105 protein-coding genes, 5 tRNA genes and 2 rRNA genes (2 of these 112 only partly in view) are annotated in these 110,000 nt (G+C 51.5%); 22 read left to right on the top strand and 90 right to left on the bottom strand.

What is annotated here, in order from left to right; genetic code table 11:
• The 3 genes in view from ilvC to ACJJII_RS09290 are tightly spaced (at most 22 nt apart) and all read right to left on the bottom strand, a layout consistent with a single transcriptional unit that may run on beyond the window.
• On the bottom strand, window positions 1-606 hold the 5' portion of the coding sequence (gene ilvC / locus ACJJII_RS09300) for a ketol-acid reductoisomerase (protein ID WP_444918949.1). It extends 420 nt beyond the left edge of the window; 606 of the gene's 1,026 nt are visible here — the first part of the coding sequence; it begins with the start codon at window positions 604-606; its stop codon lies beyond the left edge, outside the window.
• Between the two features lie 22 nt (window positions 607-628).
• Window positions 629-1,120, bottom strand: a complete 492-nt coding sequence (ilvN, locus tag ACJJII_RS09295; RefSeq protein WP_282934340.1) for an acetolactate synthase small subunit — start codon at window positions 1,118-1,120, stop codon at window positions 629-631.
• A gap of 11 nt (window positions 1,121-1,131) precedes the next feature.
• Window positions 1,132-2,868: an acetolactate synthase 3 large subunit gene (locus ACJJII_RS09290; protein ID WP_444918948.1), complete on the bottom strand. Its 1,737-nt coding sequence runs from the start codon at window positions 2,866-2,868 to the stop codon at window positions 1,132-1,134.
• Window positions 2,869-3,319: 451 nt separating this feature from the next.
• Here ACJJII_RS09290 and ACJJII_RS09285 point away from each other — a divergent pair, with 451 nt between their 5' ends.
• Window positions 3,320-3,787, top strand: a complete 468-nt coding sequence (locus tag ACJJII_RS09285; protein WP_444918947.1) for a DUF4124 domain-containing protein — start codon at window positions 3,320-3,322, stop codon at window positions 3,785-3,787.
• Window positions 3,788-3,819: 32 nt separating this feature from the next.
• On the opposite strand, the gene ACJJII_RS09280 is transcribed toward ACJJII_RS09285, so the two are convergent.
• Together ACJJII_RS09280 and ACJJII_RS09275 are read right to left on the bottom strand one after the other, a co-directional pair.
• On the bottom strand, window positions 3,820-4,899 hold the full coding sequence (locus ACJJII_RS09280) for a DUF4785 family immunoglobulin-like domain-containing protein (protein ID WP_444918946.1): 1,080 nt from the start codon (window positions 4,897-4,899) through the stop codon (window positions 3,820-3,822).
• Window positions 4,900-4,929: 30 nt separating this feature from the next.
• Window positions 4,930-6,147 carry a hypothetical protein gene (locus tag ACJJII_RS09275; protein ID WP_444918945.1) on the bottom strand — a complete coding sequence of 406 codons (1,218 nt, stop codon included), beginning with the start codon at window positions 6,145-6,147 and terminating at the stop codon, window positions 4,930-4,932.
• A gap of 255 nt (window positions 6,148-6,402) precedes the next feature.
• On the opposite strand from ACJJII_RS09275, the gene ACJJII_RS09270 reads away from it, so the two are divergent.
• Window positions 6,403-7,467: a helix-turn-helix domain-containing protein gene (locus ACJJII_RS09270; protein ID WP_444918944.1), complete on the top strand. Its 1,065-nt coding sequence runs from the start codon at window positions 6,403-6,405 to the stop codon at window positions 7,465-7,467.
• Window positions 7,468-7,483: 16 nt separating this feature from the next.
• On the opposite strand, the gene ACJJII_RS09265 is transcribed toward ACJJII_RS09270, so the two are convergent.
• The 5 genes from ACJJII_RS09265 to rluD all read right to left on the bottom strand — a co-directional run bounded on the left by ACJJII_RS09265 (window position 7,484) and on the right by rluD (window position 16,567).
• Entirely contained in the window at window positions 7,484-10,549 is a 3,066-nt protein-coding gene (locus tag ACJJII_RS09265; RefSeq protein ID WP_444918943.1) for an efflux RND transporter permease subunit, read from the bottom strand.
• A gap of 18 nt (window positions 10,550-10,567) precedes the next feature.
• Window positions 10,568-11,674 carry an efflux RND transporter periplasmic adaptor subunit gene (locus tag ACJJII_RS09260; protein WP_444914799.1) on the bottom strand — a complete coding sequence of 369 codons (1,107 nt, stop codon included), beginning with the start codon at window positions 11,672-11,674 and terminating at the stop codon, window positions 10,568-10,570.
• 207 nt (window positions 11,675-11,881) lie between these two features.
• Complete coding sequence (gene clpB, locus ACJJII_RS09255) at window positions 11,882-14,485, bottom strand: ATP-dependent chaperone ClpB (protein ID WP_413664319.1); 2,604 nt, start codon at window positions 14,483-14,485, stop codon at window positions 11,882-11,884.
• Between the two features lie 285 nt (window positions 14,486-14,770).
• A complete protein-coding gene (gene pgeF / locus ACJJII_RS09250; RefSeq protein ID WP_444918942.1) occupies window positions 14,771-15,538 on the bottom strand; it encodes a peptidoglycan editing factor PgeF in 768 nt (255 codons plus the stop codon).
• A 75-nt stretch (window positions 15,539-15,613) separates the two neighbouring features.
• Window positions 15,614-16,567, bottom strand: coding sequence for a 23S rRNA pseudouridine(1911/1915/1917) synthase RluD (gene rluD, locus ACJJII_RS09245; protein WP_413664317.1), 954 nt, complete (start codon window positions 16,565-16,567; stop codon window positions 15,614-15,616).
• Window positions 16,568-16,667: 100 nt separating this feature from the next.
• On the opposite strand from rluD, the gene ACJJII_RS09240 reads away from it, so the two are divergent.
• Window positions 16,668-17,618 carry an outer membrane protein assembly factor BamD gene (locus tag ACJJII_RS09240; protein WP_444906458.1) on the top strand — a complete coding sequence of 317 codons (951 nt, stop codon included), beginning with the start codon at window positions 16,668-16,670 and terminating at the stop codon, window positions 17,616-17,618.
• Window positions 17,619-17,675: 57 nt separating this feature from the next.
• Here ACJJII_RS09240 and ACJJII_RS09235 read toward each other — a convergent pair whose 3' ends face one another.
• Entirely contained in the window at window positions 17,676-19,304 is a 1,629-nt protein-coding gene (locus ACJJII_RS09235) for an NAD+ synthase (RefSeq protein WP_444918941.1), read from the bottom strand.
• Window positions 19,305-19,396: 92 nt separating this feature from the next.
• Here ACJJII_RS09235 and ACJJII_RS09230 point away from each other — a divergent pair, with 92 nt between their 5' ends.
• The 3 genes from ACJJII_RS09230 (at window position 19,397) to ACJJII_RS09220 (ending at window position 23,162) form a co-directional block, all read left to right on the top strand.
• On the top strand, window positions 19,397-20,977 hold the full coding sequence (locus ACJJII_RS09230; RefSeq protein WP_444918940.1) for a sensor histidine kinase: 1,581 nt from the start codon (window positions 19,397-19,399) through the stop codon (window positions 20,975-20,977).
• 117 nt (window positions 20,978-21,094) lie between these two features.
• Entirely contained in the window at window positions 21,095-22,489 is a 1,395-nt protein-coding gene (locus ACJJII_RS09225) for a sigma-54-dependent transcriptional regulator (RefSeq protein WP_444918939.1), read from the top strand.
• 103 nt (window positions 22,490-22,592) lie between these two features.
• Complete coding sequence (locus tag ACJJII_RS09220) at window positions 22,593-23,162, top strand: GspH/FimT family pseudopilin (protein ID WP_444918938.1); 570 nt, start codon at window positions 22,593-22,595, stop codon at window positions 23,160-23,162.
• Here ACJJII_RS09220 and ACJJII_RS09215 read toward each other — a convergent pair.
• From ACJJII_RS09215 to murJ, 12 genes are all read right to left on the bottom strand, one after another.
• Entirely contained in the window at window positions 23,159-23,602 is a 444-nt protein-coding gene (locus ACJJII_RS09215; RefSeq protein WP_444918937.1) for a type IV pilin protein, read from the bottom strand. The genes ACJJII_RS09220 and ACJJII_RS09215 overlap by 4 nt on opposite strands.
• Before the next feature lie 61 nt (window positions 23,603-23,663).
• Complete coding sequence (locus ACJJII_RS09210; RefSeq protein ID WP_444918936.1) at window positions 23,664-27,032, bottom strand: pilus assembly protein; 3,369 nt, start codon at window positions 27,030-27,032, stop codon at window positions 23,664-23,666.
• 8 nt (window positions 27,033-27,040) lie between these two features.
• On the bottom strand, window positions 27,041-27,580 hold the full coding sequence (locus tag ACJJII_RS09205; RefSeq protein ID WP_444919270.1) for a pilus assembly PilX family protein: 540 nt from the start codon (window positions 27,578-27,580) through the stop codon (window positions 27,041-27,043).
• Window positions 27,581-27,588: 8 nt separating this feature from the next.
• Window positions 27,589-28,533, bottom strand: coding sequence for a PilW family protein (locus tag ACJJII_RS09200; protein WP_444918935.1), 945 nt, complete (start codon window positions 28,531-28,533; stop codon window positions 27,589-27,591).
• A 3-nt stretch (window positions 28,534-28,536) separates the two neighbouring features.
• The gene (gene pilV / locus ACJJII_RS09195) at window positions 28,537-29,082 is read right to left on the bottom strand and encodes a type IV pilus modification protein PilV (protein WP_444918934.1); all 546 of its coding nucleotides are present in this window, start codon (window positions 29,080-29,082) and stop codon (window positions 28,537-28,539) included.
• Complete coding sequence (locus ACJJII_RS09190; protein ID WP_444918933.1) at window positions 29,075-29,629, bottom strand: GspH/FimT family pseudopilin; 555 nt, start codon at window positions 29,627-29,629, stop codon at window positions 29,075-29,077. Before ACJJII_RS09190 ends, pilV begins: the two co-directional genes overlap by 8 nt.
• 279 nt (window positions 29,630-29,908) lie before the next feature.
• Window positions 29,909-30,841 carry a 4-hydroxy-3-methylbut-2-enyl diphosphate reductase gene (gene ispH / locus ACJJII_RS09185; RefSeq protein ID WP_444918932.1) on the bottom strand — a complete coding sequence of 311 codons (933 nt, stop codon included), beginning with the start codon at window positions 30,839-30,841 and terminating at the stop codon, window positions 29,909-29,911.
• Between the two features lie 44 nt (window positions 30,842-30,885).
• Window positions 30,886-31,326 carry an FKBP-type peptidyl-prolyl cis-trans isomerase gene (locus ACJJII_RS09180; protein ID WP_282934364.1) on the bottom strand — a complete coding sequence of 147 codons (441 nt, stop codon included), beginning with the start codon at window positions 31,324-31,326 and terminating at the stop codon, window positions 30,886-30,888.
• A 6-nt stretch (window positions 31,327-31,332) separates the two neighbouring features.
• Window positions 31,333-31,860, bottom strand: coding sequence for a signal peptidase II (lspA, locus tag ACJJII_RS09175; RefSeq protein ID WP_413664305.1), 528 nt, complete (start codon window positions 31,858-31,860; stop codon window positions 31,333-31,335).
• Window positions 31,853-34,657 carry an isoleucine--tRNA ligase gene (gene ileS, locus ACJJII_RS09170; protein WP_444918931.1) on the bottom strand — a complete coding sequence of 935 codons (2,805 nt, stop codon included), beginning with the start codon at window positions 34,655-34,657 and terminating at the stop codon, window positions 31,853-31,855. The genes lspA and ileS overlap by 8 nt, the downstream gene beginning before the upstream one ends.
• Window positions 34,658-34,708: 51 nt before the next feature.
• Window positions 34,709-35,689, bottom strand: a complete 981-nt coding sequence (gene ribF / locus ACJJII_RS09165) for a bifunctional riboflavin kinase/FAD synthetase (protein WP_238152115.1) — start codon at window positions 35,687-35,689, stop codon at window positions 34,709-34,711.
• A 99-nt stretch (window positions 35,690-35,788) separates the two neighbouring features.
• On the bottom strand, window positions 35,789-37,399 hold the full coding sequence (murJ, locus tag ACJJII_RS09160; protein WP_108731696.1) for a murein biosynthesis integral membrane protein MurJ: 1,611 nt from the start codon (window positions 37,397-37,399) through the stop codon (window positions 35,789-35,791).
• A 468-nt stretch (window positions 37,400-37,867) separates the two neighbouring features.
• On the opposite strand from murJ, the gene ACJJII_RS09155 reads away from it, so the two are divergent.
• The 4 genes from ACJJII_RS09155 (at window position 37,868) to rpsT (ending at window position 41,925) form a co-directional block, all read left to right on the top strand.
• Complete coding sequence (locus tag ACJJII_RS09155; protein ID WP_444918930.1) at window positions 37,868-38,554, top strand: OmpA family protein; 687 nt, start codon at window positions 37,868-37,870, stop codon at window positions 38,552-38,554.
• A 211-nt stretch (window positions 38,555-38,765) separates the two neighbouring features.
• Entirely contained in the window at window positions 38,766-39,455 is a 690-nt protein-coding gene (gene pdsR, locus ACJJII_RS09150) for a proteobacterial dedicated sortase system response regulator (RefSeq protein WP_108735148.1), read from the top strand.
• Window positions 39,456-39,490: 35 nt separating this feature from the next.
• Window positions 39,491-41,515: an ATP-binding protein gene (locus tag ACJJII_RS09145; RefSeq protein WP_444918929.1), complete on the top strand. Its 2,025-nt coding sequence runs from the start codon at window positions 39,491-39,493 to the stop codon at window positions 41,513-41,515.
• Between the two features lie 143 nt (window positions 41,516-41,658).
• A complete protein-coding gene (rpsT, locus tag ACJJII_RS09140) occupies window positions 41,659-41,925 on the top strand; it encodes a 30S ribosomal protein S20 (protein ID WP_108731693.1) in 267 nt (88 codons plus the stop codon).
• A 67-nt stretch (window positions 41,926-41,992) separates the two neighbouring features.
• Here rpsT and proB read toward each other — a convergent pair whose 3' ends face one another.
• From proB to rplU, 4 genes are all read right to left on the bottom strand, one after another.
• Window positions 41,993-43,129: a glutamate 5-kinase gene (gene proB, locus ACJJII_RS09135; RefSeq protein WP_444918928.1), complete on the bottom strand. Its 1,137-nt coding sequence runs from the start codon at window positions 43,127-43,129 to the stop codon at window positions 41,993-41,995.
• 70 nt (window positions 43,130-43,199) lie between these two features.
• Entirely contained in the window at window positions 43,200-44,408 is a 1,209-nt protein-coding gene (gene cgtA / locus ACJJII_RS09130; RefSeq protein ID WP_444912069.1) for an Obg family GTPase CgtA, read from the bottom strand.
• Window positions 44,409-44,597: 189 nt separating this feature from the next.
• Window positions 44,598-44,855: a 50S ribosomal protein L27 gene (gene rpmA, locus ACJJII_RS09125; RefSeq protein ID WP_073277572.1), complete on the bottom strand. Its 258-nt coding sequence runs from the start codon at window positions 44,853-44,855 to the stop codon at window positions 44,598-44,600.
• Between the two features lie 17 nt (window positions 44,856-44,872).
• The gene (rplU, locus tag ACJJII_RS09120; RefSeq protein WP_108731690.1) at window positions 44,873-45,184 is read right to left on the bottom strand and encodes a 50S ribosomal protein L21; all 312 of its coding nucleotides are present in this window, start codon (window positions 45,182-45,184) and stop codon (window positions 44,873-44,875) included.
• A gap of 249 nt (window positions 45,185-45,433) precedes the next feature.
• Between rplU and ispB the strand changes: the two genes are divergently transcribed.
• Together ispB and ACJJII_RS09110 are read left to right on the top strand one after the other, a co-directional pair.
• On the top strand, window positions 45,434-46,396 hold the full coding sequence (ispB, locus tag ACJJII_RS09115; protein ID WP_444914818.1) for an octaprenyl diphosphate synthase: 963 nt from the start codon (window positions 45,434-45,436) through the stop codon (window positions 46,394-46,396).
• Between the two features lie 250 nt (window positions 46,397-46,646).
• Window positions 46,647-47,276 carry a hypothetical protein gene (locus tag ACJJII_RS09110; protein WP_444918927.1) on the top strand — a complete coding sequence of 210 codons (630 nt, stop codon included), beginning with the start codon at window positions 46,647-46,649 and terminating at the stop codon, window positions 47,274-47,276.
• Between the two features lie 91 nt (window positions 47,277-47,367).
• Here the strand turns inward: ACJJII_RS09110 and ACJJII_RS09105 are convergent, their stop codons facing one another.
• Together ACJJII_RS09105 and galU are read right to left on the bottom strand one after the other, a co-directional pair.
• Window positions 47,368-48,714, bottom strand: a complete 1,347-nt coding sequence (locus ACJJII_RS09105; protein WP_444918926.1) for a phosphohexomutase domain-containing protein — start codon at window positions 48,712-48,714, stop codon at window positions 47,368-47,370.
• A complete protein-coding gene (galU, locus tag ACJJII_RS09100; RefSeq protein ID WP_413664295.1) occupies window positions 48,711-49,562 on the bottom strand; it encodes a UTP--glucose-1-phosphate uridylyltransferase GalU in 852 nt (283 codons plus the stop codon). Before galU ends, ACJJII_RS09105 begins: the two co-directional genes overlap by 4 nt.
• Before the next feature lie 318 nt (window positions 49,563-49,880).
• Here galU and fabA point away from each other — a divergent pair, with 318 nt between their 5' ends.
• Window positions 49,881-50,405, top strand: a complete 525-nt coding sequence (gene fabA, locus ACJJII_RS09095; RefSeq protein WP_108731685.1) for a 3-hydroxyacyl-[acyl-carrier-protein] dehydratase FabA — start codon at window positions 49,881-49,883, stop codon at window positions 50,403-50,405.
• A 67-nt stretch (window positions 50,406-50,472) separates the two neighbouring features.
• Window positions 50,473-51,696 carry a beta-ketoacyl-ACP synthase I gene (gene fabB / locus ACJJII_RS09090; protein ID WP_413664294.1) on the top strand — a complete coding sequence of 408 codons (1,224 nt, stop codon included), beginning with the start codon at window positions 50,473-50,475 and terminating at the stop codon, window positions 51,694-51,696.
• 59 nt (window positions 51,697-51,755) lie between these two features.
• On the opposite strand, the gene ACJJII_RS09085 is transcribed toward fabB, so the two are convergent.
• From ACJJII_RS09085 to ACJJII_RS09070, 4 genes are all read right to left on the bottom strand, one after another.
• On the bottom strand, window positions 51,756-52,604 hold the full coding sequence (locus ACJJII_RS09085) for a sugar nucleotide-binding protein (RefSeq protein ID WP_444918925.1): 849 nt from the start codon (window positions 52,602-52,604) through the stop codon (window positions 51,756-51,758).
• Between the two features lie 15 nt (window positions 52,605-52,619).
• Complete coding sequence (gene ssb / locus ACJJII_RS09080; protein ID WP_282934376.1) at window positions 52,620-53,243, bottom strand: single-stranded DNA-binding protein; 624 nt, start codon at window positions 53,241-53,243, stop codon at window positions 52,620-52,622.
• Window positions 53,244-53,415: 172 nt separating this feature from the next.
• Window positions 53,416-54,567: an MFS transporter gene (locus ACJJII_RS09075; RefSeq protein ID WP_413664292.1), complete on the bottom strand. Its 1,152-nt coding sequence runs from the start codon at window positions 54,565-54,567 to the stop codon at window positions 53,416-53,418.
• Between the two features lie 90 nt (window positions 54,568-54,657).
• The gene (locus ACJJII_RS09070; protein ID WP_444895275.1) at window positions 54,658-56,064 is read right to left on the bottom strand and encodes a mannose-1-phosphate guanylyltransferase/mannose-6-phosphate isomerase; all 1,407 of its coding nucleotides are present in this window, start codon (window positions 56,062-56,064) and stop codon (window positions 54,658-54,660) included.
• A 159-nt stretch (window positions 56,065-56,223) separates the two neighbouring features.
• Between ACJJII_RS09070 and uvrA the strand changes: the two genes are divergently transcribed.
• The 6 genes from uvrA (at window position 56,224) to ACJJII_RS09040 (ending at window position 64,083) form a co-directional block, all read left to right on the top strand.
• Window positions 56,224-59,049, top strand: a complete 2,826-nt coding sequence (gene uvrA / locus ACJJII_RS09065) for an excinuclease ABC subunit UvrA (RefSeq protein WP_444918924.1) — start codon at window positions 56,224-56,226, stop codon at window positions 59,047-59,049.
• Between the two features lie 88 nt (window positions 59,050-59,137).
• Window positions 59,138-59,737: a hypothetical protein gene (locus ACJJII_RS09060; protein WP_444918923.1), complete on the top strand. Its 600-nt coding sequence runs from the start codon at window positions 59,138-59,140 to the stop codon at window positions 59,735-59,737.
• Window positions 59,738-59,803: 66 nt separating this feature from the next.
• On the top strand, window positions 59,804-60,553 hold the full coding sequence (pxpA, locus tag ACJJII_RS09055) for a 5-oxoprolinase subunit PxpA (RefSeq protein ID WP_444918922.1): 750 nt from the start codon (window positions 59,804-59,806) through the stop codon (window positions 60,551-60,553).
• Window positions 60,550-61,278: a 5-oxoprolinase subunit PxpB gene (pxpB, locus tag ACJJII_RS09050; protein ID WP_282934382.1), complete on the top strand. Its 729-nt coding sequence runs from the start codon at window positions 60,550-60,552 to the stop codon at window positions 61,276-61,278. The genes pxpA and pxpB overlap by 4 nt, the downstream gene beginning before the upstream one ends.
• 12 nt (window positions 61,279-61,290) lie before the next feature.
• The gene (locus tag ACJJII_RS09045) at window positions 61,291-62,268 is read left to right on the top strand and encodes a 5-oxoprolinase subunit C family protein (RefSeq protein WP_444918921.1); all 978 of its coding nucleotides are present in this window, start codon (window positions 61,291-61,293) and stop codon (window positions 62,266-62,268) included.
• 360 nt (window positions 62,269-62,628) lie between these two features.
• Entirely contained in the window at window positions 62,629-64,083 is a 1,455-nt protein-coding gene (locus ACJJII_RS09040) for a pectin acetylesterase-family hydrolase (protein WP_413664286.1), read from the top strand.
• A gap of 56 nt (window positions 64,084-64,139) precedes the next feature.
• On the opposite strand, the gene ACJJII_RS09035 is transcribed toward ACJJII_RS09040, so the two are convergent.
• From ACJJII_RS09035 to rpsJ, 30 genes are all read right to left on the bottom strand, one after another.
• Window positions 64,140-64,775, bottom strand: coding sequence for a hypothetical protein (locus tag ACJJII_RS09035; protein ID WP_444918920.1), 636 nt, complete (start codon window positions 64,773-64,775; stop codon window positions 64,140-64,142).
• Window positions 64,776-64,908: 133 nt separating this feature from the next.
• Complete coding sequence (locus tag ACJJII_RS09030; RefSeq protein ID WP_413664284.1) at window positions 64,909-65,166, bottom strand: YeaC family protein; 258 nt, start codon at window positions 65,164-65,166, stop codon at window positions 64,909-64,911.
• Between the two features lie 72 nt (window positions 65,167-65,238).
• Window positions 65,239-65,625, bottom strand: coding sequence for a 50S ribosomal protein L17 (gene rplQ / locus ACJJII_RS09025; protein WP_108731671.1), 387 nt, complete (start codon window positions 65,623-65,625; stop codon window positions 65,239-65,241).
• Window positions 65,626-65,748: 123 nt separating this feature from the next.
• Window positions 65,749-66,753 carry a DNA-directed RNA polymerase subunit alpha gene (locus ACJJII_RS09020; protein ID WP_282934387.1) on the bottom strand — a complete coding sequence of 335 codons (1,005 nt, stop codon included), beginning with the start codon at window positions 66,751-66,753 and terminating at the stop codon, window positions 65,749-65,751.
• A 44-nt stretch (window positions 66,754-66,797) separates the two neighbouring features.
• The gene (rpsD, locus tag ACJJII_RS09015) at window positions 66,798-67,418 is read right to left on the bottom strand and encodes a 30S ribosomal protein S4 (protein WP_108731669.1); all 621 of its coding nucleotides are present in this window, start codon (window positions 67,416-67,418) and stop codon (window positions 66,798-66,800) included.
• Window positions 67,419-67,433: 15 nt separating this feature from the next.
• Window positions 67,434-67,823 carry a 30S ribosomal protein S11 gene (gene rpsK, locus ACJJII_RS09010; RefSeq protein WP_020411406.1) on the bottom strand — a complete coding sequence of 130 codons (390 nt, stop codon included), beginning with the start codon at window positions 67,821-67,823 and terminating at the stop codon, window positions 67,434-67,436.
• Window positions 67,824-67,912: 89 nt separating this feature from the next.
• Window positions 67,913-68,269: a 30S ribosomal protein S13 gene (gene rpsM, locus ACJJII_RS09005; RefSeq protein ID WP_282934388.1), complete on the bottom strand. Its 357-nt coding sequence runs from the start codon at window positions 68,267-68,269 to the stop codon at window positions 67,913-67,915.
• A gap of 344 nt (window positions 68,270-68,613) precedes the next feature.
• On the bottom strand, window positions 68,614-68,730 hold the full coding sequence (gene rpmJ, locus ACJJII_RS09000) for a 50S ribosomal protein L36 (RefSeq protein WP_010133825.1): 117 nt from the start codon (window positions 68,728-68,730) through the stop codon (window positions 68,614-68,616).
• 41 nt (window positions 68,731-68,771) lie between these two features.
• Complete coding sequence (secY, locus tag ACJJII_RS08995; protein ID WP_444918919.1) at window positions 68,772-70,118, bottom strand: preprotein translocase subunit SecY; 1,347 nt, start codon at window positions 70,116-70,118, stop codon at window positions 68,772-68,774.
• 11 nt (window positions 70,119-70,129) lie between these two features.
• On the bottom strand, window positions 70,130-70,564 hold the full coding sequence (gene rplO / locus ACJJII_RS08990; RefSeq protein WP_282934390.1) for a 50S ribosomal protein L15: 435 nt from the start codon (window positions 70,562-70,564) through the stop codon (window positions 70,130-70,132).
• 1 nt (window position 70,565) lies between these two features.
• Entirely contained in the window at window positions 70,566-70,751 is a 186-nt protein-coding gene (rpmD, locus tag ACJJII_RS08985; RefSeq protein WP_020411402.1) for a 50S ribosomal protein L30, read from the bottom strand.
• A 38-nt stretch (window positions 70,752-70,789) separates the two neighbouring features.
• Window positions 70,790-71,296, bottom strand: a complete 507-nt coding sequence (gene rpsE / locus ACJJII_RS08980) for a 30S ribosomal protein S5 (protein WP_282934391.1) — start codon at window positions 71,294-71,296, stop codon at window positions 70,790-70,792.
• Window positions 71,297-71,306: 10 nt separating this feature from the next.
• The gene (rplR, locus tag ACJJII_RS08975; protein ID WP_282934392.1) at window positions 71,307-71,657 is read right to left on the bottom strand and encodes a 50S ribosomal protein L18; all 351 of its coding nucleotides are present in this window, start codon (window positions 71,655-71,657) and stop codon (window positions 71,307-71,309) included.
• A gap of 13 nt (window positions 71,658-71,670) precedes the next feature.
• On the bottom strand, window positions 71,671-72,204 hold the full coding sequence (gene rplF / locus ACJJII_RS08970; RefSeq protein WP_282934393.1) for a 50S ribosomal protein L6: 534 nt from the start codon (window positions 72,202-72,204) through the stop codon (window positions 71,671-71,673).
• Window positions 72,205-72,216: 12 nt separating this feature from the next.
• Entirely contained in the window at window positions 72,217-72,609 is a 393-nt protein-coding gene (gene rpsH, locus ACJJII_RS08965; protein ID WP_282934394.1) for a 30S ribosomal protein S8, read from the bottom strand.
• A 40-nt stretch (window positions 72,610-72,649) separates the two neighbouring features.
• Window positions 72,650-72,955: a 30S ribosomal protein S14 gene (gene rpsN, locus ACJJII_RS08960; protein WP_020411397.1), complete on the bottom strand. Its 306-nt coding sequence runs from the start codon at window positions 72,953-72,955 to the stop codon at window positions 72,650-72,652.
• A 9-nt stretch (window positions 72,956-72,964) separates the two neighbouring features.
• Window positions 72,965-73,504, bottom strand: coding sequence for a 50S ribosomal protein L5 (gene rplE, locus ACJJII_RS08955; RefSeq protein WP_020411396.1), 540 nt, complete (start codon window positions 73,502-73,504; stop codon window positions 72,965-72,967).
• Window positions 73,505-73,535: 31 nt separating this feature from the next.
• Window positions 73,536-73,847 carry a 50S ribosomal protein L24 gene (gene rplX, locus ACJJII_RS08950; RefSeq protein ID WP_108731661.1) on the bottom strand — a complete coding sequence of 104 codons (312 nt, stop codon included), beginning with the start codon at window positions 73,845-73,847 and terminating at the stop codon, window positions 73,536-73,538.
• A gap of 20 nt (window positions 73,848-73,867) precedes the next feature.
• Window positions 73,868-74,236: a 50S ribosomal protein L14 gene (gene rplN / locus ACJJII_RS08945; RefSeq protein WP_067151032.1), complete on the bottom strand. Its 369-nt coding sequence runs from the start codon at window positions 74,234-74,236 to the stop codon at window positions 73,868-73,870.
• Window positions 74,237-74,282: 46 nt separating this feature from the next.
• Complete coding sequence (rpsQ, locus tag ACJJII_RS08940) at window positions 74,283-74,546, bottom strand: 30S ribosomal protein S17 (protein WP_108731660.1); 264 nt, start codon at window positions 74,544-74,546, stop codon at window positions 74,283-74,285.
• A 2-nt stretch (window positions 74,547-74,548) separates the two neighbouring features.
• Window positions 74,549-74,740 carry a 50S ribosomal protein L29 gene (gene rpmC / locus ACJJII_RS08935; protein ID WP_020411392.1) on the bottom strand — a complete coding sequence of 64 codons (192 nt, stop codon included), beginning with the start codon at window positions 74,738-74,740 and terminating at the stop codon, window positions 74,549-74,551.
• The gene (rplP, locus tag ACJJII_RS08930) at window positions 74,740-75,153 is read right to left on the bottom strand and encodes a 50S ribosomal protein L16 (protein ID WP_282934395.1); all 414 of its coding nucleotides are present in this window, start codon (window positions 75,151-75,153) and stop codon (window positions 74,740-74,742) included. Before rplP ends, rpmC begins: the two co-directional genes overlap by 1 nt.
• An 11-nt stretch (window positions 75,154-75,164) precedes the next feature.
• On the bottom strand, window positions 75,165-75,845 hold the full coding sequence (gene rpsC / locus ACJJII_RS08925; protein ID WP_282934396.1) for a 30S ribosomal protein S3: 681 nt from the start codon (window positions 75,843-75,845) through the stop codon (window positions 75,165-75,167).
• A 19-nt stretch (window positions 75,846-75,864) separates the two neighbouring features.
• A complete protein-coding gene (gene rplV, locus ACJJII_RS08920; RefSeq protein ID WP_282934397.1) occupies window positions 75,865-76,197 on the bottom strand; it encodes a 50S ribosomal protein L22 in 333 nt (110 codons plus the stop codon).
• Window positions 76,198-76,212: 15 nt separating this feature from the next.
• Window positions 76,213-76,491 carry a 30S ribosomal protein S19 gene (gene rpsS, locus ACJJII_RS08915; protein ID WP_069946924.1) on the bottom strand — a complete coding sequence of 93 codons (279 nt, stop codon included), beginning with the start codon at window positions 76,489-76,491 and terminating at the stop codon, window positions 76,213-76,215.
• 37 nt (window positions 76,492-76,528) lie between these two features.
• On the bottom strand, window positions 76,529-77,353 hold the full coding sequence (rplB, locus tag ACJJII_RS08910) for a 50S ribosomal protein L2 (protein WP_108731657.1): 825 nt from the start codon (window positions 77,351-77,353) through the stop codon (window positions 76,529-76,531).
• Window positions 77,354-77,367: 14 nt separating this feature from the next.
• Complete coding sequence (gene rplW / locus ACJJII_RS08905; protein WP_282934398.1) at window positions 77,368-77,664, bottom strand: 50S ribosomal protein L23; 297 nt, start codon at window positions 77,662-77,664, stop codon at window positions 77,368-77,370.
• Window positions 77,661-78,275 carry a 50S ribosomal protein L4 gene (gene rplD, locus ACJJII_RS08900; RefSeq protein ID WP_020411385.1) on the bottom strand — a complete coding sequence of 205 codons (615 nt, stop codon included), beginning with the start codon at window positions 78,273-78,275 and terminating at the stop codon, window positions 77,661-77,663. The genes rplW and rplD overlap by 4 nt, the downstream gene beginning before the upstream one ends.
• Window positions 78,276-78,293: 18 nt before the next feature.
• Window positions 78,294-78,929, bottom strand: coding sequence for a 50S ribosomal protein L3 (gene rplC / locus ACJJII_RS08895; protein WP_444914830.1), 636 nt, complete (start codon window positions 78,927-78,929; stop codon window positions 78,294-78,296).
• 110 nt (window positions 78,930-79,039) lie between these two features.
• A complete protein-coding gene (gene rpsJ, locus ACJJII_RS08890; protein ID WP_010133849.1) occupies window positions 79,040-79,351 on the bottom strand; it encodes a 30S ribosomal protein S10 in 312 nt (103 codons plus the stop codon).
• 174 nt (window positions 79,352-79,525) lie between these two features.
• On the opposite strand from rpsJ, the gene ACJJII_RS08885 reads away from it, so the two are divergent.
• A complete protein-coding gene (locus tag ACJJII_RS08885) occupies window positions 79,526-80,002 on the top strand; it encodes an aminoacyl-tRNA deacylase (RefSeq protein WP_282934399.1) in 477 nt (158 codons plus the stop codon).
• A gap of 190 nt (window positions 80,003-80,192) precedes the next feature.
• Here ACJJII_RS08885 and tuf (ACJJII_RS08880) read toward each other — a convergent pair whose 3' ends face one another.
• The 25 genes from tuf (ACJJII_RS08880) to ACJJII_RS08760 all read right to left on the bottom strand — a co-directional run bounded on the left by tuf (ACJJII_RS08880) (window position 80,193) and on the right by ACJJII_RS08760 (window position 106,315).
• Window positions 80,193-81,386 (bottom strand): elongation factor Tu, encoded by a 1,194-nt coding sequence (tuf, locus tag ACJJII_RS08880; RefSeq protein ID WP_108731642.1) that lies wholly within the window; start codon window positions 81,384-81,386, stop codon window positions 80,193-80,195.
• A gap of 76 nt (window positions 81,387-81,462) precedes the next feature.
• Window positions 81,463-83,568 (bottom strand): elongation factor G, encoded by a 2,106-nt coding sequence (gene fusA / locus ACJJII_RS08875; protein WP_282934400.1) that lies wholly within the window; start codon window positions 83,566-83,568, stop codon window positions 81,463-81,465.
• A gap of 90 nt (window positions 83,569-83,658) precedes the next feature.
• Window positions 83,659-84,129, bottom strand: coding sequence for a 30S ribosomal protein S7 (rpsG, locus tag ACJJII_RS08870; protein ID WP_152451131.1), 471 nt, complete (start codon window positions 84,127-84,129; stop codon window positions 83,659-83,661).
• A gap of 110 nt (window positions 84,130-84,239) precedes the next feature.
• Entirely contained in the window at window positions 84,240-84,614 is a 375-nt protein-coding gene (gene rpsL / locus ACJJII_RS08865) for a 30S ribosomal protein S12 (RefSeq protein ID WP_108731651.1), read from the bottom strand.
• A gap of 250 nt (window positions 84,615-84,864) precedes the next feature.
• Window positions 84,865-89,094, bottom strand: a complete 4,230-nt coding sequence (gene rpoC / locus ACJJII_RS08860; protein WP_282934401.1) for a DNA-directed RNA polymerase subunit beta' — start codon at window positions 89,092-89,094, stop codon at window positions 84,865-84,867.
• Window positions 89,095-89,229: 135 nt separating this feature from the next.
• Complete coding sequence (gene rpoB, locus ACJJII_RS08855; protein WP_444892716.1) at window positions 89,230-93,303, bottom strand: DNA-directed RNA polymerase subunit beta; 4,074 nt, start codon at window positions 93,301-93,303, stop codon at window positions 89,230-89,232.
• A gap of 298 nt (window positions 93,304-93,601) precedes the next feature.
• Complete coding sequence (rplL, locus tag ACJJII_RS08850) at window positions 93,602-93,970, bottom strand: 50S ribosomal protein L7/L12 (RefSeq protein WP_282934403.1); 369 nt, start codon at window positions 93,968-93,970, stop codon at window positions 93,602-93,604.
• 77 nt (window positions 93,971-94,047) lie between these two features.
• The gene (gene rplJ / locus ACJJII_RS08845) at window positions 94,048-94,542 is read right to left on the bottom strand and encodes a 50S ribosomal protein L10 (RefSeq protein ID WP_282934404.1); all 495 of its coding nucleotides are present in this window, start codon (window positions 94,540-94,542) and stop codon (window positions 94,048-94,050) included.
• 277 nt (window positions 94,543-94,819) lie between these two features.
• Window positions 94,820-95,515 carry a 50S ribosomal protein L1 gene (rplA, locus tag ACJJII_RS08840; RefSeq protein ID WP_444895283.1) on the bottom strand — a complete coding sequence of 232 codons (696 nt, stop codon included), beginning with the start codon at window positions 95,513-95,515 and terminating at the stop codon, window positions 94,820-94,822.
• Window positions 95,516-95,947, bottom strand: coding sequence for a 50S ribosomal protein L11 (gene rplK, locus ACJJII_RS08835; protein WP_108731645.1), 432 nt, complete (start codon window positions 95,945-95,947; stop codon window positions 95,516-95,518).
• Between the two features lie 154 nt (window positions 95,948-96,101).
• The gene (nusG, locus tag ACJJII_RS08830) at window positions 96,102-96,635 is read right to left on the bottom strand and encodes a transcription termination/antitermination protein NusG (protein ID WP_108731644.1); all 534 of its coding nucleotides are present in this window, start codon (window positions 96,633-96,635) and stop codon (window positions 96,102-96,104) included.
• Window positions 96,636-96,645: 10 nt separating this feature from the next.
• A complete protein-coding gene (secE, locus tag ACJJII_RS08825) occupies window positions 96,646-97,014 on the bottom strand; it encodes a preprotein translocase subunit SecE (protein WP_108731643.1) in 369 nt (122 codons plus the stop codon).
• Window positions 97,015-97,130: 116 nt separating this feature from the next.
• Window positions 97,131-97,206, bottom strand: a tRNA-Trp gene (locus ACJJII_RS08820).
• Between the two features lie 97 nt (window positions 97,207-97,303).
• Window positions 97,304-98,497 (bottom strand): elongation factor Tu, encoded by a 1,194-nt coding sequence (gene tuf, locus ACJJII_RS08815; RefSeq protein WP_108731642.1) that lies wholly within the window; start codon window positions 98,495-98,497, stop codon window positions 97,304-97,306.
• A 129-nt stretch (window positions 98,498-98,626) separates the two neighbouring features.
• Window positions 98,627-98,701, bottom strand: a tRNA-Thr gene (locus ACJJII_RS08810).
• 69 nt (window positions 98,702-98,770) lie between these two features.
• A tRNA-Gly gene (locus ACJJII_RS08805) sits at window positions 98,771-98,844 on the bottom strand.
• 56 nt (window positions 98,845-98,900) lie between these two features.
• A tRNA-Tyr gene (locus tag ACJJII_RS08800) sits at window positions 98,901-98,984 on the bottom strand.
• A gap of 108 nt (window positions 98,985-99,092) precedes the next feature.
• Window positions 99,093-99,168, bottom strand: a tRNA-Thr gene (locus tag ACJJII_RS08795).
• A gap of 192 nt (window positions 99,169-99,360) precedes the next feature.
• Window positions 99,361-100,050, bottom strand: a complete 690-nt coding sequence (locus tag ACJJII_RS08790) for an SPOR domain-containing protein (RefSeq protein ID WP_444918918.1) — start codon at window positions 100,048-100,050, stop codon at window positions 99,361-99,363.
• Window positions 100,051-100,064: 14 nt separating this feature from the next.
• Window positions 100,065-100,802 (bottom strand): type III pantothenate kinase, encoded by a 738-nt coding sequence (locus ACJJII_RS08785; RefSeq protein ID WP_444906487.1) that lies wholly within the window; start codon window positions 100,800-100,802, stop codon window positions 100,065-100,067.
• Entirely contained in the window at window positions 100,799-101,800 is a 1,002-nt protein-coding gene (gene birA, locus ACJJII_RS08780) for a bifunctional biotin--[acetyl-CoA-carboxylase] ligase/biotin operon repressor BirA (RefSeq protein ID WP_444906488.1), read from the bottom strand. The genes ACJJII_RS08785 and birA overlap by 4 nt, the downstream gene beginning before the upstream one ends.
• Before the next feature lie 5 nt (window positions 101,801-101,805).
• Complete coding sequence (gene alr, locus ACJJII_RS08775; protein ID WP_444906489.1) at window positions 101,806-102,918, bottom strand: alanine racemase; 1,113 nt, start codon at window positions 102,916-102,918, stop codon at window positions 101,806-101,808.
• Window positions 102,919-102,945: 27 nt separating this feature from the next.
• Window positions 102,946-104,136, bottom strand: coding sequence for an ABC transporter permease (locus ACJJII_RS08770; RefSeq protein ID WP_282934410.1), 1,191 nt, complete (start codon window positions 104,134-104,136; stop codon window positions 102,946-102,948).
• The gene (locus ACJJII_RS08765) at window positions 104,133-104,870 is read right to left on the bottom strand and encodes an ABC transporter ATP-binding protein (protein ID WP_282934411.1); all 738 of its coding nucleotides are present in this window, start codon (window positions 104,868-104,870) and stop codon (window positions 104,133-104,135) included. The genes ACJJII_RS08770 and ACJJII_RS08765 overlap by 4 nt, the downstream gene beginning before the upstream one ends.
• Window positions 104,867-106,315, bottom strand: a complete 1,449-nt coding sequence (locus tag ACJJII_RS08760) for an alpha/beta fold hydrolase (RefSeq protein ID WP_444906490.1) — start codon at window positions 106,313-106,315, stop codon at window positions 104,867-104,869. Before ACJJII_RS08760 ends, ACJJII_RS08765 begins: the two co-directional genes overlap by 4 nt.
• A 154-nt stretch (window positions 106,316-106,469) precedes the next feature.
• On the opposite strand from ACJJII_RS08760, the gene ACJJII_RS08755 reads away from it, so the two are divergent.
• Window positions 106,470-107,429, top strand: a complete 960-nt coding sequence (locus ACJJII_RS08755; protein WP_444906491.1) for a hypothetical protein — start codon at window positions 106,470-106,472, stop codon at window positions 107,427-107,429.
• 782 nt (window positions 107,430-108,211) lie between these two features.
• Here the strand turns inward: ACJJII_RS08755 and rrf are convergent.
• Together rrf and ACJJII_RS08745 are read right to left on the bottom strand one after the other, a co-directional pair.
• Window positions 108,212-108,327: ribosomal RNA gene (gene rrf / locus ACJJII_RS08750) — 5S ribosomal RNA — on the bottom strand.
• 203 nt (window positions 108,328-108,530) lie between these two features.
• Window positions 108,531-110,000 (bottom strand): 23S ribosomal RNA (locus ACJJII_RS08745); it runs 1,412 nt beyond the window's last position.

Genomic DNA, 110,000 nt, shown 5'->3' with positions numbered 1-110,000 from the left:
ACCCCCACACAGAACAGCCTGCTCACCGAAGAGATCTGTTTCAGTCTCTTCGCGGAAATTGGTTTCAATAATACCTGAGCGGCCACCACCATTAGCTGAGGCATAAGACAGCGCCAAGTCTTTTGCTTTACCTGTCGCATCCTGATAAACCGCAATCAAGGTAGGGACACCGCCTCCCTCAAGGTAGGTCGATCGAACGGTATGGCCGGGCCCCTTGGGAGCAACCATAATGACATCGACATCCGCTGGTGGCTCAATCAATTCAAAGTGCACATTAAAACCATGCGCGAAAGCCAGTGCTGCACCAGACTTTAAATTTGGAGCAACTTGCTCTTTGTAAATATTCGCCTGGTATTCATCCGGAGCGAGAATCATAACCACGTCGGCATCTTTCACCGCATCGACAACTTCAGCTACCTTCAAGCCCGCGTCTTCAGCCTTTTTCCAGGAAGCAGACCCCTCGCGCAACCCAACAACAACATTCGCTACACCAGAGTCTTTCAGGTTATTGGCATGGGCGTGACCTTGAGATCCATAACCAATAATGGCTACTGTTTTTCCCTGAATTAAAGAAAGGTCACAATCTTTGTCGTAATAAACTTGCATCGCTCAATTCCTGCTTTTTGCTCTATACACTTAATACTTTTTCACCGCGGGCAATCCCGGAAACTCCGGATCGCACCACTTCCATAATTGTGTGCTCCCCCAGCGCCTGGAGGAACGCATCGAGTTTTTCGCCAGTTCCTGCCACCTGTACCGTGTACATACTGCTGGTGACATCGACGATCTGCCCGCGAAAAATATCGACACTGCGCTTCACCTCATCGCGTTGGGCACCATTGGCTCGCACTTTCACCAATAGCAGCTCCCGCTCGATATGAGAGCCTTCAGTGAGGTCCACCAATTTCACAACGTCAATAAGCTTGTTTAGGTTCTTGGTAATTTGCTCAATCTTGTGATCGTCACCAATCGTCACCAAAGTGAGACGCGATAAAGTCGCATCCTCAGTAGGCGCCACGGTGAGGCTTTCAATGTTGTAGCCACGCTGGGAAAACAAGCCAACAACACGGGACAATGCCCCAGGTTCATTCTCCATCAGAACCGAAATTATTCTACGCATCGCCCTACCCTTTAAGTTCTCTCAGTTTTGCTCAGCCACATGTCACGCATGGAGCCATTTGGTAGCACTTGCATGGGATAGACATGCTCAGATGGGTCGACGTACACGTCGATAAATACAGTGCGATCCTTAATTGCAAAAGCTTCTTGCAACTTGCTGTGTAGGTTTTCACGACGCTCCACTTTCACCCCGACGTGACCGTATGCCTCGGCGAGTTTCACAAAGTCAGGCAGCGATTCCTCGTAAACACTATTGGAGAGCCTTCCTTCATATTGCATCTCCTGCCACTGCTTCACCATCCCGAGAGCCTGGTTGTTAAGGCAGAGGATTTTTACTGGCAGATGATATTGGGTAGCCGTAGAAAGCTCCTGAATACACATCTGGATACTTCCCTCGCCAGTTACGCACACAACCTCTTTATCCGGGTGAGCTATTTTCACTCCCAAGGCTGCCGGTAAGCCGAAACCCATAGTCCCTAACCCACCGGAGTTAATCCAGCGGCGCGGCTTATCAAACAAGTAATATTGCGCAGCAAACATCTGGTGTTGCCCCACATCGGATGTCACAAAAGCATCACCCTCAGTAATGTCATATACCGCCTTGATCACATCCTGCGGCATTATCAGAGCACCATTAGTCTGATAACGAGGAGCCGTATAGAGTCCGTGACGCTCACGCCAATCATCAATTTGGCGCCACCAGTCAACTATCGCGGAATGATCCGGCTGCTCATCACTGGCTTTCAACGCTTCGAGCATCTCTCGAAGGACAGCCTGGACCGTGCCAACAATCGGGATATCGGCAACAATCGTTTTAGAGATCGAAGCCGGATCTACGTCGATATGAATAATTTTGGCACCCGGGCAGAATTTGCCTGGAGTATTAGTCACCCGGTCATCAAAGCGTGCACCTACAGCCAGGATAACGTCGGCGTGATGCATGGCTGTATTTGCCTCGAAAGTGCCGTGCATACCGAGCATTCCCAAGAAACGCCTGTCACTTCCAGGAAATGCTCCGAGCCCCATCAAGGTATTAGTCACCGGGTAGTTCAACTTTCTAGCCAGCTCGGTGAGAAGCTCGGCGCCGCCCCCCTGTACCACTCCCCCGCCGGCATAAATCACCGGGCGGCGAGCTGACAGCAACATAGCAATCGCTTTGCGAATCTGGCCGCTATGCCCCTTACCGGCTGGGGTATAGGAGCGCATCCGCAATTTTTCAGGATAGTGGTAGGGGAACCTCTCCGCCGGGTTGGTTACATCCTTTGGAACATCGATCACTACGGGACCGGGACGGCCAGTATTGGCTATAAAAAATGCCTTTTTGACGATCGTAGGAATATCTTCAGCATTTTTAACCAAAAAGCTGTGCTTCACGATCGGCCGCGAGCAACCGACCATGTCTGTTTCCTGAAACGCATCCTCACCGATCTTATCCCTGGGTACCTGGCCGGATATCACCACCATAGGGATAGAATCCATATAGGCCGTTGCGATGCCAGTAATCGCGTTCGTAGCACCGGGACCAGACGTCACCAGTACCACACCCGCCTTACCAGTAGACCGCGCATAGCCATCGGCAGCATGGGTCGCACCCTGCTCGTGGCGCACGAGAATATGCTTAATCGACTTCTGCCGAAAAATAGCATCATAGATATGTAACGCTGAGCCGCCCGGGTATCCAAAAATCAGATCCACCCCTTCATCCTGCAGCGCGCGAACCAACATATCGCCGCCGGAAAGTAATTCCACTTGAGTCTCCTCAATTTTCCTGTTTTATAGGATAGCCATCACCGAAAATGTATAAAACGCCTACTAGCAAGAATGCCAGGCAGCAATTATAGGGGAAAATGGTGACAAATATCAGCCTGTTGCGTGTTTAGCTGCCGATTTTTAGGATGAACTGATCGCGCATAAACACCCAACCCCAAGTAAATCTACAAAGGTTCACTACGGGGTTAGCAGGCCTCCAGGGGTGGGGAGGGCCACTCAGTGGAATTTCGATGGAGGGTGTTCCACCAGGGTTAGACTCAAAACCACGGGTTTGCGGTGAAATCTAGTCACTGAGTAAACCCCCGATTTTGCCAATTGAGTCCTAGCTGTCAATAGGTGTCTGCGAAAGTGTTAAGACAGTTACAGGAAAACCCGCCAGTACCGGTACAATAAGGGGACGGAAGGAACATCAACAAAAGGGGTAAGCACCATGCGCATCTTACTGGCGCTATTGATTGCAGTAACAGCTACGACCGCTCAAGCCGACGGCATCTATAAATGGGTAGATGAAAATGGTGTTGTCCATTATGGAGAGCAGCCTCCAGGTGATACTCAGGTACACGTGATTAAAAAGCCTAAGCCAGAGCGCTATAAAAACTGGGAAAAGCAGAATGATATAGTAGCCCCAAGTGAAAATCCGACAGCACCCCTAAAATTTTCAAGGGCAAAGCAAGATCAAGAGGACATCCTTCGGCAGAAAACACAAGCGCAAATCAATAAAGCAGAAGCAGCTATGCGCTCAAAACTATGCAAGGCGCACCAAAAGGACCTGTCTACTCTTACGACAAATACAAGAATCACTGCGGTGGATGAGAATGGCAACCATCGAAGACTGAGTGAAGAGGAACGACAAGATCGTATATCGAAAGCAAGAAAAGGTGTACAAGAAAATTGTTAGCTCCTTCTCTTGCCCACGACTAAATCACCTCCTTAAAACTCCTGATAGGGACTATCAGTAAATTGATCCAGGCTATAGCGTTCAGTGTAATAGCCTGGTTCAAAAGCACTATCCCTGGCCATAGGTACCGTCACCCTGGCAATACTCAATTGCTTCACCAGATAGGGGCCGTCCTGCCCGGCATCGCGAATTAAGAGCCCGTAAAACTCCAGGGGAACCCAGTGCCGCCCCGCCGTTAACTCAAGAGCATTTTGCGTTGTGCCTATCGGGGATTGCTCATCGTTATAAAGGGAGCCCTGAAAATAGTAGCGCCCCTCTCTGCTGATATCGACTTCCGCCTCAATTAATAAATTGCCATCGGCGGTAACGAAATCCCGCAACGAGCCCGTATAGCTTCCCGTATCCTCAGATAGGGTGAATGCTGCCGCATCTCGGAGACCATCAATATCCGTATCCACAATGACCTTAAAAATGCCCGCTTCCAGTACCTGGCTATTAAAGGAGCCCGCCTCCATCAATACTTCGTAGACTAAGTCTCCATCCGAATCACTAAAAGCCAAGGTACCCACGACTTCTTGGTCTTCGTAAACCAACAGCGCAGTCAGGTCAGCACTGACCCGATCTCCATCACTATCGGCCTGATAAGCAAAAACCCGAATAGTATCCCCACGCAAATAAAACTTTTCATCTGTCCATATAGTCAGAGAATCCCCTTCCTCACTGTGAGTGGTTCTTTCATCCACCGCAAATGTCTGAGTAATCGGGTCCTGCTCAGGAGTTTTAATTGCTCGGTTTTCTGGCGGATAGCGATGAAAGCGGGCCAGATCCGAGAGAAGGGATTCGTGTAACTCAGTCTTGTTGGGCAGGGACTGAATTCCCTTCCATAGTTTTACAGACTGATCCTCTTCCTCTTGCTCCAGTTCCGCCGGCTTGACGTTATCAGGCTTGCGGCTTCGGATAGATTGCTCTTCAGCTTTTGCTTTGGCTACAACAGCGGGCGTCGCCTCTTCACCACCAGTCAGGGCCCAGTAACCCACCAATCCAGTAACTACGGCCAGTACACCCCAACCTGCCAGCCGGGCCTTTGAGCGATCTTTGCTTGATGTGGACATCAATACCTCCGAAGCCTTTTATTTTTTTAGTTAATTCGTGCAGGCTGAGATTCTACCCGCGCTGTTCTTTCCTGAACCACAATCCAGTCCATCGGGAATAGAATCATAATCGGGGGATAGAATGCCACCGTTACGCTGCGCATCATGATCTGTATAGATACTGGCCAAATTGTAAGATCGAGCAGTGCCTTTGCTGTCGTTGTCACAAGAGAAAATCGCGCTGCCGTAAGCTACTCCAAACAGGGTTTCATATTCTTTGAGATTTGACCACAGATTGCGCTTGGCAGATCCGGAACAGTTCATTTGCGAAGCCAAATTAATGTAACCGTCATCCTCACCATTCAGCAGCATGGAGGTAGCACTTTCCACACTTGGGAAGCCCGCATAACCCCCAATGGTGTACACCGGCGCACCGAGATTAGTCCCCACATAATTTCTCACAGTGTAAACATCATTAGTCTGCATATAGCGAACCGCCGAACACTCACGCCCAAGAAATAGTGCGTTGACCAAATCGTCATACCAGCTTCCATTACATATCCGATCAACGCCTTCAGTACCGGTAATTGCTCCCCCTGTGGTGAATATTGCAGCAACACCGCTGATAGCCGCATCAAAATCAACGCTCACTGCATAGCTTTCGTTAAGCCCGGCAACTCGAACTTCTTCTTCAACCGTTTTACAGGATTTACTGCCATACCAAGTCGTGGAACATTTTTTTACTTCTTGAATTTCTGTATTGCTATCGAACTGGTTGTAGGCGCGATTGTAGTATGGAGATCCTTCAACAGCGTTACCCGCGATATACATCATTTGGGCGGCACCCTGGCTGTGGGAGATAATCCAGAAAGTGTCCTCTGCTGAGCACTGGTTTTCGTGTTCAAACCGATCTCCCTGGCCAGAGCGGATCTCTATAATTTGACGAGCAATTTCACCCGCAGTCTCATCATGCCAGTAGGGAAATTCACCTTCATCAGTTGAGTTATAACCGACAACGCCGTAATTGCCGCCATCAACTAACAATTGCTCAATAAAATCACTGCTAGAATATTCGTCGAAAACCGCCTCACTCCAATAGTCCAGTGCTGGCTGCACTAAACTCCCATCATTACTTTCACTTGTAGTGTGTCCTTCGACTCCGTGTCCATGAACCAGGATATAGCAGTTTTCCGCTACCGCTGATGAAGCTCCAATTATCGCCGAGAAAAAAATAGACAGGCTTGTACCCAGCCTTTTAGACAGTGCCATTGTTATTTTCCTTTATTGTTTTAGTAAGTGGTAACTCTCGTGACTGAAGAGTTTTAAAAAATCTGAATAACGCAATGTACAGCAGACGACTAAAACTTATCCTTAACGCTCTATTTCGGAATAGGATTAAAGGCGCCAGAGGGGGGTCGAATCCGCCACGCGAAGCGACCAATTCGTCATATTCCTCAATTTATACTCGTGCTTTGAGGCGCCTTTGCTATGATGCCGGCAACGCCACCCGGACGGCAGTAAGTCATGAGAGACCAAAATAAAAATATGTCCGGCCATGCCGGCGTGCCCAAGATATTTGCGCCTTACTTTGTGGTTGCCGCCGCCAGGCTCGGCATTCCCACAGAGGCGCTAATTGAACGATTGCCATTCTCATTTAGCTGGAATCCAGGAGAGAGTGAATGGCTTAATTACAGTGAATTCAATGCTCTAATTGAAAGCATACTGGCGCTATCCCCTGTTACTTCACCAGGTCTCAGCTTTAGTCGCTTCCCAATTATGCTTTGGCTTGAAGAAACTATTATCGAAGCTCAGCCCTCCTTGAGACGGCCGAGGGAGATCTTTCGCCCTGCAGAAATTGTACTCTCACAAACTCTAGCCCCCCTCTTGCGGTTCCAGACCTACCAGGAAGCCGATGCGGAAGTACTCACACTCAACTGGCAGCAGGAACTCTTTAGCGCCCCGGTCAATCATTTTATTGCTGAAATGCTGATGAGTCGTGGAGTAGATCTCTTGCGCACTCTTAACCCGAGGTTTCCCGAGGTCCGGGGATTAAAGTTACGCAGTGAAAAGCCAGAGGATGACTCTATCCACAAGAGGATTTTCCAATGCCCAATTGAATTTTCCGCTGATGAAAATGCGATTATCCTGGGCTCCCAGATACTGGACTTCCCTATACCCAGTTACCATAAAATCATTCGCAGCCAGAGCCGAAATATTTTAAAGGCAGTTTTGCACAATACTTTGACCAGCTATAACCTGGCAGCCAGTTTGCGAGCCTGGCTCGAGAAGCACTTGCTCAGTGAAGAAATCACTATCAAACAAGCCGCAGCCCACTTCCGCACCAGCGGCCGCACTTTACAGCGCAGATTGAGAGAACAGGGAGTAACATTCCAGCAGCTTAAAGACAGTGTTACGCTATCTCTGACCAAGAAACTCCTTCTCTCAACCAAGGATTCCGTAGAAAGTATTGCGGTACAACTTCATTTTGCCGAACGAGCGGTATTTACTCGCTTCTTTAAAAAACATGAGGGAGTCACCCCTTCCGAGTTCCGTCGCAGCAATGTCGACAGAGATATTTTTGAAGCGTAAATAAGTGTAAAGAAACTCAGGAGGCCGCTACAGCCTCCGCCTCAAAATTCCGCCCAAGATACATATACATCGCCGGCACGACAAATAAAGTAAATAACGTTCCAATTGTCATACCGGTCGCCACTACCAAGCCCATTGCAAACCTTGCTCCTCCTCCTGGCCCCGACGCTATTAACAATGGAACCATCGCCAAAACCAGAGATGCGGTAGTCATTAAAATCGGTCGCAAACGGATTGACGTGGCTTGCTCAATCGCTGATCGCTTATCAAGCCCTGAGAGCTGTAACTTATTGGCAAACTCCACTATCAGAATGCCGTGTTTGGAAATAACCCCAATCAGGGTAACCAGGCCCACTTGCGTGTAAATATTGAGAGTCGTCAATCCTAGACTGACAAAAATCATCGCTCCGCAAACACTCATCGGTACGGTGACCAACATAATCAAGGGATCGCGCCATGATTCAAATTGAGCAGCCAGCACCAAATAAATTACTATCAAGGCAAAGAAAAAGGTAACCACCAAATCTGATCCTTCAGTTTTGAATTGTCTGGACTGCCCCGAGTAGTCCACAGAATACTCAACCGGTAAGATTTCTTTTGCCGCATTATCCAACACCATCAGTGCTTCACCCAACGTAATTCCAGGGCGTGGCACACCCGAAATAGTGACGGCATTTAACTGTTGAAATCGCTTTAGTTGCTGTGGTTCAACGGTTTCCGTGAGCCTTATCAAAGTACTCACAGGAACCAACTTGTCGTTTACCGCCCGAATATAATATTGCTCCAACTGATCAGGGGTTAGGCGGTCAACTCTCTCGACTTGAGGGATAACTTTATAACTGCGATTATCCAGGGAAAAACGGTTGACATAAGCTCCGGATAACATCGCACCTAAGTCACGACTCAAGTCCACCATTTCCACACCCATACTGGCCGCTTTATCACGATCAATTTCTATTACAATTTTTGGTTTATCAATTTTCAGATCAGAATCGAGAAAAATAAATTTTCGACTCTCAAGAGCTCGGGTCATAATATCGCTTGCCACCGATGCCAGATTCTCCATGGGCTCTGTAGAACCGATAACAAATTCAACCGGAAGCTGCCCTCCCGCAGTTGGCAGACTTGGTGGCACCACTACAGCTATTTTTAGCCCGGCTATTTGCTGAACATCACTACTAATCAACTCCTGCATCTTTTCCGTATCTCGGTCTCTCCCTTCCCAGGGAGCCAAAACAAACCCGGCTACCGCATTATTAACACCACTACTGAAGGTGCCCGCCCCATTAAGCAGAAAAAGATTTTCAACCTCAGTAAATCTATCAGCAATGACATTAAGTTCACCACTGTACTGTTCAACATAATCTAAAGTTGCGTAAGCATCGGCAGTAGAAATTGTAAGAACAAGCCCCCTATCCTCTGTAGGTTCAAGCTCTTGAGGGGACGTCACAAATAAGAAGTAACAACTTATCAATACAATTAAGCCGAAAACCAAAATAACTCGGCGCTCATCAAGAGAAGAATGGAGCGATTTTTCAAATCTCGTCTGAAGTCGATTAAATTGGCGTTCCAGCCAAATTTCAAACCGGGTACCTCCACCATCGCGAGGCTTTAATATTTTCGAGGCCATCATGGGGGATAAAGTAAGAGCGACCACTCCAGACAGTAATACGGCGCCAGCTAGGGAGAATGCAAACTCTATGAATAGGGTCCCGGTTAAACCACCGAGAAAACCAATAGGAATATACACTGCAATTAGCGTCGTAGTCATAGCCACTACAGGCCATGCCAACTCTCGAGCCCCTACGATCGCAGCCTCTTTTGGAGGCAAGCCCTCTTCTATATGTCGATGGACATTTTCCAAAACAATGATGGCATCATCAACAACAATTCCGATAGCCAGAACCATGCTTAGCAATGTGAGTAAATTGATGGAAAATCCCATTAAAAACATTAAAAAGAATGCACCGACGAGAGAAAGCGGCAGTGCAATTGCTGGAATCAATACGCTGCGAACTGACCCCAGAAACAAATAAATCACCAAAATTACTATAAATACTGCTTCAACAATTGTTTTGACGACTTCTTCAATGGAGTCCTGAATATATTCAGTACTGTCGTAAGGAATCTCGCCTAGCATACCCTCTGGCAACTGTGGAAAAATTTTCTGCTCCAACTCCTCGCGTACTTTTTTAATAACATCAAGGGAGTTCGCATCGGGTGCCACCTCAATAGCAATAAAAGTGGCCGATTGTCCGTTAAAAGTCACAGAGCTGTCATAGGATTCAGCTCCTAACTCTATCTCCGCCACTTCACCTAGACGAACCAACTTATCCCCATCGGCTCTAACCACTAGCTTGCGGAAATCCAATTGACGTGCAATATCTGTATCCGCACGTATTTCCAGTGCCACACGGGTTCCCTTTGTCGAACCAACTGCCGACAGAATATTATTATCCCTAAGCGCATCAGAAATATCTGCAGGTGTGACTTCCAATGCCGCCATCTCTGTCGGCTTTAACCAGACTCTCATTGCAAAAGTACTGTCACCCAAAAGGCGAGCTCGCTGCACACCAGCTATAGTCGCCAATTTAGGTTGAACAACGCGTGTCAGATAATCCGTAATTTGATTATTAGCGAGAATATTTGAGGAAAAAGAAAGGTACATTGCAGCAGTGGTTTCTCCCTGCTGCATTTCCACGCTGGAATCCTCTGATTCATCAGGCAATTCACTGCGCAGCTTATTTACCTTGGCAACGACCTGAGTTAACACTTCATTTGGATCGTAATCAAAACGTACATAAACGTTTATCGTCGAGAGACCTTGCACGCTGGTGGAGACCATGTAATCGATACCATCTGCAGTAGCAATCTCTTGCTCAAGCGGCGTAGTAATAAACCCCTGCACTAGATCTGAGTCGGCACCAACATAAACGGTGGTTACTGTAATAACTGCATTTTCAAGTTCCGGGTACTGCCTGACATTTAATTCTGTTAGCGACCTTAAACCCAATAGAAAAATAAATAGGCTGACTACGCAGGCCAACACTGGCTTTCGAATGAAAATCTCTGTGAAATTCACAACCTATAAATTCCAGGTTTAACTATTTTCCGGTGTGGGGTCTGCGCTTTCTGGGGGTTGATTCTGATTATTGATAACCGCTTTCTCTCCATTGCGAAGTTTGAGTAGTCCGCTGCTAGCCACTATGTCCCCCACCAAAAGTCCTTGTGTAATTTCAACTAGATCCCCACGCTCCTCACCAGTTTTCACAAACCGTTTAACTGCGATCATATGCTCGCCATCTTTATCGGGCTCCAACACATAAACCGCCACCCCATAGGGAGCAAAAGCCAATGCGGTTCTGGGAATGACGAGCACTTTTCGCTGTGCACTTATCTTTACGGATACTTGGGCAAACATTCCAGGACGTAAATCGTGTTGGGGATTTTCCAGAGTAGCTTGAATCAGAAAGTTTCTACTTGCACTATCCACCTGAGGGTCAACAGCAGTAATTCTTCCTTCGTAGGTATTTTTAGGGAAAGCATCTGTTGTCAACTGAATAGCAAGCCCAGCCTTAACCAAGGCATATTTTTGTTCAGGGAGGGAAAAATCAACAAAAATAGGATCAAGTTGCTGTAGAGAAACAACAGACTCCCCCGGGCTTACATTCTGCCCAAGATCAATTTGTCGAATTCCCAGTACTCCACTAAAAGGCGCCACGATGACTCGCTGATCCACCCTGGCTCGCTGAACTTCTATATTGGCAACCACCTGGTCCAAAGTACTGCGAGCGCTATCCAAATCTGCTTCGGTTGTTACACCTCGCCCCAGCAGAGTCTTGATCCGCACGTAATTACGACGGGCCAAGCGAAGCTCTGCATCCAACACCTGCAACTGCGCCTTTTCCGGTTCAGCAAAAATTTCCGCCAATAAATCGCCCTTCCTAACATGCTGGCCCGACTTGAAGTGAATAGCGCTGATAACCCCCTGAGCTTCGGTAGTAACCTCTACACCATTAACAGCTCGAATGGTGCCTATTCCTCTCAGGTCTTCCTTCCAATATTGAAACTGGGCGGTTGCTGAAGTCACTGTGGCCGCAGGCAGGGCTAAGTTGTCTATGAACTGATTCACCATATGCCTGCCAATTAATTTATAAGCAAAAATTCCGCCGAAGAGAAAAAGGCATCCCAGCAGCATTAGCAACATACGCTTACTGATATCAGGCCCCCGTAAGGTGTCGTCAATAAAAACTATAAACTGATACTTGCAAGGGAAACTATGCGCTACGGAGGGATGCCCCTCTACGTAAATATCCGAACAAACGGATTAGCGCACCTGTGAGTATAGATATGGAGAGAGTGAGGAATCGGTGGGAGTTTAGGGGTGCACTATATGGCACCCCCAAGTGCTTTTTTATCGGAATACGGCTTTATCGCCTTCAACATCCGCGTGGATCGTTGCTCCAGGGGAAAACTTACCGGCGAGAACATCTTGCGCCAGCGGGTTTTCCAGCCATACCTGAATAGCACGCTTTAATGGCCGTGCACCATAAACGGGATCGAACCCAACTTCTGCTAATTTATCCAGCAGACTTTCAGATACCTCTAATTTCAGGTCCCTCTCTGTCAGTCGACGGCAAAGTTGTTGCAACTGAATTTCGGCAATAGAGCGTACTTCTGCCTTATCCAGTGGATGGAAAACAACCACTTCGTCAATACGATTTATGAACTCTGGCCTGAAATGGTTCCCCACCACTTCCATCACCGCACTTTTCATCTGTCGATAACGAATTTCAGCGTCCAGGTCATCACCATTTTCAGCTGTGGCGTATTTTTGAATTAAATCTGAACCAAGGTTTGAAGTCATTACGACAACGGTATTACGAAAGTCTACCGTGCGCCCCTGGCCGTCGGTCAGGCGGCCATCATCAAGAACCTGTAAAAGAATATTGAATACATCGGGATGCGCTTTCTCCACTTCGTCTAATAGCACAACAGAATAGGGTTTTCTCCGCACCGCTTCAGTCAGGTATCCCCCTTCTTCATAACCTACATATCCGGGAGGTGCGCCAATCAGTCGGGCCACAGAGTGCTTCTCCATAAATTCCGACATATCGATACGCACCATGGCGTCTTCTGTGTCAAACAAGAACTGAGCCAATGCCTTGCATAATTCCGTCTTACCCACACCGGTTGGGCCGAGGAACAAGAATGAGCCATTGGGTCGGTTGGGATCAGCTAGCCCCGCCCTCGAGCGGCGTACGGCATTAGCAACCGCTTCCACCGCTTCCCCCTGTCCGATGACCCGCTTGTGTAACTCATCTTCCATTCGCAGTAGCTTTTCACGCTCACCTTCGAGCATCTTAGATACAGGAATACCCGTCCAGCGAGATACCACTTCAGCCACCTCTTCATCGGTAACCCGATTGCGCAGCAGGCGGGGTTCTTCAGAAGCTTCAGCGGTAGCGGCACTTTTAAGCTGTTGTTCAAGTTGTGGAATTACACCGTACTGTAATTCAGACATTCTATTGAGATCACCTGCACGCCGTGCGGACTCCATATCGAGCTTGGCCTGCTCGAGCTTTTCCTTGAGGTCATGGCTGCCGGCAAGCTGTGCCTTCTCCGCCTTCCAAACCTCTTCAAGGTCGGAGTATTCCCGCTCCAGTTGTAGAATCTCTTCTTCCAGTTTCGACAGGCGTTTTTTAGTCGCCTCATCATCCGTATCCTTTTTTACTGCCTCACGTTCAATCTTTAATTGAATTAAACGGCGCTCCAATTTATCCATGGATTCCGGTTTGGAGTCGATCTCCATGCGTATCCGGCTGGCGGCCTCATCAATAAGATCAATCGCTTTATCTGGTAATTGACGATCAGTGATGTAACGCTGAGATAATTTTGTCGCCGCAATAATTGCAGAGTCGGTAATATCAACACCGTGGTGTACTTCGTAGCGTTCTTTTAATCCGCGCAGAATCGCAACCGTATCCTCTTCAGTTGGTTCATCAACCAGTACTTTTTGGAAACGCCGCTCAAGCGCTGCATCTTTTTCAATATATTGCCGATACTCATCCAGAGTGGTTGCACCGACACAATGTAATTCCCCGCGGGCCAAAGCGGGCTTCAGCATATTTCCCGCATCCATGGCCCCCTCAGCTTTACCGGCACCCACCATCGTGTGGATCTCATCGATAAAGAGAATAATGCGACCTTCCTGTTTGGATAATTCGTTGAGTACCGCTTTTAATCGCTCTTCAAATTCTCCACGAAATTTTGCGCCCGCCAACAATGCCCCCAAATCCAGGGAAAGAAGACGTTTGTCCTTTAACCCTTCCGGCACTTCACCATTGACGATACGTTGAGCGAGCCCTTCAACAATGGCAGTTTTACCAACACCCGGCTCACCAATTAGTACAGGGTTATTCTTGGTACGCCGCTGTAAGACTTGAATCGTCCGCCGTATTTCATCATCGCGGCCGATCACCGGGTCAAGCTTGCCGGCCAGAGCCCTCTCGGTCAGGTCGAGAGTATATTTATCCAGCGCCTGGCGCGCTTCTTCCGCATTGGGGTCATCCACTTTTTCGTCGCCACGCACTTTTTGAATTGCCGCCTCTAATTGTTTAATGTCGCCGTTGGCATTTAGGATTTTGGAAATCTCTCCCGCCGCAGAGTCGAAAGCCGCCAGTAATACAGTTTCACTGGAAATAAAACTGTCACCATTTTGTTGGGCTCGCTTGTCCGTGAGATTCATTAAGCGCATTAATTCCTGGGACATCCCCACATCACCCGTGGGGGAAGTCACCCGCGGCAGGCTATCCAACCGCTTGGCAAGGTCATTGCGCAACCCGTTTAGGTTAAATCCCGCCTGTGACAGGAATGCGGGTACGCTTCCGTTGTTCTGGTTAAGCAGTGCCAGAATCAAGTGCTCGGGATAAATCTGATTGTGGTCGCGCCCTACCGCTAGGGATTGCGCATCAGCAAATGCCGCCTGTAGCGGGTTTGTCATTCGGTCAATTCGCATGAACGAAACCTCTTTTACTCGATTTTTTCAGAAGCGCTGCAATAGTGGCACTAATTTGCCTTTTACATTCGCTATGGTACTGACAAGTAAAATAGGGGCGCAGGAAGGGTTTTCAATGATTTAAATCAATAGCGGCATTTATTCTATGCAAAGTGGTTTTGCGGCAAATCTATCTCTTATAATTTTTTACAGCCCAGTCAACGCCCAGCCTTGTAATTGCCCAAGCTGCCCCAATATTATCGAATGGCTTACACAGAAAAAAAATAAGCCATCTAGAAATTCAGTTCAGTCTTTATCCCGCCATATCAAAGTTGCCATACGACCGGTTTCAGACTCCCTGCGGTAGGAAAAAAACTTCTCAGGTTCTGACATTGTGCAGAGCCCCCCACCGTACACCTCGCGAATCCCCAGCTCTGCCAACTCCGCGCGAGCCAGGGCGTAGATATCTGTTAAAAAGTGCAGTGGTTTCTTAGTGTGTGGGCGGAAACAGCTAGCGATTTTTTCTGTGTGTCGACTGCTAATTGCATTTTCAAAGAATGCCTCGAGGACATCGATTCCGGTTTCAAAGGCCTCCGGACCAATCGCTGGGCCCAACCAAACGATCAACTCCTCAGGATCACACTTCATCGCGCGTACGGTGTTGCGCAATATACCACCGGCCAATCCGCGCCACCCGGCATGGGCTGCTGCTACACGGGTACCACTCTTATCGCATAGCAAAACAGGCAAACAGTCTGCGGTTAGCACGGCACAGACAACACCTCTTTTCATGCTAAAGCAGGCATCTGCGGTTCGAACTAAGGCGTCATCACTTGCCTCGACTACCTTGTCGCTATGGATTTGCTCCAGCCACTGCGGTTCTGAGGGCAGCTCAAGCTCCCCTCTCAACTGTTGGCGATTGGCAGTAACAGCTGACTCCTTGTCCCCCACGTGAGCAGCCAGGTTAAAGGAGGAGAAATGGCCACAACTTTGGCCCCCAGTGCGTAGCGTCGTCGCCGCCCTCACCCCTGCGGGTGCGGGCCAATCGGGTATAAGGTAGTGGTTACTTGGCATTGAGATATCTTGCTTTGCGAAATTGTCCTTTCGAGAACCGGCGATAGGTACTCAGGCGAATTTATAACCGGTACTTCAAGGCTCATCAGCGCGCAACTGATCGAGCAGTGCTTGCATGTCAGCAGGCATTGGCGCACACCAATGCATGTCCTGTCCACTGGTGGGATGTACTAGAGCTAGTTCAGCCGCATGCAGAGCCTGCCGAGGGAAGCTCTGGAGAGCTTCAACAAGGTCTGCCGAGGCCTCTGGAGGCAACTTTGGGCGGCCTCCGTAGAGTGGATCTCCCACGAGCGGGTGCCTGATATGGGCCATGTGTACCCGAATCTGATGAGTACGACCGGTTTCCAGCTTGCAGCGTAAGAGCGTGTAAGCGCTGTAACGCTCCTGTACACGATAATGAGTGATCGCCTCTTTGCCGCCAAAGTCCAAAACAGCCATCTTGAGACGATTTTGACGATGCCGACCGATGGGCGCATCAACACGACCCGCAGTGGTGATATATCCTTGGACCAAGGCATCATACTGTCGACTCACCGTTCTCTGCTTTAATTGATCCACGAGATGGGTCTGAGCGGCCAAAGTCTTAGCCACAACCATCAGGCCACTGGTGTCCTTATCCAGCCGGTGAACAATACCGGCTCGGGGTATCAGCTCCTGGGCTGGATTGTGATGAAGCAGGCCATTGAGCAGAGTGCCGTCGGGGTTACCGGCAGCGGGGTGGACTACGAGGCCCGCGGGCTTATTGACCACCATCAGGCAGTCATCTTCGTACATAATATTGAGGTCGAGGTCCTGGGCAGCCCAGCTACCTTGGGGTTCCAGCTCTGCGCGAAGCTGGATAAGCTCGCCGCCAAAGAGCTTTTCCTTGGCCTTAGCTGGGGCTCCGTTTAAGGTGAGCTGGCCGCCTTTGATCCACGATTGGAGGCGCGCGCGCGAAAAATCGGGAATTAATTCGGCTGCGGCCTGGTCTAAGCGTCGACCAGCCATATTGGCAGGAACTTGGATATCTAGTTTTAGGTGTTCAATCATCAATCAATTGCAAATACTTTGGGCAGCTCCGCGACTGTGGTTAAATGTCCGACGCGCCAGGTTAATACTGGTGGGTAGTTTAATAAGGTAGAGTGTAAGAATGATAGAGCGAGGGGCTATGCAGACCTGGAAAATGCTGTGGCTGGCCTTGGTGTCCGCAATATTGGTTGCCTGCGCCAACACAGATGATTCGGAAGTGGGCCTACCCACAGGTTCACGTACAGAGCAGGCATACTACGAGATGGCCCAGCGACAGCTGCGAACCAGCCAGTGGGATCTTGCCATCAGAAACCTGCGAGCCCTGGAAGACAACTTCCCATTCGGCAACTACGCGGAACAGGCTCAGCTTGAGCTGATCTATGCCTACTACCGCAACTATGAAAACGATGCTGCTATCGCCGCTGCAGACCGCTTTATCCGCCTACACCCCCAGCACCGCAATGTCGACTACGCCTACTACATGAAGGGCCTGTCCTCCTTTACTGAGGGCACAGGCCTTTTCGAGCGCTTTATGCCTACCGACTTGACCAGTCGCGATCCAGGATCGGCTCGAGAGTCATTCGCTTATTTCTCCCAGTTAATGGCCCGCTACCCTGAAAGCCGCTACGCTCCAGACGCGCAAAAGCGCATGATCCACTTGCGTAACCTGCTGGCCCGCTATGAAGTTCACGTGGCTAACTACTACTTTAAGCGCGGCGCCTACCTCGCAGCAGCCAATCGCGGTCGCTACATTGTGGAAAACTTCCAGCAGACACCCGCAATCCCCGATGCCCTGGCAGTTATGGTTCAAGGTTACCATTTGATGGAAATGCAAGATCTCGAGGCTAATGCCCTGGATGTACTGCGCAATAACTATCCAAAGCACCCCGCTTTTAACGAAGATGGCACTTTCAACTACGACTTTTACAAAGGTCCGAGCGGCCGCAGTCTAGTGCACAGGGTTACCCTGGGCCTGTTTGAAAAATCTGACCCGCGGGGCTTTGACAGCCGGGAACTCTATAATCCCGAATACAACCGGGACGAGACTCCCCTGCCTCCAGAGCTTCTGTAACTTATCACTTGAAAATATAAACGGCGCCATTCGGCGCCGTTTATATTTTCAGGATAGCTAGTCACCCAGCTTCCAGCCATTGGTGATGGGATAACGGCGATCCCTTCCAAATCCGCGTTCAGAAATACGCACCCCGATGGCTGCCTGGCGCCTCTTGTACTCATTGCGTCCCACTAACCTGACCACACGCTCTACATCCTCTCTCTGGAAGCCACGCTGAATGATTTCCTCAGCGCTGTGGTCTTGATCAACATAGAGGTTGAGAATTTGGTCCAGGATCTCATAAGGTGGAAGGCTGTCAGAATCCACTTGGTCTGGGGCCAGCTCAGCACTGGGAGGGCGAGTAATGACCGTTTCAGGAATCACTTCAGAAATTGTGTTGCGGTAACGGGCCAGCTCGAATACCAATACTTTGGGAACATCCTTCAGGGCATTGAATCCGCCTACCATATCCCCGTATAAGGTCGCGTAACCAACGGCCATCTCACTCTTGTTACCGGTGGTCAGGACCATCGCGCCCTTCTTATTGGAGATAGCCATCAAAAGAACACCACGAGAGCGGGCCTGCAGGTTCTCTTCAGTGGTATCCCTCTCACTGCCAGCAAATTCTTCAGCGAGAGCGCCCATAAACGAATCAAAGATGGGCTCGATACTAATTTCCCGATAGTGAACCCCCATTCTTTCCGCCTGATCGGCCGCATCGCCTTTACTCAGATCCGAGGTATAGCGAAACGGCATCATTACCGCCTCAACACGCTCTTTACCCAGCGCATCGACCGCAACTGCCAATGTAAGAGCTGAGTCAATTCCACCCGACAACCCCAGTACAACACCATTAAAACCATTTTTATTAACGTAGTCGCGCACCCCGAGTACCAGGGCTTGGTACACGGAAGCCAAATCGCCGCGAGGAGAAGCAATTTCTCCAGGGAGTACCGTCAAATCCTGTCCCTGCAAAGATATGGAAGCTGGCAACAACTGCTCTGTAAACTCCTCAGCCCTGGCACATACCTCTCCCTCAGCGTCAACAACGATTGAGCCACCGTCAAAAACCAGCTCGTCCTGACCACCGCACCAGTTTACATAGGCAATGGGGACCCCGGCATTCTTTGCCTGCCTGGAAACCAATTCCAGCCTCTGTTGAGCCTTGCCTCGATGGAAAGGTGATGCATTGATGTTGAGAATCAACTTGGCTCCAGCATCGACTGACTGCTTGATGGGCTCTGGAAACCAAATATCCTCACAAACACTCAGCCCCACAGGAACTCCCTTGATATGCACTACACAGGGAGATTTACCCGGCTTGAAGTAACGCTTTTCATCAAAGACCTGATAGTTAGGCAGCTTCTGTTTGGCATATTCTGCGATTAACTCTCCCTCAACTATGACCCCCGCCATATTGAACATAACGCCATCGAGCAACTTGGGGTAACCCACAACAATGGCGCAGGGCAGTTCTGCAACTTTGAGCTGATCCAATGCCGCATCAATACGAATCTGCATACTGGGGCGCAACAACAAGTCTTCAGGAGAGTAGCCGCACAGGGTCAGCTCCGGGAAAAGTACCAAGTCAGCACCCAGCTCCTGGTACGCTCGGCGCGCAATTTCTATCACCTGCTTGGTATTCCCTGGAATATCTCCCACCAGGGAATTGATTTGTGCCAGCACTAACTGCAAAGTAGACATCGTTGAACCTCGGACAAGACAGGCCGCTATTGTAACCCCATCGGGGTAACAACAGCAGCGGCTCACCACTACAAGAATACCGGGCATCTATAGTGAGCAGTTCCCAGACATCCCCACAGCAGCATCACGAACTCCTTCGAATTAGCTCAATTTACCGAGTTGCAATAGCTTTAGTTTTACTAGGAGTATTTTTCTCAGATTTTGGCAAGGGCTCGTTAGGTGGAAAGTTCCCTTCACTTTTCATATACACCGCTACTACCTATGCTTTGCTCAATGTAGGTTGGCTGCTATTTCTGCGCCAAAAGTCCTATTATATGAGTACCGGTCAAATAGGCATGGTATTAGGATGTGATGTCCTAGTATTTCTATTCCTCATAGAGGCCAGTGGCGGCCTTAACTCTGGACTGGGTTATCTGCTTCTTATCAGTTGCTCTATTGGTGCAATCCTCCTCGACAGGCGCCTCAGTGCATTTTTTGCGGCAATTGCCAGCTTAGGTGTCATTGGACTGCAGGTATTTCACCTTCTCTCAGGGGCTGGTTCCAGCAAGGATATCGTTTCTGCCGGGGGACTAGGCTTACTACTGTTTGTCACAGTTAGTGTTATACAGTATCTATCTGAGCGGATTCGTAAAGCAAATGTACGTGCAGATCAACAAAGCAGGCAGGCCGCACATCTTCAACGTCTAGCGCAGCAAATCATAGAGCGAATGAGTACTGGAGTGCTTGTAGTAGGACCATCATTCGAAGCAGAATTGATGAACCAAGCTGCTAAGCGCCTTTTGGGAAATCAACTATGCGCTGAAGAAAACCATTATGTAGAGTTGCGGCAAAAGGTTCAGGAGTGGCGCAACCAAAACAATTACAATAATGCTTTGATTTCTGCGAAAAATGGGGGGGAGCTACATATAACTTTTTCAGAACTACGCCACGATACACGTAGCAGTACCTTAGTTTTTTTAGAAGATAATCACAAGTTAGCCCAGGCTGCTCAAAAGCTAAAATTAGCATCGCTTGGCCAACTTACAGCCTCTATTGCGCATGAGATACGTAATCCATTAGCCGCTATCAAGCATGCAGCGCAACTACTATCTGAATCACCCCAAATACCATCAGAAGAGCATCAGCTTACTGAAATAATCTGCCGCCAAAGTTTGCGTATCAACCAGATCGTGGAAAATGTAATGCAGCTCTCAAGAAGAAGGGCTAGCTCAACCGAAAAGCTCGATTTAGGGAATTGGCTAGAGCAGTTTGTAATGGATTTTCGCACTGGAAAAAACGGCAGTATCATTGAGCTAGACATATCAGAGCAAGCCCTACCAATAGAGTCCGATCCGGGACAATTAGCGCAAGTAGTCACTAACTTAACGGATAATGCTCTTCAGCATTCGAAGCTTGCCAAAGGGGCAGGACACGCTACTCTCTGCGCCTATTACAGCAAGGAACGTAACTGCACGATACTTGATGTTAAAGATCTAGGCCCAGGAGTTCCAGATCAATACATTGATCAAGTGTTTGAACCGTTTTTTACTACTGGTAAGAATGGAAGCGGACTGGGTCTCTACATCGCTCGAGAACTTTGTGAGTCCAACAAGTTAAGCCTTTATCACTGCAGAAGTGATGACGACAAAAGCTGTTTCAGGATAGAGTTTGCTCACAGCTACAGTGTAAATTGATCTGACTCAGTAACTTTTTCCAACATATAAGCCAATATTCCTATGAAGTTTCTGACATAATAATTACCCGGCACACCGCCAACTGATCTCAACACAACAAGAAAGAACAAAGAAAAAATGCGACCTCTGGCACTGGTTGTCGATGACGAACCGGATATCTGCAACTTAATAAGTCTTACCCTCCAACGTATGGGCATCAGTTGCCATACCTCTGGGAGTACTTCCGAGGCTCAAAGTCTACTCAACGAAAACAACTACGATTTCTGCCTTACAGACTTACGCCTGCCTGATGGGGACGGCTTACAACTTGTGGAATATGTACAAAGTAGTATCAACTATGAGCTCCCTATCGCTGTTATCACTGCACATGGCAACATGGATACTGCCATCAACGCCCTAAAGCTTGGCGCCTTTGACTTTGTTAGTAAACCCGTGGACCTAGAACGCCTACGGAATCTAGCTCATTTAGCTATAAAACTAAGTAATTGCTCTAGAGATGAAAAAGAGAAGAGGCATGAAGAGCTTCTGCATGGTGAGTCGCCAATTATGCAAAAGCTCAGGGATAAAATAAAAAAAGTCTCTAAAAGCGAAGCTCCTGTATACATAAGTGGTGAATCTGGTTCTGGGAAGGAATTAGTAGCACGATCAATACACTTACAAGGGCCACGTGCCGAAAAACCCTTCGTTCCTATCAACTGTGGGGCCATCCCATCGGAGCTTATGGAGAGCGAGTTTTTCGGACATAAAAAAGGAAGTTTTTCCGGTGCGCATAAAGACAAACATGGACTATTTCAAGGTGCGGAAGGCGGAACGCTTTTTTTAGATGAAGTGGCCGACCTCCCTTTAGAAATGCAAGTCAAATTATTGAGGGCTATCCAGGAAAAGCATATCCGCCCCATTGGTTCCAATCAAGAAGTCCCTATTGATATTCGTATTCTTAGTGCCACTCACAAAGACCTAAACAAAGAGGTAGCCGAAGGAAGGTTTCGGAGTGATCTTTTCTATCGGATTAATGTCATAGAAATTTTAGTCCCACCACTGCGTAATAGATTAGAAGATATACCCTTACTTATTGACTTAATCACGAAACGTTTAGCCAATAATGGCGGGATAACCCCCCCTGCAATATCTCATGAGGCGCTAGTAGCCTTACAAGATTACTCTTTTCCAGGAAATGTACGCCAGCTAGAGAATATTCTTGAGCGAGCAATCACCCTGTCAAATCAAAAAGTTATTCAACTGGAAGATTTATCATTAGAGAGTAATAAACAAGTAGCAATAACTCATTTACCTGACCACCAACAGGAGAAAGCAAGTCAACATGCTACTTGCAATCAGTTTGATCCAGCTAACCACGTTTCACTTGATTGCTTTCTACAGGAAGTTGAAAAAAATATTATCGAAGAAGCATTACTTAAAACTCGCTGGAATAGGACCGCCGCAGCAGAGAAACTTGGTATTAGCTTTCGTTCATTAAGGTATCGACTTAAAAAATTAGGTTTGGAAAGCTAGACTCCCCCCACTATGCCTGCCTAGGTGAAAATGTAATAGCTTGTGATTGTTTTTTAGACAGCCCTCTCTAAGCTAACGCCTCTCAAGGAAGAGGGCTTGTGCCGTGAAAAGAATAGAAGGGGTAACTTTCTTAGATTTAATAATTGTTATTACAATACTTGCACTTTTAGCTACGATCGCTGTTCCTATATTTAATGACTTAACCGCACAATATCGTAGCAAGGCGAAGCAGTGGGAGCTTTTTGAAATCCTGATATACATGCGGAATAAGGCATATAGCGAGAGATTAAGTTTTACTTTATGCCCATTGGGTAATAACAATACCTGCTCTAGTGACTGGTCAAATGGCGCACTAATTTTTAAAGACATGAATAGTAACGGGAGCATAGATCCAGAAGATAAAATAGATCGCTATTTTTCCCGTTTACGCAAGGGGGCAACCCTGACTTGGAAGAGCTTTAATAACAAAGGGTTCCTGATATTTCGCGCCAGTGGAACTACTCCATCACAAAGTGGAAATTTTGCATACTGTCCAACTGATGGACAAGCTCAGTTAGGTTGGATAATAATCTTAAATGCCATCGGTAGACCTTACTATGGGCAGGATAACGATGGAGATGGCATTGTGGAAAATGGAAGTGGGGACAACCTTAGTTGCCCCGAAGCTACTTAAGAGCAGGTTTTACCCCAGCATTCTTCATCTGGACTAGAGATTGTGCCATCATCATCTCTATCCCAAGCCTTCAAACCACTAGAAAACAATACAATTACACCATCACCTTGCTGAGAGTTCTTCGGTGTGGCTGTTAGCGTATAAGTACTACTCGTCGCATTTACAGTCAAATTATAAGTTTTACTATTATTATCCAGTGGCGCCTCTGATGGAAAAATGGTGGGCACACCATTGTCATCCGCTGCCCCACTATAGGAACCATTTTCTGTATAATGCTGCTCTAAGGCCTGCGCGAGACCCATCAAGGCACTCTGAGCACTAGTGCGATGAGAAGAGCGTACATGTTCCAAGTAGGACGGCCAAGCAATACCGGCTAAAATACCGAGTATTGCAATAACGATAAGCAATTCGATAAGGGTAAAACCCCTGCTTCTATTCATTTTAATTTTCACTCAAATACTGGTATGCCTAGCTTGATCAGGCATGCCACTCCATTAACTATTATTCTGGAATTATTTCTTCCCAAGACAGTCTTCCAAGCTGGCCGGCACCAGGACCATCGGTAGGCTCATAAATAGGGTTTCCATCACTCATAGGAACCCACTGACCTTTACCAATAAAACCTGATTCCCCCGGCATTTTTCCGTCGATATAAACACCAGCCGTTCCAGAATCATCCTCGTCAACTCTACCGTTACGGTCACCATCTAGTCCAGGGTCATCGCCAACCAGGCCGGTAAAGAGATTGGTTGACATCAGCCAGCCACTGCCTCCGGCGGCACACATTTGACCACTGGGAATAATTGTATTGAAATAAATTTTATTACCCTGTACTGAGCCTCGACTAATCACCCTTTCACCCCCGATCGTACCGCTACCCACTTGTAAGGGCATATACCAACCGCTCTTAGTCTCCCAGGTAAACTCTTCACCTTCGACAGTACGGATCGGTACTATACCAGTATCGTCAAGTACCAAGGTTCTAAGCTGTAAGTCACTCTCTGTTAATGAGTATTTATTATTGTCAGCAATAACATAATATGTACCAGCATTTAGATCCGTGGTATCGCCAGCAACAAGATACTGGCCAGTGCCAAATGCAACAATTAACCCAGCAGCCTCATCATTTCGCGCCAAGGCTGGTGCGGCCGTAATCGCTTTTCCCGGTGCACTAAAAAGAGGAGCATTCCCGGCTACTGCCCAATTACTAGCACTTTCATCAGAAACATCGAAAGCCCACATATTTCCACGCAGATCACCCGCATAAATTCGATCAATTGTGCCGTCTTTATTTTCATCAGCAATAGCTGGCGAAGACAAACCATTTTGATCGTTTGAGCTTCCTATCCCGGTAGATATGTATTTAAAGCTATCGCCATCTTTATCTTTACCGTCCAGGTAAACAATGAATAATCCAGCATCGCCAGAACTACTATTGTAACCATTTCCAAAAATTGCCGCCCATTTTCCATTAGGTAGGCGGCCAATCTGAGGGCGACTGAATGTAAATCCTAAGTTAGTCGCATTAGAAAACTCCCACAATACGATACTATCGGCATTATCCGCACTAAACTTGCTCGGGTCAGTCACATCTAGTGCAAAATAACCTTTGCCTCCAGCACCTAGCCCGCCGACAAGAATGCTTTTCCACTCATCATCAATATAAACGTCCCGCACTGTCGGAGTGCCATCAACATAAAATTCATGACCGTAAAACTGCGAACTTAGAGCATGTACGCCCTCTCCCGCTGTTGCGCTCAGTACTGCTGCCGGCAAATAAGCCATAATTTCTTGGCCCATATCAGCACCAGTAGACTTTGCATTAAATCCATGCAGAAATCCGTCATTTGCTCCAACATAGACCATAGGTGTTCGACTGGTATTCTTCTCTACAAAAGCCTGATAGCTGTCATTCCCAGGGAAACTTGCCTCAGACCAGCCCTCACTAGGTTTACCAACATAGATGGGTGATGAATTGACGATATCCCCTAGACGACTTTCTCTTATTCTGAATTCATCAGTTTCTCCACCTTCTCCTGCTCTATCTCCGCGCAAGTAGGCAATCCTGTCAGCAACTCTATTATCTGTGGTTCCGGAAGAGAGGGTACTGTTGATCGATAAATCGCTATTGTGTAGGGTGCCGGAACTACCTACAGCGGTGGATGTAAAAGCAGCTCCACTACCGTTCTTATAAGTGAGAATAAGCCGATCATCAATATTTTCTCGGGCGTCCAACAGCGCCCCAGCTTCCCAGCTTTCACTGGTTGCTAATGATTTACCATCTTCACTCAGCTCCCAGGCCGATAGATAGCCTCTCCACTGACCGCTGTTAAACTTCGCGTTAAACAGTAACGTATCTGATTCTAACGAGGTACTATTAAAAGATATAGTTCCGGAACTACCGGTAATGGCCCGCATGCGCTGCATAATCACATTAAAAGTATCGGCCAATCCAGAGGCGTTATTTGCAGTATAAACGCCTCCGCCGCCTAGGGCCCCTGCATTTTTCATCAGATCAGTATCTGATATACCGCCCTCGGCAAATCCGATGATATAGCTGGTAATATTATTATGGACAGGGTCACCATTTAAATCCTTTAAGTCTGGGCGCAGATCTATATCGTAAAGTGCTTTAACAACATCATCCATTTGTTCATCGGTAGTACACTTGCCTACGTTATCATTACAATCCTTATCATAGCCCGACAAAATGCTGCTAATAGAGTTGTCTAAGGTTGGCTCGCCGTCGGTAAGTGCCACCATAAAGTTCTGCTGGCAATAATATTGAATGGGCGATGAAGCTGCAGTGGGCTCAGCAATGCCGTTCCAATTAAGAATTGTCGTTGTACTTGAACCTGAAGTTTCGCCGGCAAAAATACTTCCAGCTGTCGCTTGAGCAGAAACCTCTACTTCTTCAGTTCTGGGGTCTCCATCATGATCTTCAAAGTCCACATAGGTCAATTCTGCATTGGTATACCCGGAAATAAAATAGCGGCCGACTGCGGCGAAGCTTTCTGCTAAAGGCGTAGAGCCCGCCGCACTGATATCCTTGATCTCAGAAATTAAGTCCGCCTTAGCAGTAGCAACCGTATTTTCATCGCTTAAATCAGTAAGAGCGGTGATTAATTTTGCACCGTCGACTTCCCAGTTCTTCCCACTTTGGTATGTATCATTAAACTGCATTAAGCCTACACGGACATCCGATAGCTCTTCAATCAAACTGACTGCGGCCGTTTTCATGCCGTCGGTACGCCGTTCGACCCCTAACTTGGTCCGCCTTACCGTTATGCCATCCTCCTCTAGGAATGTATCTGCCACATAGTTTCCTGAGGTGTCCTGCTTAGAAAAAAACCAGTTTAAGAAATTTCCATCCACGTCCTCAATAGAATGGTACCAGTCATTATTCACGAAATAGTCAGGCGTTGGATGGAAGTTGTTTTCATCTCCCCCCGCATACAGAAATGCATCAAAAGTATCACTGCTTTTAAAGCAATTATTATCAGTCCATGTATGCCACGTGGAACGTCTGTAAAGCTTCTTTTTCCAATAGTAACCTAAATTAAATTCAACTTCTCCCGTGGAATTGTCAACTCGAAAATAAACCTGATCATTATCTTCGTCATCTAGCGTACAACCAGACGCAATATTATCATTCTCATTATACCCTTCCGGAGGGTAAAGCATTTGCTGCATTGACCCCGATGAATCCAAAACAAACATAATATTGGGTGGGGCAGAGCCAGCAGAATAAAGAGGGATATCAGCGATTACCCCGGGAGCCGCAGAACTAGAAACTCCCGCTCCCATTAAAATTACGGCGCATAGTGGGCGCAGGGCAAAAGTAGGTTTTAACTTTTTTTTCATATTCATTGCACTGCTCACTTTGTTTCGTCAAACTCTTTAGCGTATAAGGTGACTATAACCCGCTGGGTATTGGCGATACCCTCTCCCCTGGACACAATTTTAAAAACCTCAACTACGGTGCCCTCTCCCTTGGTTTTCCCATCACTCAAATCAATATCCGCATAGTCTTCCCCCAAATCAGCCACACCGAGACGCTCTATAAACATACGTCCCTTTAAATTGTTGTCGCCATCTGCATCTTTCATCGGCACTGATTTTTCAATCGAATTAGCATCTTTCCACGTACTATTAGAAAGAAGATCGCTGGGAGCACTTCCTGTCTCGTGCAACCATGACGCGGAACCAAAATTATCCAGGTTTTCCAAGCCTTCAATATATTCTTCGCCCTGCCTGGACATGGATTCAGCGACTTCCAATGCAATCTGTGCATCGCGGGAAGCCGAGGTCATTCTCTCATTCATTAGAATTCCCCTAGCGCCTGAAATTCCGATAAGAGTTAAAACCAGCAGTATAATTAGGCTGATAACCAGCACTGCACCATTTTGCTGAGCCATGCTCCGCATTACATATTCCCCCTATTGCGTACCTTCACAGTGCTCACATAAGTTTTGCTAAGCCGGCCATCCTCAGCTGCCGATCCTGTATCAGAATCACTAATAACCGTCAACTCAAGTCTCACCCCCACAACCTGAGCCATTTCAGTATCATTGCCGGCAATACCCCAGGTATCAATAATTCCGCTATTCGTTGTGTCACGCCCATAAGTCACTTGCATGTCTCTAACACCCGGTACCAGCTCTGTTGCTCTTCCGTCTTCCAGCATAAATAGGGAATCATCAGCTACAAAAAAAGTCTTTTGATAGGGGCGTAATAATTGGGCTTCTATGCCATAAGTATCGCTAAGCTGGGCGCTTTTATTTTTTATAGTGCTGCCTTCAATATCATCCGTTGTGTGCTTTACAACTAGAACACTAGCATTTTCATCACCAGCAAGATCAGTAACTGCAAAAACATCGCCGGCCTCGCAGTTTACTACTAAAACTACATCACCCTTCGCTACAGGGCAGCTAGCCTCAATTTGTAATTCACCGCCAGAAGTGGGCGCAGTTAACCGACCAGCGCCGCCACATGAGTCTTTAGCTCCACTAAGAACGACTACATCACTCCCTGTTGCTACCGTTTTGCTTCCGACGAGAGTCCCCTCGGCAACGTTGTCCTGACCGAGCACACCACCAACTCCTACATCGGTAGCTGTACTCAGGCGATTTTCGATTTTGGTCTGATCAGCCAAGCATCCCCAGTAACCAGCTTGCCTTACTTCCCGAGAAAGCATATCCATTGCAAAGCGCCCACTTTCTTGAACTCGGGCAAATGCATTTTGCATACGAATAGCACCACTATTACTTTGAAAAATCTGAAGGACGCCCAACAATAATAGGCTACTCAATATCAAGCCGATTAATAGTTCGATTAAAGAAAGCCCTTTGTTTGTAGATATCATCTTCATAATCTACAACTCCACAGTCATTTCATAAGTCGTTTTTTTACTGGCACTTGCCCCACTCCCGTAGTCTTTACCACTATTTTGTTCACTCCAGGAAATAGTCACAGTTACTTCACCACTGTTACGGACGATTCTTCCCTCTGCGTCGGGGAGATTATCTGAAAGTAATTTTCCCCATTCGAATAAATCTAAACTGGCCATTTGTGCACTCGTACATTTAGAGGCGCAACTAGGAGTTGAATCAACTTCATCGGTGCTTGTGTCAGTGCTTGTGTCAGTGCCTGTTTCGGTGCTTGTGTCAGTGCCTGTTTCGGTGCTTGTGTCAGTACTGGGTACAGTACCGTCATACCCACCGGTTGAGAATGCGGCACTATTTGCTCGCATACGCTCAATGATTTCTTGCGCTGCAAGAGTGGCCATATAGCGATGATGAGCATTATTCCCGCTTTTTAAGCTCATAACCTGAGTCGAGGCAAGCCCCAGCAGCCCCACGGCTATAATCAATACAGAAACCAAAACCTCAACTAGCGTTGCCCCTTTCTGCTTATGCATCGTCTTCTTCCCCTGCGCTAGCTTCCTCATCAATATTACAAGCAATATTTTTGGTTAAACGAAAAGCACCCGATACAAAAAGCTCAACTTGCCTACCAAAGTTTCCTTCCCTGGCGTCACAAATACTCAGTGTTAAGGCATCTCCAATACTTGCCTCGCCCACTGCATTGAATGAAAAATTTAGTTTGGTAACAGCAGCATCTCCTTCCTTGGCCGTAATGCCCATATCTGGAAATTCAACTGCTAGAACTCTTAACTCTTCTCCAGAGTCAAACTTGCTATTCCCATTACTATCAAGCCACACTGTAAATCCATTGCCAATATCATCACTGATCGCTGTCACATTAACTTGTTCACGGCTGCGCACAGCTTCCGATCGAGCATATTGCAGCGTAGAAATCCAGTCATTGGTGGTGGTTGTAAGCCGATTCGAATCAATCAATGAACTGAATGACGGAATACCGATAGCAAGAACTATCCCTAACAAAGTGACTGAAATTAGCAATTCTATAAGTGTCAATCCACGAGCATTTACAAAGTTACTCATAATCCTTTTACTCAGAGGTCTCAATCTTCCTAAGAGTAACATCTCCACATTCAATAAGGCTGTCTTAGGAAAGGCATCAGATTAATGTACCTTCCATCTCTTCTCATCTCGCTAGTAAGAACTAGATAACGAGCCAAGCGTTACAGTGTATGTATATCAATATACGTGCAGAATTAAAGCGAACTATTTTCAGTTTCTATCAAGAGCCGATAAACGGTAATAGAAAAGCGACAAAGGGTGGGATAAGGAGGGAGTAAGAATAGTAAAAGGAGCTGCGACTTAACGCAGCTCTTTAGGTAGGGAGAAACGTATATTCTCAGCCCTTCCATCCATTTCTTCTGGAAGGCTTGCACCAAGTTGTTGCAATCGGCTAACGACTCCCTGCACCAAAATTTCTGGTGCTGAGGCCCCGGCTGTGATCCCTATAGCCGCCTTACCCTGAAGCCAATCTGCATTGATATCATCTGCACCATCGATCAATTTAGCAGTAGCACCACAGCGTTCAGCGAGTTCACGCAGGCGATTGGAATTAGAGCTATTCGGGCTACCAACAACAAGAACCAGGTCACTCTCCAGAGCTAACTGTTTCACTGCATCCTGGCGGTTCTGGGTTGCGTAACAGATATCATCTTTTCGAGGCCCACGGATTTCAGGGAAGCGCACTCTCAGAGCATCAATGACTCGAGCAGTATCATCCATGGATAATGTTGTCTGAGTGACATAGGCGAGATTGCTTTCGTCTTTAACGGTTAACTTACTAACATCCTCTTCGTCTTCAACCAGGTAGATGGCACCGCCAGCAGAGTTGTCATACTGCCCCATTGTGCCCTCCACTTCCGGGTGCCCAGCGTGGCCGATAAGTATGCACTCAGCACCGTCGGTGCTGAACTTACTCACTTCAATATGCACCTTGGTAACCAGCGGGCAAGTAGCATCGAATACACGCAGGCCGCGCTCTTCAGCTTCGCGCTGCACAGCTTTTGAAACACCGTGAGCACTGAAGATAACGATAACATCATCGGGCACTTCATCGAGTTCATCGACAAAGACCGCACCTCGCTCTTTCAGGCTCTCCACCACAAATTTATTGTGCACCACCTCATGGCGGACATAGATCGGCGCACCAAATACATCCAGGGCACGATTCACAATATCAATTGCCCGGTCAACACCGGCACAAAAGCCCCGAGGGTTAGCCATTCGGATTTGCATGTCTACTTCAGCACCCTACTTGCTACAAAGGGGGAACCCCGACCCTATTGGATCGAGTCCACCGCAATAATTTTCACATGGAAATTTAAGGTTTGACCGGCCAATGGATGATTAAAGTCGACAGTAACATCGTCCTCACCAATCTCACTGATTACTCCGGGGAGTTCGCCGCTGCCGTTGTCAAAAGAGACTACCAACCCGCGCTCCAGCTCCATATCGGGAGAAAAGGTATCCCGGCGCACCTTTTGCAGGTTTTCCGGGTTGCGCTGGCCAAACCCTATCTCCGGCGGTATCTCGATCTCAGCTTCATCTCCCGCTTTTAAACCAAAAAGCGCTTTTTCAAAGCCCGGCAGCAAACTGCCATCGCCAACACTAAAAGAGGCTGGGTCACCTTTGAAGGTTGAATCCACCTCAGTGCCATCGTCCAATTTCAGGCTAAAGTGCAGTGTCACCCGGCAGTGCTCACCGATAACGGCATTACTCATAGTTCGTTAAACTTCCACGTTATTTTTTGCTTTGCCACTTTCTTTTTCCGCAAAAAAAAGCAGTTCAATCACCAGCATTGCAGCGCCGATACTAATTCCCATATCCGCCACATTGAATACCGGGAAGTGCCAGTTGCCGTAATAGACCGAAATAAAATCCCTTACGTAACCCAGCAGCACTCGATCCCAAAGGTTGCCCAAGGCCCCCCCCAGAATTAGCGCCAGGGCACAGGGTTCCCAGCGCTTTGTTGCCGGCAAGCGCCATAGCCAAACACTGACAACAACGCTAAATACAAAGGCAATAATTCCGAAAAACCACCGCTGCCATCCCCCAGCATCAGACAGGAAGCTAAAGGCAGCGCCGTAGTTTTCGGCATAAGTAAATTGCAGCAAGCCGGGAATAATTTGTATTGACGGGCCGTGCATAAACATATCCACGGCCCAGACTTTGCTGGCGATATCGAGGACAACCACCACCAGCGCCAGCCAGTACCAGCGCCATGGATGCCCCCAAACAGGGTTGGAACTAGGCATAGTGCCTCACTTCTCCTTCACCAGAAACGTTTTCCACACAGCGCTCACAAATGTCTGGATACTCTGCTGATACACCCACATCGGCGCGGTAATGCCAACAGCGCGCACACTTGGGGTGATCCACTTTGCTTATGCTGACTTTCAATCCTTCCAGCTCTGTGGATTCTGCACCGGCAGCATCGCTGAGTGGCTGTACAGAAGTGGAGGAGCAAATCAAAACAAAGCGCAACTCGTCTTCGAGCTCCAAGAGCTTTTCGCGCAGGTCATCCTCGGCGAACAGAGTCACCGCCGCTTGCAGGGAGCCGCCAATAGCACCAGCTCCACGCTGCTCTTCAAGCACCTTGTTTACCGCAGTTTTTACTTCGGCGATGGCAGCCCAATAGTCCGCACCTTTAACCGAGTCTGCTGGCAGCTTCGGCAGCGAATACCACTCTTCAATAAAGATGCTGTCCGCTTTGGCTCCGGGAATAAACTGCCATAGTTCTTCTGCGGTAAAGCTCAGGATAGGCGCAATCCAGCGAACAAATGCCTGAACAATATGATAGAGGGCAGTTTGCGCAGAGCGGCGTGCAGTACTGTCCTCTTTGGTGGTGTATTGGCGATCTTTGATGATATCCAGGTAGAAGCCACCCATTTCCACGACACAGAAGTTATGTAACTTCTGGTAGATCTGGTGGAACTGGTAGTTATCGTAAGCCGCGATAATTTCATCCTGTAGACGCGCAGCCTTATCCAGCGCCCAGCGATCCAGCGCCAGAAGTTCACTTTCCGGCAATAAATCTTTTTCCGGGTCAAACCCAGCCAGGTTGGACAGGAAGAAACGAGCCGTATTGCGCAAGCGACGGTAAGAGTCCGCTGTGCGTTTCAGGATCTCATCGGAAACCGCCATTTCACCACTGAAGTCTGTGGCGGAAACCCAAAGGCGTAATACATCTGCACCCAACTTGTTGATTACATCCAGTGGTGCAACGGTATTGCCGATGGACTTGGACATTTTCCGTCCCTGTGCATCTACCGTGAAACCGTGAGTCAACACTTGCTTATAAGGGGCACAATCGTTGATAGCGATGGAGGTCTTCAGTGAAGACTGGAACCAGCCTCGGTGCTGATCAGAGCCCTCAAGGTACAGATCTGCCGGGAAACGCAGGCCGTTGCGGCGCTCCAGTACGGCGTAATGAGTCACACCTGAATCGAACCAGACATCCAGGGTGTCGGTAACCTTTTGATATTGGCCTGCCTCATCTCCCAGAAGCTCCTGCGGGTCCAAGTCAAACCAAACGTCCATACCCTCGGCGTCGACCTTTTCAGCCACTTTGTCCATCAAAGCGGGAGTGTCCGGGTGGATTTCATGGGTCTCTTTGTGAACAAACAAAGCGATGGGCACGCCCCAGGTACGCTGGCGGGAAATACACCAATCCGGGCTGCCGTCGAGCATGGCATCGATACGAGCCTTGCCCCAACCGGGGATCCACTGAACTTCATCCGCTGCCTTCTGTGCATTCTCCAGAAGGTCATTCTGCTGCATGCTCACAAACCACTGCGGAGTTGCGCGGTAAATAAGCGGCGTCTTGGTGCGCCAGCAGTGAGGGTAGCTGTGCTCCATCTTACCCTGGTGCAGAAGTACTCCGCGCTCCTGTAACAGGGCCACGATTTTGTCGTCCACCTTGTAGACGTGTTCACCGGCAAACAGCGGTACCATATCGCGGTATACGCCATTGTCATCGATATAGTTCAGGGTATCGATGCCGTAGCGCTTGCCCACCTGGAAGTCATCGGGACCATGGTCCGGCGCAGTGTGTACACAGCCTGTACCTGCATCAGTGGTGACATGGTCGCCGAGGATCATCGGCAATTGCTTCTCGTAGAAAGGATGGTTTAGCTTCAGGTGCTCCAAGGCGGCACCGCGAATACGGCCTACCACTTCACCTTCGAGCCCCGCCTTCTCCAATACGGCATCCTTGAGTGCTTCGGCAACGAGCAATCGGCGCTCAGCCGTTTGCACCACAACATATTCCAGCTCAGCATTGACAGAAACCGCTTGGCTGGAAGGAAGCGTCCAGGGGGTTGTGGTCCAGATAACAACGGATAGGGGGCCTTCACCCGCGTGCCCACCTGCCGCATCGGCGATAGCCAGGGATGTCTCTTCCGTCGCCGGATAGCAAACGTAAATGGAGTAGGAGGTTTTATCCTGATACTCCACTTCTGCTTCCGCCAGAGCTGATCCGCCCACAACGCTCCAGTACACAGGCTTGAAACCCCGTGCCAAATGGCCATTTTTGACCACTTGCCCAAGCGCTCGGATGATATCGCCTTCAAATTGGAAATCCATGGTGCGGTAGGGATTGTCCCATTCACCGAACACCCCCAGGCGAATAAAGTCTTTCTTCTGTCCGTCCACCTGCTTGGCTGCGTATTCGCGGCACTTCTGGCGGAAAGTTTTGTGATCCACCTTTACGCCAGCCTTGCCAATCTTTTTCTCGACGCGGTGCTCAATCGGCAGGCCGTGGCAGTCCCAGCCAGGCACATAGGGAGCGTCAAAACCGCTCAGGGTTTTCGACTTGATAATAATATCTTTGAGAATCTTGTTGACCGAGTGACCTATGTGAATATCCCCGTTGGCATAGGGAGGACCGTCGTGCAGGATAAACTGCTCGCGCCCCTCCCGCGCTTCGCGGATTTTTTCGTAGAGCTTGGTTTCCTGCCACTTCTTTAAAATAGCCGGCTCGCGCTGGGGCAGATTGCCGCGCATAGGAAAGTCGGTCTCAGGCAGGTTTAAGGTCACTTTATAATCAGTCATTGGATGTCTACTTCAGCTCTAGTAGAGAATAATTCATCGTCTATACACCGGTTAGTGTCCCTTGGGGTTTTGCACAAACCAGTCTTTAGCATCGTCAATATCCTGAGCGATGCGGGCTTTGAGGATTTCCAGGGAGGCAAACTTCTCTTCATTGCGAAGTTTGTGGCAAAACTCTACCGCTAGTTCTTTCCCGTAGAGGTTGCCATCAAAATCAAACAAGTTGACTTCCAGTAGTGGCCGGGCGCCCTCTCCCTCAACTGTCGGGCGAAACCCCACATTGGCAACACCGTCAATTTCCGGCCGCCCAGCTGCGAGTTCACTTCCATTCGCGGCTTTGGTGCGAACGGTGTAAACGCCAACCAGCGGGGAGCGGTAGCGGTGCAAACGCACATTGGCTGTGGGAGCACCCAGTTGCCGGCCCAAGGCGCGGCCGGGGGCAACCCGTCCGGTAATACTGTAAGGGCGCCCGAGTAAGGCCTCGGCCAACTCAAACTCGCCCCGCTGCAAGGCTTCGCGAATGCGGGTGCTGCTCACCCGGGCTCCGCGAATCTCAAGCGTAGCCGTGTCTTCCACCGTGAATCCATTTTCGGCCCCGGCGCCCTGGAGGAATTGATAATCGCCACTGCGATCACAGCCGAAGCGGAAATCGTCTCCCACCACCAAATGGCGGATTCCAAGGCCGTCCACCAGAATACGGCGCACAAAGGCATCGGCACTCAGGTTGCGTAACTTCTCGTTAAACTGCAAACACAGCACCCGGTCGGCACCAGCATCAAATAGCGCCAATACCTTCTCTTTAAAGCGCATCAGACGCGCGGGCGCCCTTTCCCCAGAGAAGAACTCATGTGGCTGGGGCTCAAAGATAATCGCCACCGAGGGCAGATCATGTTCCTGCGCGCGTTGCTTGAGCTGCGCAATAATCGCCTGGTGACCGAGGTGTACACCGTCGAACGAGCCGATTGTCGCCACGCTTCCCCGGTGGCGGGGGCGCAGGTTGTGCAACCCGCGAATTAGTTCGCGCTCCTGGGCCAAAGCGATTTTCCCATCCTCATAAAATCGAGCCGCACAGTATAGCGGATTCCCACTGGGCGGCCAGAGGCCATATTTATCCAGATATGCCCACTTAATAAACTAACTTGTGGCGCGGAAGTGGCGGGGGCGCAATCCTGAAACCAGTAAAACGGACAGATAGGTCGCTCCCCCAGCAGCTACGATTAGCCCCATACGCCAGGCGCGGTCATACCAGGCCCATTCACTCCACTGTGACCACAAGTGCAGGGCCCCGAGCAAAATCGCAACCATCGCCAAATTCGCCAGAAGCAACCTTACCAGGTAAGTGCCCCAACCAGCCTCAGGTTTATAGACATCATCTCGACGCAAGCCTTTATAGAGGAGCCAGGCGTTAATAGCGGCCTGACAAGCCGTAGCCAGCGCCAGGCCCATATGGCCGAGTTTGAAGTAGTAGTTAAGCGGTATCACAAACAGCAGGCTCAACACCATTTTGGCCGAGATAGCGATTAAACCAAAGCGCACTGGGGTATAGGTATCCTGGCGGGCAAAATAGCCCGGCGCCAGCACTTTAATCAGCATAAACGCCAACAGCCCCATGGCATAAGCGCGCAGGGACCAGGCGGCCATTTGCATATCGCGCGGCTGCATCTGCCCATACTGAAAAAGGGTTGTCAGGAGCGGCTCAGCCAGTACCACCAAGGCTACAGAAGCGGGCAGAGAAATTAGTGTGACACTGCGCAAAGCCCAGTCGAGGGTATGACGGAACCGGCGAGGATCTCCGTCAGTGTGCTGACGCGACAAGCTCGGCAGAATTACCGTGGCCACTGCAACCCCAAACACCCCCAAGGGCAGCTCGGTGAGCCGGTCGGAAAAATAGAGCCAGGAAACACTGCCGCTGGGCAGGAATGAAGCCAGCAGAGTGTCCATCACCAGGCTGATCTGAGTCACTGACACACCAAAAATCGCCGGCGCCATCAGGCGTAAAATTTTACGCACTCCTTTGTGCTGCCAATCCCACTTAGGGCTAGGCAGCAAACCTTCACGAGCGAGAAAAGGCAGTTGAAACAGCAGCTGCACCACCCCCGCAACAAAAACGCCCCAAGCCAGCGCCATAATTTGCGGATCAAACCAGCTGGTAGCAACAGTCGCCGCAGCAATCAAAACCAGGTTGAGCATCACCGGGGTAAGCGCCGGAATCGCGAAACGATCGAAAGTATTGAGTATTGCCCCGGTAAATCCCGCCAGGGAAATCAGCATTAAATAGGGAAAGGTGATCTGCAACATATCGGTAGCGAGATCGAACTTCTCACGCTCACTGCCGTCCCACCACCAACCAAAAGCAAAAATACCCGTAACTAGTGGAGCGCAGAGAACACCAAACAGAGTAACCAACAAAAGTACGCCGCCAAGAGCGCCCGCAACCCGGTCATTTAACTCACGCGCAGCCGCTTTACCGCCCTTTTGACGGTATTCGGCCAGTACCGGTACAAAGGCCTGGGCAAATGCCCCTTCGGCAAATAGACGGCGAAAAAAGTTGGGAATCTTGAATGCGACAAAAAAGGCATCGGCAGCATCGCCCGCACCGGCAAAGCGGGCCAGCGCCACGTCGCGAACCAACCCGGCCACTCGCGACAGCATAGTGGCAGCACCGACAACGGAACTGCCCCGCAGCAATCTGGAAGCACCAGATTTTTCGACTGCCTGTTCCTGAGCTGGGGATGACTGCGACAAAACTCGGACTCCTGGCGAAAATTGAAATTTGTTGGCCGGCAAGTCTACCCCAAAACCTGGGGATATATGGGCTCCTCTACAGAGCTGAGGCCCTGCGACTGCGGGACCGCGAGCCTATACTAAGAGCGAGCTAGTCGCGCCACCCAAGGAGCTGGTGGTGCGGGGAGAGAAGGGATGACCATTAGTGCTTTGATTATTGCCCTGGTTCTGGCAATTGTGCGGTACATAGCAGCTGTTGATGGCCCCAGCCCCGTCTGTCCATCCATCCCCTGCTATAACTGCGGTCGCCCAGCCCCTTCCAGCTTCCGAGCTGGGTTTCGGAGCGATCGCCATATTTCGCCACAATTGAGCCGCAGTTGGTCATAGCTGCGCCACGCCAGCGCCTCCTTGGAGCTTTTTAATAACACTCAAACGGGCCACAACAGAACAGGCCCACACGAGTAAGAAAAGCCGCTAAGGAGCAGAACAATGAAAAAAGTAGTGATGGCCGTCGCCCTGGGTTCTCTGATTGCCACCGGAGCCCACGCTAAGGAACAAAACGAATCCAATTTGACTCCGGCCAAGCAGGCCTCAGTCTTTACCGGCTCTGCAATTGCCGGTGCAGCATTGGGTGGGCCCGTTGGCTTTATCGCCGGAGCACTCGGCGGAGCCTGGCTCGGAGAGCAGATCAAGCAAGCAGACGAGGCAGATATGCTGGCAACACAACTGACAGAGAGCCGTGCAGAGCTCAGCAACCTGGCACAGCAATTGGATGCGGCTCAACTGTCCGCGAACGACGCCAGCCAACTGGCCCTGGATTCACTGCAATTCCAAATGCTGTTTACCACTGGGGAGGACGAGCTTCAGGAGGGCCAAATGCATCAGCTGAGTGCCATGGCTGACTTCCTTAAGCGCCACCCCCACCTGCAAATTCACCTGGAGGGACACGCAGATCCTCGCGGCAGCGACGGCTACAACAATGTACTGTCCGATCAACGCGCCCTGAGTGTGGAAGAGGCTTTGGTATCGCTGGGAGTTGATGCCTCAAGAATCAGCCGCAGCGCACTCGGCTCCACTTACTCCCAGGCAGTCCGAGGCGATGTAGACGCCTACGCCATGGAGCGCCGCGTCGACATCCGCTTCTCCCTTCCGGAGTCCATGGCGGGAAACTTCTGAGTCAAAGGGGCACGGCGGACAACAAATCCGCATATCCCTTCGCCTTCAAGCCGCACTACATAAGCGTGAGTGGATCGCAAATCCACTCACGCAACTCCAAGCTGATAGAAACCCTGTTGTATTTGCGGGCGCCTTGCGCCCGCCTTTTTGCCTAACCCCTGCAACTTCGTGCATGATTCTCCGCCAGAAAGGAATTAAGTCGGGATTTGTCATGAGTGCAACCATCGCCATTGTCGAAGATGAACGCGCTATCGCAGAAAACTACCGCGATGCTCTGCGCCGCCACGGTTACCGGGTCGATTTATACAGCGCCAGGATTGAGGCCATGGATGCTTTTCGCCAGCGGCTGCCGGACCTGGCCGTGATCGATGTTGGCCTGGGCAGCGAGGTGGAGGGCGGTTTTGAGCTCTGCCGGGAATTGCGCGCTATGGCGCCGAGCCTGCCAATATTATTTCTCACCGCCAGGGACTCAGAGCTGGATATTATTTCCGGACTGCGCCTGGGCGCTGATGATTACCTCACCAAGGATATCTCCCTACCCCATATGCAGGCGCGAATTAACGCCCTACTGCGCCGCGTTAGCGTGCTGCGCGATCAAAACGATGAAGGCGAGAGCTTAACTCAGGGAAAACTATGGCTGGATATTTCCAGGCTCCATTGCCACTGGGATGAGCAACCCGTGGACCTGACCGTGACCGAATTCTGGATTGTCCACGCCCTGGCAAAAAGGCCCGGTCACGTTAAATCCCGCAGCCAACTTATGGAAGCGGCCCGCGTAGTGCTGGATGACAACACCATCACTTCTCACGTCAAAAGAATCAGGCGCAAGTTTCAGGCGCTGGACACCGAGTTTAATGCCATAGGAACCGCCTACGGCATGGGGTATCGCTGGCAGCTGTAAACCGCCATCGGGCGAACAATTTCAAAAATTTAAGTATGAACCTACGCCGCCAACTCTTGCTCGTCAGCCTTGTCGCACTCACCCTGCCCTGGGCCGGCTGCCAGTACCTCCGCCAGGTGGACGCCGCCCTAGCGCAAGGCCAGATCCAGGCAATTGAAGCAACTGCGGCGGCAATTGCCGCGCGCTTGGCCAGCGCCCCCCAGCTTATCGCCCCAGATCCTCAGCGCCTTTCGCGCCCACCAGGCGCTCAGCTCTACCTGAATCCCCTATCTCAAGCTCCGAGAGTCGACGGCTATGGCGATGAGTGGCGAGCGCAGCAACTGGAGCCCAGAGCCCTTGAGGACGGGCAGCTATCCCCTATGGCCCAGGTGACGCTGGGGCAACTGGATAAGCAAATCTACCTGCTTCTCACTGTTTCGGACTCAACCCCCGCCTATCGGGACCCCCGCACAGGCCTGATCGCTGGAGGCGACACTGTAGAGCTATTTACCGCTGACCAGCACTACATCCTGCCCGTCGCCAGCCAGGGGGCCGCCAGCGCCTTGTGGCACAACCCGAGAGAGGGCCGCTATGAGCGCGAGCTGCGTTTCAGGGGCCGATGGACTACTTCTGGTGCCGGTTACCAATTGGAGCTGGCTCTACCACAAACCCTAACCGGTGGAGCCCTCGCTATCCGCATTCACGACAGGGCAAACAGCAGTGGCTCCTCACCGACTCGCAGCGCCAGCACACTTCCGACAGATGGCCACCCAGGACGCCTGGTGAGCCCCCTGCCAGACCTTCAGAAAGAGCTCGACCACTTTGCGCGCCCTGGACTACGCCTCGCAGTAGTGGACAGCGAGGGGTTTCTCCTTGCCAGCAACGGGCAACTACAGCTGGCAGATTCCGAGAGCAATTCGTGGCTGAGAGACTGGGCTTATCGCAAATTGCTTTCCAGAGAGGATTTGCCACAGCTGCCGAAAAATAGCTTGCCTCTTCCGACGCCTGACAGCCGTGGCACCCGGGAGCAATGGTTTTCAGGGCCGCTGCAATCCCGAATTGGTGCGGTGAGTGTGCCCGTTATCACCCGGGTCGACGAAGTGGTTGAGCGGCCACTTCTGGGCCAGGTCCTCGTCCTGCAATCTGGCGAAGCGATGCAATCAGTCACCGAGGGAGCAGCCCACCGATTGTGGTTGATCAGCTGCGCCGCAGCAGCAACCGCCCTGCTCTTCCTTTTGGGCTACGCCAGCTGGCTTTCCTGGCGCGTGCGCAAGCTACACCAGGCCGCCCGCAACGCAGTAGATTCCAGCGGCAAACTGCGCGGCAACTTTCCCCATTCAAAGGCTGGCGATGAACTGGGAGACCTAAACCGGGCCTTCGCCAGCCTGCTCGCAGAACTGGACCAATATCACCAGTACCTGCGCACTCTCGCCAGTAAGTTGTCACACGAGCTACGCACACCGCTGGCAGTGGTTCGCTCATCCCTGGATAACCTCGCCGCCGGAGAACTCGACGACCACAGCCGCCGCTATGCAGGGCGGGCTATGGATGGCAGTGCAAGGCTGTCGGGGATTCTCAACAGTCTCTCCGCAGCCAGCAATCTTGAAACCAGCATCCACCAAGCGGAGCGGGAGCCTTTCGACCTGGCAGACCTGCTTGAAGTCATGGCACAGTGCTATGGCGATGCTCACAGCGAACACCAATTTACCCTGAACAAACCCACTGGGGAGCTAGCCTGCCACGGCGCACCGGAGTTATTGGCTCAACTACTGGACAAGCTGGTGGATAACGCATGTAGCTTCGCTCCCGAAGGCAGTGAAATTTGCCTGTCAGTGGCAACAAACAGAGATACCTACTTGATCACAGTGGGCAATGACGGCCCACTGCTCCCGGAAGGTTACGCTCACAAGCTGTTCGACTCTCTCGTTTCTGTGCGCAACCAGGGCGATAATGCCGGCCACCTGGGGCTGGGACTGCATATCGCCAAACTGATCGCAGACTTCCACGGAGGCTCCCTAAAAGCCCGAAACCGCAGCGACGGCAGCGGTGTAGAGTTCAGCCTGGAGTTGCCGACCGGGTAACCGTCGTTGTGGATTGACAACATATCTGCACCGAGACGCCCGCTATGGTTGACAAACAACCAACTGTGGGGATAATGTCGCGTCCCGATCGGGCCCCAGGGCCTGTTAGTTACAGATTTATAGATTCCAGACAGGAGCAACCGGTGGCCAACTCACCTCAAGCGAAGAAACGCGCGCGCCAGAACGACAAGCGCCGCATGCACAACGCCAGTCTGCGCTCCATGGTGCGCACCTACATCAAGAAGGTAGTTGCGGCCATCGATGCCGGCGATGCGGAAAAAGCAAAAACTGCGTACGCAGAAGCAGTTCCCGTTATTGACCGTATGGCAGACAAAGGCATTATTCACAAGAATAAAGCCGCTCGTCATAAGAGCCGTCTGAACGCTCAGATCAAAGCTCTGGCCGCCTAATCCCTTAGGCAGCAGACACAAAAAAGCCCCGCATTGCGGGGCTTTTTTGTATTCGAAACTTGCCAATTCAGAGCAGGATCAGGTTATCGCGGTGAATCAATTCATCGTCATCCCGATACCCTAAAAGGTCGGCAAACTTCTCCGATGACTGCCCCAGAATCCGACCGCTCTCACTACTGTCATAATTGACCAGGCCCCGCGCTATCTCGCGACCTTCAGCATTCCTGCAAGACACCAGATCCCCTCGCCTGAAACGCCCTTCAACAGCGGTAACCCCCACCGGCAACAGACTGCTACCACTCCCAGTCATAGCCGCCTCGGCACCGGCATCCACTAACAGGGTTCCGCGCACCTGCAACTGCCCCGCAAGCCAGCGCTTACGTGCCGCCAGGGGATCTGCTTCTGGCAGCAACAGGGTACCCAGCTGCTCGCCGGCACAGACTTTATCTATCACCGCCTCCAGGGCGCCGCCAGCGATCACTGTGCGAGCTCCTGAGCGCGCTGCCAGCTGCGCTGCGCGCACCTTGGTGGTCATACCACCACGACCCAGACCGCTGCGGGAATCCCCCGCCATCTCCAGCAGCTTGGGATCAAGTGCAGATGCCTCGCTGATTAATTCTGCTTCGGGGTTATCGCGGGGATCTTCAGTAAACAGCCCATCCGCATCGGTCAAAATCAGCAGCGCATCTGCCTCAACCAGATTTGCAACCAAGGCCGCCAGGGTATCGTTATCGCCGAAACGTATTTCGTCAGTCACTACCGTGTCATTTTCATTCACGATAGGCACAGCCCCCAGTGACAGGAGCGTGCGCAAGGTGCTGCGAGCATTCAGGTAGCGAGTGCGATTGGAAAGGTCATCGTGATCCAACAGGATCTGAGCGCTGCGAATATCAAAACGGCTAAAAGCCTGCTCATAGACCTGCACAAGGTGGCTCTGCCCCACAGCAGCAGCCGCCTGTAACTGGTGGATAGACTCGGGCCGGCGACACCAGCCCAATCGATCCATTCCGGCCGCAACAGCACCGGATGAAACCAGAACCACTTCGATTCCTTGACGGCGCAAATCAGCCATCTGTGCAACCCAGGCAGAAATGGCAGCGGTATTCACACCTCGACCATTATCTGTCAGAAGGGCGCTACCAATTTTTACCACCCACCGCTGGGCTTTAGTCAACGCCTGCCGGGACACTGTTGCGGAGTCCATGCTTCCCCCTCAGGACAAGATAACTATTGAGCGAGCCAAGCTACTTCAGCAACTGCTCGCTCCATGCCATTTAAGAGCGATACTCGACATCCACATCGTGGTCGTCGTCATCATCCCAATCCTCGTCGTCATCCACCTGCCCCTTGGCAGCTTTGCGTTTGGCGCGATGACTCTCTCTCAACTCTTCGATTCGCTCGCGAGCTTCGCGCTGCATTTGGCGCTGCGCTTCCAGCTCTGCCACAGCCAAGTCAGGATCTCGCTCCTCAATTTCCTGGCGCTCTTCCAGGTAGTCCATCAAGCGACCACCGAGGGCATCGGTACCCTCCTTCCGAATAGCTGCCACACGAAACACAGGTCCTTCCCAACCCAGGGCATCCACTACCGCCTGGCAGCGCTCTTCCAGCTCAGCAGCGGGAACTAGGTCCGTCTTATTCAATACCAACCAGCGTTCGCGCCCGGCCAGGGTAGGGCTAAAGGTGGACAGCTCGTGCTCAATGGCTCGGGCATTCTCCACCGGATCAGAGCCATCGAAGGGAGCCAGGTCAACCAGGTGCAACAAAACACGACAGCGGGTTAAGTGCTTGAGGAAGCGAATACCCAGGCCCGCCCCTTCGGCTGCACCTTCAATCAGGCCGGGAATATCTGCAATCACAAAGCTGCGATGCTTCTGAACCTGCACTACCCCCAAATTTGGTACCAAGGTGGTAAAGGGGTAGTTGGCCACTTTCGGTTTGGCCGCAGAGACGGCGCGAATAAACGTGGATTTACCCGCATTGGGCAGCCCCAACATGCCTACATCTGCCAGAACTTTTAGCTCGAGCTTGAGGCTGCGCATCTCACCCTCAGTGCCGTGCGTGGTCTGACGCGGCGCACGGTTAGTACTGGACTTAAATCGGGTATTACCCAGGCCGTGGAAGCCCCCCTGGGCCACCAGCTGACGCTCACCGGCTTCGGTCATATCGCCGATAGTCTCGCCGGTATCCGCATCAATGATCGTGGTGCCCACCGGCACCTTAAGGACCAGGTCCTCACCCTTGGCGCCAGTACAGTTGCGCCCTCGACCCGGCTGGCCACTCTCAGCGGCGTAGCGGGGCTGGTAGCGATAATCCACCAGGGTGTTCAGGGAATCATCAGCTTCCAGGTACACGGAGCCGCCATCGCCGCCGTCACCGCCATCCGGACCACCCTTCTCAACAAATTTTTCCCGGCGAAAGCTCAGGCAGCCATTGCCGCCCTTGCCTGCCTGCACAGAGATGGGCGCCTCATCGACAAACTTCATAATCACTCCACCGCCACAGCGGTTGTCTCATCCGGTGCGCAGATGCGCGCACTATCATCATACCAGCCGACAAGCCGCCTCCTGTGGGCAACTGCCACCCTAACTTCCCGTCGCGGTCTTTTTGCGACTTTTCCAACAAAAAAGCCCCGCAATAGCGGGGCTTTTTATGAAGCTTGGGCTAATGACCGCTTAAGCAGTTTCGATAGAAACGAACTTGCGGTTGTTGGGGCCCTTAACTTCAAACTTCACAACGCCGTCCGCAGTGGCGAACAGGGTGTGGTCTTTGCCCATACCAACGTTAACACCGGCGTGGAACTTGGTGCCACGCTGACGAACGATGATGTTGCCTGCTGCTACAGACTGGCCGCCAAAGCGCTTCACGCCCAGGCGTTTACTCTCGGAATCGCGACCATTTCGCGTACTACCGCCAGCTTTCTTATGTGCCATGAGTCGTTACTCCTCTCTTATGCCTTGATGCCAGTGATTTTAACTTCGGTGTACCACTGACGGTGGCCCTGGCGCTTCATGGAGTGCTTACGACGACGGAACTTGATGATTTTCACCTTCTCGCCGCGGCCGTGGCTTACCACTTCAGCAGTTACTTTAGCGCCATCTACAACAGGAGCGCCAATGTTGATCTTGTCGCCATCGACAACCATGAACACTTTATCAAAATCGATGGATTCGCCAGTTGCTACTTCCAGCTTCTCCAGGCGAAGTACTTCGCCTTCTTCTACACGGTGTTGCTTGCCACCGCTCTCAAAAACAGCGTACATATTTCTATGCTCCGGTAAGGACGACACGAAGCAGCGGGAGGACCAGCAAGTCACTGCTCCGCATTTCGGGAGCTTGCGCCGTGTGTTTAACATCTATTCGCCAAAAGGCCCGCAGACGACCCAATAGCCGCAAAGAGCCCGCAATTGGCGGGGCGCAGATTCTAATCAATTCGCCGGGTTGATACAATAGCGCCCCTTCGCCTTCCGGCCCCCGGGAGGCCCCTGTCTAGTCGTATAAGGAACTCTCACATGCTGCCTTTTCACCGGGTCGCCGCCGAAGACTTTGCTGCGGTTAACCAGCGCATTCTCGATCAACTGCACTCGGACGTTCCCCTGGTGGAAAATATAGGTCACTACCTGGTCGAAGCCGGGGGGAAGCGCCTGCGCCCACTACTGGTACTGCTTTGTGCCAAAGCTTGCGGCTATCAGGGTGAGAACCATATCGATCTCGCCACCATTATTGAGTTTATTCACACTGCAACCTTACTGCACGACGATGTTGTAGACACCTCTGACATGCGCCGCGGCCGCCTTACCGCCAATGCCAAGTGGGGCAATGCGCCCAGCGTACTCGTGGGAGATTTCCTCTATTCCCGCGCCTTCCAGATGATGGTTGCCCTGGAAGACATGAACATCATGGCCATTCTCTCAGAAACCACCAACACCATCGCAGAGGGTGAAGTACAGCAACTGGTCAACGCCGGTGATCCCGCAGTAAGCGAAGAGAATTACTTCACTGTCATCCACAAAAAGACCGGCGCACTGTTTGAAGCCGCCTGTGAAACTGCGGCCGTATTAGCCAACTGCTCAAGTGAAGAACAAACTGCACTGAAACTCTACGGTCGACACCTGGGACTCGCCTTCCAGCTGGTTGATGACGCTCTCGATTATCGCGGTAATTCGGAAGAACTGGGTAAAAATGTTGGGGATGACCTGGCGGAGGGCAAACCGACCCTGCCCTTGATCTACACCATGGCCAACGGCAGCAAGGACCAGGCACTGCTGGTAAAAACTGCAATTGAACAGCGCAGTGCGGAAAAGCTCAGTGAAATAGTAGAGGCCATTGAAGCCTGCGGTGCTCTGGACTACACCATGGATCGTGCCCGGGCCGCTGTAGAAGACGCCAAAAAGCAATTGGCCTTTATGCCCGAGAGCGAACAAAAAACCGCCCTGCAGCAATTGGCGAGTTTTGCTATAGAGAGAAACGTCTAGAAGTAAATGCTGCTCGGGCTATATCGATAGCACGGGCAGCGCCGCTACCTTAAGCACAATGCGAAACAACGCAGCTCCCCCCTCGAGCAGCTACCAACCCTGACCAACCTCCAAGCTTTATTCGTATCTATTTCCCGCTACCCCTCCAACATTGGGTACGATTGTTCCTCTTGTTATTTCAAGCGCCAACACCAATTCCTCAGGGGCAAAAATAACGAGAAGAATATAATTGGTATGGAGAGATCAGCACATGAGAAGCTCTACTGCGCTTTATCAGCTTAGAAATTACCCGGAAATGTTCTTAAAAAATAACCTGGTGAGGATTACCGGTACAAAAGATACTGGAGTCATGGATTATCAATTCGGGACCTACACCATGGGCATGGGCGCACCTGGTATCGATAGCCCCAATGAAATTTTTGCTTTCCACCGCCAAGGGGTCTTTATCGAAGATCCGCAAACAATCAAGGTCCACCATATTCGTATGATCGATTGGGATGAAGACCTTGCCCTAGATCGCCTTGAGCCCTACCAAATGCGCAGCGGTGCCGACATTATGATTACCGGGCAACTCAGTGACTGCTGTTTCTGTATTGGCGGGCGCAATACGAATATGCCGGCCGTTGCTCATGTTCGCCCAAGGAAAAAACAGGGACTCAATGGCAAGGCCACACACAATGAAATTATCAACCAAGGAAAGTTTAGGTTTTTAGGTAACGTCACAAAATCCCTTGGGCGCTCAACGCTAAAGCCCCACCATCACATCTACACAGACTACGCTTATGTTATTGGAGTACGGGTTAAGAACCAGTGGCAAATCTTCGCTCAACACGTAAAGACCCCCAAAGGCCCCATCCAAGCTGTCACCCGACTCTTATAATTTCTTCCATAAAACCAGATAAATAACTTTGAGTACCCCCAAACCAAAAAGCCCCGCAGTTGCGGGGCTTTTTAATATTAAAAAACGAGTATCAACCGATAAGCTTAAGCAGCTCCTCTGTTTTCTCCCGCATTAATTCCTCACTTCCCCGGGATTCAACATTCAAGCGAACAACCGGTTCAGTATTTGACATACGCAAATTAAAACGCCACTCGGGGTAAGCGATACTCAACCCATCCACGTGCTCAACGCTGTCAGCTGCAGGTCCATACTTTTCCTCTGCCGCCTTTAACAGTGCTGCAGCATCCTGAACCTTAGAGTTAATCTCTCCCGAACAGGGGAAAGCGGCCATGCGCTCACCAACAAGCTGTGACAGCGATTTACCACTGCGACTTACCAACTCAGCAACCAATAACCATGGAATCATACCGCTATCGCAGTAGGCGAAATCCCGGAAATAATGATGCGCACTCATTTCACCGCCATAAATGGCATCTTCCTTGCGCATGCGCTCTTTAATAAAGGCATGACCGGTTTTACTCTGTACCGGCTCTCCACCAGCAGCGCGGACAATATCCTCGGTATTCCAGAGCAGGCGTGGATCATGAACAACTTTGGCACCGTTGTTTTTTGCCAGGAAAGCTTCTGCCAGCAAGCCAACAACATAGTAACCTTCAATAAAATCACCACTTTCATCGAAGAAAAAGCAGCGATCAAAATCACCATCCCAGGCTATACCAAAATCAGCGCCGCTTGCCCGCACTGCCTCGGCAGTAGAACTGCGGTTTTCTGGCAAAATTGGGTTGGGAATACCGTTGGGAAAGTTGCCATCGGGCTCATGGTGAACTCGAACAAACTCAAACGGCAGGTGTGGAGCCAGCTCATCAACAACCGCCCCCGCACCACCATTACCCGCATTAACCACCAATTTTAATGGTTTCAATGCAGTATTATCGATATACCCCAATAAGTGCTGCACAAAATCAGCGCGATGTTCAAAGCGCTGCAAAGTGCCTCTTTGCTCAACCGGAGCAAAGTTGTTTTCTTCTGCCAAGCGCTTGATATCCAGTAGACCGGTATCACCACTGATTGGACTACTGCCTGCACGTACAAACTTCATGCCGTTGTAGTCCATAGGATTGTGACTAGCAGTAACGCAAATACCGCCGTCAAAGTCCCCGTGGAAATTGGCAAAGTAGACCTCTTCTGTACCACACTCGCCGATATGGAAAACATCGGCACCCGCATCTCGTAATCCATTGACCAGCGCATCTGTCAGCTCGCCACTGGTAAGCCGAATATCATGCCCAACAACTACTCGACGAGCATTCAGGAACTGGGCAAAGGCACGCCCCACTCGATATGCGACATCGGTATTAAGTTCATCGGGTACACGGCCGCGAAGGTCATAAGCCTTAAAGCAAGTCAGCTCACTCACTTGCTTTTCTCCTCAGCAGCCTGCTCTGGCAAATACACATTTTCGTAGACGTGGTTAGTAGCATCAATAAAGCCCTCTACAGAACCACAGTCAAAGCGGCGACCTTTGAAGGCATAGGCTAATACACAGCCCTGCTGAGCTTGCGCCATCAGCGCATCGGTAATTTGAACCTCACCATTTTTGCCTGGAGGAGTATCTCGGATCAGATCAAAGATATCCGGTGTCAGGATATAACGACCAATAATCGCCATATTACTGGGGGCATCTTCCGCTGCAGGCTTCTCGACCATGTCAGTGACTTGATACAGACCAGGCTTAATTTCATTACCACCGATCACACCAAATTTATGGATCTGCTCCTTCGGCACCTCCTCTACCGCAACAATACTGCAGCGGAATTGCTTATAAAGCTGAACCATTTGCCCCAAAACGCCCATATCTTCATTTAGACACAGGTCATCAGCCAACACGACAGCAAACGGCTCATCGCCAACCAGGCGATGTCCTTGCAAAATAGCGTCACCCAGGCCTCTCATTTCGCCCTGACGCGTATAAGAAAAGCTCGCCCTATCGATCACTTTACGCACTGAGTCCAAGTAACGTTCTTTGCCGGTACCCGCGATCTGGTGTTCCAGCTCAAAGTTGGTATCAAAGTGATCCTCAATTGCGCGCTTGCCTCGCCCTGTGACAAAACCGATCTCGGTCAGCCCCGCTTCTATAGCCTCTTCAACGCCATACTGAACCAATGGCTTATTCACCAGCGGCAACATTTCTTTCGGCATCGCCTTAGTGGCAGGAAGAAAACGAGTGCCATAACCGGCAACAGGAAATAGGCATTTCTTGAGCATTCTGCTCCCCCAATCAATTTAAAACAGCGCACCCCCGCGCAGGGCTGGCAACTTATCATAGCGTCGCTGTGCAAGCACTTACACTCGATAACGTTAAGCTTGGCCCAAAATGTGAATTCCCCCGAGGATAAACACCAAAACTATACGAATAAGATGAGGAATTAATACGCTAAATAGGGGGTATTTGTGAAGACAATTCTCACGCCAGTCACAAAAACCACCTTGACCGACTGGACAAGCGACACAGACCCCTTAGAATGCCCGCTCTTGCAAAAGTGTCCAATCTCAATTGCATAACCACCCACTAACGGGGAAATGATGAGTAATTTTGTACAAAAAAGTGAGTATACCAGAGAGGAGCTCCTGACCTGCTCCCGTGGCGAGATGTTCGGCCCAGGCAACGCCCAGTTGCCGGCTCCCAATATGTTGATGCTCGATCGTATCACCCATATATCCAAGGAAGGTGGTGCTTTCGGCAAGGGAGAGCTGATCGCTGAGCTCGACATTCACCCCGACCTATGGTTCTTCGACTGCCATTTTCCCGGCGATCCCGTAATGCCCGGCTGCCTCGGCCTGGATGCTATGTGGCAATTATTGGGTTATTTCCTGGCCTGGAAAGGCAACCCCGGCCGCGGTCGAGCACTGGGCTGTGGTGAAGTTAAATTTACAGGCCAAATTCTCCCCACCAGCAAGAAGGTGACTTACCATATTCAGATGAGCCGGATTGTTGAGCGCAGGCTTGTTATGGGTATTGGCGACGGCAGTGTCTCTGTGGATGGAAGAGAAATTTACACAGCAAAGGATCTTCGCGTAGGCTTATTTACCCGTACGGACAATTTTTAAACTCGTTTAAGACTAATACCGGTAGAAACCATCAGTCCTCTGCCGACAAGCTATGCTGGAGATCACTATGCGTCGGGTCGTCATTACCGGAATGGGTATCACTTCCTGTATCGGTACCAACACTAAAGAAGTCACCGAGTCACTGAAAACTGGTCGAAGCGGCATCCGCTTCCAAGAAGAGTATAAGGAGCTCGGCCTGCGCAGCCATGTGGCTGGGCCTGTGGACATCGATTTCAAAGAGCATATCGATCGCAAGCAACTTCGCTTTATGGGCGACGCTGCAGCCTATGCGTACATTGCCATGCGTGAAGCAATCGAGATGTCGGGCCTGCAGGAGGAGCAGATATCTAATCCGCGCACGGGTATCGTGATGGGCTCTGGCGGCACATCCACTCAGCAGATTATTGACGCTGCACATACTCTGAAGGAAAAAGGTGTTCGCCGTGTAGGCGCCTACCGCGTGCCCCAGGTAATGAACAGTACCGTTTCCGCATGCTTAGCCACTCCATTCAAAATCAAAGGGGTGAACTACAGTATTTCCTCCGCTTGCGCTACCAGTGCCCACTGTATAGGAAACGGAGCTGAGCTTATCCAGATGGGTAAGCAGGATGTAGTGTTTGCTGGCGGTGGTGAGGAACTAGCCTGGAGTTTGACTCACTTGTTTGACGCTATGGGCGCCCTCTCAAGCAAATATAACGATACTCCGACAAAAGCATCACGCCCCTACGATGCCGATCGCGATGGCTTTGTGATCGCCGGTGGTGGTGGCTGTCTGGTACTCGAAGAAATGGAGCACGCCGTGGCTCGCGGTGCGACCATCTATGCGGAGCTGACCGGTTACGGCGCAACTTCCGATGGTTACGATATGGTTGCCCCAAGCGGTGAAGGCGCCACCCGCTGTATGCAGCAGGCTCTGGCCGGTATGGACGGCAAAGGCCTGCAGGGTAGCGTGGACTATATCAACACCCACGGCACCTCTACACCCGTAGGCGATGTCGCCGAATTGAAAGCCATGCGCGAAGTCTTCGGGGATACAGTTCCGGCATTCGCCTCTACCAAATCTCTGACAGGCCACTCTCTGGGAGCTGCAGGGGTTCAGGAGGCCATTTACAGCCTGCTGATGATGCAGAATAACTTTATTGCTGCATCAGCCAATGTAGAGAACCTCGACCCCGCTGCGGAAGGCATGGACCTTGTCCGCCAGCTGCGTGAGACTGAAGTCAAACGGGCTATGTCCAATAGCTTTGGCTTTGGCGGAACTAATGCTTGCCTGATATTCGATAAAATCTAATCGAAATAAAAAGGGCGCCGCGAGGCGCCCTTTTTATTGACTGCACAACAGAAACCAAACTATTCCGGAGTCGCGTGCAAGCGCTCCAACCACAGCTCAACCTGGCGTGTCAGTCCCTGTCTCCAGCTCCGCTGCTGAACACCAAAGACATCCCGCAGCTTGCCACATGAAAGTACTATGCTGCGATCCCGCTTTTCTGCCTCATCCCCTAATGAAGTAAATTGCGCAAAGCGCTCTTCATCGTAAAAAGCCTGGGCGCGCTCGACCACCTCCAGGGCAAACTCCATCGCTGTGCAGCTATCAGAACTACCGTAGTGGTAAACACCTCCTGCCTTAGCCCCGCTAGCGAGCTGCTGGGCAACCGCCACTGCGACACGAGCCATATCCACCACTGTTACTGGGTTGCCGCTGTTCCTTCCATCCAGGGCTAAAGGCTCCCCAGACACAAAGTTGCGTAAAATACGCCCTAACAAGGCATCCTGACCACTATCCACCATCCAGCCAAAACGCAAAATCGTCAGGTTTTGCAGCCCATTAAAGGCATCTTCGCAGGCCAGCCATTCGCGTCCACTCGGGGACTGTGGTTCTGCGGGCTCATCCTCGTCATAGCGGCGGCGCTCACCACCAGAAAAAACTTGGTAGGATGAGAGGTGAATAATATATTCACAGGGTGCAGCACAAAGCCGCTTACTCACCAGCAGTGACTCCGGCATGCCTCGATTGTCGGCACAGGCGGAGGCATTAATCACAATTGAGCCCGGTCTCAATTGATCGATTTCCCCAGGGGTCAACTGCTGTATGCGAAAGCCTGCGCGCTGCAGTCTTTTTTGCAGCGCACCATCAATCTCATTACCAGCTGTGATAATGGCGACGGTATCCGGCATATAACCTGTATTCAATTCAGACACTGGTAAATCCAGTTCTTAGAACGGGATATCGTCATCAAAGCTATTATCGAAACCACCGGCAGGACCTTGGTTCGGCTGTTGCTGGGGCTGCTGGTTAGCTGGTGCCATCGGTGAGGGAGCGGTACGCCCCTGCCCGTATGCCTCCTGGCCGCCCTGCTGCTGGTAGCCACCCTGGAAACCGCCGCCCTGCTGGTCAAAACCGCTGGAACCACCCATCGGCTGGCCGCCACCCATTTGGCCACCTGCGGCTGCGCCCATTCCAGCGCCACCCATACCCTGACCAAAGCCGCCCTGCTCACCGCGACCGTCCAGCATCTGCATTTCGCTGGCAACGATTTCAGTGGTGTAGCGGTCCTGGCCGGAATTCTTATCCTGCCACTTACGGGTGCGTAGAGAGCCCTCTACATAAACTTTGGCCCCCTTGCGCAGGTACTCACCGGCGATCTCAGCCAGGCGGTTAAAAAATACTACGCGATGCCACTCAGTGCGCTCCTGCTGCTGGCCAGTCTGCTTGTCTTTCCAGCTCTCACTGGTAGCCAGGCTGATGTTGGTAACAGCACCGCCACTCGGCATATATTTGGTTTCCGGGTCATTCCCCAGATTACCGATCAGAATTACTTTATTAATACCCCTGGCCATGGCCCTCTCCTCTCGTCAACCCGGGCTCCACCCGGGGCAATAAACTATTTAAACAATCAATTAATCTATCAAGTGTTATGAAATACCGTCAGTGCTACATTGCACCATCGGTAAATATTGTATTTTTATCCAGTAGGATACAATAGCGGCTCAGTGTTAGTAAGCGCTACCTTCACGCTCTCTCGCGCAAACCCCACCACAGCAACATCCATAGCAGCAGCACCGCCAAGCCCAGAGCAGCAACTGCGGAAGCGCCCCCCAGACCGAACAGCAGGCCACCCAGGCTACCGCCGACAAAAGTGCCAAAGAACTGTAAAGTCGCATAGAGCCCCGTAGCTGCACCTCTCGCTTCCGCCGGAGCCTTCCTGGTTAGCTGCGCCGGCAACAGGGCTTCAAGCAGGTTGAAACCGGTGAAGAACACTGCCAGCAAGACTACCAGCACCCAGGTGCTTGCAGACAACAAGGCCGCACTGCCACCGATCAAAGCTAAACAAGCAAAATTAAGCGCAAAAGGCACCCGATCACTTTTCTCTGCCGCCCTCATCATTGGCAACATCACCAGGAAGGTGCCGAGCATTAGCGGCCCATACAGTTTCCAGTGTTCGCTCGCTGGCCAATCCAACCTATCGACTAGCACCAATGGCAAGGCGACAAACAATGCCGTGAGCAACAAGTGGGAGAAAAAGGCCCCAGAAACCAAGCGCCAAACAAGACCACTTTTAACTACCGAACGAAAACCACTGCCATAAACCGCGGGCCGCCGAGCCGCCTCCGGAGTCGGCACCAGGCGCCAAACCAATAATCCACCCAGCAGTGCTAATCCAGCAGTGACCCAGAAAATTGCCGGCAAGCCGCCCACACCGGCCAGCGCCGGCCCCAGGATCACCGCCAGCATAAATGCAACGCCAATAGACGCTCCGATAATCGCCATCGCAATACCGCGCTTTTCATCGCGGGTTAAGTCGGCAACCAGCGCCATCACAGCAGCGGCAATAGCACCACAACCTTGCAGTACCCGCCCCACAATAAGGCCGTAAACCGAATCTGTCAGCGCAGCGATGACACTGCCCAGGGCAAACAGTGCAAGGCCGGTATAAATGACCGGCTTGCGCCCCCAACGATCGGACAGGAGCCCCAGAGGAATTTGGAGTATCGCCTGACTCAGGCCATAGGCACCCATTGCCAGCCCCAGCAGCATGGGCGTGCTATCACGATAGCCCTCGCCGTACACAGTGAGAACCGGCAGGACCATAAACAGGCCCAGCATACGAAAGACATACAGGGAAGCCAGCCCACCCAGGGCGCGGCGCTCAATGGAATTCATGCAAATCCCGGAACAGCATCAAATAGGGCGCGCATTGTACAGTGAGCCGCCTCCCGGCTGTAGGGGAAACAGCACAACTTTTATCCACAACTAGTTACGACCGTACTCATCATCGAGGCGGACAATGTCATCCTCTCCGAGATAACTGCCGGATTGCACCTCAATCAGCTCCAAGGGAATCGTGCCGGGGTTCTCCAGGCGGTGGACCACCCCCAGGGGGATATAAGTCGATTGGTTCTCGGTGATCAGGACCTCTTCTTCACCCCGGGTAACCTTCGCAGTTCCCTGCACCACAACCCAGTGTTCAGCGCGGTGGTGATGCATCTGCAGGGATAGCTGCTGGCCCGGCTTCACCACAATACGCTTCACTTGAAAGCGTGGACCCGCATCAATCGAGTCGTAGTAGCCCCAGGGCCTATATACCTTGCGGTGCCTTTGGGCCTCACTGCGACCAGTGTTCTTGAGGTTACTGACCAGTTTTTTGACTTCCTGGACCCGTTGCCGGTCAGCGATCAGAAGCGCATCGTCAGTATCGACAACCACTAGGTCGGATACACCGAGAAGGCTGACCAAGCGGCTCTCGCCACGCACCAGGCAGCGCTGGGAGTCTTCTAGCAACACATCACCCTGAAGCAAATTGTCATTGGCATCGCGTTTTGCCAACTCCCATAGCCCCTGCCAGGAGCCCACATCGCTCCAACCCGCATCCATAGGTACAACTGCCGCGGATTCCGTCGGCTCCATTACTGCATAATCCACAGACTCATCTGCGCAGGCTGCAAAAGCCTCTCTATCCACCCGGGTAAAATCCAGATCCCTCGCGGCACTCTTATAGGCACTGCGGCAGGCTGTGAGAATATCTGCACGGTACCGCTCCAACTCCTCCAGATAGCGGGAAGCTCGGAACAGGAACATGCCACTGTTCCAGGAGTAATCCCCGGAGGCCAGGTAAGCTTCAGCGGTTTCAGTGTCCGGCTTTTCGACGAACTCCGCCACTTTCCAAGCAGTTTCCGCCAATTTATCCCCGCGCCGAATGTAGCCGTATCCGGTCTCCGCCCGGGTCGGCACAATACCAAAGGTGACCAGATACCCCTGCTCAGCCAGGGCTCGGGCCGACTCTACAGACTCCTGAAAATTTGCCTCGTCAGAAACGGCGTGGTCTGCCGGTAATACCAGCAGTAAAGGGTCAGCTCCTGACTCCAGTGCTGCCAGGGCAGCCAGGGCAATAGCCGGTGCAGTATTGCGCGCGCAGGGCTCCAGTAAAATGGACTGGGCTCCGTGGCCGATTTCCTGCAATTGCTCGGCAGCGGCAAAACGATGCTCTTCGTTGCATACCAGGATCGGCGCCTGTAATGGCTCAATGCCCTCCAGGCGCCTTACGGTTGCCTGTAACATCGTTTCACCACCGATAAGGGGTAAGAACTGTTTAGGGTAGGCCTCGCGAGAGAGTGGCCACAGGCGCGAGCCAGTGCCACCACAGAGAATCACAGGAATCATCGAATGCTATCTGCCTGAATGTCGGGTATTGCGAAAGACAATTTTCGCACATCAGGTGGCGAGTTTATACTTGACTGTTTTTCCGGCACCGCAGTTGTGATCGCCCCGCGCGGAGCAAGTCCGAGGCCCGGCCCAGTATTAGCAGCATATAGGTAGAGCGTGGACACGATTTATGTAAGGGGTGCTCGCACCCACAATCTGAAGAATATCGATCTGGACATTCCCCGCGATAAACTGATCGTTATCACCGGCCTGTCCGGTTCCGGCAAATCTTCCCTGGCCTTTGACACCCTCTACGCAGAGGGGCAGCGCCGCTACGTGGAATCACTCTCCACCTACGCCCGTCAATTCCTGTCGATGATGGAAAAGCCGGATGTGGATACCGTCGAGGGGCTATCACCGGCTATTTCAATCGAGCAGAAGTCCACCTCACACAACCCCCGCTCCACTGTGGGTACCATCACAGAGATCTATGACTACCTGCGGCTGCTATTTGCCCGGGTTGGAGAACCCCGCTGCCCCGAGCACGACGAACCCCTGCAAGCCCAGACGATCAGCCAGATGGTGGATCAGGTACTGGCTTTACCGGAAGGCAGCAAGATTATGTTGCTGGCGCCGGTAGTTCGCGATCGAAAGGGTGAGCACCAGCACGTATTTGAACAATTGCGCCGGGACGGATTTGTGCGGGCACGGATCGACGGAGTTATCTGTGACCTGGACGACACCCCCAAGCTGGATAAGCGCCGCAAGCACACCATTGAGGTGGTGGTAGACCGCTTTAAGGTGCGTGAGGACCTGCAACTGCGTTTGGCGGAATCCTTCGAAACTGCCCTGAATCTCACCGACGGTATCGCCTCCATCAGTTTTATGGATGGAGACCAGGAAGATCGCCTCTTCTCTGCCCGCCACGCCTGCCCCGTCTGTGACTACTCACTGGATGAGCTGGAACCCCGCCTATTCTCCTTCAACAACCCTGCGGGCGCCTGCCCCAGCTGTGACGGCCTGGGCGTCAAGCAGTTCTTCGATGAAGACAAGGTAATTATCGATTCGGAAAGCAGTATTTCCGAAGGCGCTATTCGCGGTTGGGACAGACGCAACATTTACTATTACCACATGCTCGACTCCCTCGCCGAGCACTACGGTTTCGATCTGGATAAGCCCTGGAAAAAATTACGCAAAGCCCACCGCAAGGTTATCCTGCAGGGCAGTGGCGACGAAGAGATAGACTTCAGCTACGTCAATGATCGCGGCGATGTCACCGTGCGCCAGCACACCTTCGAGGGCATTATCCCCAACTTCCAACGCCGCTATCGGGATACCGAGTCCCAATCGGTACGGGAGGAGTTAGCCAAGTATCTGAGTACACAAAAATGCCCAGAGTGCCACGGTACCCGCCTGCGCCGCGAGGCCCGTCATGTCTTTGTGGATAACCGCACCCTGGCGCAAATTACTGAGCTGCCTGTAGGCGATGCGTTCGAGTATTTCGACCATGAGCTGGCTTTTAAAGGCGCCCAGAAAGAGATTGCCGATAAGATTCTCAAAGAGCTGCGCGATCGATTCCGCTTCCTCGTCGATGTCGGCCTGAATTACCTGACCCTGAACCGCAGTGCAGAAACCCTCTCCGGCGGCGAAGCACAGCGCATCCGCCTCGCCAGCCAGATCGGCGCCGGCCTCGTGGGCGTGATGTATATTCTCGATGAACCCTCTATCGGCCTACACCAGCGAGACAACGAGCGCCTGCTCAACACCCTCACCCACCTACGCGATATCGGCAACACGGTTATTGTGGTGGAGCACGATGAGGATGCCATTCGCAGTGCCGACTTTATCGTCGATATTGGCCCCGGTGCCGGTGTCCATGGTGGAGAAGTCGTGGCAGCGGGTACCGCCGATAAAATTGCCAAGTGCAAGAAATCCCTAACCGGTCAGTACCTCTCCGGCAAAAAGAAAATTGCCGTACCGGAAGAGCGCTACGTACCCGACTCGGACTATTTGTTGCGCCTCGAAGGGGCCAGTGGAAATAATTTACAGGACGTCGATCTGGAGATCCCAGTAGGATTATTTACCTGTGTAACTGGTGTATCCGGCTCTGGTAAGTCCACCCTGATTAATACAACCCTCTATCCACTGGCCGCCACTGCACTTAACAAAGCAACAACCCTTAAGGCCTCCCCCTATAAAGAGGTGCACGGTCTGGAGCACTTCGACAAATGCGTGGATATTGATCAGAGTCCTATCGGGCGCACTCCTCGCTCAAACCCAGCAACTTATACCGGTATTTTCACCCCAATTCGCGACTTGTTTGCCGGCACCCAGGAAGCCCGCTCAAGAGGCTATAAACCTGGACGCTTCAGCTTTAATGTCAAGGGTGGGCGCTGCGAGGCCTGCCAGGGCGACGGGGTGATTAAGGTAGAAATGCACTTTTTGCCGGATGTCTATGTACCCTGCGATACCTGTCACGGCAAGCGCTACAACCGCGAGACCCTGGAGGTACACTACAAGGGCAAGAATATCCACGAAGTATTGGAAATGACCGTGGAAGATGCACGGGAATTCTTTGACCCTGTGCCCGCAATCGCGAAGAAGTTGCAAACCCTGATGGATGTCGGCCTCTCATATATCAAGCTGGGCCAGGCTGCCACCACTCTCTCAGGTGGTGAAGCCCAACGGGTAAAACTCTCCCGCGAGCTATCCAAACGAGACACTGGGCAAACCCTGTACATCCTCGACGAACCGACTACCGGCCTGCACTTTGCCGATATCCAATTGCTGCTGGATGTTCTGCATCGCCTACGCGATCACGGCAATACCATCGTAGTGATCGAACACAACCTGGACGTGATCAAAACTGCAGACTGGATTGTAGACCTTGGCCCGGAGGGTGGCTCTGGCGGCGGACAAATTATTGCCACGGGGACACCTGAGGATGTTGCAGAAATGGACATTTCCCATACCGGGCGTTTTCTTAAAACCATGCTGAACTGATTGAACAAGAAAGGATGCCAACCTATAGATCGGCATCCTTTCTTGCTCAGCTCACTTAAAAATAACCAGTAGATAGGTGCGACAAGATATGAAGTTATTCAATCGCGACCGCTTAAATTTAGTGATCGCGGTAAGTGCAATTATGATTTCTCTGGCATCCTTCTACGCCACCTACTTGCAAGCCAGAGCTGCCAATCAACAAGTCAAAATAATGACAATGCCGGTTATTCAGTTCAGCCATGAGAACTATGACGAGGAAAGTAATCGGAACCTAATTACCTTTAACTTCCACAATGCCGGGTCCGGACCTGCCATCCTAAAGTCCGTTAGCTTCAAATATAAAAATACAGATTACTCAAGTACCCATGCTTTTTTACAAGCCTGCTGTCAGAAAGAGTATGAAATGATGATGGGTAAATATAATAGGAACCTTAAAAATCATCACCCTCCCCTTGATGAGGGGTTTCAAATCTCATCAGAGATCAACGAAGTTATCATTCCCGCACAATCGGAGTATCCTTTCTATTCTTTAAGTCGTGGTGCTACGACTTCTGAACTGTGGGAAAAAGTTAATACGGAAAGATGGGAACTTTCGGTTTCCGCCTGCTTCTGCTCACCGCTGGGAAATTGCTATGAGTCAAATTCAAAGAAAATTTCAATGGAAGTCAGCCAGTGCCCTGACAATTAACCACTTTAATAGGCAGATTCTTAGCGTTAAAACCCATTCAAAATATATTACAGGCAGGATGCCACAGTGAACATTGATATCAACTGCGATCTGGGTGAAGGTGCTGATTTACACAGCTGTGACAGGGACGCCCAAATCATGCCGTTTATTTCCCGTTGCAATATAGCTTGCGGCGGTCACGCTGGCACTCCCGAGATCATGGGTAGATCAATCGAAAACGCCCTAAAAAACAGCTTAAAAATCGGCGCGCACCCCAGCTACCCCGACAGGGAAAATTTTGGCCGCAAATCTCTAGTTATTCCTCAAAATAAATTGCTCGACTCTCTTTGCACACAAGTAAACCAACTAGAAAATATCGCGCGCAGCCTAGGAGCAACTTTAGACCATATTAAACTACACGGCGCTCTCTACAATGATACAGAGTCAAACAGAGAACTCGCTAAAAGCATTATTACCCTACTCGACAAAGAATATCCTTCACTGAAAATTATTGGGTTAGCCAACGCTGCCATGCAGTTCGCTGCTGCCAAACAAAATAAAACATTTATTCGCGAAGGATTTATGGACAGGCAGTACCTCAGCAATAACCAACTAACTCCACGCTCAATGGCGGGCGCTGTTATTGCTGAGACAGAACAGTGCTTAGAGCAAGCTATCTGCTTGGCAAAGGGTTTAGAATTTAACGATTATCATGGTGAAAAATTACAATTCTCTGTGGATACCATCTGCCTCCACGGCGATAATCCCCAAGCGCCCATTATCGCCAGACAACTTAATCAACATCTCAATGCAAACGGCGTGAGTATAGCTCGGTGACACACCCCGCCCCCCATATACCACTAGCTATTACCATTAACGGAGATTGTGCAGTAGATATCCGCTTTTCCGGCAAACCATGCAAAGCTCTTAGCCGGACAATTATCGGTTTGAGAGCGGCTCTATTAAATGAAGTTCATCCAGGTATCATTGATATCATTCCTGCATACCAGTGCTTAACTGTTATTTTCAATCCTTCCCTATGGGATCACAAAACCTTATACCAATTACTCACTAAAACTACCGAGGACTTTCTAAACAACCCTGCCCCCTTCACCAGTAGACCACGCATAGTGCGTATTCCCGTATGCTACGAAGAAGGCTTTTCTCCAGACCTTGAGGCATTATCAGAACATACCAAATTATCGTCACAGGAAATCATCAAACGACATACCGCACAACGTTACTTAGTGCATATGTTGGGCTTTACTCCAGGCTTCTTATACCTTGGCGGACTTGACCCAAAGCTATATTGCCCCAGAAAAGAAACTCCCCGAACCAGAATTCCCGCAGGCGCTGTCGGGATAGGTGGAGAACAAACAGGCATCTACCCACAAGCTACACCGGGGGGATGGCAAATTATTGGCCAGACACCCCTTAGTCTTTTTCAACCTGCGGAACCCTCCCCATTTATCGCTGCACCTTTAGATGAAATTGAGTTTTATGCAATAGATTCTCAGCAATTTCATATACTCTCGCAGAGTACTAAAAGTAGTTCACCCTAAAAAGGAGGGTCTATGGGTATTCACTTTCTTCGAGCAGGGCTACAGACAAGTATTCAGGACCTGGGTCGTCCAGGCATGATGCACTGTGGAATTCCATGGGGAGGTGCTGCCGACCCACTATCGATGAAAATAGCCAACCTGTTATTAGGAAACCCGTTAGGGCACCCAACCTTTGAGATCACCCTGCTCGGTCCTAGAATCGAATTCCTCTGCAATCTCACTATCGCTATAGCCGGAGGCCAATTCAGAGGCTCCTTAAATAACGAGTCAATTGATAATTTCCGAACCTATAGGGTTAAGCCTGGTGATATTTTGGATATAGCTCAAGCTATTTCCGGTGCAAGAACCTACCTTGCGATTTCTGCCAAGATAGACGCACCCAATATCTTAGGTAGCTCTGCAACTCACGTTATAAGTAAATTTGGCGCAAATAGTGGCAAACCGATCACATCTAACGAAGTCATCCACTTTAAAGAAGTCCACACCGCAAAAGAATCTGTACTAAATAAAAGGTTTCACCTTCACTACTCACATAATTCAAAGCTACGACTAGTGGCTGGACCAGAGAGCAATTTATTTTCCAAGAAATTTATTGAACACTTTTACGGCTCAACCTATCTGGTTTCTACCCAAAGCAATCGTATGGGCATTCGTCTATCCACTAAAAACAATTCTACAATTCATAAAATTACAAACGGAAAGCCACAACTATCATCAGCAGGACTCTATCCCGGCAGCATTCAAGTACCACCCGATGCCAATCCTATTATTTCCTTTATTGAGGGACAGACTATTGGCGGGTACCCCCGAATAGGCCATATTATAAAATCGGAACTTCATCGCCTGGGTCAGCTAGCCCCAAAAAACAAAATCACATTTCAAGAAATAAGCATTGAAGAATCGCGTGAAATTTTCAAAAAGAAACAAGACCTAATTAAAAAACTCCAACAGAGCCTAAATCTTAATCACAGGGAGGCACTATCCCTTTAATACAAGCATAAACATTATCAGATACAGAACTATTTAATGCTCAAAAATAACAGCATAAAGTAGAGAATAAAAATTACGCCAAAATAGACAAAATAATTTTATTAAAAATTTAAGTGGAATATTTTTGAACAAAAAAGAAAAAATATTACAGAAATTCTGTGACCGGCAAGTTTCCCCTCATATCTTTCTAGACCAAAACATCATTATTAACTAACCTCATTGGGTTTTACCCAAACAGCGATTTGGACTAGCGTGCAAGTTGATTATCTATAGGGAGCAAATAAATCTCCAAACAATTATTGCAGGATCAACAAAGCACATTCCAAAGAGAAAACACACAATACCTTAAGGGGATTAATAATGATAAAAATTCTCCGTGGTTTTATTTCAATACTCTTAGCGAGTTCTCTACTTATCACAGCGCATGCAAATGCAGAACCGGGTGATTACAACTTCTGGACTACCCTAAAGCATTTGTTTGATCCACCCAATGCCGATGCGCCAGTCACCTCACAGCAAGCTGAAGGGATGTATCCACTAACTATGGATGATCCCAGTTTTAATGATGATTTTGATCCTGGCGACTACAACACCTGGCAAAAAATTGATGTACCTACCAGTACAGGTGCCATGTGTGGGAATGGATCACCCTATAAGTTCTTTGTTCACCGTGTTCCAGATACCAGTAACACCATTTTCTATTTCGAGGGTGGTGGGGCATGCTGGGACTATGAAAGCTGCTCAGGACAAGCTGGTATTCGCGGGGCTCGCAACCCCAATGGCATTCCCGATGATTACCTAAGCAATGTGCACTTGTTAGATTTTACAAATTTCGAGAATCTTACTACCGCTGGCGTATCCCCTTTGATTTATACACATCATCCCTACGACCAGTATAAAACTGGCGAGTGGAATATGGTTTACGTGCCGTATTGCACTGGGGATATCTACGTAGGCGATAAAACTGAAATATACGAGGACACTACTGGCGAGAACCCCGACCTTATCTGGCACCACAATGGATTACGCAACGTTCAGGCAGTTACTTCCTGGGTGAAAAATAATTTGCAAAAACCGAAGCAGATGCTCGCTGCGGGTTGTAGTGCAGGCAGTATTGGTGCTCTGTTTAATTATTCAAAATTGCGCGAGGATATGAATGTCGATTATGGCTATCTCCTCGATGATTCAGGCCCTCTCTATCAGGCACCTTTAGACGGGAGTGACAGCACCCAATATCCCTCATTACCGCTACATAAAGAAGTGCTGCGCTCTTGGACTACCTATACCGCCGATAGCGATGAAAGCTCGGAAAATCCCATCACTATGTTAAAAGCCATAACACCGGGATTCGAAGCCAATCAGCTAGCCTCACTTTATGCTGCGCTTTCCAATAAATTCCCCTCAGATCGATTGGGTATTACGCACTTTCTTGCTGACGGGAATTTTTCATCGTACTCCTACGAGAGATTTTATGAGGATATTTATAATGATCCCGATGCAGACTCCCGTTTAAATAAATTGCGACAGCGCTGGCAGAAAGATACCCATGAAAATTTGATTCCACTGCTGGATCAAACTAGTAACTGGGGCTATTACTTCCCGATGTTCCGCAACTTGAACGAGAGCCACTGCACAACCATTATCGATTTAAACTATGGTGAGATTGCCGAGCACGGGCTTGAATTAAAAGATTTCCTCGACAACATCGTCAATCATAACGGTGGAGGAATGATTCGGGCATACGAAACCGATGAGGTTTCAGATTATGAGGACAATAGTAACTGGTTCTATGATCTGATCGGCTTGTTTATGTAATTAAAATGCCCCCAGCGCTGCCGGTAACTAGCTGGCAGCGCTGAATGATAGAAAGCCTAACTGCCATATACCGCCTCACGGGCGTCCTGAAGGCGTTTACGTAAGTATTCATGTCTACTCATACCATCGGGAAAGGACGTCATCTGCTGAACTTCCTCAACGATCGAGCGCTCAAGATCCTTATAGGTGGAAAAGCCCGGAACCTCGACATGAGGGTCGTAATCCCTGATCACCGTTTGCGCTTTATCCCGATAAATATTAAATAGCTCTTCAGCTCTTTGGGTGAACTCTGCCTGGTTAAGGCTATTTTTTTCCAGCCAAGCCAACTTCATTGAAAGCGCTTCATAGCCTGTAATACGCGATTCCCGCTCTATTTTTTCAATTGCATCCCAGGCCTCTTCACCAGAGAGATTGCCCAGGTCTGCAAAGTAGTCCTTGAGCGCCTGCTTAATATTCTCACGGTCCAGATAAGCCTGAACCCGAGGATGATTTAATAACTCTTCGACCTCCGCATGTTCCAGCTGGGACCAGGGTATGCTGTCAGAAATATTCTTTACTAATTCACTATCATCTTTTAGCGGCTCTATCATCTGGCGCACCTTGGCCACACTTGAGCGCACATCAATATCGTAGTGATCAACCCCTACAACGGCGAGCGTTACTGCTCCGGCAAGCAAAATCAGCTTTTTCATAATTAGTTACCGAGCAAATTAGAAATTATGTATTTGTCTGTCGGTAACTATCTAAGCAGAGAATTGGGAGAGCATGAAAGAAAATAACGCCCTCACCAATGAATAAAGTGCCAATATCTTACAGACTGATTAGCTAGCCAACCCAGTTAACAGCTTGCTCATCGTCTTTTTTTCCTACACAGGGCTCATCCTTGGTCTTCGGCGCCACATAGCCTACCTGCTGCTCCCGCGGAAGGTTTGCGGACTCCCAATTGGAAACCGCTTCTGCGCAGAGGCTGCGTTGCTCAGGGGATAGCGCAACACCATTAGGCCATTTTCCAAGTTCAATGGCCCGCTTTAAGCTGCCCACAATCTCGGGATTCAAACTCTTTAACAGTTGCTCAAAAGACATACAAAAATCTCCTTATGGCAAAAAAAAGGCCGGTCAAAGACCGGCCTTCCGTAGCGCTATGGCTAATAACGCTTAAGCTTCAGCAGCTTCGTCTTCTACTTGAGGACGGTCTACCAGCTCAACGTATGCCATCGGCGCCTTATCACCAGCGCGGAAACCACACTTCATGATACGGATGTAACCACCAGGACGGGCTTCGTAACGAGGACCCAGCTCGTCGAACAGCTTACGCACAGCATCCTTATCACGGATACGAGCGAAAGCCAGACGGCGGTTAGCAACACTGTCTTTCTTAGCCAGAGTGATCAGCGGCTCGGCAACGCGGCGCAGTTCTTTGGCTTTGGCCAGTGTGGTTTTGATCAGTTCGTGCTCCACCAGAGAGGCGCTCATGTTCTTGAACATGGCCTTGCGGTGAGCGCTCGTGCGGCTGAATTTACGGCCACTATAGCGATGACGCATGACTCAATTCCTTACGACCTAAGTTGCTGTCACAGCAGGTCGTTCTGGAGCGGTGTCGCGCTAAGCTGTAGCACCGCTCGGGTTCTTTCTACTAATCACGACACCGTCGCGACTACCAAATGCTTACAGGGGGCTTAACTTGCTGTCGCCTTTCAGGCTGGCCGGCGGCCAGTTTTCCAGGCGCATACCCAGGGACAAACCACGGGAAGCCAGTACGTCCTTGATTTCAGTCAGAGACTTCTTACCAAGATTCGGCGTCTTCAGCAGTTCTACTTCAGTGCGCTGAATCAGATCACCGATGTAGTAAATATTCTCTGCCTTCAGACAGTTCGCCGAACGTACAGTCAACTCCAGGTCGTCTACCGGGCGCAGTAGTACCGGATCAACTTCAGGCTCTTCAGCCTTCGGCTGTGCATCCTTCTCGCCTTCCAGGTCCACAAATACTGCGAGCTGTTGCTGCAGAATAGTGGCGGCGCGACGAATAGCCTCTTCCGGGTCCAGGGTACCGTTGGTCTCCAGATCCAGAACCAGCTTATCCAGGTCAGTGCGCTGTTCTACACGCGCGCTTTCCACGCTGTAGGAAACGCGACGCACTGGGCTGTATGAAGCATCCAGCTGCAGACGGCCAATTGCACGGCTTTCCTCTTCCTCGCCACGACGAGCATCGGCGGGCTGGTAGCCACGGCCGCGCGCTACAGTGAGACGCAGGTTGAGCTCGACATCACCAGTAATATTGGCGATCACGTGCTCAGGATTAACGATCTCGATGTCGTGATCTACCTGGATATCTCCAGCAGTCACCGCACCTGGGCCCTTTTTGCTCAGGCTCAATACCGCCTGATCCTTACCGTGCATAACAACGGCGATTTCTTTCAGGTTGAGCAGGATTTCAATTACATCTTCCTGCACACCTTCGATCGCGCTGTACTCGTGCTCGACACCTTCGATTTCCACCTCGGTGACGGCGCAGCCCGGCATGGAGGACAGCAGGATGCGACGCAGCGCATTGCCAAGAGTGTGGCCAAAGCCACGCTCCAGGGGCTCCAAAATCACTTTGGCGTGATTCGGATTGTACTCGGTGACGTCAATACGACGCGGTGTCAAAAACTCGTTGACAGCAGTCTGCATAGCCATACCTGTTTACAGTTGCATTCCTTAAAGTGGACTTATTGTTACTTGGAGTACAGTTCCACGATAAGGTTTTCGTTGATCTCTGCCGGCAGATCGACACGATCCGGAGTGCGCTTGAAAGTGCCTTCCAGTTTGCTCGCGTTTACGTCTACCCACTCGACATCGCCACGCTGGGCAGCGAGGGAAACGGAATTCTGGATACGCAGCTGCTTCTTGGCTTTCTCACGTACAGCGATAACGTCGCCTTCTTTAACCTGGAAAGAAGGGATGTTAACGGTAGTGCCGTTTACAAGAATCGCTTTGTGGGAAACCAGCTGACGCGCTTCAGAGCGAGTTGAGCCGAAGCCCATGCGGTAAACCACGTTGTCCAGACGCTGCTCGAGAAGTTGCAGCAGGTTTTCACCTGTAGCGCCCTTCAGACGTGCTGCTTCCTTATAGTAGTTACGGAACTGCTTTTCCAGTACGCCGTAGATACGACGAACTTTTTGCTTTTCACGCAGCTGAATACCGTAGTCGGACAGACGACCGCGACCAGCGCCGTGCTGACCGGGTTTGGATTCTGCGCGACACTTGGAGTCGTGCGGACGAACACCACTCTTCAGCTGCAGGTCAGTCCCTTCACGACGGGACAGTTTACATTTTGGTCCAATATAACGTGCCATTTTGTCAGCCCCCTCTTACACGCGACGCTTTTTAGGTGGACGACATCCGTTATGCGGGATAGGCGTCACGTCGGTGATGTTGGTGATCTTGTAGCCGCAGTTGTTCAGTGCACGAACGGCAGATTCGCGACCGGGGCCAGGGCCCTTAACTTCTACGTCGAGGTTTTTCAGGCCGTATTCCTGAGCTGCAGTACCTGCGCGCTCAGCGGCAACCTGGGCTGCAAACGGGGTGCTCTTACGCGAGCCACGGAAGCCAGATCCACCTGCGGTGGCCCAGCTGAGGGTATTACCCTGGCGATCAGTGATCGTCACGATCGTGTTGTTGAACGATGCGTGGATGTGGGCAATACCGTCGACAACGGTCTTTTTGACCTTTTTGCGAACAGTAGTTTTTGGCTTAGCCATACCAGTATCCTAAATCCTGTATCAAATCCCCTCGGCGATTAGCCGGACGGGGCATCTTGAACCGCGATTTCGCGCCTTTTAGTTAAGGCTTACTTGCGAATCGGCTTGCGCGGACCCTTACGGGTGCGAGCATTGGTCTTGGTGCGCTGACCACGCAGCGGCAAGCTGCGACGGTGACGCAGACCGCGATAACAACCCAGGTCCATCAAACGCTTGATGTTCATGGATATTTCACGGCGCAGGTCGCCTTCCACGGTCAGTTTTGCAACTTCACCACGGATGGTTTCGATCTGCTCTTCAGACAGTTCGCGGATTTTGGTGGATTCAGCGATACCAACCGCTGCCAAAATAGACTTAGCCGTAGTGCGACCAACCCCATAAATGTGGGTCAGGGAGATTACGGCGTGCTTGTGGTCTGGTACATTGACACCAGCAATACGTGCCATAGAGGCGTACTCCACGTATTGGAGTCACTGCTTTATATTAAGTATGTGACTCTACTTTGATTTCGGCGCTGACAGCGACTAAAAAACCGGCGGCGCCACCAAAAAGGCGCGCAAGAATAGCTTTTCAGACACTAATTTGCAATAGCCAACGTCCGCATCGGTCCCCCGAAGCGGATGAAGACGACAGTCAACGCCCCCAGTTGGAAGTTTGCTGTTGCTAACTTCCCACCCCAAAAAACTTCCCGGGGTGTTGCCATTCGATACGGGGCTGTATCGAGTAGCGAATTTTTCCAGCTTTTACAGAGGCGCCCTGAGGGCGCTCTCCGCAAGGGGCTGGCCCCTTCTTAGCCTTGACGCTGCTTGTGACGTGGCTCAGCGCTGCAGATTACCCGCAGAACACCCTTGCGACGCACGATTTTGCAGTTACGGCAGATCTTTTTTACAGAAGCGCGTACTTTCATGACCTTACCTCAATTCAATCAAACTGCGAGCAGGCGACGCCCTAGCGACGACCGTAGCTTTGCAGGTTAGATTTTTTCATCAAACCCTCGTACTGGTGCGACAGCAGATGCGATTGTACCTGTGCCATAAAGTCCATCACTACGACTACAACGATCAGCAGTGAGGTACCCCCCAGATAGAAGGGAACGTTAAACCCAACCACCAGGAACTGCGGCAGCAGGGATACCAGTGCGATGTATACAGCACCCACCAGAGTGAGGCGAGTCAGCACGCTATCGATATAGCGGGCCGTCTGCTCTCCAGGGCGAATACCTGGCACATAAGCACCGGACTTTTTCAGGTTATCCGCAACTTCATTCGGGTTGAACATCAACGCCGTGTAGAAGAAACAGAAGAAACCAATCAACAGTGCGAACAGAATAATGTTCAGCGGTTGCCCTGGTCCAAGCTGCAACGCCATCCACTGCAGGATCTCTGCACCGAGACCTTCCCCGCCCTGACCAAACCACTGTGCCAGTGTGGCCGGGAACAACAGGATACTGCTGGCAAAGATTACCGGAATTACACCGGCCATGTTTACCTTCAGCGGCAAGTGGCTCGCCTGTGCAGCTGGAGCTGCAGAGTAACGTCCCGCTTGGCGCCTGGCGTGGTTGATCGTAATGCGGCGCTGGCCGCGTTCCATAACAACCACAAAGAACACTACAGCAAGAGCGATGACGCCAATCATCAACAGCATGAGTATGTGCAGCTCACCCTGTCTCGCCTGTTCAAATGCCTGGCCGATGGCACCGGGTAAACCGGCGACGATACCGGCAAAAATCAGCATGGAAATGCCGTTGCCAACACCGCGCTCAGTGATCTGCTCACCGAGCCACATCATAAATACAGCACCAGTCACCAGTGACGTTACCGCCACAAAGTAAAAACCAAACGCGGGCTCAGATGAGTAAGCCAGGTTCTGCCCTGCCAGGCCGAAAGTCATACCGACCCCCTGAATCAGGGCCAGTATTACCGTCAGATAGCGGGTGTACTGGTTGATCTTACGTCTTCCGGCCTCCCCTTCCTTCTTCAACGCTTCCAGAGAGGGAGTCACCGCGCTCATCAACTGCATGATGATGGACGCGGAGATGTAGGGCATGATGCCCAGCGCCAGAATACTCATCCTTTCCAGGGCGCCGCCTGAAAACATGTTAAACAGGCCAAGGATGGTTCCCTGGTTCTGGTTAAACAGGTTTGACAGCTTTTCCGGATCAATGCCGGGCACCGGAATATGTGTCCCCAGTCGATAAACAAGAATCGCTAGAAACAGAAAACGAAGGCGAGCCCAAAGCTCGCCCAATCCCTTGCTGTTGCCCAGGGGATTTCCACCGGATCCTGGTCGTGCCATTGGCGCCTCGATTAGTCTTCTATTTTACCGCCAGCAGCTTCAATCGCTGCCTTTGCACCTTTGGTAACTCCCAGACCCTTAACGGTAACAGCTTTGGTCAGCTCACCTGAGAGGAACACTTTGGCGCGTTTAATATGGCTGCCGATAATATCGGCATTCTTAAGCGCTGCCAAATCGATTACGTCATTTTCTACCTTCGCCAGCTCAGCCAGACGTACTTCTGCGGTAAAGCGAGAAACACGAGCGGTGAAACCGTACTTAGGAAGACGCTTCTGCAAAGGCATCTGACCGCCTTCGAAGCCCGGACGAACACTGCCGCCGGAACGCGCTTTCTGACCTTTGTGGCCGCGGCCACCGGTCTTACCAATTCCGCTACCAATACCGCGACCAACGCGCTTGGCGCTGTGCTTGTGGCCTGGTGCTGGAGACAAGTCGTTCAAACGCATGTTATTCCCCCTCAACCTTAACCAGGTAGTTTACTTTGTTGATCATACCGCGCACGGAGGGAGTATCCTCCACTTCCACTGTGTGGCCGATGCGGCGCAGGCCCAGACCCGCAACGCACGCCTGATGACTTTTCAGGCGTCCGTTGATGCTTTTGGTCTGGGTCACTTTTATGGTCTTCTTAGCCATGGTCTTAACCCACCAATAACCTTAAATCCGAGCTGTGATTAGCCCAGAATCTCTTCGACAGATTTACCGCGCTTGGCAGCTACATCTTCCGGGCTCTGCATTTGCTCCAGAGCTTTGAAAGTTGCACGTACTACGTTCACCGGGTTGGTGGAGCCGTAACACTTAGCCAATACGTTGTGTACACCAGCCATTTCCAGAACGGAGCGCATAGCACCGCCGGCAATTACACCGGTACCCTGGGAAGCGGGCTGCATGTAAATCTTGGAACCGCCGTGGCGACCATTGGTAGCGTACTGGATGGTGTCACCATTCAGGTCTACCTGGATCATGTTGCGGCGTGCAGATTCCATCGCCTTTTGAATCGCTACAGGCACTTCACGCGCCTTGCCACGACCAAAGCCAACGCGGCCATTGCCATCACCAACTACGGTCAGTGCGGTAAAGGCGAAGATACGACCACCTTTAACAGTCTTGGCAACGCGGTTGACCTGGACCAGCTTCTCCTGCAGGCCTTCGTCGTTGCTTTTGTCTTTCTCTCTAGCCATAACTCAACCCTTAGAATTTCAGACCGGCTTCGCGGGCAGCGTCAGCCAGAGCCTTAACACGGCCATGGTATCTGAAGCCGCTACGATCGAAGGCAACTTGTTCAACGCCAGCGGCTTTCGCGCGCTCAGCGATCAGTTTGCCAACTGCGGCAGCAGCGTCAGCGTTGCCAGTTTTACCAGAGCGCAGGTCCTTGTCCAGGGTAGAGGCGGAAGCCAATACCGCGCTGCCTTCGGCAGACAGGATCTGTGCGTAAATGTGGCGCGGGGTGCGGTTCACGGTGAGGCGAACGGCGCCCAGCTCACGGATCTTGGCGCGGGCACGACGTGCACGACGCAAGCGAGATGCTTTCTTAACGTTCATATCTATGCCCTACTTACTTCTTCTTGGCCTCTTTGCGATACACGCGCTCGTCGGCATAACGGACACCCTTACCTTTGTAGGGCTCCGGCGGACGGAACGAGCGGATCTCAGCGGCCACTTGGCCCAGCAGCTGTTTATTGCTGCTCTTCAGTACGATTTCAGTCTGGGATGGAGTTTCCGCAGTCACACCTTCCGGCAACTGATAATCGATCGGATGGGAGAAGCCCAGGGTCAGGTTAACCGCTTTACCGGCTGCTTTCGCACGATAACCAACACCCAGCAACTGCAGCTTCTTCTCGAAGCCCTTGCTTACGCCTATCACCATGTTATTGACCAAAGCACGGGTGGTACCCGCCAAGGCTCTGGCCTGCTTGGAGTTATTGCGCGCGGCAAAAGTCAGCTGGCTTTCGGCCTCGCTCACTTCTACATCACCGTGAATAACCATATCCAGGTTACCGCTACCGCCTTTAACAGCGATATTTTGACCTTTCAGGTCTACGGTTACACCTGCGGGGATAACTACCGGACTATTTGCTACTCGAGACATTGCAACCCCCGCTTAGAATACGGTGCAAAGCACTTCGCCACCGATACCAGCCTGACGTGCAGCGCGGTCAGTCATCACACCATTAGAGGTGGAAACGATCGCGACACCCAGGCCACCACGTACGGTAGGCAGAGCTTTTTTACCAGTGTAAGCGCGCAGGCCCGGACGGGAAACGCGATTGAGCTCGGCAATAACCGGCTTGCCCTGGAAGTATTTCAGAGCAATGGTCAGTTCCGGCTTAGCGCCTTCGCTTACGTTTAAATCAGTAACGTAACCTTCGTCTTTCAGGACTTTGGCCACTGCTACTTTCAGTTTGGATGATGGCAGGGTGACTTCCGCCTTTCCGCGCGCCAGGGCGTTGCGGATGCGAGTCAGCATATCTGCCAACGGATCTTGCATACTCATCTTATGAGACTCCTCAAATCTGCCTTAAACCAGCTGGTAATTACCAGCTGGACTTCACGAGGCCAGGAACATCACCACGCATCGCAGCTTCACGAAGCTTGTTACGGCACAGGCCGAACTTGCGGTATACAGCGTGGGGGCGACCAGTAATACGACAGCGGCGTTGCTGACGTACCGGGCTTGCATCGCGCGGCATTTTCTGCAGCTTGAGTTGAGCCTCCCACTGCTCCTCTTCGGAAGCAGTGGAACTGGCGATGATCGCCTTCAGCTCTTGACGCTTCTCGGCGTACTTAGCTGCGGTTCGAGCGCGCTTGTTTTCGCGCGCAATCATGGATTTCTTCGCCATGGAATCCTCTTAACCCTTGAAAGGGAAGTTGAACGCTTTCAGCAGCGCACGACCTTGATCGTCGTTTGCAGCTGTAGTGGTAATACAAATATCCAGACCGCGGAGCTTGTCTACTTTGTCGTAGTCAATTTCCGGGAAGATGATTTGCTCAGTCACGCCCATAGAGAAGTTACCGCGGCCGTCGAACTGCTTCGGGCTAATGCCACGGAAGTCGCGGATACGCGGAATCGCGATGTCAACCAAACGCTCCAGGAACTCATACATGCGCTCACCGCGCAGAGTTACCTTGCAGCCGATCGGCCAACCGTCACGAATCTTAAAGCCCGCAATAGACTTGCGCGCTTTAGTAACGATGGGCTTTTGACCAGTAATTGCTGTCATATCGTTGACAGCGTGCTCCAGCACCTTCTTATCACCAATCGCTTCACCAACACCCATGTTGATGGTGATCTTGGTGATGCGCGGCACTGCCATCACATTCTCGAGACCAAGCTCTTCTTTTAGCTTGGCCACGAGGTCCTTAGTGTAGAGCTCTTTAAGCTTTGCCATGATCTACCAACCTGCTTTTGCGTCAAGAGCCTTAGATGGCTTCGCCGCTGGATTTGAAGACGCGAATCTTAGTGCCGTCTTCCAGTACTTTAAAGCCCACCCGGTCAGCCTTCTGGGTGTTAGGGTTGAAGATGGCTACGTTGGAAGCTTGGATAGCAGCTTCTTTCTCAACGATGCCACCTGCAATACCCATCTGTGGGTTTGGCTTTTGGTGCTTTTTGATCATCTGTATGCCGGAGACAATCAGACGACCGTCGTTCAGTACTTTACGTACTGAACCACGTTTGCCCTTGTCACGACCGGCGATAACGATCACTTCGTCGTCACGCTTGATCTTGCGCATAACTCTTCTCCGCTCGAGGCCTAGATAACTTCGGGAGCGAGGGAGATGATCTTCATGAACTTCTCACCGCGCAATTCGCGAGTTACCGGACCAAAAATACGGGTGCCAACCGGCGCCAGTTGCTGGTTCAGCAGCACCGCTGCGTTATCGTCAAATTTAATCAGGGAACCGTCCGCGCGACGCACACCTTTTTTGGTGCGAACCACAACGGCGTTCATTACCTGACCTTTCTTCACTTTACCGCGGGGGATGGCTTCCTTAACGGTTACCTTGATAATGTCGCCCACGCCGGCATAACGACGATGGGAGCCGCCCAGCACCTTGATGCACATGACGCGGCGAGCCCCACTGTTGTCAGCTACTTCTAAGTAGGATTCCGCTTGAATCATTGTCTCTCTCCGAAACCTTTCAATTCGGCAGTCAATGCGCTAGGGGTTATACCTTCGCCGCACGCTCTACAATTTTCTGCAAAGCCCAAGATTTGCTCTTGGACAGAGGACGAGATTCCTCGATGGTTACAACATCACCGATGCTGCAATCATTGTTCTCGTCATGCGCCTTAAGCTTTGTGGACTTGTTTACAATTTTGCCGTAGATCGGGTGCTTAACACGGCGCTCGATCAAAACGGTGATGGTTTTATCCATCTTGTCACTCACAACCTTGCCGGTCAGAGTACGCTTCAGTTTTGCTTCAGCCATGATTAATTACCTGCCTTCTCGGTCAACACAGTCTTTATGCGAGCAATGTCGCGACGAGTCTGCTTCAGCAGATGAGTCTGAGCCAGTTGACCGGTGGATTTTTGCATACGAAGCTTAAATTGAGCTTCGAGCTGGTTCAGCAGTTCTTGGTTCAGCTCTTCAACTGACTTTTCGCGTAGATCTGCAGTCTTCATTACATCACCGAACGCTTAACGAAAGTTGTTTTTACAGGCAGCTTGGCCGCAGCTAATGCAAAAGCCTCACGAGCCAGCTCCTCGGACACACCCTCCATCTCATAGAGGACCTTGCCCGGCTGGATCTGAGCTACCCAGTATTCAACGCCACCTTTACCTTTACCCATTCGAACTTCGAGGGGCTTATTGGTAATTGGCTTGTCTGGAAACACACGAATCCAGATTTTACCGCCACGTTTAATGTGACGAGTCATTGCGCGACGAGCCGCTTCGATCTGGCGCGCAGTAATGCGTCCACGACCGGTAGCCTTAAGGCCAAACTCGCCAAAGCTCACTTTAGAGCCGCGCTGAGCAAGACCGCGGTTGCGACCCTTCTGTACCTTGCGGAATTTTGTACGCTTTGGTTGCAGCATTTGCGTACCCCTTATTTAGCAGCTTTTTTGCGGCTCTTTACCGGCTTCTCATCGGGCACTTCGTCACCGATTACCTCGCCTTTAAAGATCCACACCTTGATACCGATGATGCCGTAAGTAGTCTTCGCTTCAACATTGGCGTAGTCGATGTTGGCGCGCAGGGTGTGCAGGGGCACACGGCCTTCGCGATACCATTCGGTACGCGCGATTTCTGCACCGCCAAGACGGCCACTTACTTGAATCTTGATACCTTCGGCACCCTGACGCATAGCGTTCTGTACGGCACGCTTCATAGCGCGACGGAACATAACACGGCGTTCCAGCTGCTGGGCAACGTTCTGGCCAACCAGAGCCGCGTCCATATCAGGCTTGCGCACTTCTTCGATGTCGATGTGCACAGGTACGCCCATCTGCGCGCTTACTTCTTTGCGCAGACGTTCTACGTCTTCACCTTTTTTACCGATCACGATGCCCGGACGTGCAGTGTGAATCTTCACACGTGCAGTGTTTGCCGGACGTTCGATCTCGATACGGCTCACAGAAGCGTGGGCCAGTTTTTTGCGAATGTATTCGCGAACTTTCAGATCCGTGTACAGCTTGTCTGCGTACTCGTCGCTGCCGGCATACCAAACAGAGGTATGCTTTTTAACGATACCCAGACGAATGCCGGTAGGATGTACTTTTTGTCCCATGGTTTTCTCGCCTGCTCTCTTATTTCTCGGCCACTTTCACAGTGATGTGACAAGTACGCTTAAGAATGCGATCAGCACGACCTTTAGCACGCGGCTTAATGCGCTTCATGGTCATACCTTCGTCCACAAAAATTGTGGAAACCTTCAGCTCGTCAACGTCAGCACCTTCGTTGTGCTCAGCGTTGGCAATGGCCGACTCCAGTACTTTCTTAATGATCGCCGCACCCTTTTTAGTACTGAAAGCCAGTATATCCAGGGCCTCTTCAACGCCTTTGCCGCGAACCTGATCAGCTACCAGTCGCGCCTTTTGCGCCGATAGACGTGCGCCGCGTAATTTTGCTGCTACTTCCATCTTTATAACCTCGGCTTAGCGCTTCTTCGCTTTCTTGTCCGCAGCATGACCGCGGTAAGTGCGGGTAGCAGCGAACTCGCCCAGTTTATGGCCAACCATTTCTTCGTTAACCAAAACGGGCACGTGTTGACGACCGTTGTGCACGGCAATCGTCAGTCCAACCATTTCCGGCATAATCATGGAACGGCGGGACCAGGTTTTAATCGGCCGACGATCGTTTGCTGCAATCGCTGCCTCCACCTTCTTGATCAAATGCAGATCAATAAAGGGACCTTTCTTTAATGAGCGTGGCACTGTCGATTCCTCTCTAGCTGCTCAGACATCGCGCGGCTTACTTGCCGCGACGACGTACTATCATCTTATCGGTGCGCTTGTTCTTGCGCGTTTTCTTACCCTTGGTCGGAACGCCCCACGGAGTAACCGGATGACGACCACCAGAGGTACGGCCTTCACCACCACCGTGCGGGTGATCTACCGGGTTCATCGCCACACCGCGAACGGTAGGACGAACACCACGCCAGCGTGCAGCACCGGCTTTACCCAGCTTGCGCAGGCTGTGCTCGGAGTTGCTCACTTCACCCAGGGTTGCGCGGCACTCAGCGAGAACCTTGCGCATTTCGCCGGAACGCAGACGAATGGTCGCATACTGACCTTCACGAGCTACCAGCTGCACAGAGGCACCAGCAGAACGGGCCAGCTGAGCGCCTTTGCCTGGCTTCAGCTCGATCGCGTGGATTACAGAACCTACCGGAACGTTGCGCAGAGGCAGAGTGTTACCCACAACAATCGGTGCGGCATCGCCGGACTGAATGGTGGCACCTGCTTTCAGGCCTTTCGGTGCGATAATGTAACGACGCTCACCGTCGGCGTAACACACCAGAGCGATGTGTGCGCTGCGGTTGGGATCGTACTCCAGACGCTCAACTTTAGCCGGAATACCGTCTTTGTTGCGCTTGAAGTCGATTACACGGTAGTGCTGCTTGTGGCCACCACCGATGTGACGGGTAGTGATACGACCATTGTTGTTACGGCCACCACTTTTGCTCTTGCTCTCCAACAGAGGAGCGTAAGGAGCACCCTTGTGCAGGTCGGTGTTAACAACCTTAACCAGGTGACGACGGCCGGCGGAGGTCGGTTTTGTTTTTACAATTGCCATTGTAACGGTCCCCTTTACTCAGCAGCTTCAAAATTGATGTCGCTGCCCTCAGCCAGGCGAACGTAGGCTTTTTTCCAATCGCTGCGCTGGCCCATGCCATTGCGAGTGCGCTTGGTTTTACCCTTTACGTTCACGGTGCGAACCTGCTCAACGGAAACGTTAAACAGCTTCTCAACCGCAGCCTTGATCTCAGCTTTTTCGGCGTCGGTGGTAACCTTGAAAACTACCTGGTTGGCGCTATCCGCCAGTCCAGCAGCTTTTTCGGAAATTACCGGGCCCAGCAGTACTTTGTAGAGTCGCTCTTGGTTCATCCCAGCACCTCTTCAATTTTCTTGAGCGCAGAAACGGTAACCACGACCTTATCAAAGCGAATCAGGCTTACTGGATCGATCGCCTGTACATCGCGGACGTCGATCTTGTGCAAGTTGCGTGCGGCCAGGTAGAGGTTTTCGCTAACCTCTTCAGTCACGATCAGCGCATCGGACAGGTCAAACTGAGCCAGTTTGCTTACCAGCTGCTTGGTCTTGGGTGCGTCCACATCAAAGGACTCAACCACTACCAGGCGCTCCTGACGAGCCAGCTCAGACAGAATGCAACGCAGTGCAGCGCGGTACATTTTTTTGTTCAGCTTAACGCTGTGATCGCGCGGATCAGCGGCGAAAGTTACGCCACCGGAACGCCACAGCGGGCTGCGGATAGTACCGGCACGTGCGCGGCCAGTACCTTTTTGGCGCCATGGCTTCTTACCACCACCAGAAACATCGGAACGATTTTTCTGCGCCTTGGTACCCTGGCGAGCGCCGGCCATGTAGGCCACAACTGCCTGGTGTACCAGATCTTGGTTGAACTCACGTCCGAAAGTCACTTCAGAGACAGCTACTGTGCCTTTAGCGCCTTCGGGAGTAGCGATATTCAGTTCCATATCTATTTCCCCTCAGACTTAGGCTTTAACTGCCGGACGAACGATAACGTTGCCACCGGGTGCACCGGGTACAGCGCCTTTAACCAACAGCAGGTTGCGTTCGGCATCGACACGAACCACTTCCAGGTTTTGCACGGTTACGCGCTCAGCACCCATGTGTCCGGCCATCTTCTTGCCTTTCCATACGCGGCCAGGAGTCTGACATTGACCGATAGAACCGGGTGCGCGGTGAGACAGGGAGTTACCGTGGGTTGCGTCCTGGGTGCGGAAATTCCAACGCTTAACGCCGCCCTGGAAGCCTTTACCTTTGGAAGTGCCGGTTACGTCGATCATCTGGCCAGCTTCGAAGCTGGAAACAGTAATTTCAGAACCGATATCGAAAGTCTCTTCGGAACCGTCAGTGCGCAGTTCGAAAAGATTTGTGCCAGCCTCTACATTGGCTTTGGCGAAGTGGCCCGCTGCGGGCTTGGAGACACGGGAAGCTTTGCGGCTGCCTACTGCTACTTGAACAGCGCTGTAACCGTCAGTTTCCTGAGTTTTCACTTGGGTGACGCGATTCGGAGCAACCTCAACAACGGTTACCGGAATGGATACGCCATCTTCAGTGAAGATGCGAGTCATGCCGCTCTTGCGGCCGACAATACCTATAGTCATCTTTTTTAACCTCTCAGTGCACGGGGCTTTAACCCACTGCGGCCGCCCAATCTCAGAGCGTTACACTACCCGGACCGTTTTCGCCCGGGATTCGGTAGTTAGTAAAAGTGTTAGCCGAGACTAATTTGGACCTCAACACCGGCCGCCAGATCGAGCTTCATCAGCGCGTCGACGGTTTTCTCGGTAGGCTCAACGATGTCCAGCAAACGCTTGTGAGTACGGATCTCATACTGATCGCGAGCGTCTTTATTAACGTGCGGGGAAATCAGTACGGTGTACTTCTCTTTGCGAGTCGGCAGCGGGATAGGACCGCGAACTTGTGCGCCAGTGCGCTTAGCCGTCTCTACGATCTCCTGAGTGGACGCGTCGATCAGCTTGTGATCGAAGGCCTTCAGGCGAATACGGATACGTTGACCCTGCATGGAATCAAACTCCAATTATTAACTAAAGAACGTCCTCTTACGCAGCCCCGAGGGCGGGCGAAAAGGAGCGCGAATTCTACGGGGAGCGCAGCAGGCTGTCAACTGTACAGGCTGATCAAATTTCAATCTGCTGAAACTACAATTGAGTACCCCAAGCGGAACGAGGTATCCACAATGACTATCGCCGCAACACTCAGTCAATATTTAAATGACCAATCGGTCGATTACCATCTGATTCAGCACCCACACACTCGCACCAGCCGGGAAAGCGCCCGCGCCGCCCATGTGCGTGAGGATCAGGTGGCAAAAGCGATTTTGCTTCAGGATATAGAGGGTTACGTAATGGCTGTGATCCCAGCCAGCAGCAGCCTAGATATGCGCTCGCTCCACAATGAGACCGGGCGAAACTCACTACAAATGGTCTCGGAAACCGAACTCGGCGCCATATTCCCAGACTGTGAACTGGGCGCCCTGCCCGCCCTAGGCCAGGCTTACGGCATTACCACCCTACTAGACACCAGTCTTGGACACCGTGAAACCATTTACTTTGAGGCCGGTGACCACGAAGAGCTGGTCGAGATGAGCGGCCCTCAATTCACCAAGCTGTTTGCGGGCAGCAGAAGCTGTGATTTAAGCCGGGATTGGCCATAAGCTCGCTAGATTAAAAGCAAATATTAGCGGCCGCAGATATGCCGGAAAGGATTCAACAGTGAGTCGTTAGCAGAGAGGGATGATGCTCGTAGCATCCAACAACACCAGTTGGTGTAAGCAATTAATTATCGGGCATAAAAAAAGCCGCAGCGCGTCCGCTGCGGCTTTTTTTTTAGATCAGGAGTAACTATTACTCGATGATCTTGGCAACAACGCCCGCACCTACGGTACGGCCACCTTCGCGGATAGCGAAGCGCAGGCCGTCTTCCATGGCGATCGGAGCGATCAGGGTAACAACCATTTGAATGTTGTCGCCCGGCATTACCATTTCAGTACCTTCCGGCAGCTCTACCGCACCAGTTACGTCGGTAGTACGGAAGTAGAACTGAGGACGGTAGCCTTTGAAGAACGGGGTGTGACGACCACCTTCGTCCTTGGACAGTACATACACTTCCGCTTCGAACTTGGTGTGCGGAGTGATGGAGCCCGGCTTAGCCAGTACCTGACCACGCTCTACTTCGTCACGCTTGGTGCCGCGCAGCAGTGCGCCGATGTTCTCACCAGCACGACCTTCGTCGAGCAGCTTGCGGAACATTTCAACACCAGTACAGGTAGTAGTGGTGGTTTCTTTGATACCAACGATTTCGATCTCGTCGCCAGTGTTGATCACACCGCGCTCTACACGACCAGTTACAACAGTACCACGGCCAGAGATAGAGAATACGTCTTCGATCGGCATCAGGAACGGCTGATCTACAGCGCGCTCTGGCTCAGGGATGTACTCGTCCAGAGTCTCTACCAGCTTCTTAACAGCGGTAGTACCCATTTCGTTGTCGTCTTCGCCGTTCAGGGCCATCAGAGCGGAGCCAACGATGATCGGAGTGTCGTCACCTGGGAACTCGTACTGATCCAGAAGTTCGCGAACTTCCATTTCTACCAGCTCGAGCAGCTCTTCGTCGTCTACCATGTCCGCTTTGTTCAGGAATACAACGATGTAAGGTACACCTACCTGACGGGAAAGCAGGATGTGCTCACGAGTCTGCGGCATGGGGCCGTCAGCTGCGGAACATACCAGAATAGCGCCGTCCATCTGAGCAGCACCGGTGATCATGTTCTTAACGTAGTCGGCGTGTCCCGGGCAATCTACGTGAGCGTAGTGGCGAGTCGGGGACTCGTACTCAACGTGAGAAGTAGCGATGGTGATACCGCGCTCACGCTCTTCCGGTGCATTGTCGATACCGTCGAAAGCAACAGCGTCACCGCCCCAAACTTCCGCACATACGCGGGTCAGAGCAGCAGTCAGGGTGGTTTTACCGTGGTCAACGTGACCGATGGTGCCCACGTTCACGTGGGGCTTGGAACGTTCAAACTTTTCTTTTGCCATCTTTAGATGTCCTCTAGCTAAAAGTTTGCCAAAGGGGCCCCAGCTGTTGGCCCGGCCCCCTTTAAGCAGAAGTTAATTAGGCCTTAGTCTTGGCGATGATCTCATCGGCAACATTTTTCGGCGCTTCGGCGTACTTCAGGAATTCCATGGTGTAGGTAGCACGGCCCTGAGTAGCAGAACGCAGGTCGGTTGCGTAACCGAACATTTCTGCCAGAGGTACTTCCGCATTGACAACCTTACCGGAGGGGTTGTCTTCCATACCCTGGATGAGACCACGGCGACGGTTGAGGTCACCAACCACATCACCCATGTTCTCTTCCGGAGTTACCACTTCCACCTTCATCATCGGCTCGAGCAGTACCGCACCGCCCTGACTGGACAGCTTCTTGGTCGCCATAGAACCGGCGATCTTAAACGCCATTTCATTGGAGTCCACATCGTGGAAGGAACCGTCGTACAGAGTCGCCTTCAGGCCCAGCAGCGGGTAGCCAGCCAGAACACCGTTCTTCATCTGCTCTTCGATACCTTTCTGTACCGCAGGAATGTATTCCTTCGGTACTGCACCGCCCACGATTTCGTTAACGAATTCCAGACCTTCCTGAGACTCGTCTTCGGCGGGCTCAAACTTCACCCATACGTGACCGTACTGACCGCGACCACCGGACTGACGAACGAACTTGCCTTCGATCTCAGAGGTGTTGCGGATAGTTTCACGGTAGGCAACCTGAGGCTTACCGATGTTCGCTTCAACGTTGAACTCACGCTTCATGCGGTCAACGATGATATCCAGGTGCAATTCACCCATACCGGAAATAATGGTCTGACCGGTTTCCTCGTCAGTCTTCACGCGGAAGGACGGATCTTCCTGGGCCAGCTTGCCGAGGGCAATACCCATTTTTTCCTGGTCCGGCTTGGACTTGGGCTCAACCGCAACAGAAATTACTGGCTCGGGGAACTCCATACGCTCCAGAACAATCTTGTTGGCTTCGGAGCACAGGGTGTCACCAGTGGTTACGTCTTTCAGACCAATCGCAGCAGCGATGTCACCAGCCAGTACTTCTTTAATTTCCTGACGATCGTTGGAGTGCATTTGCACCATACGACCGACACGCTCTTTCTTCATTTTTACGGAGTTGTATACCGCAGTACCGCTCTCCAGCTTACCGGAGTAAACACGGAAGAAAGTCAGGGTACCAACGAAGGGGTCGGTAGCAATTTTGAACGCCAGTGCAGCGAACGGCGCGTTGTCGTCAGCTTCGCGGCTCTCAACAGTTTCGCCATCTTCCAGAGTACCTTCGATCGCCTTAACTTCAGTCGGCGCCGGCAGGTATTCGATAACTGCGTCCAGTACAGCCTGTACACCCTTGTTCTTGAACGCAGAACCGCCCAGAACCGGTACAATTTCGTTGGCCAGGGTACGCTGACGGATAGCTGCCTTGATTTCTTCTTCGGACAGCTCACCTTCTTCCAGGTATTTTTCCATCAACTCTTCGCTGGCTTCAGCGGCCGCTTCTACCAGGTACTCGCGCATTTCGTCGCACTCGTCCTGTAGCTCAGCGGGGATGTCAGCGTAGTCGAAAGTCATGCCCTGGTCGGCTTCATTCCACAGAATGGCCTTCATCTTCACCAGGTCAACAACACCCTTGAACTCGTCCTCAGAGCCGATGGTCATCTGCAGAGGGACAGCATTCGCGTTCAAGCGGTCTTTCAGCTGGCTCACAACGTTGCGGTAGTTCGCACCGGCGCGGTCCATTTTGTTTACGAATACCATGCGCGGTACTTCGTATTTGTTCGCCTGGCGCCATACGGTTTCAGTCTGAGGCTGAACACCAGAGGAGCCACACAGTACAACAACAGCACCGTCGAGTACGCGCAGGGAGCGCTCAACTTCAATAGTGAAGTCAACGTGTCCTGGGGTATCGATGATGTTTACGCGGTGCTGGTCGAACTGCTGCTGCATGCCAGACCAGAAACAGGTAGTCGCAGCAGAAGTAATGGTGATACCACGCTCCTGCTCCTGCTCCATCCAGTCCATGGTGGCAGCACCTTCGTGTACTTCACCAATTTTGTGGGATAGACCAGTGTAGAAAAGTACGCGCTCGGTAGTAGTGGTTTTACCGGCATCTACGTGGGCACAGATACCGATGTTACGGTAACGTGCGATGGGCGTTTTACGTGCCACAGTTGTATCCTCGATATAACGGCAAAAGGCAGCCTGGAATTTTCCGTGCTGCCTTTCGGTATTAATTTCCGATGTTGGTATTCATCAGACTTAGAAGCGGTAGTGAGAGAATGCCTTGTTGGCTTCTGCCATGCGGTGTACATCTTCACGCTTCTTGACCGCGCCACCCTTGTTTTGGGCTGCATCGATCATTTCGTTGGCCAGACGCTGAGCCATAGATTTCTCACCGCGCTTACGGGAGAACTCCACCAACCAACGCATTGCCAGAGCCGTACGACGCGAGGGGCGCACTTCTACAGGCACCTGATACGTCGCACCACCAACACGGCGGGACTTTACTTCCACCATAGGCGCGATATTTTCCAAAGACTCCTCGAATACTTCGATCGGATCTTTGTTCAATTTTTCAGAAATAGTTTCAAGTGCACCGTATACGATACGCTCTGCAACTGACTTCTTGCCGCTGATCATGACGTGGTTCATGAACTTGGCCAGGGTGACGTTCCCGAACTTGGGGTCCGGTAGCACTTCGCGCTTGGCGACTACTCGTCTTCTCGGCATGGGTATTGCCTCTCTTCAGGGTTATTCTGAGACGCCGCCGTAAAACATTACAATCCGGCGAGCTCAGCCTTACTCCGGTTGGAAACCGAAACGCAAATCGTTAAAGGTGATTAACCTTTAGGACGCTTGGCGCCGTACTTAGAACGGCCCTGCTTGCGATCGTTTACGCCGGCACAGTCAAGTGCACCGCGTACAGTGTGGTAGCGCACACCCGGCAGGTCTTTTACACGACCGCCGCGAATCAGTACCACGCTGTGCTCTTGCAGGTTGTGGCCTTCACCACCGATGTACGAAGTTACTTCGTAACCGCTGGTCAGACGCACACGGCAAACCTTACGCAGTGCAGAGTTCGGCTTCTTCGGTGTAGTGGTGTACACACGAGTGCAAACTCCGCGACGCTGCGGGCTAGCCTGCAGAGCAGGAACGTCGCTTTTTTCAACTTTGCGTTTTCTCGGCTTACGAACCAACTGGTTGATCGTTGCCATTAAAAATCACTCCAAAAATAAAATGCCCCCACCTCTAACAGTGAGGGCCTATCGTCTGTGTGTATCGTCCGATCCTGGGATCAAACGGAACACCCCACATAAGCGGGGGCCGCATTCTATAAGCGACAACCCGCCTAGTCAATCGGCGACGGAAGTAAGTGCTTACATCACAGACAGTCGCCAATATCAGATCGGGCACCTAAGTGCCCCAACCTACCCCACTCCACCAACAGATAGAGTGGGATACGCCTTATTCGCCTGAGGACTTCAGAGCCTCAGTCAGAGCTGCTTCAACCTCAGCTGCGGAAGGTCCTTCACCGAAGGCCTCTTCCAACTGCAGGCTGCGTTTGCGCTTGCGCTCGCTGTGGTAAGCCAGACCGGTACCAGCCGGGATCAGTCGACCCACAACCACGTTCTCTTTCAAGCCGCGCAGGTTGTCTTCCTTACCAGTTACCGCCGCTTCGGTCAGAACGCGAGTGGTTTCCTGGAACGAAGCCGCTGACAGGAAGGACTCAGTTGCCAGGGACGCTTTGGTAATACCCAGCAGCAGGCGCTCGAACTGAGCGGGCTGCTTGTTCTCGGCACGCAGCTGTTCGTTCTCTTCGATCACGCGCTGGTATTCAACCTGGTCGCCCTTAATCAAGCTGGAATCACCCATCTCGGTGACTTCAACTTTACGCAGCATCTGACGCACGATGGTTTCGATGTGCTTATCGTTAATACCTACACCCTGGAGGCGGTAAACCTCCTGGATCTCGTTGGTGATGTAGCGAGCCAGCTCTTCAACACCTTTCAGGCGCAGAATATCGTGCGGGTTGGACGGGCCATCGGAGATAACCTCACCCTTCTCTACGGTTTCACCTTCGAACACGGTCAGCTGGCGGTGCTTTGGAATCAGAACCTCGTAGTGGTCCTTACCATTGGCCAGCGGCTTGCCGTCGCGCGGAGTAATCTGCAGACGAACCTTGCCTTTGGTCTCCTTACCGAAGGAAACGGTACCGGAGATTTCCGCCAGAATGGACGGCTCTTTCGGCTTACGCGCTTCAAACAGGTCGGCAACGCGGGGCAGACCACCGGTGATATCCTTGGTACCGCCGGATTCCTGCGGAATACGTGCAATTACGTCACCCACGTTCACCTGCTTACCTTCAGCCAGGCTGAGGATTGCACGCGGCGGCAAGGCGTAGTGCGCAGGCGCATTACTGTTAGCCAGAGTCAACTCTTCGCCGTTCTCATCCAGCAGGGTTACCGCTGGGCGCAGATCTTTACCCGCTGCCGGGCGCTCGGCCGGATCGATAATCTCGATAGAAGACAGACCAGTGATATCGTCGGTCTGCTTGCGGATGGAGAGCCCTTCTTCCATACCGGACAGTTTCACCCAACCGGCTACCTCGGTGATGATCGGGTGGGTGTGCGGGTCCCACTTGGCCACGATCTGGCCACCGTCTACCTCGGCACCTTCGTAGACGCTGATCACAGCACCGTAAGGTAGCTTGTAGCGCTCGCGCTCGCGACCGGCGCTGTCGGCAATCGCCAGCTCACCGGAACGGGACACGGCTACCAGAGTGCCAACTTCGGTCTTAACCGTCTTAACATTATGCAGACGTACGGTACCGCCCTGCTTCACCTGGATGCTGTCCGCAGCAGAGGCACGGCTTGCAGCACCACCGATGTGGAAGGTACGCATGGTCAGCTGGGTGCCCGGCTCACCGATGGACTGTGCGGCAACAACGCCCACAGACTCACCCGGGTTGGCGCGGTGGCCACGGGCCAGGTCGCGGCCGTAACACTGGGCACAGATACCGTGTGCAGTCTCACAGGTGATCGGGGAGCGAACCAGAACCTCATCGATGCCCATGGCTTCGATGCGCTCTACCCACTTCTCGTCGATCATAGTGCCGGCGGAAACGGCGATTTCATCGCTGCCCGGCTTCAGTACATCGCGGGCCACAACACGGCCGAGGATACGGTCACCGAGAGATTCGATAACGTCACCGCCCTCGATTACCGGCGCCATGGTCAGACCGTCGTCGGTGCCACAATCCAGCTCGGTAATTACCACGTCCTGGGCCACGTCAACCAGACGACGGGTCAGGTAACCGGAGTTAGCGGTTTTCAGTGCGGTATCCGCCAGACCTTTACGAGCACCGTGGGTCGAGATGAAGTACTGCTGTACGGTCAGACCTTCACGGAAGTTTGCCGTAATGGCGTTCTCGATAATGGAGCCATCCGGACGGGCCATCAGACCACGCATACCAGCGAGCTGACGAATCTGCGCTTCAGAACCACGGGCACCGGAGTCGGCGTACATGTATACGGAGTTGAAGGAGTCCTGCTTGGTCTCGTTGCCCTCGCGGTCGATCACCTTCTCTTTCTTGATACCGGCCATCATCGCCTGGGTTACCTTGTCGTTGGTACGGGACCAAACGTCGATAACCTTGTTGTACTTCTCACCCTGGGTTACCAGGCCGGAAGCAAACTGGCTTTCAATCTCTTTCACTTCCGCTTCAGCGGCATCGATCAGTTCAGCTTTCTCAGCTGGAATCTCAAAGTCGTTCACACCAATGGAGGAACCGGACTTGGTAGAGAAGTCGAAACCGGTGTACATCAGCTGGTCGGCAAAAATAACCGTCGCCTTCAGGCCTACCTTGCGGTAGCACTCGTTCAGGGCGCGGGAGATCGCCTTTTTCTTCATCGGCTGGTTAACGTGCGCAAACGGCAGGCCTTCCGGCACGATGTTCCACAGCAGCGCGCGGCCTACAGTGGTGTCCTGAATGGAGATAGTCTCGTGCTTCTCACCGTCTTCGCCGACGATATTTTCGCGGATACGCACCTTGATCTTCGCTTGCAGACCAACCTGCTTGGCGTAGAAAGCGCGGCTCACTTCTTTGATATCGGAGAAGAACATGCCTTCGCCTTTATCGTTAACGCGCTCGCGGGTCATCCAGTACAGACCCAATACCACGTCCTGGGACGGTACGATGATCGGCTCACCGTTGGCAGGCGACAGGATGTTGTTGGTGGACATCATCAGCGCGCGGGATTCCAGCTGCGCTTCGATCGTCAGCGGTACGTGTACCGCCATCTGGTCACCGTCGAAGTCGGCGTTATAGGCCGCACAAACCAGCGGGTGCAGCTGGATTGCCTTACCTTCAATCAGTACCGGTTCAAACGCCTGGATACCCAGACGGTGAAGGGTCGGTGCACGGTTAAGCAGTACCGGGTGCTCGCGGATCACTTCGTCGAGGATATCCCAAACGACAGCTTCCTCGCGCTCAACCATCTTCTTGGCAGCTTTGATCGTAGTGGCCAGGCCACGGGATTCCAGCTTGCCAAAGATAAACGGCTTAAACAGTTCCAGTGCCATCTTCTTGGGCAGACCACACTGGTGCAGACGCAGGGTCGGACCTACCACGATCACGGAACGACCGGAGTAGTCAACACGCTTACCCAGCAGGTTCTGACGGAAACGACCCTGCTTACCTTTAATCATGTCAGCCAGGGACTTCAGCGGGCGCTTGTTGGAGCCGGTGATGGCGCGACCACGACGGCCGTTATCCAGCAGTGCGTCAACAGATTCCTGCAGCATGCGCTTTTCGTTGCGCACGATAATGTCCGGCGCGTTCAGCTCAAGCAGACGCTTCAGACGGTTGTTACGGTTGATCACACGACGGTAGAGGTCGTTCAGATCGGAGGTCGCGAAACGACCGCCATCCAGCGGTACCAGCGGGCGCAGATCCGGCGGCAGAACCGGCAGAGCCTTCATCACCATCCACTCCGGGTTGTTGCCGGACTTGTAGAAGGCTTCCAGCAGCTTCAGGCGCTTGGACAGTTTCTTGATCTTGGTTTCGGAGTTGGTCGCCGGGATCTCTTCACGCAGGCGCTGGATTTCTGCGGGCAGCTCGATATCCGCCATCAGCTCCTGGATCGCCTCGGCACCCATCTTCGCTTCAAACTCGTCGGCGAACTCTTCCATCGCCTCAAAGTACTGCTCGTCATTCAGCAGCTGACCGCGCTCCAGGGTCGTCATACCCGGCTCGGTAACCACGTAAGATTCGAAGTACAGCACGCGCTCGATATCGCGCAGGGTCATGTCCAGCAGCAGGCCGATACGGGACGGCAGTGACTTCAGGAACCAGATGTGTGCAACCGGGCTGGCCAGCTCGATGTGACCCATACGCTCACGGCGAACCTTGGCCTTGGTCACTTCAACGCCACACTTCTCACAGATAATGCCGCGGTGCTTCATGCGCTTGTACTTACCGCACAGGCACTCGTAGTCTTTTACCGGGCCAAAGATCTTGGCACAGAACAAGCCTTCACGCTCGGGCTTGAAGGTACGGTAGTTGATGGTCTCCGGCTTTTTCACTTCGCCGTAGGACCAGGAGCGAATCATGTCCGGTGATGCCAGACCGATACGAATCGCATCAAACTCTTCCAGCTGCTCCTGGGACTTCACCAGATTTAATAAATCTTTCAAGGCCTTTCCTCCACTAGGGGGTAGTCAACCCGGCACTCGCACTAGCCGCCGGGCTAGCCAGCTGCCCCACTGCTTCGAGGGGCGCTGGCACTTGTCTCATTTCACCTGCCAACAGGCTTCGGTACGGGTTCGGATTTACTCGTGCTCAAGCTCGAAGTTCATACCGAGAGAGCGGATTTCCTTAACCAGTACGTTGAAGGATTCCGGCATGCCCGGCTCCATGCGGTGGTCGGAGTCCACGATGTTCTTGTACATCTTGGTACGGCCTTCCACGTCATCGGATTTAACCGTGAGCATTTCCTGCAGGGTGTATGCGGCACCGTAAGCTTCCAGCGCCCACACTTCCATCTCCCCGAAGCGCTGACCACCGAACTGGGCTTTACCACCCAGCGGCTGCTGGGTTACCAGGCTGTAGGAACCGGTAGAACGCGCGTGCATCTTGTCGTCTACCAAGTGGTTCAGCTTCAGCATGTACATGTAGCCCACAGTTACCGGACGCTCGAAAGCATCGCCGGTACGGCCGTCGTGTAGGGTGATCTGACCGGAGTCCGGGATATCGGCAAGACGCAGCAGCTGCTTGATCTCACTTTCATCGGCACCGTCAAATACCGGGGTCGCCATAGGTACACCGCGACGCAGGTTTTGCGCCATGGTCATGACTTCTTCATCGGAGAACTCGTCAAGCTCTTCCTTGCGTCCGCCAGTGGAGTTGTAGACCTCTTCCAGGAATCCGCGCACCTTGGCGATTTCCTGCTGCTCCTTGATCATCTTGTCGACTTTAACGCCGAGGCCTTTAGCGGCCATGCCCAAGTGCATTTCCAGAACCTGACCAACGTTCATCCGCGAGGGAACGCCCAGCGGGTTCAGGACGATATCTACCGGCTCACCGTTTTGGTCATAAGGCATGTCCTCAACGGGCTTGATTACGGAGATAACACCTTTGTTACCGTGACGACCGGCCATCTTGTCGCCCGGCTGGATGCGGCGTTTGATCGCCAGGTAAACCTTAACGATTTTCAGCACGCCCGGAGCCAGATCATCGCCGGACTCCAGTTTCTTCTTCTTGTCTTCGAAGGCTTCGTCGAGCAGCTTGCGACGCTCTTTCAGCTGAGCTTCCGCTTTTTCCAGCTGATCGTTCAGGCTGTCGTCTTCCATACGCAGCTTGAACCAGTCTTCGCGCGGCAGAGCGGCGAGGACTTCAGCGGTCATCTCATCGCCCTTCTTAACGCCCTTACCACCGGCGGCCTTTTGGCCCAGTAGAGCTTGTTGCAGACGCTCGAAGGTCGCACCTTCTACAATGCGATATTCCTCGTTCAGATCCTTGCGGACCTCGTCCAGCTGTGACTTCTCGATATCGAGGGAGCGCTGGTCTTTCTGCAGGCCGTCGCGGGTAAATACCTGAACGTCGATCACCGTACCGCGAGTACCACTGGGCGCGCGCAGGGAGGTGTCCTTAACGTCGGAAGCTTTCTCCCCGAAGATTGCGCGCAGCAGTTTTTCTTCTGGAGTCAGCTGGGCTTCGCCCTTCGGAGTGACCTTACCTACCAGGATATCGCCAGCGCCTACTTCTGCACCGATGTATACGATGCCGGACTCGTCCAGCTTATTCAGCGCAGATTCGCCCACATTGGGGATATCCGCAGTAATTTCCTCACTGCCCAGCTTGGTATCGCGGGCAATACAGGTCAGCTCCTGAATATGAATGGTGGTGAAGCGGTCTTCCTGTACAACGCGCTCACTGATGAGGATGGAGTCCTCAAAGTTGTAACCATTCCAGGGCATAAATGCGATACGCATATTCTGGCCCAGAGCCAGCTCACCCAGGTCTACAGAGGGACCATCGGCGAGGATATCGCCACGGACTACACGATCCCCGGTATTAACGATCGGGCGCTGGTTGATACAGGTATTCTGGTTGGAGCGGATGTATTTGGTCAGGTTGTAGATATCCACACCTGCATCACCGGCTTCCACCTCAGCGTCGGCCACGCGAACAACCACACGGCTGGAGTCAACGCGCTCAATAATGCCGCCGCGCTTAGCAACCACACACACGCCGGAGTCGCGCGCTACAGTGCGCTCCATACCGGTACCCACCAGCGGCTTTTCAGCGCGCAGGGTCGGTACCGCCTGACGTTGCATGTTCGATCCCATCAATGCACGGTTGGCGTCATCGTGCTCGAGGAATGGAATCATCGCCGCAGCTACGGAAACCACCTGCTTGGCGGAAACATCCATATACTGGATTTCGCCCGGTGCTTTCAGGGTAAATTCGCCCTGGTGACGTACGCTGATCAGGTCATCAACAAAGTTACCGTTGTCATCTACTTCCGCAGACGCCTGGGCAATAATGAAGTTGGCTTCATTGATCGCGGACAGGTACGCAATTTCATCAGTTACCTTGCCATCGACCACTTTGCGGTAGGCGCTCTCGAGGAAACCGTAATGGTTGGCGCGGGCGTAAGTAGCCAGGGAGTTAATCAGACCGATGTTCGGTCCTTCCGGCGTCTCAATCGGACATACGCGGCCGTAGTGAGTCGGGTGCACGTCGCGCACCTCAAAGCCAGCGCGCTCACGGGTCAAACCACCCGGGCCGAGGGCGGAAACACGACGCTTGTGAGTCACTTCCGACAGCGGATTGTTCTGGTCCATAAACTGGGACAGCTGCGAGGAACCGAAGAATTCCTTCACGGCAGCGGCAACCGGCTTGGCATTGATCAGGTCCTGAGGCATCAGGCCTTCGGACTCCGCCATGGACAGACGCTCTTTAACAGCGCGCTCTACACGTACCAGGCCAACGCGGAACTGGTTTTCAGCCATTTCGCCTACGGAACGCACACGGCGGTTACCCAGGTGATCGATATCGTCGACCATGCCCTGACCGTTGCGGATATCGATCAGAGTCTTCAGAACTTCGACGATATCTTCTTTGCTCAAAGTGCCGGGGCCAGTCTCATCTTCGCGACCCAGGCGGCGGTTGAACTTCATGCGGCCAACAGCGGACAGGTCGTAGCGCTCGTCGGTAAAGAACAAGTTCTCGAACAGCGCTTCTGCGGACTCCTTGGTGGGCGGTTCGCCCGGGCGCATCATACGGTAAATCTCTACCAGCGCTTCCAACACAGTGCGAGACGGCTCTGCACGCAGGGTGTCGGAGATAAACGGACCGCGATCCAGGTCGTTGGTGTACAGGGTTTGGAAACTCTTAACGTTCAGTACACGCAGCTTGGCGATTACTTCATCAGTAATCTCGGTATTACAGTCGATCGCGATCTCACCAGTGGACTCATCGATGATGTCGTTCGCCAGTACACGGCCAAACAGGTACTCAAGCGGTGCTTCCAGCTTTTCTACGCCGGCCTTTTCCAACTGGCGGATATGACGCGGGGTAATACGGCGACCCTCTTCGACAATCACCTTGCCCTGGCCGTCTTTGATGTCAAAGGAAGCAACATCACCGCGCAGGCGGGATGGAATCAGCTCCAGGCTGACACGGTCTTCCAACAACTCAAAGGTGCTGGTCTCGAAGAACATTTCCAGCATTTCCTGGGAGGTGTAACCCAGGGCGCGCAGCAGAATAGTCGCTGGCAATTTACGGCGACGATCGATACGAACGAATACCAGGTCTTTCGGATCGAACTCGAAGTCCAGCCATGAGCCACGGTAGGGGATGACACGCGCGGCGTACAACAGCTTACCGGAAGAGTGAGTCTTGCCTTTGTCGTGATCGAAGAATACACCCGGGGAACGGTGCAGCTGGGATACGATAACGCGCTCGGTACCATTGATTACGAAGGTACCGTTGTCGGTCATGAGCGGAATCTCGCCCATGTAAACTTCCTGCTCTTTAATGTCCTTAATGGACTTATTCGCAGATTCTTTATCGTAAATAATCAGACGCACGCGCACGCGCAGCGGACATGCATAGGTAACGCCGCGCAGGGTACATTCCTTAACGTCAAAAGCGGGCTTACCCAGCGTATAACTTACGTACTCCAGGGCGGCATTGCCGGAATAGCTGACAATCGGAAATACAGATTTAAACGCCGCTTGCAGGCCAACGTCCATACGGTCGTCGGGGCGCTTGTCGGCCTGTGTAAAGTTGCGATAAGAATCGAGCTGTATCGCAAGCAGAAAGGGCACATCCATGACCTTAGGCAGTTTGCCAAAATCCTTGCGGATACGTTTTTTCTCAGTATATGAGTAAGCCATTCAAATTCCCCAGCTTGATCAGTGACAAGACTTCGTGGGACTCCAGTCCAGAGCCCCTCCGGGCGAGAAGCCTCTGGTCAATGCAACTTGCCTGCACTGGCCAGAAACCTCTCCGCTTGCTTTTGGGTAGCGCTACTGCGCTATGGTTAAATGAGGTTTGCCACGGTTTTTAAATCCCGCCGGCACCGGTAAAAACCTCAGTACCGCAAACGGCAAAAAGGCCGGCGGACAAAAGTCCACCAGCCTTACCGCTACCCGCCGCTTTACGCGACAGCTAGCGGGAGACGCAAGAACCGAATTACTTCAGTTCTACAACTGCGCCAGCTTCTTCCAGCTCTTTCTTAGCTGCTTCAGCTTCGTCTTTGCTTACGCCTTCTTTCAGCGGGCTCGGAGCGCCGTCTACCAGACCTTTAGCTTCTTTCAAGCCCAGGCCAGTGATGCCGCGAACAACTTTGATCACGTTCACTTTCTTGTCGCCTGGGGAGGTCAGGATTACGTCGAAAGAGTCTTTCTCTTCAGCGGCAGCTTCGCCACCAGCTGGGCCAGCTACAACTGCTGCAGCAGCAGTTACGCCGAATTTCTCTTCCATTGCTTCGATCAGCTCAACAACATCCTTAACGGACATTTCGGCAACAGCATTGATGATATCTTCTTTAGTCAGAGACATGATTCAGTACCTGAATTGGTTTGAGCAGTAGCTGCTCGTATTTCGTTTTGAAACTGCGATTCGCTCTAGCGAAAAAATTACGCAGCTTCCTGCTCTTTTTGGTCGCGAACGGCCGCAATAGTGCGAACCAGCTTGCCAGCAGATGCTTCTTTCAACACGCTCATCAGCTTGGCGATCGCCTCGTCGTAAGTCGGCAGGCTTGCCAACAATGCGACGTCGGTGATCGCGCCTTCGAAGGCAGCACCTTTCAGTTCCAGCTTGTCATTGCCTTTAGCGAACTGGCTCAGGATGCGCGCGCCGGCACCTGGGTGTTCGTTAGAGAATGCAATGATGCTAGGACCTACGAATTTGTCAGTCAGACATTCGTATTCGGTACCTGCCAGAGCGCGACGCGCCAGAGTATTGCGGACGACTTTCAACCAAACGCCGTTCTCGCGAGCCTCTTTGCGCAGAGTGGTCATGTCATTCACGGTTACGCCGCGGGAATCCGCAACAACCGCAGACAGAGCACCTTCAGCAGCTTGCTGGACATCTGCGACAATCGCTTTCTTGTCTTCGAGTCCAATAGCCATAGTGTCACTCCTGGATTTGAAAAAAACCGGACTTAAACGTCCGATCCGTTCCGGTGCATAAAGCTCAAATCCAGTAAAAATACTGGTTTGGGCGACACCGTCTGCGTAGGCTCGAACCTCGCAATGGCCAACCTGGCCGAAGTTCGGATTAAGCCAGGCACGTTAAACCTCAACGCACCTGACACCTACGGTCTTTGACGGCCCACCTTCTGCCGAAGCATTCAGGTGGACCCCAAAGTTCGATTTACTGAGAGGTGATCACACCCCGCAGTGATATTTAGATATTCAGGGAAGACTGATCGATAACCAGACCCGGGCCCATAGTGGTGCTCAGGGTGATCTTCTTCAGATATACACCTTTTGCAGAAGCCGGCTTGGCTTTCTTCAGGTCGGCAACCAGAGCTTCCAGGTTCTCTTTCAGAGAGTTCGCATCGAAAGCCACTTTACCGATACCACCGTGGATAATGCCGCCTTTGTCAGCGCGGAAACGCACCTGACCAGCTTTGGCATTTTTAACCGCAGTAGCAACGTCTGGAGTTACGGTGCCAGTCTTCGGGTTCGGCATCAGGCCGCGCGGGCCGAGGATTTGACCCAGTTGACCTACAACGCGCATCGCATCGGGGGAAGCGATTACTACGTCGAAGTCCATCTTGCCTGCTTTAACGTCGGCAGCCAGCTCGTCCATACCGATCAAGTCAGCGCCCGCTTCTTTAGCGGCGTCAGCGTTAGCACCCTGGGTGAAAACAGCTACGCGAACTTCTTTACCAGTACCGTGCGGCAGAGTAGTTGCACCGCGAACAGCCTGGTCGGATTTACGTGGGTCGATGCCCAGGTTTACAGAAGCGTCTACAGTTTCTGCAAACTTAACGTTGGACAGCTCTTTCAACAGAGCTACGGCTTCTTCCATGCCGTAAGCTTTACCAGCTTCAACTTTTTCAGCGATTACGCGCTGACGCTTGCTCAATTTAGCCACTTAGAGACCCTCCACTTCGATACCGGCGCTGCGAGCGGAACCGGCGATAGTACGCACGGCCGCGTCCAAGTCGGATGCAGTCAGGTCTGCTTTCTTCATTTCTACGATCTCTTCCAGCTGAGCGCGGGTTACTTTACCCACTTTCTCAGTGTTCGGACGACCGGAACCGCTCTTGATCTTGGCAGCCTTGCGCAGCAGTACAGCGGCGGGCGGCGACTTCATGATGAAGGTGAAGGAGCGGTCGTTGTATACAGAGATTACAACTGGAACTGGCAGACCTGGCTCGAGGCTCTGGGTCTGGGCGTTGAACGCCTTACAGAATTCCATGATGTTCACACCGTGCTGACCCAGTGCGGGACCAACGGGCGGACTCGGGTTGGCCTGACCGGCCTTAACTTGCAGCTTGATATAAGCTTCTACTTTCTTAGCCATTACAGCTCTCCTCTAGTTGGGTATTAACGCCCGCCACTCAACCATAAGGTTTAAGAGCAAGCTCCCCGAACCCCGAAATGAAAACTCATTTTTCGGGGACGCGAAAACCCCCTTCCACCTCGCGGCGAAAGGGGGCAAAAAATTTATACTGGAATCAGGTCTTCTCTACCTGACTGAACTCCAGTTCAACCGGGGTGGAACGTCCGAAGATCAACACAGCCACTCGCAAGCGACTCTTCTCGTAGTTAACCTCTTCAACCACACCGTTGAAATCATTAAACGGACCGTCGATAACTCGAACCATTTCACCGGGTTCAAACAGAGTCTTGGGCTTGGGCTTATCGGCGGAATCGTCGATGCGATTCAGGATAGCCTGCGCTTCGCGGTCAGTAATCGGGGCTGGCTTATCCGCCTTACCGCCGATAAAACCCAGCACTCGGGGAGTTTCTTTCACCAAGTGCCAGGTATCGTCATTCAATTCCATTTCTACCAGGACATAGCCCGGGAAAAACTTGCGCTCACTCTTACGCTTTTGCCCTGCGCGCATCTCAACCACTTCTTCCGTGGGAACCAGGACTTCACCAAACAGGTGGTCCATTTCGTTCAGCTCAATGCGCTCTTTCAGGGAGCTGGCGACACGCTTCTCATAGCCCGAGTAAGCCTGGACCACATACCAATTCTTTGACATGTATCAACCTTTAGCCGATAAATTTGGAAGCCGCCCAACCCAGAGCTGAATCAAGCGCCCACAAGATAAGCGCCATAATCAACACGAAAACAACCACAATCGCTGTGGTCTGGGTTGCTTCTTGGCGGGTCGGCCAAACCACACGCCTGACTTCAGTTTGCGCTTCGCGCAACAGTTGCCACAACGCATTGCCTTTGGCGGTATTTACAGCCACAACCAGAGCTACCAGACAGATGGCAGTTACTGCCAACACTCGGTAAAACAAAGGGAATTCGGCGTAATATGAATTGCCTGCAACAGCACCGCCCACCAGCAGCACTATTAACAACCACTTCAGACCGTCAAGACGAAAGGTTTTCGCTTCTGTTTTAGCATTCATATAAGAAGCCCTTAGCGCACTATAGATAATCTTTTAGCGCTCATAAACACAAAAGCCCCACTGACAAGTAGGGTTTTGCGACACCCCTAAGCTTATCTAAGCGGAGTGATTAAAAATGGCAGGCCAGGAGGGACTCGAACCCCCAACACCCGGTTTTGGAGACCGGTGCTCTACCAATTGAACTACTGGCCTGTACAGTGTGAGTACTTTCGCACTCAAAGATGAGAGAGCTACAGGAACTCTCCCACCTGGTGCACCACATAGAATATTGTGATGCAGAAATCAAAGATTACTCAATGATCTTAGCAACAACGCCCGCACCTACGGTACGACCACCTTCGCGGATAGCGAAGCGCAGGCCGTCTTCCATGGCGATCGGAGCGATCAGGGTAACAACCATTTGAATGTTGTCGCCCGGCATTACCATTTCAGTACCTTCCGGCAGCTCTACCGCACCAGTTACGTCGGTAGTACGGAAGTAGAACTGAGGACGGTAGCCTTTGAAGAACGGGGTGTGACGACCACCTTCGTCCTTGGACAGTACGTACACTTCCGCTTCGAACTTGGTGTGCGGAGTGATGGAGCCCGGCTTAGCCAGTACCTGACCACGCTCTACTTCGTCACGCTTGGTGCCGCGCAGCAGTGCGCCGATGTTCTCACCAGCACGACCTTCGTCGAGCAGCTTGCGGAACATTTCAACACCAGTACAAGTAGTAGTGGTGGTTTCTTTGATACCAACGATTTCGATCTCGTCGCCAGTGTTGATCACACCGCGCTCAACACGACCAGTTACAACAGTACCACGGCCAGAGATAGAGAATACGTCTTCGATCGGCATCAGGAACGGCTGATCTACAGCGCGCTCTGGCTCAGGGATATACTCATCCAGAGTCTCTACCAGCTTCTTAACAGCGGTAGTACCCATTTCGTTGTCGTCTTCGCCGTTCAGGGCCATCAGAGCGGAACCAACGATGATCGGAGTGTCGTCACCTGGGAACTCGTACTGATCCAGAAGTTCGCGAACTTCCATTTCTACCAGCTCGAGCAGCTCTTCGTCGTCTACCATGTCCGCTTTATTCAGGAATACAACGATGTAAGGTACACCTACCTGACGGGAAAGCAGGATGTGCTCACGAGTCTGCGGCATGGGGCCGTCAGCTGCGGAACATACCAGGATAGCGCCGTCCATCTGAGCAGCACCGGTGATCATATTCTTAACGTAGTCGGCGTGTCCCGGGCAATCTACGTGCGCGTAGTGGCGAGTCGGGGACTCGTACTCAACGTGAGAAGTAGCGATGGTGATACCGCGCTCACGCTCTTCCGGCGCATTGTCGATACCGTCGAAAGCAACAGCGTCACCGCCCCAAACTTCCGCACATACGCGGGTCAGAGCAGCGGTCAGGGTGGTTTTACCGTGGTCAACGTGACCGATGGTGCCCACGTTCACGTGGGGCTTGGAACGTTCAAACTTTTCTTTTGCCATTGCAGCCTCCTATATATAGGCGAGCCGATAACGGCACCACCCACGTCCAGAACATGCACATCCGACCCGGAAAATCCGACCCCGGACACAAACAACCGCAAGAGCTTTCACTCTTGCGGTCATATAAAATGGAGCTCATGGGCGGATTTGAACCGCCGACCTCACCCTTACCAAGGGTGTGCTCTACCCCTGAGCTACATGAGCTAAAATCTTGCCGATAACGGCATCTTAAAATGTTGCACCCTGGAGAGCATTCCAACCAACCCCAAAACTTGGAGCGGGCAGCGGGGATCGAACCCGCATCATCAGCTTGGAAGGCTGAGGTTCTACCATTGAACTATGCCCGCTTTCGGGACCTCCATGCGAAACCATTCGATTTCGCGCAACACCCTAAGGTGTAATATGGTGCAGGGGGGTGGATTCGAACCACCGAAGCTTTCGCGTCAGATTTACAGTCTGATCCCTTTGGCCACTCGGGAACCCCTGCTCAAAGCGGTGTGCATTGTCTACACATCTCGCTGCGCTGTCAACAATTTTTCTTTAAATTTCACATACTTAGCAGCGAAACCTAATTTTGACAGCAACGGGATGAAAATGGAGCTGGCGAGAGGAGTCGAACCCCCGACCGGCTGATTACAAGTCAGCTGCTCTACCAACTGAGCTACGCCAGCCCTATCCCGTTCATTGCCGAAGTTGTTAAGTCACCCTCGTCAATGGAGGCGGGATTCTATGGGAACTTATCTCGACACGCAACACCCTTTTTGCAGATAAATCATATTTTTTATGTCGCCTATTCCAACCTGCTGAAAAAAACAGCGATTCGAGACGCCTACTGGTGATTTTCTGATAAATCTGCTTTTTTGTTAGCCAAGTACTTCAGAACAAAGATTTGGGCGCCGATCCAGGTCCGGGTATTCACGCTGCAGTTGTCGCCAAAATTCTTCTGCAAGACTTTCTGTGCTGCCAGGGGGCATAACTATCCACCGCTCCATATAGGTTTGCGGCTCCTCCTTGAACTGCGCGGTAACCCCTCTCTCCTTCAAAACGGCAGTATGGGACTCAGCTCGGGCTCGCTCACTAAAAATCCCAAATGAAATGCCATTTTCCAATGCGCCTTTGGGAATGACATAGCTGTCGATCCCCTGAGACTGTAGTTCACGCAAGCGGTTGTAGGCCTCCCGCCTCGAACTCAGTGGCGGCAGATATACCCAGTAGCGCATCTGCCCCTGCATTTCTATATCACGCAGTTCGGCCTTAACCTGAAGGGACCGGATTCGCTGCAAGAGATTCTCGCCCTGGTACTCCTCCGCGAAAGGCCCCAACAGCGTACAAAGCTGCTCAACCTCAAAGGACTCCTTACTCAGTGCCCCAGCCTTCTCTGGAGCAGGCAGCTCTTCAGGGGATATTTCGCTAACGAGGGTAATTTTCTTTCCCTCCGACTCGAGAGGGATCGGGCTCTTGCCGCTACTTAACTGCGGAGATGGCGCTACCAACATATACCAGGCAAAAAGCACAGCGTTCAGGGCAACTAAAGAAAGGGCTATCCAGCGCATAACAGAGTAAATTTTTATGGATTACTAAGGGCCAACCCATCCATCACCAAATCAGGAACCAGGCGATGTTCGTGCTGGTAAACTGCGGAGAGCAACTGCGCATCTCCACCGGTTAACCACAATAAAGGGAGGGAACCGGAGTGGACCTGCAATTCTTCCATTGCTCGATCAACCGCACCCAACACCATCAGCAAGAGGCCACGGTTTATCGCCTCATTGGTATTGCGTCCCGCGCCCAATGTTTTTGTCAGGGCCAGTGCCTCACGACTCTTTGCTGCATGGGTATCGACACTGAGAACGCGATTCATCAATCCGAAACCGGGAACGATATATCCCCCAATGTGGCGCCCGCTATTGTCCAGCAAATCTAAGGTGACCGCACTGCCGCAATCCACAATTAATGATGCTCGGGGAGATTGCTGGTAGGCCGCCAACATTGCCAGCCACCGATCCACCCCCAGGGCGGAGTGGTCTTCATACCCACAGATAACGCCGGCACATTGAGGTGCCACTGCAGAGAATTCAGCCTCCAGTGTGAACAGGTCTCGGGCCACCTGACTCAAGAATTCAGCAACAACGGGACCGGCGACATTCACTACCCGAAAACGGTAGGGGGTTAAGTCTGCCCAACCCTCAGGCAAAACCTGCTGGCGCAACTGCCCAGTTTCGATATCACCACGGGCTATCACCTCGCCTTCGACCAGGTAGCGCCACTTACCCCGTGTATTGCCGACATCCAGCTCTAGAATCACACCTGCCCCCGCAACGAGATTTCCCCCCCATGAAATGACTTTTGCCCTTTATCAGTGTCGAGTAACAAGGCTCCTTTTTCATCGACACCGGCCGCAACACCTTCCCAGCTCAAATTACCTGACCGCAACTGAACTGGCTGCCCGGCAAACTGGTCTAGGGTTGACCATGATTCCCGGTAAGTGGCGAACCCCCATTCCGGGTAAGTTTCCAGCATCGGTAACAGCTCGCTGAGTATCGCCGCAGTTAATTCACTGCGGCCAATACCAGGACGGACTTGCTGGAGATCAGCCCATGGTTGATCAATCTCCTCTGCTGTCTTTGCGTTGAGACCATTATTCAATCCAATACCGATAACCACTGAACAGCGGTCGGTTAAATCCCCTTTTAGCTCAAGTAATACACCGGCCAATTTACGGCCCTGGCACCACACATCATTTGGCCACTTCAGGCGCACGCCCGGTACAGAAAAACGCTCGAGCGCTTTTGCCACAGCAACACCGACGGCAAGACTCAACCCCTCCAGGCTTTGTACACCGCCATTAAACTCCCAGCCCACTGAGAGGCTGATACTTGTGGCATAGGGGCTGACCCAGTTGCGACCACGGCGGCCCCGACCGGCACTTTGCCGCTCGGCGAGAATCGCTACAGCGTGTCCCTTACCTTCTTCAAAACGCTCCAGTAACAGGGAGTTCGTTGAACTCAACTCATCAAAAACCTGCAACTCGCGCAGTAGCGCTCGGGCTGAACCATCCAGCTGAGCGGTAACAGTCTGCTCAGATAGCAGGTCGAGACCTCCCGGCAAGCGATAACCTCGCCCCTTAGCAGACTCAAGCGTCAGGCCGTAGCTCTCGAGCTTTTGTAGTTGTTTCCAAACAGCGGCTCGGCTGACACCAAGCGCACTCCCGAGGGATTCTCCCGAGTGTATTTCCCCATCCGCCAGAAGCTCCAGCACCGGGCGAAGCTGTTCTAATGGTGTTTTTGCGGCGACGTCCTGCAATTTGTTCAACCTTTTACATAATGGCGGCCATAGCGATGCCCGAGGCTCGTCAGGACTTCATAACCGATAGTCCCGGCATACCCAGCGACCTCATCCACCGTAAGCTGGTCATTGAGAATCTCGATCGACTGAAGGGAGTCCCGCTCCTCTTCGCTGAGACCCGAAATATCGAAAGTGGTAGAGTCCATTGATATACGCCCGACAATTGGCAGAGGGCGGCCGTGCCCCCATCCGCGCCCCCGCCCCCCTTGGGCTCGTATAATGCCATCGGCATATCCACCCCGAGCTACCGCAAGCCAACTATCTCCGGGAACTTCCTGGGTCGCACCATACCCCACAGACCGGGACTGACTGACATAGCGCTTTTGGACAATTGGCAAGCCCAAAGTCACCGTTGGACGCATCGGGTTTTCAGCCTCAGGGATAGGGTTAAGGCCGTATAGTGCGGAGCCCGGTCGGGCAATATCAAAGTGATAGTCCTCACCCAAAAAGATGCCGGATGAGTTCGCAAGGCTGAGCTGAATATCCGGGCACAGTTCCCGCAAGCGATCGCCCGCGGTCTTAAACTCGTTCAACTGAAGCTTGTTATGCGGATGTTGGGGCTGATCTGCACAGGCAAGATGACTGAAGAACATCCGAACATCGGCGGACTCTAAGAGAGGGCGGTCCTTGAGCAGCAATTCGAACTCATCTGGGGTCAATCCCAGCCGAGTCATGCCGGTATCAATTTTTACGGCGCAAGGGGCCTCCAACTGAGCTTTCTCGCAGATTTCAACCCAGCTCTTCAATTGATCCAGAGTAAACAATGTGGGGATCAAACCCGCGCGAGCGCACTCTAGTTCAGCACCAGGCCTGACACCGGTAAAAATAACTATATTCACATCGTTGCCGAGGTCACTGCGCAAGCGCTCCCCCTCGACTTGGGTGGCCACAAAGAAATCGCGGCATCCCTGAGCGTATAGCGCCGGTGCAACATGAGCCATTCCCAAGCCGTAAGCATCCGCTTTAACCACAGCACCGCACCGGGTGCCGGCTTTCAAGCGATTAGCCAGATCCTGATAGTTATCTGCTATAGACCTCAGGTTGATACTTAATAACCCTTCACGAAAGTCACTCATACCAGTACAACTCGCTAAATCAGTAAGCTAGGTAGCTCCGAGCAGACTCTCTCGCTGCAGCGCTCGGGCACCGCCTAATATACACCCAACAACCAACAAAAGGCTGACTAGTGAGCCAGCGATCATCAGAGATATGGAGACCGTATCCCCAACCAGTAGAGCCTTAAACCACTGCTGTTGCGCGACCAGCGGGACCAACTGCCAGGCAGGCTCCTCTAGCTCTATGGATGACATATCCAATATTAACAACATAGTGACAGGTAAAATCTGCAATATACTCAATTGAGTTTGGGCATCTTTAAATGACTGGGAACGCAACGCTAACAATATTTGCAGTACGGCAACCAATAGAGCCAGTGGGAGCAGGGCTAGCGCCATAGCAACCATGCCACTCAGCGTAGTTGCATGTTGTATCCCCATTTCAGCCAAGGGCAAAAATGGAAAAACAGCCATTAGCGAAACTAACGCGAGAATTGAAGATAACCAACTGATACTGGCTACAGCGAGCACCTTTGCCAGGACCACCTGCCAGGCGGCCAGAGGTTGTTGCAGTAATACCTCAAAACTCATTCTCTCCCGCTCACCGGCAGAGGCATCAATGGACGAGGACAGGCAACCTATAAACAGCGTCATTATCAAGAGTGTCGGTATTGAACCAACAATCCAGGCACTGCGGGTAGACGGGGTACTGACATCCCTAACCTGGACTTGCCAGGGTGCTATTGTTTTTAGTGGGACTCCCCTAGCGACCATTCTTTGTTGAACAATGAGCTGTTGTAGCTCACCCAGCTTTTGTTGAACATGACTCGCGCCTTGCCCGCTGAAACGATCGGAGCTATCAACATACAAATAAACCTTGGGGCTGCGGAAATTGCGATAATCGGTAGAAAAACCTTCATCAATTTTCACAACTGCATCGTAACCTTCATCAAGTAAAGCTATCGGGTCCCCTTCTGACAGGCTATCCAGTTCCACCCGCCCTTTACTCAGCTGCTGCTCTAATACTGGTAAATCCTGCCCGCCTAACAACGCTAGCTGAAATGTCCTCTCCCCTTGGGACTTAAACATAAACAGAGTCATCGATGCGATCATTCCGGGAAATGAAATGGCAAACAGCAAAGATAAATACAGTGCTCGCCGGTCACGCCAAACCTCTAAAGACTCCTTCTTCAGAAGAGCAGACATGGCGGGAGTAAATAATAGGTTTAAAAATTTCATGCCATCACCTCCCCTTTAACCCCGTAAGCCAGAGTGACGAAACTATCTTCCAGGTTTTTACAGCCTGTGCGTTCTACAAGCTCATCGGGGGTACCACTATCGACAATAGCACCGTTAGCCATCACCAATACTCTATCTGACAACTCAGTAACTTCAGCCATAATATGGCTGGAAAATAAAATGGCTACGCCCTCAGAGCGCAACCGCAGAAGTGTTTTCCGCAGCAGTCTCGCTGCAAGGACATCAAGCCCGCGAGTCGGTTCATCGAGTATCAAATGCGTAGGCCGGTGAACTAGTGCCCGCGCCAGCGACACTTTCATTCTCTCCCCCTGGGAAAAGCCTTTTGTCCGACGTTGCCACAAATCTTCTAATTCCAGCTCTTCTCGAACAGAATTCAATGCGCGCTTAAGCTCTGCCCCAAATAATCCCTGCGCACTGGCAAAAAATGATAAGTACTCCGCTACAGTAAGTCGTTCATACAAGCCTTCACGATCGCCGACAACGCCCAATTGCCGCTTTATTTCTAATGGCTTTTCGGCCACATTAAGCCCACTAACAATTACTGTACCTTCATCCGGTTTTACCAACCCCGTTATAATTCTGAGGCATGTAGTTTTACCGGCTCCATTAGCCCCCAGCAAAGCGGTTATTTGGCCATCAGGTATATTGAAATTCAGGTCTTTGAGTACTTTCTTTCCAGAGAATTGCTTGTGAATAGATTTAACAGCAATCATTTGTTATCCCCTTGGCTCGATAGCAACTCACTGGATACCGCTTTATCAATTTCAGGTCCAAAAGCACCCGCCATAAAAGGTGGTCTTTGAATATCCGCAATACAATCACTATCCAAAGAAGCAAGTGGAGATTTTAGAAAATCATCTATTAGCTTTGGTATACAACCGCGCATACTATTGATATGTCCACCACCTGGAACCACTACCTGTTTTAATTCTGAAAGATACCCCAAGCTTTGTTCCGCATAATAATGTGGGGTAATAGGGTCAGCTTCCCCGGAAATAATTAACACAGGATGATTTCTTTCTTCCGGGACTTCGTAAGTGATAGGAGATACGGGCCACACCTTGCAACCCTCAGCAAAAATCTCAAAAAAAGCATCACCTAAAAAGCTATCGCGAATATCTGCAGCCAGCTCTTCCTCTGTAGTGCGATTTAATTCTTCAGCGCAAGCAACCGATAAGGTGAGCCCCATAGACATACTTCCATCATCAGATAAAAGTCCAACCAACCCCGATAGCGGTAAATAATTACCCTCCTCAGCCTGGCTAATAGCGTATGGTAACTGCGCTGCCGTTTCAGGTGCGTAGAGCGCGGTCCTTATCAGGTTTTGTATGAAGCTACGGGGAACACTTGTTTCCATTGTGCGACCAGAGTGGGGGTCCGGGAAGTTCGATGCTCTTCCATCCCAGTCCCTAAGCAAGCTATCCAGGTCAGATCTCCAATCGCCAAATTCGGAGCACACCGGATCCTGACTGCAGTCTTTCTCCAATTTTAGCAGCGCCTTTTCAGCAGCTTGCGCAGTAAGAAAAACTTTTGACTCAATCGGGGCTACGGCATCCAGGATCAGGACACTTAAACTTTCGGGATACCATTGCTGGTAAAGAAGCGCGGTGCGAGTTCCCCAAGAACCTCCCCACAAAGCAATTTTTTTATGTCTCAACTGGAGGCGCACTTCCTCCAGATCATCAACCGCTTGACGGCTATGCAGCGCTTTCGCAAAGGAGGAGTTTTCAAGGTAGCAAGTTGAGAATTGATCGGTGACCGCCTCCAGATCCATATGGACTTCTCCGTCGATCCCACAGTCAAATGCAGCCGAGTAACCCGAGCCGCGCCTATCGACAAGAACGATCGCCCTACTCTGATTGACTTTATATAAGGCATTTAGAATCGGGGTCAGATAACTGGCTGCCTGACCGGGGCCACCGGCCAGTAAATAAAGTGGCTCCAGTCCAATGTCATTAACTGCTGGGGCTACCATTACCGCTAGATCTACTGCAGCTTCTCCCCCACCAACCGGTATCGTTGTACAGTGCAGAGCATGGCTCCAGCCGTCCAGGTAGCAGGACTCGAAGTTATTCTCTTCTCTCTCTTCTGCAACTGCTGGAGATAGCCCTATAAACAAGCTGATCGCGAAGATCGCAAACCTCTGTATCCAAACCACTGCCAACCCCCTATCCAACGAATTTATCCCAACCAGTGTATCGAACTGCTCCTAAGGTGTCGTCATCCAACAAAAGGCAGATAATTGCATTTGCATTAGCGCCCACCCCTGCACAGTGGTATGGTTTCTTATTTACTTGCCCATGATTGCACCCATGAGCTTTTCAGACCGAGAAAAACACCTAATCCGAGCCGCCTTTGCCTGGGGCCAAATCACACAACAGGAAGGCTATACACTTTCTGATCTTGAAATTGAAAAATCGGTTCTCTTCCGACGATTACTTGGCGGTCGGCCGCCATTGGCATTCCCGCCACCATTGCGTCACGGATTTCCCTGGTATGACGTTATTGAAGGGCGTAGCGAACACTTAGTGAGTGCATCCGAAGCCTCACCTGAATGCAGCATCATTGCACCGGGCTGTAAGCTCGGGGATACCTGCATTCTTATTGACGGCGCCTTTTGGCGCGTAGTCGAAACTGTTCGCGAGCACGAAGAATATATCGTTGAGTGGGGCCAATACCCAATGCAGTGGCGCTTGAAAAAGCATTGGGAAGTAAACTATGAAATGACACAACAGCTTCATAGTTTTCGTAAAGATAACCCCAATGCCGAAGTGAGCTTTGACAACTATTTAAGCCAAAGGGAGTACCGGGAATTTCGCATAGACGATGATCAGACGGTATGGCTCTGTGAATGGCAATTAAGCCGCACCAGCCTCTCTGGTTGGGTTTGGGTTGGGACAATACTACCTGTTCCCGATTATCAGCTCGTTCCAGTGTTCGACGATGATCACGGCCCGGTTATTCTCGGCGAGGATGGTAATTCCAATGGGCAGGCCTGGCTGCGTATTGAAGATGCCACAGATGAATACCGCTTCGTTAAACTACTGGGAACCTACGACTACCAGTCGCTAATTACTGCGAGCACCACTGAGCTGAAGACCTTTTTACAAGACCTACAGCAAGAAGAGTCAGCAGACATTGAAGTATTGGATTGGCACCAGAACAATGCCGCACGACGCTTTGCTCTCCCTGCCGAGCTGGTTCCACTAGAAGACCTCAGTTTGAATGATATGAACTTTGACCTCGTTCCAGATAACGCCTTTGCTTACTAGCCCACCCAAGCCCCACCTGGTGGGGCTTTTTTATCCCCAAATTTTTCTTCTTTCGCATACTGGCGTACCAATCAGCCGCAGTAATCCACAGATTTACCGCTCATAACACTGTTAATAACTGATGTCCGTTTTATGGCGCCTTTGTTACCAACAGAAACCATGGATAGAGTTGTGTATAACTCCGGGATATCCCCTGCCAGCCCCGTGGTTGCTTGGCTCTATTGAAGACGGGTAAAAAAGCAGCACTTTTTGCGTGGATTTCCACAGCCAGCGGTTACTAACAGAAAGTCTGGATAGAGTTGTGCATAACTTTAATAAACGGGCTGCAGGCCCCGTGGTTACAGGGGATTACTGCAGAGACTAAAAAATCACCGATATTTTTATGGGCTAATTTTAATTTTTGGCGGGAGTGGTATGGGTACTTTTCTGAGTTTTACGCGAGTTATTTTTGTTGGATGATTTTTTATATAAGTGCTACGGAAGTATGTAAAGACCTATTTTTATAAGCTTTTTAGCAGAGCGTCTGTTTAAGCTGCTCAGCTAGTTTTAGGTTTTTCTTTTTTTAATTACTGACTGATTTTTTAAATAGAAAGTTGAGCATTAAAGTTTTTCAGAATTACTTTTATTTTTTCTATTTAATTTCTACTGAGTAATTTCAGCCTTCCCTTTCTTAGCTTTTTTGTTTTTGTTTTTTGCTTTTTGTTTTTTGCTTTTTGTTTTTTAAATATTTTTCAGCCATAAAAAAAGGGCCACCCTATTGGGTGGCCCTTTTCGGATTAGAAGCCTGACGATGACCTACTCTCACATGGGGAAGCCCCACACTACCATCGGCGATGTTGCGTTTCACTTCTGAGTTCGGCAAGGGATCAGGTGGTTCCACAACTCTATTGTCGTCAGGCAAACTGGCTTGGGTTGGCGTTGGTCTTATAAGCAAAGTGCTTGGCCTGCCGCGTTATCGCTGTTTACCTCGGTCATGTTATTGACCGGCGATAACCCCAAATAAGTCGGTAAAACAATCTGTAGTAATACACCGCAAGCGATCGTATGTCTCTAACTCACAATCCGCTAGCTTAGCTAGTCGTTAGTAACCATCTCTGTTGTATGGTCAAGCCGCACGGGCAATTAGTACTGGTTAGCTCAACGCCTCACAACGCTTCCACACCCAGCCTATCAACGTGGTAGTCTTCCACGGCCCTTCAGGAGGCTCAAGGCCTCAGGGAGATCTTATCTTGAAGGAGGCTTCCCGCTTAGATGCTTTCAGCGGTTATCCCGTCCGAACATAGCTACCCGGCAATGCCACTGGCGTGACAACCGGAACACCAGAGGTTCGTTCACTCCGGTCCTCTCGTACTAGGAGCAACTCTTCTCAAATCTCCAACGCCCACGGCAGATAGGGACCGAACTGTCTCACGACGTTCTAAACCCAGCTCGCGTACCACTTTAAATGGCGAACAGCCATACCCTTGGGACCGGCTTCAGCCCCAGGATGTGATGAGCCGACATCGAGGTGCCAAACACCGCCGTCGATGTGAACTCTTGGGCGGTATCAGCCTGTTATCCCCGGAGTACCTTTTATCCGTTGAGCGATGGCCCTTCCATACAGAACCACCGGATCACTATGACCTACTTTCGTACCTGCTCGACATGTCTGTCTCGCAGTCAAGCGCACTTATACCATTATGCTCATTGCATGATTTCCGACCATGCTGAGTGCACCTTCGTACTCCTCCGTTACTCTTTGGGAGGAGACCGCCCCAGTCAAACTACCCACCATACACTGTCCTCGATCCGGATAACGGACCAGAGTTAGAACCTCAAACATACCAGGGTGGTATTTCAAGGACGGCTCCACAACAACTAGCGTCGCTGCTTCAAAGCCTCCCACCTATCCTACACAAATAGGCTCAAAGTTCAGTGCAAAGCTGTAGTAAAGGTTCACGGGGTCTTTCCGTCTAGCCGCGGGTACACTGCATCTTAACAGCGATTTCAATTTCACTGAGTCTCTGGTGGAGACAGCGTGGCCATCGTTACGCCATTCGTGCAGGTCGGAACTTACCCGACAAGGAATTTCGCTACCTTAGGACCGTTATAGTTACGGCCGCCGTTTACCGGGGCTTCGATCAAGAGCTTCGCCGAAGCTAACCCCATCAATTAACCTTCCGGCACCGGGCAGGCGTCACACCCTATACGTCCTCTTACGAGTTTGCAGAGTGCTATGTTTTTAATAAACAGTCGCAGCCACCTGGTCACTTCGACCGGCCTCAGCTTAGGGAGCAAGTCCCATCACCAAAACCGGCGTACCTTCTCCCGAAGTTACGGTACCATTTTGCCTAGTTCCTTCACCAGAGTTCTCTCAAGCGCCTTGGTATTCTCTACCTGACCACCTGTGTCGGTTTAGAGTACGATTCACTATTACCTGAAGCTTAGAAGTTTTTCCTGGAAGCAGGGCATCAACCACTTCACCCACTAAGTGGGCTTCGTCATCAGTTCTCAGCCTTAGGGACCCGGATTTGCCTAAGTCCCCAGCCTACAACCTTAAACATGGACAACCAATCGCCATGCTGGCCTAGC

The sequence above is a fragment of the Microbulbifer maximicatervae (SeqCode) genome (assembly GCF_052467825.1).
The sequence above is the reverse complement of the archived record's forward strand: the minus strand, read 5'-3'. Positions and strand labels throughout refer to the sequence as shown.

What these genes read in the sequence shown, in the direction of transcription:
- ilvN (WP_282934340.1), bottom strand. Translation starts at nt 1,120, where the DNA reads ATGCGTAGAATAATTTCGGTTCTGATGGAGAATGAACCTGGGGCATTG.
- ACJJII_RS09285 (WP_444918947.1), top strand. Translation starts at nt 3,320, where the DNA reads ATGCGCATCTTACTGGCGCTATTGATTGCAGTAACAGCTACGACCGCT.
- ACJJII_RS09280 (WP_444918946.1), bottom strand. Translation starts at nt 4,899, where the DNA reads ATGTCCACATCAAGCAAAGATCGCTCAAAGGCCCGGCTGGCAGGTTGG.
- ACJJII_RS09275 (WP_444918945.1), bottom strand. Translation starts at nt 6,147, where the DNA reads ATGGCACTGTCTAAAAGGCTGGGTACAAGCCTGTCTATTTTTTTCTCG.
- ACJJII_RS09270 (WP_444918944.1), top strand. Translation starts at nt 6,403, where the DNA reads ATGAGAGACCAAAATAAAAATATGTCCGGCCATGCCGGCGTGCCCAAG.
- ACJJII_RS09260 (WP_444914799.1), bottom strand. Translation starts at nt 11,674, where the DNA reads ATGTTGCTAATGCTGCTGGGATGCCTTTTTCTCTTCGGCGGAATTTTT.
- clpB (WP_413664319.1), bottom strand. Translation starts at nt 14,485, where the DNA reads ATGCGAATTGACCGAATGACAAACCCGCTACAGGCGGCATTTGCTGAT.
- pgeF (WP_444918942.1), bottom strand. Translation starts at nt 15,538, where the DNA reads ATGCCAAGTAACCACTACCTTATACCCGATTGGCCCGCACCCGCAGGG.
- rluD (WP_413664317.1), bottom strand. Translation starts at nt 16,567, where the DNA reads ATGATTGAACACCTAAAACTAGATATCCAAGTTCCTGCCAATATGGCT.
- ACJJII_RS09240 (WP_444906458.1), top strand. Translation starts at nt 16,668, where the DNA reads ATGATAGAGCGAGGGGCTATGCAGACCTGGAAAATGCTGTGGCTGGCC.
- ACJJII_RS09235 (WP_444918941.1), bottom strand. Translation starts at nt 19,304, where the DNA reads ATGTCTACTTTGCAGTTAGTGCTGGCACAAATCAATTCCCTGGTGGGA.
- ACJJII_RS09225 (WP_444918939.1), top strand. Translation starts at nt 21,095, where the DNA reads ATGCGACCTCTGGCACTGGTTGTCGATGACGAACCGGATATCTGCAAC.
- ACJJII_RS09215 (WP_444918937.1), bottom strand. Translation starts at nt 23,602, where the DNA reads ATGAATAGAAGCAGGGGTTTTACCCTTATCGAATTGCTTATCGTTATT.
- ACJJII_RS09210 (WP_444918936.1), bottom strand. Translation starts at nt 27,032, where the DNA reads ATGAATATGAAAAAAAAGTTAAAACCTACTTTTGCCCTGCGCCCACTA.
- ACJJII_RS09205 (WP_444919270.1), bottom strand. Translation starts at nt 27,580, where the DNA reads ATGGCTCAGCAAAATGGTGCAGTGCTGGTTATCAGCCTAATTATACTG.
- ACJJII_RS09200 (WP_444918935.1), bottom strand. Translation starts at nt 28,533, where the DNA reads ATGAAGATGATATCTACAAACAAAGGGCTTTCTTTAATCGAACTATTA.
- pilV (WP_444918934.1), bottom strand. Translation starts at nt 29,082, where the DNA reads ATGCATAAGCAGAAAGGGGCAACGCTAGTTGAGGTTTTGGTTTCTGTA.
- ACJJII_RS09190 (WP_444918933.1), bottom strand. Translation starts at nt 29,629, where the DNA reads ATGAGTAACTTTGTAAATGCTCGTGGATTGACACTTATAGAATTGCTA.
- ispH (WP_444918932.1), bottom strand. Translation starts at nt 30,841, where the DNA reads ATGCAAATCCGAATGGCTAACCCTCGGGGCTTTTGTGCCGGTGTTGAC.
- ACJJII_RS09180 (WP_282934364.1), bottom strand. Translation starts at nt 31,326, where the DNA reads ATGAGTAATGCCGTTATCGGTGAGCACTGCCGGGTGACACTGCACTTT.
- lspA (WP_413664305.1), bottom strand. Translation starts at nt 31,860, where the DNA reads ATGCCTAGTTCCAACCCTGTTTGGGGGCATCCATGGCGCTGGTACTGG.
- ileS (WP_444918931.1), bottom strand. Translation starts at nt 34,657, where the DNA reads ATGACTGATTATAAAGTGACCTTAAACCTGCCTGAGACCGACTTTCCT.
- ACJJII_RS09155 (WP_444918930.1), top strand. Translation starts at nt 37,868, where the DNA reads ATGAAAAAAGTAGTGATGGCCGTCGCCCTGGGTTCTCTGATTGCCACC.
- pdsR (WP_108735148.1), top strand. Translation starts at nt 38,766, where the DNA reads ATGAGTGCAACCATCGCCATTGTCGAAGATGAACGCGCTATCGCAGAA.
- ACJJII_RS09145 (WP_444918929.1), top strand. Translation starts at nt 39,491, where the DNA reads ATGAACCTACGCCGCCAACTCTTGCTCGTCAGCCTTGTCGCACTCACC.
- proB (WP_444918928.1), bottom strand. Translation starts at nt 43,129, where the DNA reads ATGGACTCCGCAACAGTGTCCCGGCAGGCGTTGACTAAAGCCCAGCGG.
- cgtA (WP_444912069.1), bottom strand. Translation starts at nt 44,408, where the DNA reads ATGAAGTTTGTCGATGAGGCGCCCATCTCTGTGCAGGCAGGCAAGGGC.
- rpmA (WP_073277572.1), bottom strand. Translation starts at nt 44,855, where the DNA reads ATGGCACATAAGAAAGCTGGCGGTAGTACGCGAAATGGTCGCGATTCC.
- rplU (WP_108731690.1), bottom strand. Translation starts at nt 45,184, where the DNA reads ATGTACGCTGTTTTTGAGAGCGGTGGCAAGCAACACCGTGTAGAAGAA.
- ispB (WP_444914818.1), top strand. Translation starts at nt 45,434, where the DNA reads ATGCTGCCTTTTCACCGGGTCGCCGCCGAAGACTTTGCTGCGGTTAAC.
- ACJJII_RS09110 (WP_444918927.1), top strand. Translation starts at nt 46,647, where the DNA reads ATGAGAAGCTCTACTGCGCTTTATCAGCTTAGAAATTACCCGGAAATG.
- galU (WP_413664295.1), bottom strand. Translation starts at nt 49,562, where the DNA reads ATGCTCAAGAAATGCCTATTTCCTGTTGCCGGTTATGGCACTCGTTTT.
- fabA (WP_108731685.1), top strand. Translation starts at nt 49,881, where the DNA reads ATGAGTAATTTTGTACAAAAAAGTGAGTATACCAGAGAGGAGCTCCTG.
- fabB (WP_413664294.1), top strand. Translation starts at nt 50,473, where the DNA reads ATGCGTCGGGTCGTCATTACCGGAATGGGTATCACTTCCTGTATCGGT.
- ssb (WP_282934376.1), bottom strand. Translation starts at nt 53,243, where the DNA reads ATGGCCAGGGGTATTAATAAAGTAATTCTGATCGGTAATCTGGGGAAT.
- ACJJII_RS09075 (WP_413664292.1), bottom strand. Translation starts at nt 54,567, where the DNA reads ATGAATTCCATTGAGCGCCGCGCCCTGGGTGGGCTGGCTTCCCTGTAT.
- ACJJII_RS09070 (WP_444895275.1), bottom strand. Translation starts at nt 56,064, where the DNA reads ATGATTCCTGTGATTCTCTGTGGTGGCACTGGCTCGCGCCTGTGGCCA.
- ACJJII_RS09060 (WP_444918923.1), top strand. Translation starts at nt 59,138, where the DNA reads ATGAAGTTATTCAATCGCGACCGCTTAAATTTAGTGATCGCGGTAAGT.
- ACJJII_RS09045 (WP_444918921.1), top strand. Translation starts at nt 61,291, where the DNA reads ATGGGTATTCACTTTCTTCGAGCAGGGCTACAGACAAGTATTCAGGAC.
- ACJJII_RS09040 (WP_413664286.1), top strand. Translation starts at nt 62,629, where the DNA reads ATGATAAAAATTCTCCGTGGTTTTATTTCAATACTCTTAGCGAGTTCT.
- ACJJII_RS09035 (WP_444918920.1), bottom strand. Translation starts at nt 64,775, where the DNA reads ATGAAAAAGCTGATTTTGCTTGCCGGAGCAGTAACGCTCGCCGTTGTA.
- ACJJII_RS09030 (WP_413664284.1), bottom strand. Translation starts at nt 65,166, where the DNA reads ATGTCTTTTGAGCAACTGTTAAAGAGTTTGAATCCCGAGATTGTGGGC.
- rplQ (WP_108731671.1), bottom strand. Translation starts at nt 65,625, where the DNA reads ATGCGTCATCGCTATAGTGGCCGTAAATTCAGCCGCACGAGCGCTCAC.
- ACJJII_RS09020 (WP_282934387.1), bottom strand. Translation starts at nt 66,753, where the DNA reads ATGCAGACTGCTGTCAACGAGTTTTTGACACCGCGTCGTATTGACGTC.
- rpsD (WP_108731669.1), bottom strand. Translation starts at nt 67,418, where the DNA reads ATGGCACGTTATATTGGACCAAAATGTAAACTGTCCCGTCGTGAAGGG.
- rpsK (WP_020411406.1), bottom strand. Translation starts at nt 67,823, where the DNA reads ATGGCTAAGCCAAAAACTACTGTTCGCAAAAAGGTCAAAAAGACCGTT.
- rpsM (WP_282934388.1), bottom strand. Translation starts at nt 68,269, where the DNA reads ATGGCACGTATTGCTGGTGTCAATGTACCAGACCACAAGCACGCCGTA.
- rpmJ (WP_010133825.1), bottom strand. Translation starts at nt 68,730, where the DNA reads ATGAAAGTACGCGCTTCTGTAAAAAAGATCTGCCGTAACTGCAAAATC.
- secY (WP_444918919.1), bottom strand. Translation starts at nt 70,118, where the DNA reads ATGGCACGACCAGGATCCGGTGGAAATCCCCTGGGCAACAGCAAGGGA.
- rplO (WP_282934390.1), bottom strand. Translation starts at nt 70,564, where the DNA reads ATGCGTTTGAACGACTTGTCTCCAGCACCAGGCCACAAGCACAGCGCC.
- rpmD (WP_020411402.1), bottom strand. Translation starts at nt 70,751, where the DNA reads ATGGCTAAGAAGACCATAAAAGTGACCCAGACCAAAAGCATCAACGGA.
- rpsE (WP_282934391.1), bottom strand. Translation starts at nt 71,296, where the DNA reads ATGGCTAGAGAGAAAGACAAAAGCAACGACGAAGGCCTGCAGGAGAAG.
- rplR (WP_282934392.1), bottom strand. Translation starts at nt 71,657, where the DNA reads ATGAACGTTAAGAAAGCATCTCGCTTGCGTCGTGCACGTCGTGCCCGC.
- rplF (WP_282934393.1), bottom strand. Translation starts at nt 72,204, where the DNA reads ATGTCTCGAGTAGCAAATAGTCCGGTAGTTATCCCCGCAGGTGTAACC.
- rpsH (WP_282934394.1), bottom strand. Translation starts at nt 72,609, where the DNA reads ATGAGTATGCAAGATCCGTTGGCAGATATGCTGACTCGCATCCGCAAC.
- rpsN (WP_020411397.1), bottom strand. Translation starts at nt 72,955, where the DNA reads ATGGCGAAGAAATCCATGATTGCGCGCGAAAACAAGCGCGCTCGAACC.
- rplE (WP_020411396.1), bottom strand. Translation starts at nt 73,504, where the DNA reads ATGGCAAAGCTTAAAGAGCTCTACACTAAGGACCTCGTGGCCAAGCTA.
- rplX (WP_108731661.1), bottom strand. Translation starts at nt 73,847, where the DNA reads ATGCGCAAGATCAAGCGTGACGACGAAGTGATCGTTATCGCCGGTCGT.
- rplN (WP_067151032.1), bottom strand. Translation starts at nt 74,236, where the DNA reads ATGATTCAAGCGGAATCCTACTTAGAAGTAGCTGACAACAGTGGGGCT.
- rpsQ (WP_108731660.1), bottom strand. Translation starts at nt 74,546, where the DNA reads ATGGCTGAAGCAAAACTGAAGCGTACTCTGACCGGCAAGGTTGTGAGT.
- rpmC (WP_020411392.1), bottom strand. Translation starts at nt 74,740, where the DNA reads ATGAAGACTGCAGATCTACGCGAAAAGTCAGTTGAAGAGCTGAACCAA.
- rplP (WP_282934395.1), bottom strand. Translation starts at nt 75,153, where the DNA reads ATGCTGCAACCAAAGCGTACAAAATTCCGCAAGGTACAGAAGGGTCGC.
- rpsC (WP_282934396.1), bottom strand. Translation starts at nt 75,845, where the DNA reads ATGGGACAAAAAGTACATCCTACCGGCATTCGTCTGGGTATCGTTAAA.
- rplV (WP_282934397.1), bottom strand. Translation starts at nt 76,197, where the DNA reads ATGGAAGTAGCAGCAAAATTACGCGGCGCACGTCTATCGGCGCAAAAG.
- rplB (WP_108731657.1), bottom strand. Translation starts at nt 77,353, where the DNA reads ATGGCAATTGTAAAAACAAAACCGACCTCCGCCGGCCGTCGTCACCTG.
- rplW (WP_282934398.1), bottom strand. Translation starts at nt 77,664, where the DNA reads ATGAACCAAGAGCGACTCTACAAAGTACTGCTGGGCCCGGTAATTTCC.
- rplD (WP_020411385.1), bottom strand. Translation starts at nt 78,275, where the DNA reads ATGGAACTGAATATCGCTACTCCCGAAGGCGCTAAAGGCACAGTAGCT.
- rplC (WP_444914830.1), bottom strand. Translation starts at nt 78,929, where the DNA reads ATGACTATAGGTATTGTCGGCCGCAAGAGCGGCATGACTCGCATCTTC.
- rpsJ (WP_010133849.1), bottom strand. Translation starts at nt 79,351, where the DNA reads ATGCAGGGTCAACGTATCCGTATTCGCCTGAAGGCCTTCGATCACAAG.
- ACJJII_RS08885 (WP_282934399.1), top strand. Translation starts at nt 79,526, where the DNA reads ATGACTATCGCCGCAACACTCAGTCAATATTTAAATGACCAATCGGTC.
- tuf (WP_108731642.1), bottom strand. Translation starts at nt 81,386, where the DNA reads ATGGCAAAAGAAAAGTTTGAACGTTCCAAGCCCCACGTGAACGTGGGC.
- rpsG (WP_152451131.1), bottom strand. Translation starts at nt 84,129, where the DNA reads ATGCCGAGAAGACGAGTAGTCGCCAAGCGCGAAGTGCTACCGGACCCC.
- rpsL (WP_108731651.1), bottom strand. Translation starts at nt 84,614, where the DNA reads ATGGCAACGATCAACCAGTTGGTTCGTAAGCCGAGAAAACGCAAAGTT.
- rpoB (WP_444892716.1), bottom strand. Translation starts at nt 93,303, where the DNA reads ATGGCTTACTCATATACTGAGAAAAAACGTATCCGCAAGGATTTTGGC.
- rplL (WP_282934403.1), bottom strand. Translation starts at nt 93,970, where the DNA reads ATGTCTCTGACTAAAGAAGATATCATCAATGCTGTTGCCGAAATGTCC.
- rplJ (WP_282934404.1), bottom strand. Translation starts at nt 94,542, where the DNA reads ATGGCTATTGGACTCGAAGACAAGAAAGCGATTGTCGCAGATGTCCAG.
- rplK (WP_108731645.1), bottom strand. Translation starts at nt 95,947, where the DNA reads ATGGCTAAGAAAGTAGAAGCTTATATCAAGCTGCAAGTTAAGGCCGGT.
- nusG (WP_108731644.1), bottom strand. Translation starts at nt 96,635, where the DNA reads ATGTCAAAGAATTGGTATGTGGTCCAGGCTTACTCGGGCTATGAGAAG.
- secE (WP_108731643.1), bottom strand. Translation starts at nt 97,014, where the DNA reads ATGAATGCTAAAACAGAAGCGAAAACCTTTCGTCTTGACGGTCTGAAG.
- tuf (WP_108731642.1), bottom strand. Translation starts at nt 98,497, where the DNA reads ATGGCAAAAGAAAAGTTTGAACGTTCCAAGCCCCACGTGAACGTGGGC.
- ACJJII_RS08790 (WP_444918918.1), bottom strand. Translation starts at nt 100,050, where the DNA reads ATGCGCTGGATAGCCCTTTCTTTAGTTGCCCTGAACGCTGTGCTTTTT.
- alr (WP_444906489.1), bottom strand. Translation starts at nt 102,918, where the DNA reads ATGAGTGACTTTCGTGAAGGGTTATTAAGTATCAACCTGAGGTCTATA.
- ACJJII_RS08770 (WP_282934410.1), bottom strand. Translation starts at nt 104,136, where the DNA reads ATGAAATTTTTAAACCTATTATTTACTCCCGCCATGTCTGCTCTTCTG.
- ACJJII_RS08765 (WP_282934411.1), bottom strand. Translation starts at nt 104,870, where the DNA reads ATGATTGCTGTTAAATCTATTCACAAGCAATTCTCTGGAAAGAAAGTA.
- ACJJII_RS08755 (WP_444906491.1), top strand. Translation starts at nt 106,470, where the DNA reads ATGAGCTTTTCAGACCGAGAAAAACACCTAATCCGAGCCGCCTTTGCC.